This is a genomic window from Bacillus sp. B25(2016b), assembly GCF_001679765.1.
In the GTDB taxonomy this organism is placed as follows: domain Bacteria; phylum Bacillota; class Bacilli; order Bacillales; family Bacillaceae_G; genus Bacillus_A; species Bacillus_A thuringiensis_K.
On the sequence record NZ_CP016285.1, the window covers coordinates 242296 to 357638 of the forward strand.

Sequence of the window (115343 nt, forward strand, 5' to 3'; positions counted from 1 at the left end):
AAGGCTGAGCTGTGATGGGGAAGCTCCTTATGGAGCGAAGTCTTTGATTCCCCGCTGCCAAGAAAAGCTTCTAGCGAGATAAAAGGTGCCTGTACCGCAAACCGACACAGGTAGGCGAGGAGAGAATCCTAAGGTGTGCGAGAGAACTCTGGTTAAGGAACTCGGCAAAATGACCCCGTAACTTCGGGAGAAGGGGTGCTTTCTTAACGGAAAGCCGCAGTGAATAGGCCCAAGCGACTGTTTAGCAAAAACACAGCTCTCTGCGAAGCCGTAAGGCGAAGTATAGGGGGTGACACCTGCCCGGTGCTGGAAGGTTAAGGAGAGGGGTTAGCGTAAGCGAAGCTCTGAACTGAAGCCCCAGTAAACGGCGGCCGTAACTATAACGGTCCTAAGGTAGCGAAATTCCTTGTCGGGTAAGTTCCGACCCGCACGAAAGGTGTAACGATTTGGGCACTGTCTCAACCAGAGACTCGGTGAAATTATAGTACCTGTGAAGATGCAGGTTACCCGCGACAGGACGGAAAGACCCCGTGGAGCTTTACTGTAGCCTGATATTGAATTTTGGTACAGTTTGTACAGGATAGGCGGGAGCCATTGAAACCGGAGCGCTAGCTTCGGTGGAGGCGCTGGTGGGATACCGCCCTGACTGTATTGAAATTCTAACCTACGGGTCTTATCGACCCGGGAGACAGTGTCAGGTGGGCAGTTTGACTGGGGCGGTCGCCTCCTAAAGTGTAACGGAGGCGCCCAAAGGTTCCCTCAGAATGGTTGGAAATCATTCGTAGAGTGCAAAGGCATAAGGGAGCTTGACTGCGAGACCTACAAGTCGAGCAGGGACGAAAGTCGGGCTTAGTGATCCGGTGGTTCCGCATGGAAGGGCCATCGCTCAACGGATAAAAGCTACCCCGGGGATAACAGGCTTATCTCCCCCAAGAGTCCACATCGACGGGGAGGTTTGGCACCTCGATGTCGGCTCATCGCATCCTGGGGCTGTAGTCGGTCCCAAGGGTTGGGCTGTTCGCCCATTAAAGCGGTACGCGAGCTGGGTTCAGAACGTCGTGAGACAGTTCGGTCCCTATCCGTCGTGGGCGTAGGAAATTTGAGAGGAGCTGTCCTTAGTACGAGAGGACCGGGATGGACGCACCGCTGGTGTACCAGTTGTTCTGCCAAGGGCATAGCTGGGTAGCTATGTGCGGAAGGGATAAGTGCTGAAAGCATCTAAGCATGAAGCCCCCCTCAAGATGAGATTTCCCATAGCGTAAGCTAGTAAGATCCCTGAAAGATGATCAGGTTGATAGGTTCGAGGTGGAAGCATGGTGACATGTGGAGCTGACGAATACTAATAGATCGAGGACTTAACCATATAATATGTAGCAATGTTATCTAGTTTTGAAGGAATATGCCTTCAATAGTTTGGTGATGATGGCAGAGAGGTCACACCCGTTCCCATACCGAACACGGAAGTTAAGCTCTCTAGCGCCGATGGTAGTTGGGACCTTGTCCCTGTGAGAGTAGGACGTCGCCAAGCAAAAACCTAAGTCGTTTCGACTTAGGTTTTTTTGTGTTTATTTTTATATACCAAATCTTAATGAGGAAAAAGAATGAAAATGAGGGTATTGAGAGTAATAGGAATGATTTTTTGCTTGTCAGGTTTTCTAAGTGCTCCCAAACAATCCTTATAATAGGAACTGTTATTTCTACTACAAGTATATATTTTAAATAATGAGAGTGAAAAAAGCGGGATGATATAAACAAGTATTCGATCATTATAGTAATGGTTGCGATACAAAGGAATATAAACGATATGCTTTATATTAAAGCATATGGAATTTGTACACAAACCGTTTTGTGTATGATAGATCTCTAGAAATATATATTCTAATTTCTTATCCTTCTTGCATATAGTTACAATTATTCTTTTGAATATAACTAAAACACGAACGTTATTGATTAGTAATAAAAAAACATTCGATTATTTGTTGACATTGTTTATGAAATATTGTTAATATAGCCATAGAAAGAATAATATATAAGACCTCATATAATCGCGGGGATATGGCCTGCAAGTCTCTACCTAACGACCGTTATTCGTTAGACTATGAGGGAAAGTCACTCGGTATTTTTCTATTCACAAGGGATACGTATGCCTGAGTAGAGCGCTTTCTCTCATAGTAAAAGAGAAACTGTTCTATTTCAGGCTTTTTTTATTTGAATCGGGGGGATTCTAATATGAAATCACTAGTTGGAGTCATAATGGGAAGCACGTCAGACTGGGAAACAATGAAATATGCTTGTGACATTTTAGATGAATTAAATATACCGTATGAGAAAAAGGTTGTATCCGCTCATCGGACTCCGGATTATATGTTTGAATATGCAGAGACGGCTCGTGAACGTGGATTGAAAGTTATTATTGCTGGAGCTGGTGGAGCAGCACATTTACCAGGAATGGTTGCAGCGAAGACGAATCTTCCTGTAATCGGAGTTCCAGTTCAATCAAAAGCGTTAAACGGCTTAGATTCATTATTATCCATTGTCCAAATGCCAGGAGGAGTTCCAGTTGCAACTGTTGCAATTGGTAAGGCTGGTTCAACGAATGCTGGTTTACTTGCTGCACAAATAATTGGATCATTCCATGATGACATACATGATGCATTAGAATTGAGAAGAGAAGCAATTGAAAAAGATGTGCGCGAAGGTAGTGAGCTAGTATGACGAGAATCATTTTACCTGGAAAAACAATCGGTATTATTGGAGGCGGCCAGCTAGGAAGAATGATGGCATTGGCAGCTAAGGAGATGGGATATAAAATTGCTGTTTTAGATCCTACAAAAAACTCACCATGTGCACAAGTTGCTGATATTGAAATTGTTGCATCATATGACGATTTAAAAGCAATTCAGCATTTAGCAGAGATAAGTGATGTTGTCACATATGAATTTGAGAATATTGATTATAGATGTTTACAATGGCTTGAAAAACATGCGTACTTACCACAAGGTAGTCAGTTGTTAAATACAACGCAAAATCGTTTTACAGAAAAGAATGCGATTGAGAAGGCTGGGTTACCAGTAGCAACGTATAGATTAGTTCAAAATCAAGATCAGCTTACAGAGGCAATTGCTGAGTTATCATTCCCTTCCGTCTTAAAAACGACGACAGGTGGATATGATGGGAAAGGGCAAGTTGTTTTAAGAAGTGAAGCTGATGTTGAGGCAGCAAGAAATCTTGTGGATAAAGCAGAATGTATTTTAGAGAAATGGGTGCCTTTTGAAAAAGAAGTATCAGTTATTGTGATTCGTAGTGTAAGTGGTGAAACAAAAGTGTTTCCAGTAGCAGAAAATATTCATGTAAATAACATTTTACATGAATCTATCGTTCCAGCTCGCATTACAGAAGAGCTTTCTCAAAAAACAATTGCTTATGCAAAGGTACTTGCGGATGAATTAGAACTTGTGGGAACACTAGCTGTAGAGATGTTTGCTACAGATAATGGTGAGATTTATATTAATGAATTAGCGCCAAGACCTCACAATTCAGGACACTATACACAGGATGCATGTGAAACGAGTCAATTTGGTCAACATATTCGAGCAATCTGTAATTTACCTCTAGGAGAAACAAATTTGTTAAAACCAGTTGTCATGGTAAACATTTTAGGCGAACATATAGAAGGGGTCCTAAGACAAGTGAATAGATTAACCGGGTGCTATTTACACTTGTATGGAAAAGAAGAAGCAAAAGCACAGCGAAAAATGGGGCATGTTAATATTTTAAATGATAATATTGAAGTCGCTCTAGAAAAAGCGAAGAGTTTGCATATTTGGGACCATCAAGAACAACTGTTGGAGGGAAAAAGATGATTAGTCGTTATACACGCCCTGAAATGGGTGCGATTTGGACGGAAGAGAACAAATTTAAAGCGTGGTTAGAAGTTGAGATTTTAGCTTGTGAAGCATGGGCTGAGCTTGGCGATATTCCAAAAGAAGATGTTAAAAAAATTCGTGAACATGCATCATTTGATATTGATCGTATTTATGAAATTGAAAAAGAAACACGTCATGACGTAGTTGCATTCACTCGTGCTGTATCAGAAACGCCAGCATTAGGCGAAGAACGTAAATGGGTTCATTACGGTTTAACATCTACAGATGTAGTAGATACAGCATTATCTTACATCTTAAAACAAGCGAATGAAATTATATTAAAAGACTTAGAGAACTTTGTAAGCATTTTAGCTAACAAAGCGAAAGAGCATAAATACACAATCATGATGGGAAGAACACACGGTGTTCATGCAGAACCAACGACATTTGGTTTAAAACTTGGTCTTTGGTATGAAGAGATGAAACGTAACGTAGAGCGTTTCAAACAAGCTGCTGATACAGTTCGTGTTGGTAAATTATCTGGTGCGGTTGGTACATACGCAAATATCGATCCATTCGTAGAAAAGTATGTTTGTGAAAACTTAGGATTAGAAGCAGCACCAATTTCAACACAAACATTGCAACGTGATCGTCATGCTCATTACATGTCAACACTTGCATTAATCGCAACATCTATCGAAAAGATGGCAGTTGAGATTCGTGGTTTACAAAAGAGTGAAACACGTGAAGTTGAAGAAGCTTTCGCAAAAGGTCAAAAAGGTTCTTCTGCAATGCCACATAAGCGTAATCCAATTGGATCTGAAAATATGACTGGTTTAGCTCGTGTTATCCGCGGTTATATGATGACAGCTTACGAAAATGTTCCATTATGGCATGAGCGTGACATTTCTCACTCTTCGGCAGAACGCGTAATTTTACCAGATGCTACAATCGCATTAAATTACATGTTAAATCGCTTTGGTAATATCGTTAAAAACTTAACTGTATACCCAGAGAATATGAAACGCAATATGACAAGAACATACGGCTTAATTTATTCTCAGCGCGTAATGCTTACACTAATCGACAAAGGTATGGTACGTGAAGAAGCTTATGATATCGTACAGCCTAAAGCGATGGAAGCTTGGGAAACACAAGTACAATTTAAAGAGCTTGTAGAAGCTGATGAGCGTATTACAAGCAAGTTAACACAGGAAGAAATTAATGAATGCTTCAACTATGAGCATCATATGCAACACGTTGATACAATCTTTGAACGCTTAGGATTAAACGAAGCGTAAAATTTCATATGGCACAGAATAGAGTCATTCTGTGCCATTCTTTATAAAAACATTATTCACATTTTTCAAACTACAGGGGGCTTGCGAAATGCAAAAGCTAGAATTGCTGTATGAAGGTAAGGCAAAAAGAATTTATCGTACAGAATCAGCAGATATGGTTTGGGTAGAGTACAAAGATAGTGCGACTGCTTTCAATGGGGAGAAAAAAGAGACGATTACAGGAAAAGGTCGTTTGAACAATGAAATTACAACTTTATTGTTCAGAAAGTTACAAGAAGTGGGAATTAAAACACATTTTGTTGAGAAGTTATCTGAAACAGAACAACTTGTTAAAAAAGTGAGTATTATTCCTTTAGAAGTTGTCACAAGAAATGTAATGGCAGGAAGTCTTTCAAAACGATTAGGAATGGAAGAGGGAACTGCACTTGCAGAACCAATCGTAGAATTTTACTTCAAAGATGATGATTTAGGAGATCCGCTTGTAACGGAAGATCATATTCGTGTATTAAACGTTGCATCACCAGAGCAAGTAAGTGTATTACGAGATATGGCTCTACAAATCAATCAAGTGTTGATTGATCATTTCGCAAGCTGTCGTGTAAGATTAGTAGATTTCAAATTAGAGTTTGGTGTAACGGAAGAAGGAGAAATCATTTTAGCGGATGAAATTTCACCAGATACTTGCCGTTTATGGGATGAAACGAGCAATGAAAAGTTTGATAAAGACGTATTCCGTCGCGATCTTGGAAATTTAACAGATGCTTATGAAGAGATTTTAAAACGTTTAGGGGGAATTTCACATGTATAAAGTTAAGGTATATGTAACATTAAGAGAAAGCGTATTAGATCCACAAGGAACAGCAGTAAAAGGAGCACTTCATAGTCTTTCATTCACAGAAGTACAAGACGTTCGAATCGGAAAGTACATGGAACTAACAATTGATAAATCTGTATCTGATTTAGATAGCAAGGTAAAAGAAATGTGTGAAAAACTATTAGCGAACGTTGTAATGGAAGACTTCCGTTATGAAGTTGAGGAGGTTGTCGCACAGTGAAATTTGCCGTAATAGTATTTCCGGGTTCGAACTGTGATGTCGATATGTTCCATGCAATTAAAGATGAGCTTGGCGAAGAAGTAGATTACGTTTGGCACGATACAGAGAATTTAGATGAATATGATGCAATTCTACTACCAGGTGGATTTTCTTATGGTGACTACTTACGCTGCGGTGCTATCTCTCGCTTTGCTAATGCAATGAAAGCAGTGCAAAAAGCTGCTGAGCAAGGAAAGCCGATTTTAGGTGTATGTAATGGATTCCAGATTCTTGTTGAATCAGGATTACTACCAGGAGCATTAATGAGAAACGAAAACTTAAAATTTATGTGTCGCACTGTTCAGTTGCGTGTTGAAAATAATGAAACGATGTTTACATCACAATATGGAAAAGATGAAGTAATTAATATTCCAATCGCGCATGGTGAGGGGAATTACTATTGTGATGAAGCGACGCTTAAACAATTAGAAGAGAACAATCAAATCGCATTCCGTTACGTAGAAAACCCTAACGGTAGCGTTTCAGATATTGCTGGTATTGTAAATGAAAAAGGAAATGTACTTGGTATGATGCCACACCCAGAGCGTGCTGTAGATGAATTACTTGGCGGTGCTGAAGGGTTAAAAGTCTTTCAATCTATCTTAAAACAGTGGAGGGAAACATATGTCGTTAATGCTTGAACCAAATCCAACACAAATTAAAGAAGAGCGTATATATGCGGAAATGGGGCTAACAGACGAAGAGTTTGCCATGGTTGAAAAGATTTTAGGTCGTCTGCCAAATTATACAGAAACAGGGTTATTCTCTGTAATGTGGTCTGAACATTGTAGTTATAAAAATTCGAAACCAGTTCTTCGTAAGTTTCCAACTACAGGTGAGCGCGTTCTGCAAGGACCTGGAGAAGGTGCTGGAATTGTAGATATCGGTGATAATCAAGCAGTTGTATTTAAAATGGAAAGTCATAACCATCCTTCAGCTATTGAACCATATCAAGGAGCTGCAACAGGTGTTGGTGGTATTATTCGTGACGTATTCTCTATGGGAGCACGTCCGGTAGCTCTATTAAACTCACTTCGTTTCGGTGAATTACAGTCACCACGTGTGAAATATTTATTCGAAGAAGTAGTAGCAGGAATTGCAGGATACGGTAACTGCATCGGTATTCCGACTGTTGGCGGCGAAGTACAATTTGATCCATGTTATGAAGGAAATCCACTTGTAAATGCAATGTGCGTAGGTTTGATTAACCACGAAGACATTAAAAAAGGGCAAGCGCACGGTGCTGGTAACACAGTAATGTACGTAGGAGCATCAACTGGTCGTGACGGTATTCACGGTGCAACATTCGCGTCGGAAGAACTATCTGAAAGCTCAGAAGCGAAACGTCCAGCGGTTCAAGTAGGGGATCCATTTATGGAAAAACTTCTTATTGAAGCGTGTTTAGAATTAATTCAATCCGATGCACTTGTTGGAATTCAAGATATGGGTGCGGCTGGTTTAACATCATCATCTGCAGAAATGGCAAGTAAAGCAGGAATGGGTATTGAAATGTACTTAGATGATGTACCACAGCGTGAAACAGGAATGACACCATATGAAATGATGCTATCTGAATCACAAGAGCGTATGTTAATTGTTGTGAAAAAAGGTAGAGAACAAGAAATAGTAGATTTATTTGAGAAGTATGGTCTTGCAGCGGTTACGATGGGGAAAGTAACAGAAGATAAAATGCTTCGTTTATTCCATAAAGGTGAAAAGGTAGCTGAAGTTCCAGCAGATGCTTTAGCAGAAGAAGCACCAATTTATCATAAGCCATCAAAAGAAGCAGCATACTTTACTGAATTCCAAGCAATGAAAATGGAAACGCCAAAAGTAGAAAATTATAAAGAAACGTTATTTGCTCTATTACAGCAACCAACCATTGCAAGTAAAGAGTGGGTATACGATCAATACGATTACCAAGTTCGCACAAGCACAGTTGTTACGCCAGGTTCAGATGCTGCAGTTGTACGTGTACGCGGTACAGAAAAAGGATTAGCAATGACGACAGATTGTAACTCTCGCTACATTTATCTAGACCCAGAGATGGGCGGTAAAATTGCAGTAGCAGAGGCAGCGCGTAATATCGTATGTTCTGGCGGAGAGCCACTTGCAATTACAGATTGCTTAAACTTCGGTAACCCAGAAAAACCAGAAATCTTCTGGCAGATTGAGAAATCAGTAGACGGTATGAGTGAAGCTTGTCGCACATTACAAACACCAGTTATCGGCGGAAACGTATCGATGTATAACGAGCGTAGTGGTGAAGCTGTATATCCAACACCGACAGTTGGGATGGTCGGACTTGTGCATGACTTAAAACATGTAACAACACAAGAGTTTAAGCAAGCTGGTGATTTAGTGTATGTAATTGGTGAGACGAAAGCTGAGTTTGGCGGAAGTGAATTACAGAAAATGATTCACGGCAAAATTTTCGGTCAATCACCAAGTATCGATTTAGATGTAGAATTAAGACGCCAAAAACAAGTATTAGAAGCAATTCAAGCTGGTCTTGTTCAATCTGCACATGATGTTGCTGAAGGTGGTTTAGCAGTTGCGATTTCAGAAAGTGCAATTGGTGCTAAAGGCTTAGGTGCTACTGTGAAATTAGATGGAGAAGCAACAGCAGCATTATTCGCTGAATCACAGTCTCGCTTTGTGATAACTGTAAAACGTGAAAATAAAGAGGCGTTTGAGAAAGCAGTAGAAGCAATCCAAGTTGGAGAAGTAACAAGTACAAATGAAGTAACAATTCATAATGAAGAAAATGAAGTATTACTTACAGCAAATGTAGATGAAATGAGAAAGGCTTGGAAAGGGGCAATCCCATGCTTGCTGAAATAAAGGGGTTAAACGAAGAATGTGGTGTTTTCGGAATTTGGGGGCATGAAAATGCAGCACAAGTTTCATACTACGGATTGCACAGTTTACAGCACCGTGGGCAAGAAGGCGCAGGCATTGTCGTAAATAATGGGGAAAAAATCGTCGGTCACAAGGGGTTAGGTTTAATATCAGAAGTGTTTTCAAGAGGTGAGCTAGAAGGATTAAATGGAAAATCAGCAATCGGACATGTACGATATGCAACAGCTGGTGGAAGTGAAGTTGCTAACGTTCAACCATTGTTGTTCCGTTTTTCCGATCATAGTATGGCATTAGCTCATAACGGAAATTTAATTAACGCAAAAATGCTTCGTCGTGAATTAGAAGCAGAGGGCAGTATTTTTCAAACTAGTTCAGATACAGAAGTACTTTTACATCTTATTAAACGTAGCACGAAAGATTCTTTAATTGAAAGTGTAAAAGAGGCTTTAAATAAAGTGAAAGGTGCGTTTGCGTATCTTTTACTAACTGGAAATGAAATGATCGTTGCATTAGATCCGAATGGGTTCCGTCCGCTTTCAATTGGAAAGATGGGGGATGCTTACGTTGTAGCATCTGAAACATGTGCTTTTGATGTAGTAGGTGCAACATACATTCGTGATGTAGAACCGGGTGAATTACTTATCATTAATGATGAAGGAATTCACGTAGATCGTTTCACAAACGATGTAGAACATGCAATTTGTAGTATGGAATATATTTACTTTGCACGACCAGATTCTAATATTGCAGGCGTTAACGTTCATGCAGCACGTAAGAATATGGGGAAACGTTTAGCGGCAGAAGCTCCTATTGAAGCAGATGTTGTTACTGGTGTACCAGACTCTAGTATTTCAGCTGCGATTGGCTATGCGGAGGCGACAGGTATTCCATATGAGTTAGGATTAATTAAAAATCGTTACGTTGGACGTACGTTTATCCAACCTTCTCAAGAACTGCGCGAGCAAGGGGTTAAGATGAAGCTTTCCGCAGTAAGAGGTGTAGTTGAAGGGAAACGAGTTGTTATGATTGATGACTCTATCGTAAGAGGAACGACAAGTAAACGAATTGTTCGTATGCTTCGTGAGGCTGGAGCGACAGAAGTTCACGTAAGAATTGCTTCACCACCTCTGAAATATCCATGTTTCTATGGCATTGATATTCAAACGAGAAAAGAATTAATTGCAGCAAATCATACAGTAGAAGAAATCCGTGAAATAATCGGAGCAGATTCTTTAACATTTTTAAGTGAAGATGGATTAGTAGATGCAATTGGACGTCCATATGAAGGGAAATATGGCGGCCTATGCATGGCTTACTTTAATGGGGACTATCCAACAGCTCTTTATGATTATGAGCAAGAGCTTTTAGAAAGTATGAAATAAGAAAAGTGAGAAAAGCTTCTACTTCTTTTGATGTAGAAGCTAGCTCCTTTCTTAAAATAGCCCGCCCTGGATGGGAAGAAATTAAAAGACGAGGTGTAAATAACGATGGCGAATGCATATAAGCAAGCAGGAGTAGATATTGAAGCTGGATATGAAGCGGTATCTCGCATGAAAAAACACGTACAAACAACTATGAGAAAAGAAGTACTAGGCGGTTTAGGCGGTTTTGGAGGTATGTTTGATCTATCAAAATTTGCATTAGAAGAACCTGTATTAGTATCTGGAACAGATGGCGTGGGAACGAAATTGATGCTCGCTTTTATGGCAGATAAACATGACACAATTGGTATTGATGCAGTAGCAATGTGTGTAAATGATATTGTTGTCCAAGGAGCAGAGCCGCTTTTCTTCCTTGATTATATTGCTTGTGGTAAAGCTGAACCTAGTAAAATTGAAAACATCGTCAAAGGTATATCAGAGGGCTGTCGCCAAGCTGGTTGTGCATTAATCGGTGGAGAAACAGCTGAAATGCCAGGAATGTATTCTACGGAAGAATATGATTTAGCTGGTTTTACAGTTGGGATTGTTGATAAAAAGAAAATTGTAACAGGTGAAAAGATTGAAGCTGGTCACGTGCTAATTGGCTTAGCATCTAGCGGTATTCATAGCAATGGTTACTCTTTAGTACGAAAAGTGTTACTAGAAGATGGAGAACTATCTTTAGAGCGTATTTATAGCCGCTTAGAACTACCTCTTGGTGAAGAATTATTAAAACCAACGAAAATTTATGTCAAACCTATTTTAGAACTATTGAAGAAACATGAAGTATACGGTATGGCGCATATTACAGGTGGCGGATTTATTGAAAATATTCCACGCATGTTGCCAGAAGGAATCGGTGCTGAGATTGAACTAGGATCTTGGGAAATTCAGCCGATCTTTAGTTTGCTTCAAGAAGTTGGAAAACTGGAAGAGAAAGAAATGTTCAATATTTTTAACATGGGTATTGGTATGGTAGTAGCAGTGAAGGAAGAAGATGCAAAAGATGTTGTTCGTCTTCTTGAAGAGCAAGGAGAAATGGCTCGTATTATTGGACGTACTATACAAGGAGCTGGCGTTACTTTTAATGGGGGCACAGCACTATGAGTAGATTAGCAGTTTTTGCTTCTGGAAGTGGATCTAACTTTCAATCTCTCGTTAATGCGGTAGAAGAAAAAAGATTGGATGCAGAAATTAGTTTATTAGTATGTGATAAACCAGAAGCACGCGCTGTTGGACGGGCAAATTATCATCATATTCCGTGTTTTGCTTTTTCAGCGAAAGCATATGAGTCAAAAGAAGTGTTTGAAAAAGAGATATTAAAGAAGCTAGAAGAATATGAAATTGATTATGTTATTTTAGCTGGATATATGCGTTTAATCGGGCCGACGTTACTAGAAGCATACGGCGGGAAGATTATTAATATTCATCCATCATTACTACCGAGCTTTCCGGGTAAAGATGCTGTCGGTCAAGCGTTAGAAGCAGGTGTGAAAGTAACTGGAGTAACAATTCATTATGTAGATGCAGGTATGGATACAGGGCCAATTATTGCGCAAGAAGCAGTGGTTGTTTCTGAAGGGGATACGAGAGAAAGCTTACAAAAGAAAATTCAACAAGTTGAACATAAATTATACGTAAATACAGTGAATCAAATTGTTCAGTCTGTGAAAGAGTCAACTGTTAACTAACATACAACCAGGGGTGAAGGATAAATGAAAAAGCGTGCATTAGTAAGTGTTTCAGATAAAACAGGAGTAGTAGAATTTGTTAAAGGGTTACTAGAACAAGGGATTGAAGTTATTTCAACAGGTGGTACGAAAAAGTTACTAGAAGAAAACGGTTTACAAGTAATTGGTATTTCTGAAGTAACTGGTTTCCCTGAAATTATGGATGGCCGTGTGAAAACATTACATCCAAATATTCATGGTGGTCTATTAGCAGTTCGTGATAATGAAACACATGTAACACAAATGAATGAGTTAGGTATAGAGCCAATTGACTTTGTTGTTGTTAACTTATACCCATTTAAAGAAACAATCGCTAAGCCTGATGTAACATTTGCTGATGCAATTGAAAATATTGATATCGGTGGCCCGACAATGATTCGCTCTGCTGCGAAAAATCATAAATTTGTATCGGTAATTGTAGATCCAGTAGATTACGATGTTGTATTAGCAGAACTGAAAGAAGACGGTGAAGTAAAAGAAGAAACGAAACGTAAATTAGCAGCGAAAGTATTCCGTCATACAGCAGCGTATGATGCGTTAATTTCTAACTACTTAACAGAGCAAATGGGTGAAGAAAGTCCAGAAACATTAACTGTGACATTTGAGAAAAAGCAAGACTTACGTTATGGCGAGAACCCACATCAAAAAGCAACTTTCTATAAAGCGCCATTCGCAGCAACTTCTTCTGTTGCATACGCAGAACAATTACACGGTAAGGAATTATCGTATAACAATATTAATGATGCAGACGCAGCGCTTAGCATCGTAAAAGAATTTACAGAACCAGCAGTAGTAGCAGTAAAACATATGAATCCATGTGGTGTTGGAGTAGGAACTGATATTCACGCAGCATATACTCGTGCTTATGAAGCAGATCCGGTATCAATCTTCGGCGGTATTATTGCAGCAAATCGTGAAATTGATAAAGCTACAGCAGAAAAGTTACATGAAATTTTCTTAGAAATTGTTATCGCACCTTCGTTCTCGCAAGAAGCTTTAGAAGTGTTGCAAAGTAAGAAGAACTTACGTTTATTAACTATAAATATTGAAAAAGCGACAAGTGCAAGCAAAAAACTAACTTCTGTACAAGGTGGACTTCTAGTTCAAGAGGAAGATACGTTATCATTAGATGAAAGTACAATTTCAATTCCAACGAAACGTGAACCTTCAGAGCAAGAATGGAAAGATTTAAAACTAGCTTGGAAAGTTGTAAAACATGTGAAATCAAACGCAATTGTTTTAGCGAAAGATGACATGACGATTGGTGTCGGTGCGGGACAGATGAACCGTGTAGGTTCTGCAAAAATCGCAATTACACAAGCTGGTGAAAAAGCACAAGGTAGCGCGCTTGCATCTGATGCTTTCTTCCCAATGCCAGATACATTAGAAGAAGCAGCAAAAGCAGGAATTACAGCAATCATTCAACCGGGTGGATCAATCCGTGATGAAGATTCTATTAAAGTGGCAGATACGTATGGGATTGCTATGGTGTTCACTGGCGTACGTCATTTCAAACACTAATAGAGGATGTTTAAAAAGTCCGGTTAAGATAACCTTCGCATGTCGTCGTTGCAATGCCAGTGCGGTACTCATGTAGGAAAGCTACACTCCGTGTCCTCCTGGCAAATGCGCCTCGACCTGCTCGGTGCTCTTAATCCTCCTTTTTAAACTTCTATTGATATGGATGTTTAAAAAGTCCGGTCAAGATAACCTTCGCATGTCGTCGTTGCAATGCCAGTGCGGTACTCATGTAGGAAAGCTACACCCCGTGTCCTCCTGGCAAATGCGCCTCGACCTGCTCGGTGCTCTTAATCCTCCCTTTTAAACTTCTATTGATATGGATGTTTAAAAATCCGATTGAGATAACCTTTTATTGATATGAAAAAGCAAACTAGGAGCATAGCTTCTAGTTTGTACTTATTTAATTATTGGGGGATGAAATATGAATGTTTTAGTAATTGGCCGCGGTGGGCGTGAGCATGCTTTAGCTTGGAAGTTTGCACAATCTGAAAAAGTAGAAAAGGTATATGTAGCACCAGGTAATGAAGGTATGCGAGATGTTGCAACACCAGTTGACATTGATGAAAATGATTTTGATGCATTAGTTTTATTTGCAAAAGAGAATTATGTCGAGTTAACTTTCGTTGGACCAGAAATTCCGCTTATGAATGGAATTGTTGATCGTTTTAAAGAAGAGGGACTTCGTGTATTTGGTCCGAATAAAGCGGCTGCTGTTATTGAAGGTAGTAAAGCTTTTACAAAAGAGCTTATGAAAAAGTATGATATTCCAACTGCGGCGTACGAAACTTTTACAGATTATGAAGAAGCAGTACAGTACATTCAAAAAGTTGGTGCACCAATCGTTATTAAAGCTGACGGCCTAGCTGCGGGTAAAGGGGTAACGGTAGCAATGACGCTTGAAGAGGCATTACAAGCTGTGAAAGAAATGCTACAAGATGTGAAATTCGGCGCGGCAAGTAAGAAGGTCGTTATTGAAGAGTTTTTAGATGGACAAGAATTTTCATTAATGGCATTCGTGAATGGAACAACTGTACATCCAATGGTAATCGCCCAAGATCATAAAAGAGCTTTTGATGGTGATAAAGGTCCAAATACGGGCGGAATGGGTGCATATTCTCCAGTACCACAAATTCCAGAATCAGCAGTTCAAGAAGCGATTCAAACCGTATTGCATCCAACTGCTAAGGCGATGATTGAAGAAAACCGTTCGTTTACAGGTATTTTATACGCAGGTCTTATTTTAACAAATGATGGTCCGAAGGTAATTGAATTTAATGCACGCTTCGGTGATCCTGAAACAGAAGTTGTATTACCTCGATTAGAAAACGATTTAGTTGATGTATGTAACGCTGTATTAGATGAAAGTGAACTAACGTTACAATGGTCAGAAGAAGCGGTAATCGGTGTTGTACTTGCTTCTAAAGGATATCCAGAAGCATATAAAAAAGGTGATATTATTAGCGGACTAGATGCACTGCAAGATGTGATTGTTTTCCATGCAGGTACAGCAATGAAACATGGGGACTTTGTAACGAACGGTGGCCGTGTATTATTTGTTGCTTGTAAGGCAAATAGTTTACAAGAAGCAAAAGATAAAGTATATAAAGAAATCGGTAAAATTGAGAGTGATGGTCTATTTTATCGAAGTGATATAGGATATCGTGCAATTGGGCATGAGATGACGAAAAGTTAATATGTAAAAATCCCGCTGAGGAATCAGCGGGATTTTTATGCATCTTTATCTTTTTTTAATTTCCCTTTTTGCTTTGCCATTTCTCGAAGTAAATACTCGATGTGTGCATTGACGCTACGAAATTCATCATTTGCCCATTTTTCGATGACTGCGTGTAATTCAGGATCAATACGTAATGGAAAGCTTTTCTTTTTAGCCATAATTACTTATAGTCCTTAGTATAGGCTTCCTGTATTAATAACTGGCTGCGCACCTTTATCTGAAACGATGGCAACTAATAAGTTGTTTACCATATTTGCTTTACGCTCGTCATCGAGTTCTAGTACGCCTTCTTCATCTAACATATGGATGGAATCTTTTGCCATCTTCACAGCGCCTTCAACAATTTCTTTTCTAGCAGCTAATACTGCTTTTGCTTGCTGGCGTTGTAGCATTGCATGGGCAATTTCTGTTGCGTAAGCTAAGTGCGTTAAACGAGTTTCTAATACTTCTACACCAGCAATTTCAAGACGTGCTTCTAACTCACGTTTTAATTCTTCAGAGATTTCTTCAGTATTTCCGCGTAACGTAACGCAGGTTTCATCTTGGAAATTGTCATAAGGATATTTTGTTGCAACATGGCGGATTGCCGTTTCGCTTTGAATTTCTACAAATCGATCATAATGTTCAACACCAAACATCGCTTTTGCAGAATCAACAACTTTATATACGATAACAGCTGCAATTTCAATTGGATTTCCATCAACGTCATTTACTTTTAATTTTTTACTGTTAAAGTTTTCAACACGTAAAGATACAGTTTGACGGAATGCGAACGGAATCGTTAAAAATAAACCGTTTTGACGAATTGTTCCTAAATAATTACCGAAGAACGTAATAACCTTCGCTTGATTCGGTTGAACAATACCGATACCTGTAGCGAGAACTGCGGCTAATATAATAGTTAGTGCCGCTCCTATGAAAATTTCTTGTGCAAGGAAAAATACACCGATAGCAGCTAAAATCAAAATTCCAATAATACCGAGAAAACCATTTACATAAAATACTTGTTTTTCTTTCATATGATCGCCTCCTGATATAAAAATGATATCACTTTTATATCATTTTAAGCAAGAGGTATGTATCTAATTTTCTGAATTTTATTGATTGATATCTTTTATATACATTTTAAGGTTGAAAAAGAGAATATACGTTCTGTTTTATGATAAAATAAAGAAGACTTAACCGCCCACTGCAGCAGCTAAGTCCCTTTGAGAGCATCTTGCATCGTGACAAATGATTCAAAGCGGTTTTGCCAGGATTATATCTTCAATCGCTGACTCAATCTCTTTGTCAGAAGCGTCATAACTTCCTTTTGACTCTGGCTTGTCATGAGTGGAAGTTTGATTCACTTCTTCTTTAGCATGTCCTTTTTTAGCAAAATTCATGCTAGGCATTTTAAATGCCCCCATATTCATGTATTTTCCGAATTTCCACATTTCAACAACAGGGCAGAAACGAACAATTCCTTCTGCAACTTTCATTGCACCAATCCATAGAAAAATGTTAGACCAAGTGCACCACGGCTTGCGTACAAGTTTAGTTGCACTACATCCGAAGAGGACAAGCCCAAGTGTAATTCGAATTAGAGCGTTTATTGTCCCGATATTTTGCTTCATTAGAAAAACACTCCTTTTTATGAAAATTGAAATAGATAATACTATTTCTTTTATTAGTATCCCGTTTGATTTTTGGGATATGTAATCCAACATTTGACGTGGAAAAAGATGTTGGAATGTGCGTGTGTGTAAGTAACTTTTTTTGTTATAATGAAAGAATGCATAAAAGGAACTTCAAAATTAAATCCTCTAGTTTAAAAAATATGGAAGAGGTAATTCCAAACTTAATTCTCCGTTTTAAACAAATATTTAAGATGAAGTTAAAACAATAATGATGAAAATAAACTGTTATTTTGAACAGAAATATATATAACTAGAGAAAAGAAAGGGTGTTTTCATGTACGATATTTCCGGATGGAAACATGTATTTAAGCTTGATCCAAATAAGGAGTTAAGCGATGAACATTTAGAAATGATTTGTGAGTCTGGAACTGATGCGGTTATTGTAGGCGGAAGTGATGGAGTTACAATTGATAACGTATTACACATGCTAGTTAGCATTCGTAGATATGCAGTTCCTTGTGTATTAGAGGTTTCTGATGTAGAAGCAATTACACCAGGATTTGATTTTTATTACATCCCAAGTGTTTTAAATAGCCGAAAAGTAGAATGGATAACAGGTGTTCATCATGAGGCATTGAAAGAATTTGGGGATATTATGGACTGGGACGAAATTTTTATGGAAGGGTATTGTGTTTTAAATCCAGAAGCGAAAGTAGCCCAGCTTACAGAAGCGAAATGTGATTTAACAGAAGATGACGTTATTGCATATGCTCGTTTAGCAGACAAGTTATTACATTTACCGATATTTTATTTAGAATATAGCGGTACGTATGGAGATGTTGAACTTGTTAAAAATGTAAAAGCAGAATTGAAACAAGCTAAGTTATACTATGGCGGTGGTATTTCTAATGCAGAACAGGCGAAAGAAATGGCACAATATGCTGATACAGTAGTTGTTGGAAATATTATTTATGATGATATAAAATCGGCGTTAAAAACAGTTAAAGCAGTAAAAGGAGAGTAGGTGCAGGCGTATATGAGTATGACAGATAAGTTATTAAACGGTTTAAATCCACAGCAACAAAAAGCAGTACAAACAACGAATGGACCACTTCTACTAATGGCAGGTGCAGGTAGTGGTAAGACACGTGTGTTAACACATCGTATTGCGTATTTACTTGGTGAAAAAGGTGTAGCACCATGGAATGTACTAGCTATTACCTTCACAAATAAAGCAGCTCGTGAAATGCGTGAGCGTATTGATACACTTGTGGGACCAGAAGCAGAAGATATTTGGATTTCGACGTTCCACTCTATGTGTGTACGTATTTTACGACGCGATATCGATCGTATTGGTATTAATCGTAACTTTACAATCTTAGATTCAGGTGATCAGCTAACTGTAGTCAAAAAAATTATGAAAGAGCGCAATGTTGATCCGAAGAAATTTGAGCCGCGCTCTATTTTAGCGGGTATTAGTAATGCGAAAAATGAACTGTTATCTGCGGATAAATATGCAAAAAAAATTACAATGGCTGATCCATATGAAAAATTAACGAGCGATGTATACACAGAGTATCAAAAACGTCTTTTGAAAAATAATTCATTAGACTTTGATGATTTAATTATGACGACGATTCAGCTATTTGAACGTGTTCCAGAAGTATTAGAGTTTTATCAGCGTAAGTTCCAATATATTCATGTTGATGAGTATCAAGATACGAACAAAGCACAATATCTTCTTGTTAAACATTTGGCAGCGCGTTTTAAAAATCTTTGCGTTGTAGGTGACTCTGACCAGTCTATTTATCGCTGGCGTGGTGCAGATATTTCTAACATTTTGTCATTCGAAAAAGACTATGAGAATGCACAAGTAATTTTATTAGAACAAAACTATCGTTCGTCACAAAATATTTTAAATGCAGCGAATGCTGTTATTGAAAAAAATACGAATCGTAAGCCGAAGAAATTATGGACAGACAATCAAGTTGGAAGTAAAATCTCGTATTATCGTGCCGCAACTGAAAAGGACGAAGCGTATTTTGTTGCAAAAAAAATTCGCGACGATATTCAAATGGGGAAACGAAAATATACTGATTTTGCAGTGCTATATCGTACGAATGCTCAGTCTCGTATGGTCGAGGAGATTTTCCTTAAATCTAACATTCCGTACAAAATTGTGGGGGGTACTAAGTTCTACGATCGTAAAGAGATTAAAGATATTTTGGCGTACTTACGTTTAATCGGTAATCCAGATGATGAAATTAGTTTTGCACGTATTATTAACATGCCAAAGCGTGGTATTGGTGCGACTTCTATTGATAAAATTATTAATTATGGTGTGCAAAACGGAATTTCATTAACTGCTGTATTTGATGAGATTGAGCATGTTGGAGTAAGTGCAAAAATTACAAAGGCAGTAAAAGAATTCGCAAGTTTATTACACAACTGGGTAAATATGCAAGAGTATTTATCTGTTACAGAATTAGTAGAAGAAGTTATTGAAAAAACAGGCTATCGCGATATGTTGAAAAATGAGCGTTCTTTAGAAGCGGAAGGTCGTTTAGAAAACTTAGACGAGTTCTTATCTGTTACGCAAACATTTGAATCTCAAAGCGAAGATAAGAGTCTTGTTGCATTCTTAACAGATTTAGCACTTGTTGCTGATATTGATCGTGTAGATGAAGACCCAACTGCTGGTGAAGAAGTTATCTTAATGACGATGCACTCAGCGAAAGGATTAGAGTTCCCGGTTGTCTTTATTGTTGGTTTAGAGGAAGGGATATTCCCTCATACTCGTTCTCTTATGGAAGAGGATGAAATGCAAGAAGAACGTCGTCTTGCTTATGTAGGTATTACTCGTGCAGAAGAAGAGCTATATTTATCTAACGCGCAAATGCGTACTTTATTTGGTAGAACAAGTATGAACGCTGCGTCTCGCTTCATTACAGAAATCCCGACAGAACTAGTGGAATCATTAAATGAAACAGCGCCGAAGCGTGAAAATTCGTTTGGTGCAAAAGGCAGAACAGCAAGTAGCAGTAAAATGACAACGACAACCACAACACGCTCTCGTTCAGCTTTCGTGCGTCCTGCTGCTAAGACGACAGGCGGTGAGCAAATTGGCTGGGCAGTAGGCGATAAAGCTTCCCACCAAAAATGGGGAATCGGTACAGTTGTAAGTGTAAAAGGTGAAGGTGATGCAAAAGAATTAGATATTGCGTTCCCAAGCCCGATTGGTGTTAAACGTTTGTTAGCAAAATTTGCACCTGTGACGAAACAATAGAAAGGAATGAGGATATGTCAAAAGAGATAGCAAAAAAACGTATAGAAGAATTACGTGATTTGTTAAATACATTTAACTATCAATATCACGTATTAGACAATCCTTCTGTTTCTGATGCGGAATATGACCGTAATATGCAGGAGCTTATAAAATTAGAAGCAGAGAACCCAGAGTTTATGAGTGAAGATTCTCCCTCCGTTCGCGTTGGGGGAACTGTTCTTGATATATTTGAAAAAGTAACACATAAGTCACCAATGTTAAGTTTAGGAAATGCATTTAACGAAGGAGATTTACGTGATTTCGACAGAAGAGTACGTCAAGGAATTGATGGTGCAAATGTAAGATATATATGTGAATTAAAAATTGACGGGCTTGCCGTTTCGCTTCATTATGAAAAAGGACGCTTCATTCAAGGGGCGACACGTGGTGATGGTGTAACGGGTGAAGATATTACTCAAAATTTAAAAACGATTAAAGCTATCCCACTTCGTTTAAATGAAGAAGTAACGTTAGAAGCACGAGGCGAAGCTTATATGCCGAAGCGTTCATTCGTTAAACTAAATGAAGAAAAAGAGCAAAATGGAGAAGATGTATTTGCGAATCCGCGTAATGCAGCAGCAGGTTCAATACGTCAACTTGATCCGAAAATTGCAGCGAAGCGTAACTTATCTATGTTTGTGTATGGTCTTGCGAATGTAGAAGAAAAAACAATTTCATCACATAGTGAATCGCTGGATTTCTTAGGTGAACTTGGATTTAAGACAAATCCAAATCGCCGTACATGTGAAACAATTGAAGAAGTTATAGCTTATGTAGAAGAATGGCAAGAAAAACGTCCGCATCTTGATTATGAGATTGATGGAATCGTTATAAAAGTAGATGATGTTGCTCTTCAAGAAAGTCTAGGAACTACAGCGAAGAGTCCAAGGTGGGCGATTGCTTATAAATTTCCGGCTGAAGAAGTTGTAACGAGATTAACAGGCATTGAATTAAGTGTTGGCCGAACAGGGGTTGTAACACCGACTGCAGAACTAGAGCCAGTGAGAGTTGCTGGTACGATTGTTCGTCGTGCTTCTTTACATAACGAAGATTTAATTCGCGAAAAAGACATTCGAATTGGTGACTACGTTGTTGTGAAGAAGGCTGGAGATATTATTCCTGAAGTTGTGAACGTTATTTTTGATAAGCGTACTGGTGAGGAAGAAGAATACCGCATGCCAACTCATTGTCCAGCATGTGAGAGTGAACTTGTTCGTTTAGAAGAAGAAGTAGCACTTCGTTGTATAAATCCAACTTGTCCTGCTCAAATTCGAGAAGGGTTAATCCATTTCGTTTCAAGAAATGCAATGAATATTGATGGACTTGGAGAACGTGTCATTACACAACTCTTTGATGCTGATTACATTCGTACATTTGCTGATTTATATGCATTGACGAAAGAGCAATTATTACAGTTAGAACGTTTTGGTGAAAAATCAGCAACAAACTTAATACAAGCAATTGAAAATTCTAAAGAAAACTCGTTAGAGCGATTATTATTTGGTCTTGGAATTCGCCACGTTGGAGCGAAAGCAGCACGTACATTTGCAGAGCACTTTGAAACGATGGATGAGCTTGTAAAAGCAACGGAAGAAGAACTAAAAGCAATTAATGAAATTGGCGAAAAAATGGCTCAATCTGTTGTGACATATTTTGATAATGAAGATGTATTAGAGTTATTACAGCAGTTTAAAGAGTATGGCGTGAATATGACATACAAAGGTATAAAAATTGCAGATTTACAAAATGTTGAATCTTACTTCGCAGGAAAAACGGTTGTTTTAACAGGTAAGCTAGAAGTTATGGGACGAAGTGAAGCGAAGAAGAAGATTGAGGCATTAGGTGGAAAAGTAACAGGAAGTGTTAGTAAGAGTACGGATTTGGTTGTTGCAGGTGAAGCAGCTGGTTCGAAATTAGCACAAGCGGAGAAACATAATGTTGAGGTTTGGAATGAAGAGAGGTTCTTACAAGAGCTAAATAAGTAAGAGGTGCAAACTTACCATGAAAAAAATAGCATTAGCGGTATTAAGCCTTGGCCTACTTGTAAGTGGGTGTAGTGCAGGTGCCGACAAAGATGAAAAAGTGGCTGGGAAATCGGGGAAAGCAAAAGAACAATCAGTTGTTCCAAAATACGCTATTTCGGATGAATATTATAAGACGACTATTCCATTTGATGGTGGAAAGGCACGTGGTTTAGTGGTGCAAGGGTTAAATAGTCGCCTTGATATAGATGAATTTGAAACAGGATTAATGCGAATTGCAAAAGAATCATTTAGTACGAAAGATAATTTTTTAAAAGGCGGAAAAGCTCTAGATACTCAAACTATACAGATGCTTGTTAAAAGAAAACGTACAGATGCTGAACAAAAGGAACTAGAGGAAAAATTAAAAAAAGATGCAGTTAAATTTCCTAATATAGGATTAAATCCTGCATTAGGAACAGGATCCGAATCACTAGAAGTGAAAAATAAAAAAAATCCAATATATATTTCAAATATTTTAGAGCATGATTATTATGTGAAAAAAGGCGATAATGGCGAGGAACGTGTTGGTATGGTAGTTGGATTAGCGATGAATTCTGTTCAATATTTTAACGAAGAGCATGGTTACCCACGTGAAGCTGCAATCCCAGATGAAAAGATGTTAGCTGAAGGGAAAAAAATGGCGCAAGAAATTTTGAAAGTCATACATCAAAAAGAACCTGAAACAAAAAATATTCCGATAACATTTGCGATTTATCGCCAAGCTCCAAAGTCTTCGCTCGTGCCAGGTAATTTTGTTTCTTATGCAAATGTCGAAAAAGGTAGTGAAACGGTTGAAGATTGGAAACAAATTAATGAAAAATATTATTTGTTCCCATCAGAGCAAGCGAAAACAGATAATAAACGTGAAGATCTTGCAAGAGTATCCAACTTTAAGGCAAAACTAAGCGATTATTTCCAAGGAGACTATACAGCTGTTATTGGTACTGGTATGTATAGAGATGATGAATTAAGAGAAATGAAGCTTGATATTCCTGTCCAGTTTAATGGAAAAGCTGAAATAGTTGGTTTTACACAATATGTGGCAGGGCTTGTTATGGAATACTTCCCGAATTATATGAAAGTACAAGTAACGATTAAATCTGTAGAACGCCCAGAAGCTATTATTATACGTGAAGCAAAAAAAGATGAACCACTTGTGAAAATTTTAGATTAAATATGAAGGCTGTTCCTCTATGGAACAGCTTTTTTTCTTATGTAATTTTGTTATAATTTAAAATGTTGTAAAAAATAGGGGTAAGGGGTAAAGCTCATGGACGAATTAAGTTTTCAAGTCATTATTTTATTAATTGCATTCGGTTTTTTAGCAGCTTTTATTGATTCCGTTGTTGGAGGAGGAGGGTTAATTTCGCTTCCTGCACTTATGTTTGTTGGCCTATCGCCAGCTTCGGCAATTGCAACGAATAAATTAGCGGCAACAATGGGGACATTTACGAGTGCGATGTATTTCATTCGATCAGGAAAAGTTGATTTTAAAATTGTAGGAAAGTTAATACCGTTAACTATTGTTGGAGCTGTGGCAGGCGCTTTAGTAGTAAAATTTATTCCATCGGATATTTTACGCCCATTAGTACTTGTAATGTTGGTATTTATTTCTATTTATATTATTGCAAAAAAGAATTGGGGAAGTGTGTCTACCTATAAGAAGATGACGCAAAGAAAAACATTAATATTTTTCTTTGTTATTTTAATGATAGGATTTTATGATGGATTTTTTGGACCAGGGACAGGGTCGTTTTTAATTTTTGCATTTTTATTAATTGGCTTGGATTTTATTCAAGCAGCAGCATCTGGAAAACTTTTGAATTTTGTTAGTAATATTGTATCTTTAATTACTTTTTTATTTTTAGACATAATTCATTTTGAATACGGTATTATCATGGGATTATCAATGATCTTAGGTGCTTATTTTGGATCGAAGTTTGCGGTTCAAAAAGGCGTTGGATATGTGAGGACTTTATTTTTATTAGTTACCATATTATTGATTGGAAAAAATGTTTTGGAATATACTCATATTTTGTAGATTCATACCCATGTATGGATCTCTTTTTTTATTATATTTTAAAAATTTATTAATTTTTAAAATATAAGTCTAGGAATATTTGAATAAATCTAAATTATCGTGTAGAATAATGTTGTAAAATGTAAACGTTTTTCTAAGGGGAGGCTAAAAAGAATGGTAGTAGCATACAAACATGAGCCATTTACAGATTTTTCAGTGGAGGCTAACAAATTAGCGTTTGAAGAAGGTTTAAAGAAAGTAGAATCTTATCTTGGACAAGACTATCCATTAATTATTGGGGGAGAAAAAATCACTACAGAAGACAAAATTGTTTCTGTAAACCCTGCAAATAAAGAGGAACTTGTTGGTCGTGTTTCAAAAGCAAGCCGTGAGTTAGCTGAAAAAGCAATGCAAGTAGCGGATGAAACATTCCAAACTTGGAGAAAATCAAAGCCAGAAATGCGTGCAGACATTTTATTCCGTGCTGCAGCAATCGTTCGTCGCAGAAAACATGAATTCTCTGCTATTCTTGTAAAAGAAGCAGGTAAGCCATGGAATGAGGCAGATGCTGATACAGCAGAAGCAATCGACTTTATGGAATATTATGGTCGTCAAATGTTAAAATTAAAAGACGGTATTCCAGTAGAAAGCCGTCCAATTGAATATAATCGTTTCTCTTACATTCCATTAGGAGTAGGTGTTATCATTTCTCCTTGGAACTTCCCATTCGCAATTATGGCAGGTATGACAACAGCTGCTTTAGTTTCTGGTAACACAGTATTACTAAAACCAGCTAGTACAACTCCTGTAGTAGCAGCGAAATTTATGGAAGTATTGGAAGAAGCTGGCTTACCAGCTGGCGTAGTAAACTTCGTTCCAGGTAACGGTTCTGAAGTTGGTGACTACTTAGTAGATCATCCTCGTACACGTTTCGTAAGCTTCACGGGATCTCGTGATGTAGGTATCCGTATCTATGAGCGTGCAGCGAAAGTAAACCCAGGACAAATTTGGTTAAAACGCGTTATCGCTGAAATGGGCGGTAAAGATACAATCGTTGTTGATAAAGAAGCAGATCTTGAATTAGCAGCTAAGTCTATCGTTGCATCAGCATTCGGATTCTCAGGACAAAAATGTTCTGCATGTTCTCGTGCAGTAATCCATGAAGATGTATACGATCACGTATTAAATCGTGCTGTTGAATTAACAAAAGAATTAACAGTTGCTAACCCAGCAGTATTAGGTACAAACATGGGTCCTGTTAATGACCAAGCTGCATTCGATAAAGTAATGAGCTATGTTGCAATTGGTAAAGAAGAAGGTAGAATCTTAGCAGGTGGCGAAGGAGACGATTCTAAAGGCTGGTTCATCCAACCAACAATCGTTGCTGACGTTGCAGAAGATGCTCGCTTAATGAAAGAAGAAATCTTCGGACCAGTAGTAGCATTCTGTAAAGCGAAAGACTTCGATCATGCACTTGCAATTGCAAACAATACAGAATACGGTTTAACAGGAGCAGTTATCTCTAACAACCGTGACCATATTGAAAAAGCACGTGAAGACTTCCACGTAGGTAACTTATACTTCAACCGTGGATGTACTGGTGCAATCGTAGGATACCAACCATTCGGTGGCTTTAACATGTCTGGTACAGACTCTAAAGCTGGTGGACCTGATTACTTAGCACTTCACATGCAAGCAAAAACTACTTCTGAAACTTTATAAGAAATAGTAGAGGAGCTCTTCACAGAATGTGAAGAGCTCCTTTTAAAATTGAAATCCTATATATTACTATCGTTCGAAAGGAATGAGCTAAAACCTATTAATAGCGGGATAAACATGTGAACAGAAATAAAATGATGAGAAAAGTTGACTTATTAGTCATTTTTTTTAGTATTCATTTTGAGAATTTCCTGTATAATACAATTTGAAAGAAAATCTATGGTTCGACAAGGAACACTCCTTTCGGTTTTGCTCACTGAAAGGAGTGTTTTTTTATGTAGCTAAAAATTCTTTCGTGCTTATTACATTTGCATATACACCATTTAAACTAGCTAAAATTGTATTGTGAATATAAACAGCTGGTATAGTAGCGTTCTTAAAAGAAAGGTCTTTTGTAGCACAAGCATCATGTATAACGGTACATTGAAAGTCAAAATCGAATGCAGCCCTTACTGTAGCATCAATACACATATGAGTCATCATCCCGCATACAACGACATGTTCAATATCTAAACGTTTTAATTGCTCTAGAAGATTAGTTTCTCGGAAGCTATTTGGATAATGTTTGACTATAACTGTTTCTTCTCTAAGTGGACGTACGCTTTCGTGAATATGTACACCTTCTGTATTAGGTAGGAAAAAAGTAGCGTCATCTTTTATAGCTACGTGTTGGATATGAAAAATAGGTTCGTTGTTTGTTCTAAAGTGTTGTAATAACTGATTAGCATATTCGCTTGCTTCTACTGGATTACGCAATTCCATCTTTCCATTTGGAAAATAATCGTTTTGAATATCGACGAGTAAAAGAGCTGTTTTCATATATTTATCTTCCTCCGAGTTTCATATTCAAATAAATTTATTCAATTCGTAGAGAGGATTCTCCTGTTTAAAAATATGAGGAAAAAGAATTTTAAATAACCTTGAAAGTTACTATTTTCTCATGAATTCTCATCTGAAAATTTTAATAAAGGAATAATTAATATTTTTCTAAAAAATGTATTGACTCTTATTATTCTGAGTTCTATAATGAGAATTAATTAAACGACAATTAAATCGATACATTCTTATCCAGAGAGGTGGAGGGACTGGCCCTACGATACCTCAGCAACGGGTTTTTTTAATACCGTGCTAACTCCAGCAAGCCATATAAAGGCTTGGAAGATGAGAAGATGTGAACGAGTACATATAAGTGCTCTCCTTCTTATCTTTATGGTTGATAAGAAGGAGGGCACTTTTTATTTTACCTCGAAAGCTCTGCTTCAAGTTTTTACAGCATATAGGAGGGGAAAAAATGATTTCTTTTAACAATGTAAGTAAAGTGTATGAATCAGCTGGGCAATCTGTTCATGCGGTGGAGGATGTAACATTATCAGTTGAGAAAGGCGAAATTTTTGGCATTATTGGTTTTAGTGGCGCTGGAAAGAGTACGTTATTACGCTTAGTAAATATGTTAGAGAGACCGACGGCAGGAACGATTTCAATAGATGATAAAGATATTACATCATTATCGACGAAAGAATTACGTAAACTGAGACAAAGAATTGGAATGATTTTTCAAAGTTTTAATTTATTTAATTCAAGAACAGTATTTGGAAATATTGCTTATCCATTAAAGTTAGCGAAAGTACCAAAGAATGAGATAAAAGAAAGAGTAAATGAACTGCTGAAGTTTGTAGGGTTAGAAGATAAAGCAAACTATTACCCAGAGCAGCTATCAGGTGGACAAAAGCAGCGTGTGGGCATTGCTAGAGCACTTGCGACATCGCCAGATATTCTTATATGTGATGAGGCAACATCAGCCTTAGATCCAGAAACAACGACAGAAATTCTAAACTTATTAAAGAAAGTAAATAGAGAATACAATTTAACAATTCTTCTTATTACACATGAAATGCATGTTGTGAAAGAAATTTGTCACCGTGTAGCTGTAATGGAGAAAGGAAAAGTTATTGAAGAAGGAAAACTGTTTGATGTTTTCACGCAACCAAAAACAAAGACGACTCAAAACTTTGTACGTTCTGTCATTAATGATCATTTACCGGAAAGTGTTCTAGCGAAAATTCAAAATGGTGGTCAAATTTATCGTCTAACATTTACTGGTGAGGAGACAGGACAGCCGGTACTATCATATATCGCAAAAAACTATAACGTCGATGTAAATGTACTGTACGGAAATATTATTGAACTTCAAAATGTGCTATTTGGAAATCTTCTTGTAGAGTTGCAAGGTGAGCAGAGGGAAATTCAAAAAGCATTACAACATCTAAGACTGCAAGTGCAGCTGAAGGAGGTAGAAGCTCATGCGAGTTGATTGGAGTATATTTTGGCCGCGCATACTAGATGCGACGGGGGATACCCTCTTAATGGTAATTGTAACCCTTATATTCGCTACAATTCTTGGTATACCCCTAGGTTTACTATTATATGTAACGAGAAAAGGAAACTTTTTGGAAAATAAATGGGTCTTTTCTATTCTTAATATCATTATTAATACAATTCGTCCGGTTCCATTCATTATCTTTTTAGTAGCTTTAAGCCCACTAACAAGAAGTGTTATCGGAACGACGATTGGAACAGCAGCAGCAATCTTCCCAATGACGTTAGTTGCATCAATCGGCATTGCTAGAATGGTTGAAACAAATCTTGTTTCTGTTCCAAAGGGAGTCATTGAAGCAGCTCAAGCAATGGGGGCTTCGCCAATTAGAATTGTTTTTGAAATTCTTGTGCCAGAAGCGTTAGCGCCATTGATCTTAGGGGTTACATTTATGACAGTTGGTTTAATTGAATTTTCTGCAGTTGCTGGGCTTGTCGGTGGTGGAGGTCTTGGTGATTTAGCGATGACATATGGTTATCAACGTTTTGATACATCAGTTATGTTCGTAACGGTCGTTTTACTTATCATTCTTGTACAGGTAGCTCAAAATTTAGGAAACTACTTTGCGAAAGTCTTTTTACGCAGATCATAAAAAGGAAGAGGGTAAAAGAAAATGAAGAAAATTTTAGCATTTGCATTATCAGCGATTGTAGGAGTTTCAGCGTTAAGTGGCTGTTCAAGTGGAGACATAGGGGCAGGAGCTAAAGAAAAAGTAGTTCGCGTTGGTGTAACTGGAACGGATGGAGACGCTTGGGAAATTTTGAAGAGGAAAGCTGAAAAAGAAGGAATTAAAATTAAACTGGTTGAGTTCTCTGATTACACAACGCCAAATAAGGCGCTAGCTGATGGAGATATTGAACTAAACTCATTCCAGCATATTGCTTTCTTAGAGCAATTTAAAAAAGAGCATAAGTTAGATATTACAGCTGTTGGTACAACGCAAATTGCGCCAATGGGTTTATACTCTGAAAAATATAAGAAAGCAAATGAAATTCCAGATGGTTCAGAAATTGCAATTCCAAACGATCCAACGAACCAAGCACGGGCATTAAAACTTCTTGATGCAGCTGGATTATTAAAGCTTAAAAAAGACTTTGGTCTATTTGGAGATCCAAGTGGTATTGCTGAAAATCCGAAGAAATTAAAAATTACACCGGTTATCGCACAGCAAACACCTCGTGTGTTAAAAGATGTAGCGGCATCAGTTATTAATAACGGTGTTGCTGGTCAAGCTGGATTAGATCCAGCGAAGGATCCTATTTTCTTAGAAGATCCAAAGAATGAAAATGCGAAGCCTTATATTAATATTTTCGCAGCTCGTACGAAAGATAAAGATGATCCAACACTGAAAAAAGTAATTGAATTATACCATTCAAAAGAAGTAACAGATGCAATTAAGAAAGAAACAAATGATGGTTCCATTTCAGTAGATCTTTCACTTGAGGAGCTTGAAAAAATCGTAAAATAATCATTGGGTTTAATGGACTAACAGAAGGAACCCCTCCGCTGTTAGTTCGTTCAACATATAATCTACTTAACAAACAAAACAAACCCTAATTCTGTACCTTCCAATTCTGTATAATATAGAATCCAATGTTTGTTAAGTAGAGTAATAGACCAGGAGTTTTCCTGGTCTTTTTTTATTACTGAAAGCAGCTAGCGAGTAGTAAGGTAATCCAAATTATAATGGGATAAGAAAATAAGCTGAAAAGGAGTGTAATTACGAATTGCTTTTGATGAATTAAGTGTTTTTTTGATAAAAAAAAGAAAATAGAAAAGAGAGTAATGAAAAATGCGGATATTACGCCGGGGTTATAGGAGCGATAAATGAAAAACAAAATAATATGTTGAACAGAGTTGAAGAAGATGGCCCCTTGTATAAAAATAATCCAGCATATAGAAGACAAGAAGTTAAGTTGATATAGAAAGACGATAAGTAATACAAAGATTGTTAATACGGAAATGGCAATGAAAAATTGTTGGCTAGTTATAAGACGGATTGAAAATTGATTAGCAAGGTATTGTGGCATTTGGAAAGCTTCTTCAAGGTTATGAATGAAAAATAATAAGGGAATAATCCAGAGTATAGTAGTGGAATGTTTTTTCATCAATTTACATCACTCCAATAAAGTATAGAAAGCCTAAAAAAAGGCCATCTATACAGAGATAGTTAATCAATTATGATATTTTTTAAATTAACTTCATGATGCTCTCGTTCTATCGAATAAGCAGCTAGTTCCTCTTGTAAAATATTTAATATTTGCTTAGCGGATTGCTGGATTGGATTAGGTAGCTCTTCTAATATATGCATCCCGACTTTTACTTTTGTACGAATTACCCTTCGTAGTAATTCCTCATGCATGGACTACACCTCCAAACCGAATATTTAGTACATCTTCATCAAATTTTGCTCCTTGAATAGAAAGGTGTGTTAATGTTTTTGGTAACGTGATGTTCCGTTTAACAGAACCCGCTCGAATAATAAGTTCATCACCTTTTTGATTTAAGGAAAGTTCACTTTTGTTTGAGAAGGGAATGGACAGAACGAAAATATACTCATCGCCATCCTTTTTTACATATTGAGTGCGCCCGTTAAATTTCACTTCTGTAGGGGAATGATCAGTTTTAAATAAAGAATCTCCTACACGTTCTAACATAGACAAACCAACAACTTCTTGTTCAAACATTGGAGCTTCGTAAATAGGAAGGGGTTGAAAACTATCTTGAATTAATGTTTTATATTTCTTCTGTGCATCTTTCCATGCCTGAAAATAAGGATCGGTGACAGTGTTAGGGATGACGCGGTTAATCATAATGGCATCTACGTTATAATCGTATAAATTCAAATAAGTAAAGCTGCGCTGGGCTTCCTTAATGACCATTTTTTCAGGATTTACAACGATGCGGATACTTGTTACTTCTCGATTTGATAAAATATCTCTCATTTCTCCGAGCTGTTCAAGTGTACTTGTTAATTCGTCCATAATATCGTCGGTTGGAAGAGGGACACCAAGGAGTGGTTGAGCTACAGGACGAACGACTTTTAAAACTTTTCTTTTAATAGGAAATAATTTTTCCATCCACCAGCCGAGCATGTCTGGAAAGCTTAGCATTGCTAATGTTTCTCCTGTTGGGGCACAATCAATAATGATAACATCATATGTGTTTTGTTTATAATAATCGAGTACGCGAAGTAGGCTAATTAAATCTTCCATACCGGGAAACATCGTTAATTCTTCTGTTGTAATATCATCGGCTGCTTTGGAAGTGAAGAGTAGTGTAATATATTTCTGTAATTTTCCCCAGCCTTTTTCCATCTCATAAATCGTATTAATTTCTTGTGCCCACAAATTTTTACGAACTTCTAATGGCTCAGAAGATAGCTTTATACCAAATGAATCTCCTAAACTATGAGCAGGATCTGTGCTCATTACTAATGTTTTTAATCCTTGTTTCGCACTTTGAATTGCTGTTGCTGCTGAAATGCTAGTTTTTCCTACGCCGCCTTTACCTGTATACAAGATAATTCTCATCATTCATATCCCCTTTGTTTCGAATATCGAATATTACGAGTGTCGAAGTAAATGATTGAATAAAAACCCAGATAGGGTTTTATTCAATCGGAATGTTTTTCATTTTAGGTGTAGAAATCTTTTCTTCTGTTTTTTGCTGTGACGTAGCGATGTGATCCATGATTTTTTGGAAGATTTGTAGTAAGAATGCTTTTTCTTCTTCTGATAATGCTTCTGTTACTAAGCTAAAGTAATGGGCCGCATTTTGTTTTAATTCTTGAACGAGCATTACGCCGTTTTCTGTTAACCGAATTAATACAATACGTCGGTCATTTTCATCACGGTAGCGTTCAATATATCCCTTTTTTACAAGGCGATTTACAACGCCCGTTGTTGTACTCATCGGTATATCAAGAAGATCAGCAATTTTCGTCATTGTAATATCTGTATTTCGTTCCATCCAAAGTAAACAAAATACTTCTGTTTTAGAAAGTGTTAAATCTAGGCTTACCCATTCTTCAGGATAGAAAAGTTTCTTGGCGTTATCTAGCAGTAAGTCTAAAAAATGTTCATATTGCAACAATTAATTCCACTCCCGTATATTTCGAGGTTCGTAATATTTATTTTTATTTTATGTAGAATAGAAATAATTGTCAATGATTTTAATTGTTTTTTCAGATTAGGCAGAAAACTTTCTTTAAAATAGTATTCTTTTATGATAGATTTATAAATATAAAACTAGAATTTACATAAAAATCCATCATGGTAAATATACTTATCTATAATGGGTATACAGCTAACGAGGGGGAGAACGATGAGAAGACGTAATACGCAAGCGTTCACGTTTTTAGCATGGACTTCATTTGTTTGTGCACTTTCAGGTATGCTAATTGGGATTTATACGTTAGATGAAACGCTTAGTGTAAAAGGATACTATTTAATTGGAACATTATTTTTAACGATGTCTTGTTTTGTATTACAAAAAACAATTCGTGATAATGAAGAAGATAACGAGAGATTTCCGAAAAATAAACCGTTAGATAAAGAGTAAATTGTAAAGAAAGGCATTTGCCTTTCTTTTTTTATGTAAAAATGGCGTAAGTACGCTGTGTTGACTTGCTTGAAGTACTGAAAATTTGGTATCATCAATAGTATTGTAGATTGAACGATATATTATGGAGGTGGCCTAGCCGTGTCAAGAATTTCCGTTGAGAATGTAAAGCACGTAGCACATTTAGCACGTCTTGCAATTACTGATCAAGAAGCAGAAAAATTTCAAAAACAACTAGATGCAATTGTTACATTTGCAGAACAGTTAAATGAATTAGATACAACAGATGTAAAACCAACAACTCATGTATTAACTATGAAAAATGTTATGCGTGAAGATGTACCAGAAAAAGGTTTACCAGTTGAAGAAGTATTAAAAAATGCACCGGATCACAAAGATAATCAAATCCGTGTTCCAGCAGTATTAGAATAGAGGAGGGGAATTTCGATGTCATTATTTGATCATTCAGTATCAGAGTTACATAAGAAGTTAAACAACAAAGAAATTTCCGTTACGGATTTAGTAGAAGAATCTTACAAACGTATTGCGGATGTTGAAGATAACGTAAAAGCTTTTCTTACATTAGATGAAGAAAATGCACGCGCAAAAGCGAAAGAATTAGATGCAAAAATCGGCGCTGAAGATAATGGTTTATTATTCGGTATGCCAATTGGTGTAAAAGATAACATTGTAACTAACGGTCTTCGTACAACTTGTGCGAGCAAAATGTTAGCAAACTTCGATCCAATTTATGATGCGACAGTTGTGCAAAAGCTAAAAGCTGCTGACACAATTACAATCGGTAAATTAAACATGGACGAGTTCGCAATGGGTTCTTCAAATGAAAACTCAGGATTCTACGCTACGAAAAACCCATGGAACTTAGATTACGTTCCGGGTGGATCTAGTGGTGGTTCTGCAGCAGCTGTAGCAGCAGGAGAAGTACTATTCTCTCTAGGTTCTGATACGGGTGGTTCTATCCGTCAGCCAGCTGCATATTGCGGTGTTGTAGGTTTAAAACCAACTTATGGACGCGTATCTCGTTACGGATTAGTAGCATTCGCATCTTCACTTGACCAAATCGGACCGATTACACGTACAGTAGAAGACAATGCATACTTATTACAAGCTATTTCAGGTATTGACCGCATGGATGCAACTTCTGCAAACGTTGAAGTTGGAAACTATTTAGCTGGTTTAACAGGCGATGTTAAAGGTTTACGCATTGCTGTACCGAAAGAATACTTAGGCGAAGGTGTTGGCGAAGAAGCTCGTGAGTCAGTACTAGCTGCTTTAAAAGTATTAGAAGGTATGGGCGCAACTTGGGAGGAAGTATCGCTTCCACACTCTAAATACGCTCTAGCAACGTATTACTTACTATCTTCTTCTGAAGCATCTGCGAACCTTTCACGCTTTGATGGCGTGCGTTACGGTGTTCGTTCTGATAATGTAAATAACTTATTAGATCTTTACAAAAACACACGTAGTGAAGGTTTCGGTGATGAAGTTAAACGTCGTATTATGCTTGGTACATTTGCGCTTAGCTCTGGTTACTATGATGCATATTACAAGAAAGCACAACAAGTACGTACATTAATTAAAAACGACTTTGAAAATGTATTTGCTAACTATGATGTTATTATTGGACCAACAACGCCAACTCCGGCATTTAAAGTGGGCGAAAAAGTTGATGATCCAATGACAATGTATGCAAATGACATTTTAACAATCCCAGTAAACTTAGCGGGTGTTCCAGCGATTTCTGTTCCATGTGGATTCGGTGCTAACAACATGCCACTTGGTTTACAAATCATTGGTAAACACTTCGATGAAGCGACAATTTACCGCGTTGCACATGCGTTTGAGCAAGCAACAGACTATCATACAAAAAAAGCAAGTCTGTAAGGAGGCGAGCATAGATGAATTTAGAAACAATTATTGGTTTAGAGGTTCACGTTGAGTTAAAAACAAATTCGAAAATTTTCTCTGCGAGTCCAACAGAATTCGGAGCGGAGCCAAATACACAAACAAGTGTAATTGACTTAGGATACCCAGGGGTACTTCCTACTTTAAATAAAGAAGCAGTTAACTTTGCAATGAAAGCTGCAATGGCATTAAACTGTGAAATCGCAACGGAAACGAAGTTTGACCGTAAAAACTATTTCTATCCAGATAACCCGAAAGCTTACCAAATCTCTCAATTTGATAAGCCAATTGGTGAAAATGGTTGGATTGAAATCGAAGTAGACGGTAAAAAGAAACGTATCGGTATTACACGTCTTCATTTAGAAGAAGATGCTGGTAAATCAACGCATACAGCTGATGGTTCATTAGTAGACTACAACCGTCAAGGTATGCCTTTAATCGAGATCGTATCTGAGCCAGATATGCGTACGCCAGAAGAAGCATATGCATACTTAGAGAAGTTAAAATCAATCATTCAATACACCGGTGTATCTGATTGTAAGATGGAAGAAGGTTCCTTACGTTGTGATGCGAACATTTCTCTTCGTCCAGTTGGACAAGAGAAGTTCGGTACAAAAGCGGAACTGAAAAACTTAAACTCATTCACTTACGTACAAAAAGGTCTTGAGCATGAGCAAGTGCGCCAAGAAAAAGAACTGTTATCTGGTGGCATCATCCAACAAGAAACACGTCGTTATGATGAAGCAACAAAGAAAACAATCTTAATGCGTGTGAAAGAAGGATCTGACGATTACCGTTACTTCCCGGAGCCAGACTTAGTTGAACTTTACATCGATGATGAGTGGAAAGAAGCAGTTCGAGCTTCTATTCCAGAACTTCCAGATGCACGTAAAGCTCGCTACGTTGCAGAATTAGGCTTACCAGCTTATGATGCACACGTGTTAACATTAACGAAAGAGATGTCTGATTTCTTTGAAGCAACTGTTGCAGACGGTGCTGATGCGAAATTAACATCGAACTGGTTAATGGGTGAAGTACTTGCATACTTAAACAAACAACAAAAAGAATTAAAAGACGTTGCATTAACGCCTGCTGGTTTATCTAAAATGGTTCAATTAATTGAAAAAGGTACAATTTCTTCTAAAATCGCGAAGAAAGTATTTAACGAATTAATTGAAAAAGGTGGAGACCCAGAAGAAATCGTTAAAGCGAAAGGTCTTGTTCAAATTTCTGACGAGGGTACACTTCGTAAAGTTGTAACAGAAATTCTTGATAATAATGAGCAATCTATCGAAGACTTTAAAAACGGTAAAGACCGTGCAATTGGCTTCTTAGTTGGTCAAATTATGAAAGCTACAAAAGGACAAGCAAATCCACCACTTGTTAACAAAATCTTACTTGAAGAGATTAATAAGCGATAATAGTAGTGACTTTTAAAGATTAAGCAGAAAAACACCCGTACATGGGTGTTTTTCTAGGTTAATCAAACGTTTGTTTAAATGAGACAAAATCGTTTAAACAAACGTTTGATTAACTGTCAAAAGTGGAAAAATGTTTGTATAGCAACTATGGTATGATAGTTGCAAAAAGGTGGGAATAATGATAAATCTAAACATAGAGGTTTTTTTCATCTCATGAAATAATAGATAGTTATTATTCGTTATATGTAAATTTTTATGGAAGAATGGATAGAAATAAAGTGAAACTTTAATCAGTAGGAGGTTCATCCAAAGCTGATTATTAGCCCTCACCAATTGGGCATTTACTGCCCGCAAATAGCGGGATAAATTTTGGAGTCAAATAAAAAACCATTGAAATGAATATTTACTTTTGATGGACTACACGAATCGGGTTCTTACTGCCTGTTTGAGCGGGATAAAAGAAGGATAGCAAGATGAGAGGAGGTAGGCATGGGAATACTGAATAGAAGTTCAGTATGTTCTTTTTCGATACATAAAGAAATTTCCTGTGCTAATAAATGATGAAGCGAGCAAGAATTATTTATAATCCTACTTCTGGGCGTGAGCTATTTAAGAAGAGCTTACCAGAAGTATTACAAAAATTAGAACAAGCTGGCTATGAGACATCTTGTCATGCGACAACGGGTCCTGGAGACGCTACTGTGGCGGCGAGGCAAGCTGCGGATCGTAAGTTTGATGTTGTTATTGCGGCTGGTGGCGACGGTACATTAAATGAAGTAGTAAACGGTTTAGTTGGGCATGAATTCCGTCCGAAATTTGGAATTATTCCAGTTGGAACGACAAATGACTTTGCACGTGCAATTGGTGTACCTCGTTCTATTGAAGAGGCAGCAGATATTATTTGCGAAGGAAAAACAGTGCCATTAGACCTTGGTAGAGCGAACGATACATATTTTATTAACATCGCTGGTGGCGGTCGTATTACAGAATTAACATACGAAGTACCGAGTAAGTTAAAGACAGTATTAGGACAACTTGCTTATTACCTAAAAGGTATCGAGATGTTACCATCATTGCATCCGACATATGTTGAAATTGAGTATGATGGAAAGTTACTACAAGAAGAAATTACGATGTTTTTAATTACGAATACTCGTTCAGTAGGTGGATTTGAAAAGGTAGCACCGTATGCATCTATTAACGATGGGTTATTTGACCTATTAGTACTGAAAAAAGGTTCTATCGCTGATTTAATTAAAGCAGCAACACAAGCACAACGTGGTGAACATATTAATAATCCAAAAGTGTTATATACACAAGCGAACCGAATTAAAGTACATTCACCAGATAAACTAATGATTAATTTAGATGGTGAGTATGGTGGAGATGCACCGATGGAATTCGAAAATATATATCATTGTTTAGAACTATTTGTTCCTGAACATCAAGAGGATGCCCTGTAAAGGCATCCTTTTTTACTTTGTTAAAATGAATTGTAAATTGGGAGTTAGTTTGATTTTTATGGTATTTTTACAATTCTTTTATTTTACATCCATATTTTATTGATACACTGGAGGAGATAAGAAACGAGAGGTAGGATGCTATGGAGAAGGTAAAAGCAATATTATTTGATAAAGATGGGACATTAATGGATTTTCATTCAATATGGATAAAAGTAGCTGAAGAACTTGTAGCTGAATGTATAAGTTTATATCATTTACCAAGTACAATAGGGCAGACCTTATTAGAAGAGATTGGTGTAGAGGGAGCATTTGTTAATCCGAGGAGTGCAATAGCTGCTGGAACAAGCCTTGATGTAGCGAAGGGGCTTTGTAATTATATTGAGTCTGCTAGAGAAGAAGAGATGCACCATTGGGTAAGTGAGAAGTTATTTTCCCTTATGTATGAGCATCGTTCGCATATGAAAATGACAGCAGATTTACCGAAAGTGTTACAGGCATTAAAAGATAAAGGATTTATATTAGGGGTTGTCACGGCAGATGATTTCGCACCAACAGAATTATTTTTAAAACAATATAAGTTGGAGAACTTTTTTGATTATATTATAGCCTCGGATACATTCCCTGCGCAAAAACCAGATAAAAAGATTATAGAAGTGTTTTGTGAGAAATTTAATTTAGAATCATGTGAGGTTGCGGTTGTTGGAGATACGCCAACTGATTTACATTTAGCCAAAAATGGCGATTGCTATGCAATTGGGGTGCTATCTGGTACGGGAGACCGTCCAACATTAGAACCACTTGCTGATTTAGTGTTAGATTCTGTTGGAGAGTTTATTTCTCAATCGGGTGAGTTTTTCTGGGAGAAAGAAAAGTCTAATGTGTAAGGAAAATAAGTCTATAAAGACTCTTAATGAGTCTTTATAGACTTATTTTTTATGCCTGGATACAAAGAATATAGGATAAATGCTAGAAAAGAAAGTTGGCATACATTTTGCAATAAAAAGAGAAAACAATGTAAAGAAAAGGATGGGGTACGCAATGAACACAAAAAAATTTGCTAAAGTAAATGAACAAATTCCAGGACCGAAAGCGGCATCTTTATTAGAACGCCGTCAAAATATAGTACCAAAAGGAGTAAGTAACGGCATCCCAACGTTTGTACAATCTGCCAATGGTGCTCTTGTAACGGATGTTGATGGTAATCAGTACATTGATTTTGCAGGAGCAATTGGGACAATTAACGTAGGGCATTGTCATCCAACGGTTAAAGAAGCGCTCCATAAACAAGTCGATCAATACATTCATACTGGATTTAATGTCATGATGTATGAGCCATATATTGAATTAGCGGAAAAGCTTGCGGCATTGGCACCGGGAAGTTTCGATAAGCAAGTCCTCTTTTTAAATAGTGGTGCAGAAGCAGTTGAGAACGCGGTGAAGATCGCTCGTAAATATACGAAGAGACCTGGTATTATCGCATTTTCTAAAGGTTTCCACGGGCGTACATTAATGACAATGACGATGACAAGTAAAGTGAAGCCATATAAATTTGGGTTTGGTCCCTTTGCTCCAGAAGTATATAAAGCGCCATTTCCATACGAATACCGTCGCCCAGAGGGATTAACGGAAGAGCAGTATGATGATTTTATTATTGAAGAGTTTAAGAACTTCTTCATATCGGAAGTAGCACCAGAAACAATCGCAGCTGTTGTAATGGAACCTGTTCAAGGGGAAGGTGGATTTATCGTCCCAAGTAAGAAATTTGTTCAAGAAGTACGCCGCATTTGTTCAGAGAACGGCATTTTATTTGTAGCGGATGAAATACAAACAGGCTTTAGTCGTACAGGAAAATATTTTGCAATTGATCACTATGATGTCGTTCCAGATTTAATTACAGTGTCTAAATCATTAGGGGCTGGTGTACCGATAAGTGGTGTCATTGGACGTAAAGAAATTATGAATGAATCTGCACCAGGTGAACTTGGTGGAACGTATGCAGGAAGTCCATTAGGATGTGCGGCAGCATTAGCAGTACTGGATGTAATAGAAAAAGAGAATTTAAATGATAGAGCGATAGAATTAGGAAAAGTCGTAATGAACCGATTCGAAGAGATGAAAAATAAATATCATTGCATTGGTGATGTGCGTGGGTTAGGAGCAATGTGTGCATTTGAGGTCGTTCAAGACCGTAAGACGAAAGCACCTGACAAAACGTTAACGGCTAATCTATGTGCAGAAGCAAATAAGCGTGGGTTACTGTTATTATCAGCAGGAACATATGGAAATGTTATCCGTGTGTTAATGCCTTTAGTTATTACAGATGAGCAACTTGAAGAAGGTTTAACAATAATTGAAGAATCATTGCAAGCTTGTTATGAGCAAACAAACATAGCTCGTGTTTAAAAACTGAAGGATAAATAGCAAACATTCTAGCTGACTCTATATTAAATACAGAAAATTCACTTTATAATAAAGGTAGTGAAGTGGATCGATGGATTTGAAGTTAGGGGTGGCTAGGATGGTTGCAGAAAAGGAACGAGTTTTAATGGATTTAAAAGATGTATTTGAATATGCGTTTGACGAAATTTTTGTTACAGATGAGCAGGGAATCGTTGTGCGTGTAAATAGTACATGTGAAAGGCACTACCAACTAGCTGCCGAAGAGTTAGTGGGTAAGCATGTAAAAGAACTACAAAAGGATGGAATCTTTTATCCATCAGCGACATTAGAAGTGATTGAAAAAAAGAGGCCAATTGAACTCGTTCAAACTACAAAATCAGGAGAGTATTTACACGTTCGTACAAGGCCTGTTTTTGATGATGAGGGAAATTTAAGAAGAGTGATTAGTTATTCTCGGGACCTTACTGAACTCTATCAATTACGTCAAAAGGTAGAGGAAATGGATAATCAGCTAAAAACATATAAAAAAGAATTAAGAGAAACATATGAGCATGAAGGACTTATTTTTAAAAGTCTAGCTATGCAAAAAATAGTCGATACAATTAAAAAAGTATCTGTAGTGGATAGTACTGTTCTCGTTTTAGGCGAAACTGGAGTTGGGAAAAGTCGATTAGTACGCCATTTACATGAAGTGAGTCACCGTAAGAATGAAAGTTTCTATGAAATTAATTGTGCGGCATTGCCAACTAATTTAATTGAATCAGAGCTTTTTGGATATTCAGGTGGATCTTTTACAGGTGCGAATCGTGAAGGGAAAAAGGGACTATTAGAATCCGCGCATAAAGGAACTCTTTTTTTAGATGAAATCGGTGAAATGCCGATTGAAATTCAAGCGAAGCTTTTGCAAGTATTGCAAGAAAAAACATTTCGTCCTATAGGCGGAAGAGAATTAAAAAAAGTGGATGTTCGAATTGTGGCAGCAACAAATAGAGATTTAAGTGAGATGGTGAAACAAGGAACATTTCGGAAAGATTTATACTATCGTTTGAATGTCATTCCAATTGCAATTCCCCCGCTTAGGGAAAGGACAGAAGATATTTTACCGCTTATTTATCATTACTTGCAGCACTTTAATAAAAAATACGGACGTGATGTGAAACTAGCGCCGAGTACGTTACAAATGTTTGTTGGATATCCGTGGGAAGGAAACAATAGAGAAATAGAGAATGTAATTGAGAGAATTGTTATTACTGTCGATGATGTTGTAACGGTAGAGGATTTGCCACTCTCTATGCAAGAGGCTGCAGTTGAACAATCGGGGCAAAGCCTTTATAAAATGCTGGAAGAGGTAGAGAGAAATATTATTCTTAAAGCGTATAAAACGTATGGATCAAGTTATAAAGTAGCTGAGTTTTTGCAAATTAGTCAATCTGCTGCTACTAGGAAAATTAAGAAGTTCATAGAGGAGGAAGAAAACATTGGATAAAAAGGCGACTTTCGTAAGTATAGATAGAAAGGCGATGTATATAAATGGTGAGTGGATTACACTACAAGAACAAATTGAAGTAAATAATCCTGCGACGAAGGAAATATTTGCAACTGTACCAAAAGGCGGAGTAACAGAGGCAAAGCAAGCTGTTGATGCTGCACATGAAGCTTTTAAAACGTGGTCTAAGTTAACGGCAGCAGATCGTGCAACGAAGTTAAAAAAGTGGTTCATGCTTATTGATAAAAATAAAGAAGAGATCGCAGCGATTATGACGAAGGAACAAGGAAAGCCGTTTGCAGAAGCGCTTGGTGAAGTAAATTATGCAAATAGTTTTGTTGAATGGTATGCAGAAGAAGGGAAACGTGTGTATGGTGAAATGATTCCTGCTGCTCATCCGAATAAGCGCATTTTAGTTATGAAGCAACCAGTTGGCGTTATGGCAGCTATTACACCTTGGAACTTCCCAGCTGCTATGATTACGAGAAAGGTAGCCCCAGCGCTTGCAGCAGGCTGTACAGCCGTTGTGAAACCGGCAAGTCAAACGCCGCTAACTGCATTAAAATTAGCTGAATTAGCTCATGAAGCGGATATTCCAAAGGGTGTAATTAATATCGTAACAGGTAGTGCAAAAGCAATTGCTGATACATGGATGGAAGATAGTCGCGTTCGAAAAGTGTCCTTTACAGGGTCAACGGAAATTGGGAAAGAGTTAATGGCTAGTGCGGCGCAAACGATGAAAAAAGTTTCACTTGAGTTAGGTGGTCACGCTCCGTTTATCGTAATGAATGATGCAGATTTAGATAAAGCAGTAGAAGCGATGATTGGTTCGAAATTCCGTAACGCAGGACAAACGTGTATATGTACAAACCGAGTATTCGTTCAAGAAGAAGTATACGAAGTATTTGTAGAGAAGTTCCAAAGGGCAGTAGGGCAGTTGAAAGTAGGAGACGGTTTCGGTGACGGAACGACTGTCGGACCACTTATTGATGAGAATGCAGTTTCAAAAGTACAAGAACATATTGAAGATGCTATTCAAAAAGGTGGAACCGTTTTATATGGTGGTGAAAAGGTCGCAGAGTTAGAGGGACATTTCATTCAACCGACTGTAATTGGGTTGGCAAATGATACGATGCTTTGTATGAATGAAGAAACATTTGGGCCAGTGGCACCAGTTGCGAAATTTAAAACAGTTGATGAAGTAATCGAACGTGCAAATAATACACCATACGGTTTAGCTGCGTATATTTTCACGAAAGACATTAGCCAAGCATTCCAAATTAGTGAAGCGTTAGAGTACGGTATTATCGGTCTAAATGACGGTCTTCCATCAGTTGCACAAGCACCATTCGGTGGCTTTAAAGAAAGTGGTATCGGCCGTGAAGGAGGCCATTTCGGCATCGAGGAATATTTAGAAATTAAATATATTTCATTAGGACTATAAGTAGTATACTAGAATCTCTATAAGGTAACAGAGAAGGAGATTCTAGTATGGTATATTGGCTATTATTACTTGTTACAATTATTTTTGAAGTGGCTGGAACAATTGCGATGAAACTATCAAATGGTTTAACAAAGCTCGTTCCAAGTGTATTGATTTTCGTATTTTATGGAATTTGCTTCAGTGTGTTCGCCATCGTTGTGAAGAAGATTCATTTAAGTATTGCTTATGCTATTTGGTCTGGCGTTGGAACATTACTTATTACAATCATTAGTGTGTACTTTTTTAAAGAGCATATTAGTTTATTTCAAGCATTTTGTATTCTTTTTATTGTTTTGGGTGTCATTGGGCTTAAGGTTTCATCGGCATCCTGAAAGCTATCTTTTGTAGAAGATAGCTTTTTTCTATTTGTGCAGTTAGCAATTAATACGACAAAATATGACAAGAAAGAGTAAAGCGTTTTGTTATAATACATATGAAATATTGTCTTATGTGGAGGAAAGAGTATGTTAAAAAAGGTAAGTCAAATTGTTTTAATTTTTGGCATAGCTTTTAGTTTAAGTGCTTGCACTGAGACTAAAGATAGTAATGAAAGTAAACAAGAAGATGTTCAAGATAAAGTGTATAAAATAGGGGAGACAGTAGACGTAGATGGTTTGCAAGTAACTATCGATTCAGTTAAATTAGGATATCCGGATTATGATGAGGATAAAAAGAAAGAGGAGATTTTGGGGATTATTTTCAAAGTAGAAAATAATAGTAAAAAGGAAATACCTTTTGCATTTTATGAATTTGAGATTACCGATAAGAAAGGTACAAGATTTAAAGAATATAATAACCCTGATAGCTTTATTAGTAAAAAGTTAGCACCAGATGAAAAAATTCAAGATATCATGCTATTTGACGTAGCGAAAGAAAATACGTATATCGCTACGTATAGACCGGAGTTTACGCGTGAAAATAGAACGATAAAATTTGAATTGAAACCAAATAAATAAAGAAACACATTGGATTATCCAATGTGTTTCTTTATGGTAATAGATTTAAAACGCCCAGTTACCTTTACGGAAGATAGGCTCATGTCTGCCATCAGCAGTAATACCGTCAATATCAAGCTCAGCTGATCCAATCATAAAGTCGTTGTGTGTGATACTAGCGTTTGCGCCGTTTTCAGCAAGTTCTTCTTTAGACATTGTTTTTCCGCCAACTAAGTTAAATGCGTAAGCATTTCCAATCGCAAGGTGGCAAGATGCATTTTCGTCAAATAGTGTATTGTAGAATAAAACATTTGTGTTTGAAATTGGTGAGTCATGAGGTACTAAAGCTACTTCCCCTAAGAAGTGAGAACCTTCATCTGTTTCTACTAAATGTTTTAAAGCTTCTTCACCAGCTTCAGCTTTATAGTCTACGATACGTCCGTTTTCAAATGTTAACGTGAAATTATCGATAATATTACCTGCAAATACTAACGGTTTTGTACTAGAAACTTGGCCGTTTACACCTGTTTTAAGTGGCATTGTAAATACTTCTTCAGTTGGAATATTAGCCATAAATGGTACGTTCTTTTCATTTAAGCTACCAGCACCAGCCCATACATGTTTTTCTGGAAGTTCGATTGTTAAATCTGTTCCAGGACCTGTATAGTGAAGAGCTTTATAATGCTTTTCGTTTAAGTAATCCACTTTTGTATGTAATGTTTCATCATGTTCTTTCCATGCTTCTACAGGGTTTTCTAAATCAGCACGAGTAGCTTTGAAAATAGCATCCCATAACTTTGCTTCTTGTTCTTCTGGCGCTACGTCAGGGAATACTTTCGCAGCCCATTCTTTCGTAGGAACAGAAATGACACACCAACTTACTTTATCTGCTTGTACGTAATCACGGTATACTTTCATTGCTTCTCCAGCTACTTTATGAGCTGTTGCGATACGCGATGGTTCTACACCTTTTAATAAATCAGGGTTTTCTGCATAGATAGACATAAATGCAGCGCCTTCTTTTGCTAATTCTTCACGAGCATGTGCTTTCCAAGATGGAAATTCAGCGAAAGCTTCTTCAGGAGCTAGATCGAATTTTAAGCGTGTTAACGTCTCATCATTCCAATCTACATATACGTGTTTTGCACCAGATTTATATGCTTTTTCTGTAACGAGGCGTACAAATTGTACAGCTTCAAGAGGTGCACTAATTGATAAAGTTTGTCCAGGTTGAATATTAACACCAACATTAACTGCAAGAGCAGCATATTTCTCTAACGTTTGTTCAAATGACATATGTATAATCTCCTTTAATTTGAAAGATTTCTTACTATATATAATACAAGAAAATTCTAAAAATATATATAAATATAAAGTAAAAAGAGAGCTCAAAATGTATTGAGCTCTTATATTTACTTAATTGAAGAAGCAAACTGCTCTACAGTCGTTGTATGGTGTATACGAACGCGCTTCATCTTTAACAATTCATCAGGTTCACCCTTCGTAATGAATTGGCCAGGCTTTGTCGTCGTCGCAAATTGATAATACTTCTTCGTTTCTGTAACAACCTTATCATCTACATGACCGAATGGATAAGCAATCGCGATAACAGGCTTACCTGTTATTTTTTCTAGCTTTTCTTTTGAACCTTTTAACTCTTCCTCATAGTTTGTAATTTTCGGTAAGTCTGCATGTGTTGCAGTATGAGATTGCACCGAGAAAATGCCGGAATCAACCATTTCTTTTATTTCAGAAGTAGACAATGCTCCTTCTACATCAACGTTATCAACAATCATATATTCTGTTGCTGCCGGTTTAAAAGTATCATCTTTTAGCTTTTGTAAAATGCGAAATGCATTCATATTATTTTTCATACCGTCATCAAATGTAACAAAAATCGGCTTATTTACTTTATTTATATCGCCCCAGCGTTCAAACGTTAAAAGCGTATAACCATTATCCTTTAAATATTTTATTTGTGCTTCAAAGTTAGCTGGTGATACGAATAAGTCTTTAATACCTTGACCATGATAATCATCGATTGCGTGATACATAAGAACAGGAACCTTTTGTTCGAAAGTAATAGTAGATTTCGTAAGCGGGATTGTTTTCCCATCTTCTTTCATTCCTGTTGCTTCAATTTGGAACTCACCGCGTTTTCCTTCAAATTCTTTTATGTCAAAAGGAATTGTAAATTGTTTCTCCTTTTCTTTAGAAGAAAAAGATTTAGCACGTTCCTTTCCATCAGCTGTGCGCCAAATTTTATATTGTACTTCATTTAAAGAATCTTTTAAGTCTGTAATATGAATACTTGTGTTTGTAGATTCGTGTGTGATGGGAGTATAAGAAATTTTACCTTGTTCGTGTAGAGTCTCTTTTTGTATAGCTACTTCTTGAACCTTTTTCTCTTTTTTAGGTTCTTGGCTTACATTGCTAGTATTGCAGCCTGCTAGAATGGCAGACGTACATAAAGCAATTGCTGCGTATTTTCTCATAAAAATCACCTTCTATTGTGTAGTATGTTGCATATTGACATTAAAATCCCCACCGCTATAAGAGTGGTGGGGATATACCCTTGTTCATCATATCATTTGAAGAAAATGAGGGGAATATGATTTTTAGGAGGCTATTAAGGTAATAGATTAGTGACTTTGAATAGATGTATTTTTTTGTTTCTTATTAGAATTAATAATAATATAACCGACTACAAAGATAAGAGGAATAATGAAGACATAGATAGGCATTCCCCATACATAATAGCTTTTCAGCGTTAAGACTAGTAAATGTAAGAAATCGAAAAGGGCGTGAATTTTCATAAGGTCCTCCAATGTTTTTTTACAAATTATAACATTTAATACTTGTTATTTGTATAATTTGGAAAGTGATTTAAGCTAATTTTAAAGTAAGAAGAAGACTTATTAATATGCAATTTTGCATACAGATATGGATTTTATTAAAATATAAAGATTTTATACTATAATAAAAACCGCTATAAAACTAAGTAAGAACAATGTATGGAGTGGAGAATAGAAATGAAATATAAAAAAATAATATATATCTTTTTCATATCACTATTTATAGTTGGTTGCCAAAGTGAAGTGAGTAAAGCGAATAGTGTGGAAGAGTATATTCCATCGCATCTTATGAATGCGGAAGTGACGGCGGATATTATGACACTAGAGATGGAACCAGATACTCTTAAAAAGGTAGGGAGTATTGGTCAAAGAATGAGAGAGCATCTAGCGAGTAATATGGAATGGTATTTAAAATATGTAGAAGAACATGCAGAGAAAAAAAGTTTTCCATATCACCCTAATTTCGGTGTTACAAAAGAAGAGTATGAGTTTGTACTAAATGCAATTGATCAAAGTAAATTGGTTAATACAAAAGATGGAAAGCTGAAATTTAAGAAAAAAAATGATCATGAAGTAGAGATTTTTTCAAGTGAAAGTATAAAGCTCCTTAAATATGTAGTTATTAATACGAAGAAGAATACAGTAAAAACATCTCTAGGCGAATGTGAATATTTTGGAGAAATACTGGCGTCACCAGAACAGAAGTTAACTGGTCCTTGGCACGGAAAACAATGGATGTTAAAAAAAGATGATTTAATATATATATTTTCTTTAGGGAAAATGGAAGCAGAAAATAAATCAATTATTGATATTTCGGTGAAAGGTAAATATAAGGGGGAAATTATTAATAAGGAAGAGGCATTAGAGTTTTCTTCAGTTTCTTAAATGATGATAATAAAAAAATCACCTTGCTGTCTAAGCAAAGGTGATTTTTTATTAAATAAACAATCCAGCGATTGTCGCAGATAAAATAGAAGCAAGTGTTGATGCAAATAGCATTTTCCAACCAAATTTAGAAACAACGCTTCCTTGTTTTTCAGAAAGGGCACGGATTGTACCAACGATTGCACCAATTTGGCTAATACTTGCGAAGCTAATTAAGAATACTGTAACGATTCCAACTGTACGTGGAGCTAATGTTGTAGCTGTGTCTTTTAAATCAAGGATTGCTACAAACTCGTTTAAAACAATCTTCGTACCCATAATACCACCAGCTGGGATAATATCTTGAGTTGGAATACCCATTAAGAATGCGAATGGAGAAAGTACGTAACCGAAGATTTGTTGTAAAGTAACAGCATGTCCCATTGCGCCTGAAGCTGCACTAATTACGTAGTTTACAACTTCCATCACACCGATAAAGGCGATCATTAATGCGGCAACGATACCAGCTACTTTTAAACCATCAAGCGCACCGTTAATCATTGCGCCGATAAAGCTGTCTCCGAATAGAGTTCTATCAAATTTCTGAATCACTTCATCTTCTTTCTTCGTATCAACTGGTGTTAATAACGAACAAACGATTAAGCTTGAGAATAAGTTTAGCGGAAGAGCTGCTAGTACGTATTTTGCATCTAACATCATTACGTATGATGCTGTAACAGAAGCAGAAACGGAGCTCATCGCAGAACAACAAATGATAAACATACGGTTTTTATTGAAATGCTGTAAATCGTTTTTAATAACGATTAATGCTTCACTTGAACCGAAGAATACAGAGTTTACTGCGTGGAATGACTCAACGCGTGGTAAACCAGTAATTTTTGAAATTGCACCGCCGACAACGCGAACGATGAATGGTAAAACACCTAAATAACTAAAGATTGAAAGTAGTGCTGAGAAAAATACGATGATTAATAATACGTTTAAGAAAAAGACAAAATCTCTGTGAATTCCATTAAAGAGAAAATCGACACCTGTCGTACCAAGTTTAATTAGTTTGTTGAAAACTTTACTAATGAAAATAATGATTTGTTGACCAATCTTTGTAGCAAACATAAACCAACCGATTAAAATTTGGAAACCAATCATAATTGCAATTGCACGGAAGTTGATTTTACTTTTGTTGTTTGACAAAGCAAAACATAAACCTAACACGGCAATAATACCGATAATGCTCATTACATATTGCATGTAGTTGCCCCTTTCAGAAGTTCGTATAAAGTTTGTACATAAAACGCTCGTTATATTACTAAAAATAAAGGAATGAGGTTTTATGTCATACGTAAGATGTCTGACCTTTTAGAAAAATAAAAATAAAAAAAGACCCATATGGATTCACTTTCATCTATGAGAGAAAGCTAATCAATATGAGTCCTTTTTTGCGCATAGGCTAATATTCATTAGTTTTCCCCATAGTCCAGCAATTTAAGGTTGCCGGGTAGAAACTCTCGATCCATATTATCAAGTATATATGAGGTAACATCGTCCGTATTAAATTAGTAGTAGCGTAACATTAACAGAGAAGTATCGTCAATAGCTTTTTTTCTTCCAATAGAAAAAGACTATATAAGTATGATAAAATGTAACGCAGTGTTATGAAAAAGAGAGGTCGGAAAATGAGTACTAAAATGACGCCACCAGTTGAGAAAAACGAGTTTATAGATGTAGTATTTGAAGATTTAACACATGATGGTGCCGGTGTTGCGAAAGTAAAGGGCTATCCTATTTTCGTTAAAAACGGATTACCAGGTGAAGAAGCGCAAATTAAAATTATTAAAGTGAAGAAAAACTTCGCATTTGGTCGTTTAATGAAGCTTCATACAGAAAGTCCATATCGTAAAGATGCTGAATGCCCAGTATATAATCAGTGCGGCGGTTGTCAGCTTCAGCACTTAACTTATGAAGGACAATTACAAGCGAAAGAAAAACAAGTACGTGACGTTATGCAGCGCATCGGAGGACTAGGCGATGTTCCTGTTCATCCTGTACTTGGTATGAAGAATCCGTGGGTATACCGCAATAAAGCACAAGTACCAATCGGAGAACGTGAAGGTGGGCTTGTAGCTGGTTTCTATCGCCAAGGAACGCATGACATCATTAATATGGAATCATGCTTAATTCAGGCAGAAGAAAACGATACATTAATTCAAGAAGTAAAACGTATTTGTGAAAAGCATGGTATCACTGCGTACAACGAAGAACGTAACAAAGGAACACTTCGTCACGTAATGGCTCGTTATGGACAAGTAACAGGGGAAATTATGCTTGTCTTCATTACACGTACAGCAGAACTACCAAACAAAAAAGCAATTATTGAAGAAATTGCAGCGAAATTTCCAGAAGTAAAATCGATTGTTCAAAACGTAAATACGAAGCGTACGAATGTAATTTTCGGAGATAAAACGACAGTACTGTACGGATCAGAATATATTTATGACTTTATCGGTGACATTAAATTTGCGATTTCAGCACGTTCATTCTATCAAGTAAACCCAGAACAAACGAAAGTGCTATACGATAAAACGTTAGAATTCGCAAAATTAAACGGTAACGAAACAGTAATTGATGCCTATTGCGGAATCGGATCAATCTCTTTATTCCTAGCGCAAAAAGCGAAAAAAGTGTACGGCGTTGAAATCGTCCCAGAAGCAATCGAAGACGCAAACCGAAACGCAGCACTAAACAACATGACAAACGCTGAATTTGGTGTAGGAGAAGCAGAAGTAGTCATTCCAAAATGGTACAAAGAAGGCGTAATTGCTGACACAATGGTCGTAGACCCACCACGTAAAGGCTGTGACGAAGCATTACTAAACACAATCATCGACATGAAGCCAAACCGCGTCGTATACGTATCATGTAACCCAGCAACATTAGCTCGTGATTTAAAAGTACTAGAAGAAGGCGGATATAAAACAAAGGAAGTACAACCTGTTGATATGTTCCCGCATACGACGCATGTGGAGTGTGTGGCTTGGCTTAAGTTAGTATAATAGGAAAGCAGTTGATATAGAAAAAATCTATACCACCTGCTTTTTGGTTTACAAAAATACCATTCATAAGCGATTTTAGTTAAAATAAATATTGCTGATTTTCACAAATTATAAATTGAGATTTTGAAATTGTATTCATAGTGAGAGGATTTGAATTTGAAATGATAGATAATTTTTGGCGTGAATTACCACGACCATTTTTCGTACTTGCACCAATGGAAGATGTGACAGACGTTGTTTTCCGTCACGTAGTAAGTGAAGCTGGTCGTCCGGACGTATTCTTCACAGAGTTTACAAACTCGGATAGCTATTGTCATCCAGAAGGTATGAAAAGTGTACGTGGCCGTTTAATTTTTACAGAAGATGAACAACCGATGGTGGCACATATTTGGGGAGACAATCCCGAATACTTCCGTCAAATGAGTATCGGTATGGCAGAGCTAGGATTTAAAGGCATCGATATTAACATGGGTTGCCCTGTACCGAACGTAGCATCAAGAGGAAAAGGTAGTGGTCTTATTCTACGTCCAGACGTTGCGGCAGAACTTATTCAAGCAGCAAAAGCGGGCGGACTACCTGTCAGTGTAAAAACAAGACTTGGCTTTAAAGAGTTAAGCGAGTGGGAAGATTGGTTAACGCACATTTTTAAACAAGATATTGCAAACCTTTCTATTCATTTACGCACAAGAGAAGAAATGAGCCAAGTAGATGCGCACTGGGAACTAATTCCGGAAATTAAAAAATTACGTGACCGCATTGCACCAAATACGTTAATAACAATCAATGGAGACATCCTTGATCGTAAAATGGGACTGGAACTTGCTGAAAAATACGGCATTGATGGCGTAATGATCGGACGAGGCATCTTCAAAAATCCATTTGCTTTTGAAAAAGAGCCAAGAGAGCATAGCAGCAAAGAACATCTAGATCTTTTAAGACTACAACTTGATTTACAAGATCAATATGCAGAAGTACTGCCACGCTCAATCACAGGGCTTCACCGCTTCTTCAAAATTTATGTGAAGGGCTTCCCAGGAGCTGCGGAATTGAGAAATCAATTGATGAGCACGAAGTCGACGGATGAGGTGCGAGCTTTGTTGGATAAGTTTGAGGATAGTGCTGGTGAGGCTAGGGATAGTGAAACGGTTTAACTTTTAAGCAGTTAAATCATTTCATATGTAGTGCATGACATGAGTGAGTTGAAAATAAGTGCAGAGCTGGAAAAGAACAGTGTATTTGAGAAATCAAAGCACTGTTTTTTTCTTTTAGTTAATGTTAAGAGAGAAATCTTTTTATAGGCATATAAAAAACATGTAAGAGCTCTGTAGATACAATGATAGAGAAAAGTTCGGGTAAGACTATAAAACATATCTTTAAAATGTTAAAGTATTAATTTAGCGGACAATAACTAAAAGGTTAGATTAAACATGATAATTTAAAGCAGGTTATAGCATAAACTTTAACCGCTGAATAAATAATCAACATTTCAGGAGGAAACCCAATGGCAATGAGCAACAACGATATATTAAAAAGAGTACGATACGCTTTAGACATAAGAGATATAGATATGGTAGAAATCTTTAAACTTGGCGGGATGGAAGTAACGAAAGAAGACGTAGTTGATATGCTTACAAAAATAAAGAGGGCTCCTCAGCATGAAGCTGAAAATGATGAGGTAGCTGAAGATGAGTACGTAAAAACATGCGATATGATGATGTTAGAGGCATTTTTAAATGGATTTATTACTTTAAAAAGAGGAAAGCAAGATCCGAAACCAGGACAACCGACACCTGTACAAAGCAAGGAGAGTGCCAATAACCTTCTTCTAAAGAAAATGAAAATCGCACTATCTTTAACGAGTGAGGATGTACTTGATATATTAGATAGCGTGGGCGTTACGGTAACAAAAGGAGAGTTAGGCGCTCTGTTAAGAAAAAAAGGCCATAAAAATTACAAAGAGTGCGGCGATAAATACGCAAGGAATTTCATTAAAGGATTAGCTGTAAAGTATAGAGGATAATGAGTTCGTTAAAGCAGTAAATGATATAATAGGTAGAGTAGGACGTTTGTATCCTACTCTTTTTTATTTGTAAAAATACTATGCTAGGTGATGAAATGGTACATACATATTTAGGTGAGACAATTAATTTTCATATAACTTATAAGAAGAAAAAGTCCGTGCGTCTTTTTGTAGATTCATACGGAAATGTGGAAGTGCAAGCTCCGAAAGGAACACCTGTTGAATACTTAGTCCAGTTGCTAGAGGAGAAGTGGGATTGGATTCAGACAACACGTAAGGAAATGCAGGAGCGAGCGCATGGACCACAGGAAAAGGATTACGATCAAGGAGAGGGCTTTTTGTATTTAGGGAATACGTATCCGATACAGATTTCCCAAGATATAAGCATTGAGCAAGACAATGCGATTTTTGAAGGGGATAAGTTACATATTTATGTAAAAGAGCTAAAGGATGAGAAAATACAGCAAGCTTTAAAACGATTTTATTATAAGCAGTGTAAAACTTTAGTAGAGAAGAGTATTAAAGCGCATCAAAGTAACTTTAAGACAAAACCACGTTCTATTCGTATTACAGATAGTAGTCGTACTTGGGGTACTTGCGATTCGAATTTACAACTAACATTCAATTGGAAGCTAGCAATGGCACCACAGCGAGTAATTGACTATGTAGTCGTTCATGAAATGTGTCATATGGTTCATTTAAATCATGATCGCTCTTTTTGGCGTCTTGTCGGGAAGATAATGCCTGATTATAAAGAAATGGAGAATTGGTTAGCCTTATCTAGTTGGAAAATGACGGTCTAATGTTGCGCTTTGTATAGGTTGCAATTATTGTCAATCTTTGTCGGTAAGTCGATATATTTCGAAAATCGCTGATATATTTGGAGTTGCGCCGATATATTTCGAAAACCGCCGATATATTTGGAGTTGCAATCGATATGTTCAATGAAGAGAAAGTAAAAGGAGATGTCATAGCAGGCATCTCCTTTTTTCGAGTATATAGATTATCGTCCAAACTTCACAACAAAATCCCCATCCACTTTCGCCATCTCATACCCACGATACCCCTCCGAAAGCAAAGCCTGCTGTCCACTAGCATCACTCATTAGAATACTTTGAACATCTGTCCAATCGTTTTCCTTATCTCTGCGCAATTCCTTCACAAAAACATACCGCAGACTACCACCATACTTCTCCTTCAGCGCAGCAATCTCCATCCCTTGCGCAAACTTATCCTTCAAGCTCGGAATGTTAAAAGGAGCAACGGTGCAGCATACATAATCATATTTGCTATCTTCTTTTTGTAATTCGTCCATGATGACGTTTGCTAATATTTTTTGCATCCCATTTCCTCGACAGTTCGGGTGAACGTTTGAGATTTCTTGATAGATGACGCGGTGTAGTTCACTTTCTGGCAAACCAATATCGAGCCCTAAATGTTCATCATCGATAGGAGGGACGAGTAGAGCGCGAAATGCGATGAGTTCGTTTTCGATAAAAGCACCGATCATCATGCCGTTTCCTTCTAGAATGTATTGAAATTCTTCTTGTGAGAGTGGTTGTAAACGACTTTTATCTTCTAGTGCTTCAACTACAATGTTTTGTAGTGATAAGATTTGCTCGATATGCTCTAGTGATAGTAATGTAACGTGAAATGATTCGTTATTTTGTTTTAATGTTCCTTCGTATAGAACCGTCATATGATAGTCCTCCTTTAGCGTACAACGTCTTGAAAGACGGTTAGTTCTTGTAGTGTATCTTCGTTTATTTCAATGCCGAGTCCAGGCTTTTCGTTTAAGCGAATGAATGGTACATCGTAATGTAAGTTTCCAATGTCTTTCGTAAATTTTAATGGTCCTGTTAGCTCTACGCTCGTAATGATTTTCTTTGAGAAAGCGACATGGAATCCTGCGGAAGAGGCAACAGATGATTCGACCATTGATCCCACTTGGCATTCAATGCCTGCCATTTCTGCTTGATGAGCGAGCTTTACAGCTGGATATATGCCGCCGCATTTCATTAGTTTTATATTTACTTTATCAGCAGCTTCTAATTTAATAATTTGGCGCATTTCACGAGAACTTTTTAATCCTTCATCAATCATAAGCGGGAGGTCTGTTTTAGAACGAATATGAGCCATGGCATCAATATCATCCGCGATAACAGGTTGTTCAATCCAGTCAATGTTTAAATGTCCTAATGAACGCAGTGCTGTTAATGTGTTTGCGCTATTTTTCCAGCCTTGGTTTACATCAACGCGAATAGCAATGTCATTTCCTACACGTTCTCGTACAGCTTCAATACGTTTCACATCTTCTTTTACATTCGTACCAACTTTCATTTTGAAAGATTGGAAACCTTTTTGAATCATAGAAGCAGCTTCTTCAGCCATATCTTCAGGATCGGCAATACTTAAAACGTGAGTGACAGGGAATTCTTCATGATAGCGCCCGCCAATTAATTGATATACAGGTTGATTTAGTTTTTTGCCCATTATATCAAAACAAGCAATATCAATTGCGGCCTTCGCTGTTGGAACACCGTAAATTTTATTGTCCATCATGTCGTGTATTTTTTCGATATTCATTGGATTTTGTCCGATTAGGGCCAGGGTTAGCGTATGTTTTAAAGTATGGAAAGTACTTTCCCATGATTCACCTGTGACGTGATCATCAGCAACGCCTTCACCGTAACCGATAATACCTTCATCTGTTTCCATTTTGACGATAATAGAGGGCATATCAGAATAAGAGCCATAACTAATAACAAACGGATTGCGAAGCGGTAAACGAATTGCGTAAAGATGAATAGCTGTAATTTTCATTGAATAGAAACCCCTTCCTGTTTACAATAGTTTTATACATTTGATATAGTTGACGTTAAATAGTCGTTAATTAATGATAAGGAGTTAGAGAAAATGATGATAAAAATTGCAGTTGTTGGTTCAAAGGAGTTTATGGAGAACCTTTTTCCTATTGCTCAAAAATTAGAGGGAATAGAAATTGATCCATATATTTACCTTCATCCGGCGGAATCTTCTGAACTATTAAAGTGTCTAAAGCCTTGTGATGTCATCTTTTTCTCAGGTGCTTTACCTTATTATATGGCAAAAGAAATAAGAGAACAATTACGAATTCCAAGTACATACTTACAGCAAGACGAGACAACTGTCGCATCTTCAATTCTTTCTATCATGTATCATCAAAGTATTCAACCACATAACATTTCCATCGATTTAGTAGACCGCTCGTTTATTACAAATGTGTTCCATGATATCGGTATAAAAGAAAGTCCGCAAGTGTTGGATTATGAAAATATGCTGTGGAGTAAAGATGAGATAAATAGAGTTATCGATTTTCATGTAGCTAAATATCAATCTGGAGAGGCTCATTTAGCTTTAACTAGTATTCACGCTGTTTACGATGAGCTTCAAAAAATAGGTGTTCCTTCAGAGCGTATGATTGATCCAACGCAGTCCATTATACATGGGCTAAAAGATGCAAAAATAAAAGCTGAGTTAGCAAAAAGCTATTCAGCTACTGTTGGTGCTTGTATTATTTCTTCCCTAGAATTACGAACGAGTTTGCTTGAAAAACTAGATGTCATTTCAAAAGAACTACGTGGTTCATTTAAACAAGTGGATGAAATGACATGCATTTTGTATACAACTCGTGGTGATATCGAATCGATTATTAAAACAAATGCGATAAATAACTTGTTTGCAAGCGTAGAAGGAACGATAGCTATTGGATTTGGTTATGGAAAAACCGTGAAAGAGGCGGAGCAAAATGCAAAAATTGCTCAAAGTTTTGCAAAGAATAATCCAATAGATCGTTGTTTTTATATACTAACAAGTGATAAAGATTTGTTTGGGCCGTTCCCGAAAGAACAGAGAGTACAAAGTTTGAAAAATGATAATCCGGAACTAATGAAAATAGCGAAGGAAACGAAGCTTAGTCCGGCGAACTTGTCAAAAATCATTCAATTTAGTCAATCGCATCCGTCATTGAAGTTTACAGCAGCTGACCTTTCTGAGTACTTACAAGTGACTCGAAGATCGACAGAAAGGTTGTTAAAGAAATTAGTTGATTACGGGTATGCTCATATTTGCGGCGAGGAAATGCCCTATCAACAAGGGCGACCTCGCGCACTATATGAACTGAATTTACCGCTATTTTTAAGCTTCTAGTTGAGCTTTTTGTTTCTTTAGCAGTTCTGCTTTTTCAATGTCTGATAGTTTTACAATTGTGAAACCTGTTATACCATAAATGATTGAGATAATAGGTACGATGAAATTCAAAATAGCATAAGGGGCATATTCAAATGCACCTACGCCAAGTGTAGCGAGAATAAATACACCGCACGTATTCCAAGGAACGAAGACAGAAGTTAATGTTCCGCCATCTTCTAATGCTCTGGATAAGTTTTTTGAATGTAGTCCTTTTTCTGTGTAGGCATTTGCGTACATTCTTGAAGGGACAACAATTGAAATATATTGTTCAGAGCAAGTAAGGTTTGTTGCAAAACAAGATGCGATAGTAGAAGCGATAAGCCCTTTTGCTGATTTCGCTAACTTTAAAATTTGATTTACAATTGAGCGAAGAATACCTGTATGTTCTAATACTCCTCCGAAAGTCATAGCGACAATTGTCATAGAGACTGTATTCATCATCGAATCTAAGCCACCGCGGTTAAATAGTTCGTCTACTAGCTTGTTTCCAGTGTCTATAACAAATCCAGCTTGGAGTGCACCGACAGATGCTGAGACAGAACCACCTTGAATAAAGACTTGTGATAAAAATCCTAAAATAATACCGACGAGAATCGCTGGTATAGCAGGGACCTTTTTAGCGACCAATACCATAACGACTACGGGTATAATGAGTAGGAAAGGTGAGATAACAAAGTTTTGTTGCAATACTTGTAACGTTTGATCGATGCTCTTCGCATCAATATTGTTAGCGCCGAAGCTTCTTCCTAAGAGAGCATAGACGATAAGAGTAATAATTAAACCTGGAACTGTAGTAAATAACATGTGACGAATGTGTGCGAATAAATCTGTATTTGTTAATCCTGCGGCTAAGTTAGTTGTGTCTGAAAGCGGTGACATTTTATCGCCAAAATAAGAGCCTGAAATAATGGCACCAGCAACCATTGGAGCTGGGATTCCCATACTTAGGCCAATTCCCATTCCAGCAACACCAATTGTCCCCATTGTAGACCAAGAGCTACCAATTGCTAATGCAACGATAGAACAAATGACGGTAATGGAAACTAAAAATAGTGATGGAGTTAAAAGTTTTAAACCGTAATAAATCATCGTTGCGACGATTCCACCGCCAATCCAAGCACCAATTGTTAAGCCAACAAGAATAATAATGACGATAGCAGGTAATGCAAGACGAATCCCTTTATACATTGCTTCTTCAAGATCATTCCATTTGTAACCGTAACGCCAAGCGACAATAGAAGCAACGGTTGTACCGATAATAAGTGGAACGTGAGGGCTTTGTTTTAATACAACAATTGTAACCATCATAACTGCAACGGTAATGATAATAGGGATAATCGCTATTCCAAAAGGTATTTCTTTTTTCATAAAGTTCCTCCTTGTTACGTATTTTTGTTTGTATTTTTAGAATTGTCGTAAAATAGACGTTTATTAGGTTATGATAACTAAAAGTTTATGTAAGCGTCAACATAAAAAACAGAAAATAAGGAATGTTCTAGTTGTTTGTTTAGTTTGTAATATAAGTGCAGAGTAAGATTTTTAAGTGTTTAAAAATAAATAATTGACTTTTTTCTTAAAATTCAATATGTTCATAAAAACATCTGTTTTTCATAAGTATAATTAACCCGAATCGTTTGTAATGTGGGAAGGAGACTGGAACGTTGAAAACATTAGAGCTACAAGAGCGCTTAACGGAGATTTTTCAGCATTTACACGAAAACCCTGAAGTAAGTTGGAAAGAATATGAAACGACAGCGTATATTACTGACTTTTTAAAAGAAGAAGGAATTTCATATAGAACATTTGATGATTGTCCAGGTGTAATTGCTGAGATTGGAGGCGGGAATCCAGTTATTGCGATTCGTGCTGATATGGATGCACTTTGGCAAGAAGTAAATGGAGAATTTAAAGCGAACCATTCATGTGGCCATGATGCTCATATGACCATTGTAATGGGACTTATTTTACAATTGAAAAATATGAGATGGAAAAGTGGTACGGTTAGATTTATTTTTCAGCCGGCAGAAGAGAAGGGGAATGGTGCTTTAAAGATGGTGGAGAAAGGTGCTGTAGATGATGCTGATTTCTTATTTGGCGTCCATCTAAGACCAATTGAAGAACTATCTTTGAAACAAGCAGCCTCATCTATTCGCCATGGAGCAGCAGGATTTTTAGAGGGTATGATTCATGGGGAGGATGCACACGGGGCAAGACCACACCAAGGTGTGAATGCAATTGATGTCATTTCCATGATTAATATCGGTTTGAAAAATATTTGGCTGCCACCGCAAAGTTCTTATTCAGTAAAAATGACGAGATGCCAAGCTGGTGGTGATAATTTAAATATTATTCCGGGAAATGGTCATTTTAGTTTAGATGTAAGAGCAGAGAGTAATATACTATTAGAAGAATTAAAGAAAAAGATTGAGCATGTAATAGAATCAGCTGCATCGATGGGATCAAAAACTTCATACGAATGGATGGATCTTGCACCAGGAGCAGAGGTTTCCGAAGAAGCAGAGCGTTTTATGCGTAAAGGTATTCTCGAGGTGTATGGGGAAGAGAGATGCACAGGGCCCCTCTATACGACAGGAAGCGATGATTTCCATTACTATACAGTGAAAAGACCACATTTAAAAGCTGTCATGCTTGGACTAGGAGCAGACCTACAACCTGGATTACACCATCCGTATATGAGATTTGATCATAGTTGTATTATGGATGGGGTAGAAATATTGAAACAAACTGTATTGAAAGTGTTAGAAGACAGGGGCTAAAGAGCTCCTGTTTTTTTGTCGTGAATTGTCGGTAAATCGATATATTTGAAAAATCGTTGATATATTTGAAGTTATGATAGATATATTGAGAAAATCGTTGATATATTTGAAGTTACGATAGATATATTAAGAAAATCGTTAATATAATTTCACGTACCTATTAATTTGATGAAAAATGAGCCTCCAGTACATGGTGTATAATAATAAGTACCATTTTTTAATAGGAGAAAACGAATGAATGAACAATATTACGATGCAGTTTTACATATAAAAACAGTCGGTGAGCAAAAAGGGTTTAACAAGTCTATGCACTATCACCGTTATGAACCGACGCCGTATAGCGGGTTAGATGAGTTATTGAATCAATATGAAATACGAAGTAGCGATCGAATTGTAGACTTTGGGTGCGGAAAAGGGCGATTAAACTTTTATATTCATCATAAATGTGGTGCTTCAGCAGTTGGAATTGAAATGAATGAAGAGTTTTATAAAGAAGCGATGGATAATCGAGATCGTTATGCACGAAAGGCACGAAACAGTAAGGGGAAAATTCAATTCCAATGTTGTTTAGCGCAGGAATATGAGATTGATCCACATGATAATAGATTTTATTTCTTTAATCCATTTTCTGTACAAGTGTTTATGAATGTAGTAAATAACATTTTGCTTTCAGTAGAAAACACGGGGAGAGAAGTGGATATTATTTTATATTATCCTTCTGAGGACTATATTTTCTTCTTAGAAAATCAGACTGCGTTTGTGCTGAAGAAAGAAGTTAGATTGCCAGGTGCTTATGAGAAGAATGGGAATGAGAGGTTTTTAGTTTATACATTAGGGTAATAAAAAACAGGTGCCAAGGCACCTGTTTTTTATTAGTTACGGATTAAGTAATCAAATGCACCTAAAGCTGCGTTTGCACCTGAACCCATAGAGATGATAATTTGTTTGTACGGATTATTTGTACAGTCACCTGCAGCAAACACTCCTGGTACGTTTGTAGCACCGTGCTTGTCTGTTACGATTTCACCGCGAACGCGTTCAACTGTTTCGCCTAACCAGTCTGTGTTTGGCACAAGACCGATTTGTACGAATACACCTTGTAATTCAACGTGATGAACTTCTTCAGTTTCACGATCGATGTAAGAAATACCGTTTACTTTATCAGTACCAGTGATTTCTTTCGTTTGAACGTTTTTCAGAACAGTTACGTTTGGTAAGCTGTTAAGACGCTCTTGTAATACAGCATCAGCTTTTAATTCTGGCATGAATTCAAGAACAGTTACGTGCTTAACGATACCTGCTAAGTCGATAGCTGCTTCAATACCAGAGTTACCACCGCCGATAACTGCTACGTCTTTGCCAGTGAATAATGGACCGTCACAGTGTGGGCAGTATGCTACACCTTTATTTTTGAACTCAGCTTCACCTGGTACGCCAACATTACGCCAGCGAGCACCTGTAGAAACGATTACGCTCTTACTTTTCAGAATAGCACCGTTTTCAAGTTCCACTTCAATAAGTTCTTTTTTCTCTAAACGTTTCGCACGTTGTAGATTCATTACATCGATGTCGTATTCTTTTACGTGCTCTTCAAGGCTTGCTACTAGCTTAGGACCTTCAGTCTTTTTTACGCTGATGAAGTTCTCAATGCCCATAGTATCCATTACTTGACCACCGAAGCGCTCAGCAACGATACCAGTGCGGATGCCTTTACGTGCTGCGTAAATTGCTGCACTTGCACCAGCAGGGCCGCCACCAACAACAAGAACATCGTATGGATCTTTATCAGAAAGCTCTGATGCATCTGGACCGTTACCCATTTTCGCTAAAATTTCTTCAAGTGTCATACGACCGCTTCCGAAAGATTCGCCGTTTAGGTAAACAGTTGGTACTGCCATGATGTCTTTACTTTCTACTTCCTCTTTGAATGCAGCGCCATCAATCATAGTATGTGTAATACTAGAGTTAAGAACGCTCATTACGTTAAGAGCTTGTACAACATCAGGACAGTTATGACAACTTAGGCTGATATAAGATTCAAAATGATATTCGCCTTGAATGTTTTTAATTTGATCGATTAATTTTTGTTCAATCTTTGGAGCGCGTCCACTTACTTGTAGTAAAGCTAACACTAGTGATGTAAATTCGTGTCCTAATGGAATACCAGCGAATACGACACCAGTGTCTTCATCAGTGCGGTTTACGCTAAAGCTTGGTGTTCTCTCTAATTCAACTTTTTCTACTGTAATCTTAGATGACATAGTAGCTAATTCGTCTACTAGAGCTAACATATCTTTAGATACGTTATCATCTCCTGCGCTTACTTTAAGTAAAATATCGTTCTCCATTAACTGAAGGTATTGGGATAGTTGTGTTTTTATATCTGCATCTAGTATCATTTTGATCGAACTCCTTAGATTTTGCCTACAAGGTCAAGGCTTGGTTTAAGTGTTGCAGAACCCTCTTGCCATTTAGCTGGGCAAACTTCACCTGGGTTGTTACGTACGTATTGAGCAGCTTTAATTTTGTTAACAAGAATGCTTGCGTCACGGCCGATACCGTCAGCATTGATTTCCATAGATTGGATAACGCCGTCTGGATCGATGATGAATGTACCACGAGCAGCAAGACCTTCTTCTTCCATTAAAACGTTGAAGTTTGTAGTGATTGTGCGAGTTGGGTCACCAATCATGATGTACTCGATTTTGCCGATAGTTTCTGAGCTATCATGCCATGCTTTGTGAGTGAAGTGAGTGTCTGTAGATACAGAGTATACTTCAACGCCTAAGTCTTTTAGAGTTGCGTATTGGTTTTGTAAGTCTTCAAGTTCAGTTGGGCAAACGAATGTGAAGTCAGCTGGGTAGAAACAAACTACACTCCATTTTCCTTTTAAACTTTCGTCAGTAACTTGGATAAATTCTCCATTATGGTAAGCATTAGCTTTAAACGGTTTTACTTCTGTGCCGATTAATAACATGTTAAAATTCCTCCTAAATGTTGGTTTTGAGCATCAAAAAATAGTGTGCTCATAAAATATATTTTTTAATTAACTATAATAATTCTAATTCGATATTAATTATCATATAGAAGTGGTTATTTTGTCAAGAGAATAAACCAACTTTATACCAATTTAATTAATATTTATTCTCAATTAAGACTAACAGGGAGTGGAAAGGTAACTTTAAGTTTATAAATTTTCAATGATTGTTTGAAAGAGTAGTGTGTATGTTAGAGATAGTGTGTAAGTTTAATTTCTTAGGAAGGAAATATTTCTTAGAGGTTGTGGTTTTGAAAAGGAACTGCTTACTTCTATTTTACAAAGAATTTTGTGATAAATAAAATAAAATGAATCGGAAATTTTTTGAACAATTTTTGTCATCTCAAATATATAATTAGGAAGTATATTACGATGATAGTTAGAAACATTGACTCAAAGTGCTAACAAGATATAATAAAATCTAGATATAACTTTCAAAAAGAAGAATACATATTTATAGGATGAAAAAATTCAACCTATTATTTTTTATAGCTTTTAGAAAACGCTTACAGTTAGTGTGGAGGGGAAACCATGTCTAAGTTCACGAAGTATTTTTTAATGGAAGCTAACGATGTGATTGCATATGTGAAAGAGAAATTATCTAAGTTTGAACATGCAAAGGGGTTACAGTGTAAAGAAATAGGTGATGGCAATTTAAATTATGTGTTCCGCGTTTGGGATGAAAAAGAGAACATGTCTGTCATCGTAAAGCAAGCTGGGGATACAGCGCGCATTTCAGATGAGTTTAAGTTGTCGACAAATCGTATTCGTATAGAATCAGATGTTTTGCAGTTAGAGGATGAGTTAGCACCTGGACTTGTTCCTAAGGTGTATTTATTTGATAGTGTGATGAATTGTTGCGTAATGGAAGATTTATCGGATCATACAATATTACGTACAGCACTTATAAATCATCAAATATTTCCGCGGCTTGCTGACGACTTAACTACTTTTATGGTAAATACACTTTTATTAACATCGGATGTTGTAATGAATCATAAAGAGAAGAAGGAACTTGTGAAGAATTATATAAATCCTGAATTATGTGAGATTACAGAAGACCTCGTATACGCTGAGCCATTTACAAATCATAATAAGCGTAATGAGCTGTTTCCGTTAAATGAAGGATGGATTAGGGAGCATATTTATAGTGATAAAGAGCTTCGTATGGAAGTAGCGAAACGTAAATTTTCTTTTATGACAAATGCACAGGCGCTTATTCATGGTGATTTACATACTGGTTCTGTTTTTGTAAGAGAGGATTCTACAAAGGTTATTGATCCTGAGTTTGCTTTTTATGGACCTATGGGATATGACGTTGGGAATGTAATGGCGAATTTAATGTTTGCTTGGGTGAATGCAGATGCAACGATGCCATCTGGAGCTGAGAAAGATACGTATATGGATTGGTTACAAACTACGATGGTAGAGGTAATTGATTTATTTAAGAAGAAGTTTTTAGATGCTTGGGATATTCATGTGACCGAGATTATGGCGAAAGAAGAAGGCTTTAACGAAGTCTATTTACAATCTGTATTAGAGGATACAGCTGCAGTGACAGGTCTGGAATTAATCCGCCGTATTGTTGGATTAGCGAAAGTAAAAGATATTACTTGTATTGAGAATGAGGAAGCACGTGCTAGAGCGGAGCGAATTTGTCTTCAAGTAGCAAAGAGTTTTATTTTACGAGCGAATCAATATAGAACGGGCACAAGTTTTGTAGAAACATTAAAAGAACAGTCAATGCACTACGCGAAGTAAGGGGAGAAGATGATGGAAGAGCAATTAATACCCATTCAGTGGAAAGATGATTCTTTAGTTTTGTTAGATCAAACATTATTACCGAATGAGGTTGTCTATGAATCTTTCAAGACAGCTGAAAGCGTGTGGGATGCCATTCAAGTAATGAAAGTAAGAGGAGCGCCAGCGATTGGTGTTTCGGCAGCGTATGGTGTGTATTTAGGTGCTAAGGAGGTTACTCAAAGTACGATAGAAGACTTTATAGCAGAAGTCAAAAAGGTGTGTGCATATTTGGCAACATCAAGGCCGACAGCAGTAAATCTATTTTGGGCACTTGAAAGAATGGAGGCAATCGCGGCGGAGAACTTACATTTATCAATTGCTCAGTTGAAAGATAGATTACTAGAAGAGGCAAAAGAAATTCATAGAGAAGATGAGGAAATTAACCGTCAAATCGGGGAACATGCATTAACGTTATTCCATGATGGAATGGGAGTATTAACACATTGTAATGCTGGTGCGTTAGCGACGACTAAGTATGGTACTGCGACAGCTCCAATGTACTTAGCGAAAGAAAAAGGATGGGACTTAAAAATCTATTCAGATGAAACTCGTCCTAGGTTACAAGGTTCAACGTTAACAGCATTAGAACTGCAGCGAGCGGGCATTGATGTTACTGTTATTACGGACAATATGGCAGCTATGGTCATGTCACAAGGGAAGATTGATGCGGTAATTGTTGGATGCGACCGTGTGGCAGCAAATGGTGATGTAGCAAATAAAATTGGCACATTAGGCGTATCTATTTTAGCGAAATACTACAACATTCCGTTTTATGTAGCAGCACCAACACCAACAATTGATTTAAAAACACCGACAGGAAAAGAAATCCCAATCGAGGAAAGAGATGGTTCTGAAGTGATTAATCGCTTCGGACAATATTCTGCTCCGAAAGAAAGTAAAGTATATAATCCAGCATTTGATGTTACGCCACATGAAAATGTAACAGCGATTATTACAGAAAAAGGGATTGTCAAGGCACCATTTACGGAAAACTTAAAAAAGCTATTTTAGTAAGTAGATAGATACAAAGTCAGTCATCATAAGCTTCATACTTAGGGGGATGTATATGTTATTACAAAAAGAAAGAGAAGAAATTGTAGCATACGGAAAGAAAATGATTTCTAGCGGTTTAACAAAGGGGACAGGCGGTAATATTAGTATTTTCAATCGTGAACAAGGTCTTGTTGCGATTAGCCCAAGTGGTTTAGAGTATTATGAAACAAAGCCTGAAGATGTAGTTATATTAAACCTAGATGGTGAAGTAGTAGAAGGAGAGAGAAAACCATCAAGTGAATTAGATATGCACCTTATTTACTATAGGAAGCGTGAAGATATAAATGCACTTGTGCATACACATTCTCCTTACGCAAAGACGATTGCGTCATTAGGATGGGAGCTTCCTGCTGTGTCATATTTAATTGCTTTTGCAGGTCCGAATGTCCGCTGTGCGCCGTATGAAACATTTGGTACGAAGCAATTAGCGGATGCTGCTTTTGAAGGCATGATTGATCGTCGTGCTGTGCTACTTGCAAATCACGGTTTAATTGCTGGTGCAAATAATATAAAAATGGCGTTTACTGTTGCAGAAGAGATTGAGTTTTGTGCTCAAATTTATTATCAAACCAAAAGCGTTGGAGAACCGAAGCTATTGCCAGAAGATGAGATGGAGAATTTGGCGAAGAAGTTTGAAGGGTATGGGCAGCAGTAGAATGAAACGAAAACACCCTCAAGAAAAGATCTTGAGGGTGTTTTTTACGCCTTCTTAAGCAACAAATACATAAAGTAAGGAGCCCCAATTAAAGCAACGACAATACCTGCTGGAATGCCATTAGGATCAACGATATTTCGTCCAATTGTATCTGCTAATAATAATAGCCATCCGCCGATTAAAAGGGCGATAGGCATGAAGATTTGATGTCTTGGACCTACTAAAGATTTCGCGATATGAGGAGCCATTAATCCGATAAAGCTAATTCCTCCTGTTACGGAAACAGCTGCAGCTGCAAGTGCAACGGCTGCAACTAATAAGTACCTGCGTTCTTTTTCAATTTCAATTCCAACGCCTATTGCGACTGGTTCGTTTAATGCTAAAATGTTTAATCGATTTGCTTTATAGAAAATAAATGGAATGAATACGATTAACCATGGGAGCATTGCTAAAACAAAGATCCAGTCATCTCCCCAAATATTTCCGGCAATCCATTTTGAAATAAAGTCTACTTTCATACGATCTGCGGATGAGATAAGGACAATCATCGTTCCAGATAGTGCAAATGCAAAACCGATACCGGTTAATGTTAATCGGATTGGCTGAAGTCCAGTTGACTTACTATATGAAAATACGTAAATTAGAACAGCTGTCAGAAATGCTCCGATAAATCCAACTACAGGTAGTAAGTAAAGAAATGAACCTACATCTATTGGAAAGTATAAAAAGAAAATAGCAACAGCAACACCGGCCCCAGAGTTGATTCCGAGAATACCAGGTTCAGCTAAATCATTTCGAGTAATTCCTTGGAATATAGCCCCTGATAAAGCGAGAGCCATACCAGCTAATAATGTAATGACGATTCTAGGTAGTCTTAAAGAGTATAAAACGAACTCCTCTTTAAAAGTCCCTTTCCCCATTAAGGTTGGGAGTAGTCGATCATAAGATAAAGATGCTGAACCAAGCCCCATTCCAACTACAATGGTTGTGATGATTATTATAAGTAAAGCGAGTATAATAAGACGCTGTTTTCTTAAAATAGATTGCATCATGAGAATGTTTTTCCCCCTTTACGTACAATGAATAGGAAGAATGGTAACCCTACAATCGCGACAATTGCCGCAACTGGTGTTTCGTATGGAGAGTTAATAGTACGTCCGATTGTATCTGCAAGTAGCATAAAGGAAGCTCCAGCAATTGCTGACATTGGTATAACAAATCGGTAATCTGGACCGACAATTGGGCGTACCATGTGAGGTACCATTAAGCCGATAAATGCCATATTTCCAACAAGTGCTACAGATGCACCTGCAAGTAAGATAATAATGATAAATAAAATAGTTTTAATAACAATAATTTTTTGACCTAGTCCAATAGCCACTTCCTCACTGAAACTAAGAACTGTCAATTTTTTTGCTAGTAAGATAGCGATAAAGATACTAATTGAAATGACTGGAATAATAATTTTTAATTGGCTCCAAGTTGTTCCAATTACGCCCCCAGCAGTCCAAAGTGATACATCTTGTGAAATTTTAAAGTAAATGCCGATTCCTTCTGAAATTGCAAGTAGAAATGCGGAAACTGCAGCGCCCGCTAATACAATTCGAAGAGGAGAAAGGCCGCCTTTTTTTACCATACCAATTCCAAATACCATAATTGCGCCAATTGCAGCACCGATAAAGCAAGCTAATGTTAAGTAAAGATAGCTGATGGAAGGGTTGAAAGCAAGTGTCAGTGCAAGCGCAGCATTCGCTCCACCAGATAGCCCTAATAATCCAGGATCTGCAAGTGGATTTCGTGTTAATCCTTGCATAATTGCTCCAGAAACGGCTAATCCAGCTCCTACAAAAATAGCAGCAACTTCACGTGGTAAACGTATTTCTCGAATAATAGATATTTTGTCTCCTTTAGCGGAGGAAGTGAGTGCTAACCATACATCTTTTATCGAAGTATCTGCAGCACCTAATACCATTGCAACGATAAAAATAAGAAAGAATGCAATTAAGCTTAAAATTAGTTTGTATGTAAAAGCTATAGAACGTGGATTTTCATGATCTTTTGTCATTCGTTTCACATCTTTTCTGTTCATAGAATAAAGGAAGAGGAATTCTTAAATTAAGAATTCCTCATGTTTGTATTATTTACCAAGAAAGTTCTTCTTGAAGAAGTCTAGTTGGAAATCTAATGTAAGTGGATCATTGAAATAGAATTCCATCATGTTTGCTTCATATACGCGATTATTTTTTACTGCTGGGATGTTTTTATATGATTCTGTCTCTTGGAATGAGTTATCAGTATCTTTATTTTTACTTACGATTAAGTAATCACCAGCAAATTCAGGTAATACCTCAGTAGATAATGCGTAATAACCTTCTTTTAATGCTTTTTCTTTTACTTTTTCAGGCATTTTTAATTTCATTTCTTGGTACAGAATTTCTGTTCCGCGGCCCCAGTTCTCGCCGTATACATAAAGCTGTTTGTTGAAGTTTTCTACAACAGAAACTGTAGCATCTTCACCGATTTTTGCTTTAATTTCTTTACCAGCTTCTTGTGCACGTTTCTTGAAGTCATCAACCCAAGTTTTTGCTTCTTTTTCTTTGTTTAATAACTTACCGATTTCTAAATGCTGTGTTAAGTAATCAACTTTTCCGTAAGTGTATGTTACAGTAGGAGCGATTTTCTTTAACTTATCGACATTTTTAATATTTGATAAACCGATGATTAAATCTGGATTTAGTTCAGCGATTTTTTCAACATTTTCATCTGATACTTCAGCAACATCTTTAAGTTTGCTATCAAAACGTGGGTTTTGTTTAGACCATGAATCTACCCCAACAAGATTTACACCTAATGACATTACGTTACCAGCGAATGATGATAATACAACAACGCGTTTTGGATTTGCAGGAACTTCTACTTTACCATTTTCAGATTGGTATGCAATTTTTTCTGATTTACTACCTTTTGCATCGTTCTTTTTGTCTGTAGAGCTATTGCTACAAGCGCTCATAACAAGAACGAAAAGAACTGTTAGTGAAATAAATAACTTTTTCATCGTCTTTCTCCTTTAACATAGATGATATGTGTATACAATAATTTGTTTAACTGTAATCTTTTTGAAAGAGTAGTGGTAAAGCAAAATAATTTATTAAAAATCTTGAATATGAGATTTTATAATATAGTATTAACCATATTAATGAAAGAAGATGTAATCTCAAATTTGCTAATTATTAACAAAATGATAATGATTATCACTATTGATTCTTTAAATAATATAATTTTATATAGGTGTATTGTCAATAGTAATTTTGATTGTAAATTTTGCGGAAACAGGTTATATTTTATTGAGAATGATAATCAATGATTAGTAGCTGAGGAGTGAGCACGAATGAATCGAGAAGAATTGTTTGATGTAACCGTGATAGGTGGAGGACCTGCAGGGCTTTATTCAGCTTTTTATAGTGGACTCAGAGAAATGAGAACGAAAATAATAGAATTTCAACCACATTTAGGTGGAAAAATACATGTGTATCCGGAAAAAATGATTTGGGATGTAGGAGGACTATTGCCAGTTACAGGTGATAAGTTAATTGAACAACTTGTACAGCAAGGGTTAACATTTAAGCCAGAAGTTGTATTAGATACAAAAGTGGAATCAATTATTCGTAATCAAGATGGTACTTTTACATTAAAAACAAGTACTGGGGAAGAACACTTTTCAAAAACAGTTATCGTCGCAACAGGAAGTGGTATATTGAAACCGCAAAAGTTATCTATTGAAGGTGCTGAGCGATTTGAAGTATCGAATTTAAATTATACAGTTAAATCTTTAAAGCGTTTCAAAGGTAAAACAGTTATTATTTCCGGTGGAGGCAATTCTGCTGTTGATTGGGCAAATGAATTGGAACCAATTGCGAAAAAAGTGTATGTAACGTATAGAAAAGAAGAATTATCTGGTCATGAAGCACAAGTAAAACAACTTATGAATAGCTCAGCGGAGTGTTTCTTTAATACATCGATTACAAAATTAATTGCTGGTGATAATCATGAAGCGATCGAATATGTAGAATTAACAAATCATGAAACAGGTGAGATTTCTCATTTACCTATTGATGAAGTTATTATTAATCATGGATATGAACGCGACATTACATTATTGGAAAATAGTGAGTTAGACGTTGCAATTATAGATAATTATTATATTGCAGGTAATGCAAATAGTGAGTCTTCAGTAGATGGATTATATGCTGCTGGAGATATTTTAAAGCACGAAGGGAAACTACACTTAATTGCAGGTGCATTCCAAGATGCTGGAAATGCTGTGAATAAAGCAAAGCAATTTATCCAACCAGATGCAAGTGAGTACGGAATGGTTTCTTCTCATAATGAAGTATTTAAGAAGAGAAATCGCGAACTGATTAAGCAGATGATGAAATAATAAGGAACAAGTATACCCCCACATACTTCTCTATTCAAATGGATGAGAGATGTACGTGGGGGATTTCCTGTTTACTATATTTTCAATCATTATAATGACACCGGTTTCATCAGTTCATATCATATGAACATTTTATTGGTAAAGCATCCTAGAAAACAATTTAGCTATGTTTTGCTTACGCAGAACATGGCTAAATTACGCTGTCCCTTTAGCGCGTTCATTAGGAAATGGCATATTTAGTATAGAAGCAATATACTGTTTTCCATGCATTCGAGCTAATGATTCTAATATTTGGCGAACACGTTTTGTAAGATGACCTTGTTTTTTGATGGCTTCACAATATGCGTCATAGAAAGCATATTTAGCCCAAAGGAAATCATCTTGTTGGAATAAGAAATGATTTTTGTACCATTCACCAATTGTATGATAACAATTGTTTTCATGTATTGCTGTGCTTTGAGAAAGAAAACGATCAGATAAAGATACATTCAAATGAGAAATTGTGTTTTCTGTTTCAACTTGTAGTGTTTTTTCTAACATTGTAATGATGTGACGAGTAGCCATATGTTAACTCTCCTTTGTGTAAATGGGTAATACCATTCTATATTTAAAAAATTCTTACTATATAATACTATACAATATATGGAATGCATCTACCTGCTTTTTGAACTGCATTTACAAAATCTTTTTTATTTGTTTACAAAAATAAAGTAAGATACAGTATAGATGAAAAAATAATAAAGGAATGAACGCATTGTATATAACAGTAGAAGAGACTGCGGAGTATTTGAATTTACCAAAATCGTATATTGAAGAGTTAATTCAGCAAAAGAAAATTCGTGCGCTATTCGATGGAGAGCAATATTTAGTAAATAAAGAACAATTTAATACACATTTAGAACAAATGGAGAAATATAAGCAATTAGTGGAAGAAATATTGAACGAACCAATTCCAGAAGATATGGATGTTAAAGACGAAGATTAAACTATGGGAAATCCCTTATGAAGATATGCAGAAATGTATCTTCATAAGGGATTTTTTGTTTGAAGATATCAAAAATATAAGGAGTTGTTAGCCTTTCTTCAAATTTTGATAGGTAGTAGTCTACCATGTTAAAAGCATATTTTTTTCTAGCTAGGACAAACATAGAGAACGTAACCTGTACAGATACATATACTATCAGTGCAAAAGCTTATAAATTAATAGAAGGGGTTTTCTCGTGAGTATATTTCATTGTGATTTTTTGAAAGACTTAATTGGATCTTTTGTGAGAGTAAACAGGGGTGGTCCAGAATCTCAAAAAGGAACAATAATATCAGTATGTCCGGACTACTTCGTATTGCAGAATGAAAAAGGTGAACTGTATTACTATCAACTTAGTCATCTAAAAAGTATTACAAAAAATGCGAAAGACTGTGGATCAAGTGATTGCGAATGGGAAGATTGCGAATGTGCAGAAGACTTTGAAGCACTACTGCAAACTTTCAAATATTGCTGGGTGAAAATTAATCGCGGTGGTCCAGAGAAAGTGGAAGGCATTTTACAAGATGTTTCTTGTGACTTTGTGACAGTAATTGCAAAAGAAGAAGTTATATTAATTGCAATAAAGCATATTAAAAGCGTTAACTATAATGCATTAGCATGCGGAGAGAGCGATGAGAGCGACGATAGTAGCAGTAAAGAAAGTAGTAGCAATAATTCAGGTCGCGCTCGTGCCCAAAGACAATCAAGTAGAGGAAGATAATAAGAAAGGGGGATACAAAATTGGAGAACGTATTATGCTGTGACCAAATTAAATGTTTAGTTGGTGAGACTGTAAAAGTAAACCTTCGTGGATCAGAAAGTCGAGTAGGTGAGCTCGTATCGTTAGGCAAAGATTATCTAACGTTACAATTACCTCATGGTGAATTAGTGTATTACCAGTTAAAACATGTGAAGAGTCTAGTTAAGAAAGTGAAGGAAAGTAAATGTGGCGATTGCTATAGTTCATGTTTCTGCTCTGATGAGGATACTTTTTTAGATATATTAAAAGACTTGAAGTATAAGTGGGTAAAAATTAATCGTGGCGGTCCAGAGTGTGTGGAAGGTTTATTAAGTGAGGTACACCATGACTGTATTACACTAGTAAACTGTGATGAAGTTATTTATGTAATTAAGTCTCATATTAAGAGTGTGAGCCAAGTAGTTAAATGTAAAAAGAATGAAGATGAATAATGTTTAATAAATAAGAGGGGCATTATGAGGGAAAGAGAAGAACAATTTCTTATTTCGATAGTATGAAAAGGAATTACTTACTATTAAAACAGAACTTTGCCCTGATTATTTTTTTAGAAATGGAAGACAGGTAAGAAGAAATTCATAGGAAGGAGGATATAGATGAATGAGTTAAACAAAAGTATTGGAGAAAATATATATGTTAAATTAATCGGTGAAAAAAGGTTTAAAGGTGTATTAATAGATGTAGGAAATGATATCATTGTTCTTTACAATGGACAAGACTATGTATATATATCTTTATATCATGTACAATACTATAAATTTTTAAGACCATATGACGAAGAAATATTAAAACCAGATGTTGATTCTGTAATTAAGAGAGAATCCCCTTCCATTTCTTTGAGAAAAGTATTAAGTACTTCTAAAGGAATTTTTACAGAAGTTTATGTAGCAGGAAGTGCTCCAATACATGGTTATGTTACAAGTGTGATGAATGATTATATTGTTTTTTATAGTCCGGTTTATAAAACGGTATATATATCTTTAAAACATTTAAAATGGTTAATTCCGTATAAAGAAAACCAAGTGCCGTATGACCTCAATAAAAATGAACTCCCCGTAAATCCGTTAAATATTACGTTAGCTCGAACGTTTGAAGAACAACTTATTAAAATGTCTGGCAAAATCATGGTGTTCGATTTAGGTGAGGAATCTAATAAGATCGGAAAGATGGCGAAGATTGATGAAGGGCATATTGAAATATTAAAAGCACGTGATGCGAAAATGTATGTAAATATTCAACATGTAAAATCTGTCCATTGTCCGTAAGCTAGTTGAAAGGGCTGGCTTTTTCTTTTATATGCAGAAGAAAAGGTCGAGCCTATTTGTTTAGCTCGATTTGAATATGAGGGGAAAAATGAATTGAATATAAATATATTATGGTGTGATTTTTTAAAAAAATTTTGTACTAATTTATAAAGAAATGTGTACGAGCTATCTTTTTATGTATTCAATTTATTTTTTGAGAAGGAGCTGCTCAACTAATTTATTAAAGGAGTTTTGTTGGTGGAGCAGTTTCTAAATCCGTTATCGATTACATTACTTGGTAGTGCTGGTGGAGCAGCAAAAGCAGTTTTAGCAATTTTAAATCAAGCGATAGCAAATGAAAAAGATCCAATTTATGAAGTATTAAAGAATGCCAAATTTCATTTGGTGGATATAAAACAAAAAGATAGGACTTATTATGATGAGTTGTTTTCGAATTTGAAAGGTCAATTATATTTATATGAGATAAACCTTCAAAATGTAGTGGAATTTAAAGAACATTTAAAAGAAAAAAGTACGAGTGTTGTGATTGATGTTTCAGGGGCAGATACAATTAGAGTATTAAGCTGCTGTAATGAATTAGGAATTTGCTATATTAATTCAGCCTTGGAAAATGAAGCAGTAGATCAGGACGACAGCTTAATCGGCTTTCAGCTTACGGAAAGATATACAAGGTTTGAGAAGGAGAAAGAGAAATTTACAAATACAAAAGCGATTATAGGTTCAGGTATGAATCCAGGTGTTGTTCAATGGATGGTTGTTGAGCTTATGAAGGAACGACCAAATGAAAGGCCAAGAGCATGTTATATTGTAGAACATGACACATCATTTTTGAATGATACAGCACTTATAAAGCCACATACACTTTATGCTTCATGGGCAGTAGAGCGATTTTTAGATGAAGCGATCTGGAGTTATCCGATGTATATGAGTCATCATCGTCCTCTTTACTTTTATGAAGATGTATATTCTTCAGAGTATAAAGTGAAGTTAGGAGAAAAAGAATTCTATGGTTGTTTAATGCCACATGAGGAAGTATTAATTTTAGGGAAAAACTTTAATATGGAAGTTGGTTTTCTTTACCGAATTAATGAGTATACAACAAATATAATTAGACAGAACTTAGATCAAGTAGAAGATTTATGGAACTGGAATCGTAAAGTGTTTAATCCAGCGGAAGAAGAGGTTGCTGGAGAGGACTTGGTGGGTGTGTTACTCGTTTATGAAAATAGTGAGACATATATGTATAATGTGATGAATAGTAGCAAAGTTTTTCGTAAATATAAAACGAATGCAACGTATTTTCAGGTAGGGTGCGGGATTTATGCGGGCCTGTCCAGTTTACTTTTAGATCAATTTGAACAAGGTGCTTATTACGTCGAGGAGTTGTTATTAAATACAGAAAGTAAGTACGGTGAGTATTTAAATTTATATATGAAGGATTTTGTAATGGGGCATAATAATTTTACGGATGGATTGTTACATGACAGGGTAAGATGGATGTAAGTTGTTACTAAAAGGAAGGAGAGATCTCCTTCCTTTTAGTATTATAAGGTTAAATATTGCCCTGAAAGCAATTTCATACTTATACTTTAAGGAGAATAACAATGAAAGTTTTTTGTATCGATCAAGGGGAGTTTTTATATGAATAAATACAAGAGCTTGATTTATGAAGAAAGAAGAGCCTTAAAGGTATTTATATTATTATTCTATATTATATTCTTTTTATATGACGCTATATATTATTTTGTATATCCTGCTATGAATATTAGTGGAACAGCGGTAGGTTGGCCAGAAGGTAGTCTTGGGATAGGTGTGCCTATATTTGTAATGGCATTATTACCTATTTCTATATATCTTCAAAAAAGAGGATATGTATATTCTGTAAAATATTTATTTTTATTTGGGTACATGTTTATCAATCTTGTTAATAATTTAATGATTTATTTGCGAACGGATAGACCTTTTGAACATGGCAGTATGGTAGAAATGTTATTAATTTTATTTGCCCCAGTTTTCGTGAATAAAAAATACTTTTATTTAGTGTCCTTTAGTGTAATTGGAAAGTACGTATTTTTCACATTGCTATTACAAGATTTAAAAGTGATAATTCCACTTGTTTTATGTGTATTTTATTTCATTATTTCACATTCTTTATTAAAACGATTTCAATCTTATGTAAGAACAGTGGTTGAAATGATGAACAATATGAAAGAGACGGAAAATTTAGCTGTGATTGGGACTATGTCTACAACAATTGCCCATGAAATTCGAAATCCGTTAACAGCGTTAAAAGGATTTACGCAAATGCAAAAAGAAAGAAATCCAACTGATACGATGAGCTACGACATTATGCTACAAGAAATTGAAAGAGTCAATGGATTTGTTAGTGAATTAATGTTGTTAGGAAAACCAAAGCCAACAAATTATGAAAGGTGTAATATACGAGACATCCTTCTATATGTTGTGCATCTAATGGAAAGTTATGCAATGCAATATAGAGTTAAATGTTATTTACAAGTAGATGGGAATTTACCAACTATAAACGGTAATGATAAGCAATTAAAACAAGTGTTATTAAATATCATTAAAAATGGAATAGAATCAATGCCAGAGGGTGGAGAAATCCATATCCGTGCATATCAAAAAACGCAAGGATATTTGTGTATTTCTGTTGAAGACCAAGGATTTGGTATAGAGAATGAGAAGTTAGAAAAAATCGGCAAGGCGTTTTACACAACAAAGGAAACTGGTACAGGACTTGGATTAATGATTACATATAAAATTATTAAGGAACATCAAGGGAGTATCACAATCCAAAGTAGTATAGGAGTAGGAACAAAAGTAGAAATTTTTCTGCCGACCGTTTAATGTATTGGGAGAAAAGATTTTTCAGAAAAGTGTTCTTGTTGTGTAAATATAAACATTTTATAAAATGTTTCAAGAAGGGTTTTTTTTATAAAATACTTCGTTTATAATGGAGGAAAATATCGACATGAGATTGATTGCTCATGTAGCGGTTCAGTAGTGTTATGAAAAGATAAGAAGGGGTGCACGCGCATCCTTTTTTCTATGCAGATATTATGAAAGAGGTGGTATGATGGAATTAACATTAAATTCGACTGTATGTTTACACACGATTCAATTTCGAAAAGAGCAAAAGAATTATATTGTAAAAGATACAATTACAGGAGAAAAATATGAAATGCCGCCACTTTGGATTGATGCATTGGCAATGATGCGTGACGGTTCTTTATTGGGGGAAATTGAGGAGAAATTAAAAGAAGAGTATCCATCCGAAGAAGTGAATATGTTAGCATTCACGAAGCAACTGTTAGAACTAGAACTTGTTGAAATGGTAGATGGGGAAGAAATAGCTTGTACAAAGAAGAAAGAGAAGGATTATTTAGCTTGGTTACGTCCCCATGTTGAGCAATTCTTTCTTAATTTAAATAAAAAAAATAGAAGCAAAGGTCAATGATGATCTTTGCTTTTTTGTATAGTTTGTTTAAAAAATTACAGCGAATGCTCTTGCGAAAGCACCGTCGCTATCTTTAATTTTTAAAGGTGCTGCTGAGAAGAAGAAACGTTTCGTGTGAATGGCATCTAAGTTTGTTAAGTTTTCGATTAAATAAATATTATTCCCAAGTAGTATGTGATGAATTGGTGATGTTTCTGTCGTTACCTCATCAGGAGAAATAAAATCTAAACCGACAGATTTTACTTTTAATTGTACTAGTTCTTCGGCTAATTCTTCAGAAAGATAAAAAGCTTCTTTCTCATACGCCTCTGTATTCCATTTAGTAGATAGATTGGAATGGAAAATAACAATATCTCCTTCTCTTATATCAGCATCGTGCAGTACTTCTTTAGGTAGTTTTCGTTCTTGTACATGAGTTACATCAATAAGAATCGCTTCGCCTACAAATTGATTTAGGGGTAATTGATCGATAGTCGTTGCGCCTGAAATAAAATGCGCAGGAGCATCACAATGCGTGCCAACATGAACGACAGAATGAAAATCTGTAACTTGATAGCCTGATTCTTCAACACTTGTAACAGCTTCTAGTTGAATTTTATCTTCCAAAATGCAATGCATTTTGCAGGAATTAGCACCTATTCAGTTTGTATAAACTGAGGTTGCTGGGCTTCAAAGGGCCGGTCCCTCTGCCTCTCTTGATAAAGAAGTATTTAATTTTAAAACCGGAATTTTCCGATAGTTAAATTGTAATTCATTTCCTTTTTGCGTGCAATACAAAATAGGTATTCACCCAAATAAAGCTACGCGCATATTGTAGCTTATGTAAATAGAATGCTGCGAAGGAGTGAGTGCAGTGACAGGAAATGTATTGAATTATTATGCTGGTGGTAATACAGCTAGGGGATTTCATAATTTATATGAAGAGAATTTAAAAGGGTTAGACAGATTATTTATCTTAAAGGGTGGTCCAGGAACGGGGAAATCTTCTTTAATAAAGGCAATCGGTCGTGAATGGGTTGAAAAAGGATATGATATTGAATTTTTACATTGTTCTTCTGACAATAAATCGGTTGATGGTGTAATTATCCCAAAATTAAAAGTAGGAATTGTTGATGGGACATCACCACATGTAATTGAGCCCAAAATGCCAGGAGTTGTTGAAGAGTATATAAATTTAGGAATTGCTTGGGATTCAGATAAACTAAGGAAGCAGAAGTTAGAAATTGAAAGATTTGTTTCAGAAGCAAGCAAAGCTTTTCAGTCTGCTTACGCATGTTTTAAAGAGGCATTGCTTATACATGATGAGTGGGAGAAGATATATATTGATAATATAGATTTTAATAAAGCAAATGAATTAACCGATCAGCTAATCCAGAAATTATTTGCAGATAAAAGCGGGAGACAATCGCTTGTAAAACATCGTTTTTTAGGAGCTGCTACACCGAAAGGAGCAGTTGATTTTGTTCCTAATTTAACAGAAGGGTTACCATATCGTTATTTTATAAAAGGGCGCCCAGGCTCTGGAAAATCAACGATGCTCAAAAAGTTAGCTAGGGCAGCTGAAGAAAAAGGGTTTGAAGTTGAAGTATATCATTGCGGATTTGATCCGAATAGTCTTGATATGGTTATCGTAAGAGAATTAGGCTTTGCAATTTTTGATAGCACTGCACCACATGAATATTTTCCAAGTCGCGAGGGTGATGAAATTATTGATATGTATGCCCTTATTGTTACCCCAGGGACGGATGAGAAATATGCGAAGGAAATTCGTGATGTTTCCATTCAATATAAAGCAAAAATGAATGAGGCGATGTCTTTCTTAGCAAAAGCAAAATCGGTTCGTGATAAATTAGAACGAATTTATATTGCTGCTATGGATTTTTCAGTAGTAGATGCATATAAAGAGGAGATTCAAAAAGAGTTTGAACGAATTGCTGCTACTGTAATCGAAAAGCAATAATAGAAGTTTCATTGGGCTGTCAGTAATTTCTGACAGTTTTTTTAGTATGTAGTAAAATTGATAGTGTATTGTCGAATTTCCAAGGAAATAATCAAAAAATGGAGATGTTATGAAATGAGAGAGAAAATCGAGTTGGAGTTAGAAAGAATTGAAAAAGAGAATGATGTGAAAATTTTATTTGCGGTGGAATCAGGGAGTCGTGCTTGGGGGTTTCCATCGAAAGATAGCGATTATGATGTTAGGTTTGTTTATATACATCCGGTAGAATGGTATTTATCAATTCATGACAAACGAGATGTAATTGAATATCCAATTAGTGATGATTTAGATATAAGTGGTTGGGATATTAGAAAGGCGTTGCAACTATTCGCGAAGTCGAACCCAGCTTTACTTGAGTGGATTCGATCACCAATTTTTTATTCGAAAAACTCTAATTTTCCAGAACTACTTCAACAGATGAGTGAGAAGAATTTTGATCCAAAAGCAACGATATATCATTATTTACATATGGCTTCGAAAAATTATCGTGAATTTTTGCAAGGTGAGAATGTAAAGCTGAAAAAGTACTTTTATGTATTACGTCCTATTTTAGCTTGTAAGTGGCTAGAAGAGAAAGCAACTTTACCACCTGTAGAATTTGACCGATTGATTACAGAATTATCATTAGAACGTAGCGTATTAGATGAAATTGAAAAGTTGTTAATAAAGAAAAAAGCAGGTACTGAATTAGATGTTGGATTGAAAATTAAGGTGTTGAATCAATTTTTAGAAGAACAAATTCATTACTATGGGCAATACGTGAAAGGTGTTGAAAAGGGGTTAGGGATCGATATTGAGATTTTAAATAAACTATTTCGAGACATGCTGTTTGAAGCATATGAAAAAGAGCACAAGTAAGTTTGTGCTCTTTTTATTTTGTAGGAATAAAGAAAACAGATATAGCTGCGATAAGACCTGCAAAGGAGAATAAGTAAAAATTCCATGATAAGTCATATTGCATTGTCATAATAATACCGACGAGAATAGGGCCAGCAATTGCACCAACTCGGCCAAGTCCAAGTCCCCAGCCTAAGGAAGTAGCTCGGATATGTGATGGGAAGTATTGGGTTACATATGCATTTAATATTTGAGTAATACCGACTGATCCAATTCCAGCAAGACCAATTAAAAGATAAATGATTGTAACAGATGGTTTAATTGTTAATAGTCCAATACATATAGCTGCCATAAGATAGGAGATGCTAATAACGATTTTAGCTCCTATACGATCCGCGATTGCTCCAGCAAATAATGCACCGATAGCGGCAGTAATATTTAGCATAAGTAGAAATGATAAACTAGATCCAAGAGGGTATCCTGCCTGTCGCATCATCTGAGGTAACCAAGTATTTAAACCGTATATTAAAAACATTCCCATTATATAAGTGATCCAAAAAAGTAGCGTTGCTTTTATGTATTCTTTTGAGAATAAAGTAAGAAATCCATTTTTCTTTCGTATATTAGACGGAGTTTGATAAGTTTCATTTTTCGCATAGAATACAATTTGAAAACGATTAAGGATTTGGTCCACTTCTTTTTGGCGATTACGTGATAATAAAAATTGAATGGATTCAGGTAAATAACGAATAATGAAAGGAATGAGGAGTAGTGGAATCATTCCGATGCCAAACATAGTTCTCCATCCGAAACTTTCTAACATAAACATAGACAAAATAGCGCCTAACACGATACCTAAAGGATAGCCAGTAAACATAAGAGCATAAATAAAAGATTGTCGTTTTTTTGGTGAATATTCAACAGTAAGTGCTGAAGCTGTTGGAATAACACCGCCTAATCCGATTCCTCCAATAAATCGAGATAAACCAAATAATTCGGGAGAAGGAGCAAGTGCAGCTAGTCCCATTGTGATAGAAAAAAGCGCTAAACAGCATATAAGCGTCCATTTTCGTCCAATTAGATCTGTAATAGTTCCAACTAGAATAGCACCAATAAACATCCCAAATAAAGCATAGCTTGCAATTGTGCCAGCGTAAGCTGGTGAAAGTGCCCAGCTTTTGTCTTCTAGGAGCTTTGGAAGAACGGCACCGTAAATACCTAAATCATATCCATCAGCTAGAATGGCTAGCCAACAAATAAAAACAACAAGTTTTGTAATAGAGCTTGAAAAGATAGTTTCTGTAGATTCTAGATGAGGTGGAGCTGAAGGTTGCATAGTATTCCCCCCCTTTTATTTGTAGATGAATATATTATTTTATTTTATGTTAATATTTTCCTCCCTGTGTCGAAATTTATCTGAAAAGGTTTTATAATCAATAAAGAAGTTCAACAGGAAACCTGTTGAACTTCTTTATTGGTTTACTCATTATCAACTCGTTTTAACGGTTGATCTGCTGGACCTTCAATAACGTCTCCCTCAATTGAAAAGCGGGAACCGTGACAAGGACAATCCCAAGTACAATCACCATTATTCCATTCAACTTCGCAGCCGAGATGTGTACAAGTTGTATCGACGATATGTAATTTTCCTTCTTTGTCCTTATAAGCACCTGCCCGTTTACCGTTAACATGTACGACAGATCCTTCACCAACTTCGAGATCTTCTGGTTTACGTAATGCATTTTCAATCTTTCCTTCAATTAAATGTTTCGCAACATCAATGTTCTGGGAGAGGAACGTTTTTATATCTGGATTTGCATGGAAGCGTGATGGTGCATACAGTTCTTTATAGGGACTGTGGACTTTTAGGATGGAGTCCTTCAGTAGGTGAGCGGCAGCAGTTCCAGTTGTCATTCCCCATTTGCGATATCCAGTTGCAACAAATATATTTGGATTTCTTTCGTTAATATGTCCGATATAAGGAAGCTTATCTAGAGTGATTAAATCTTGTGCTGACCATCTATAAGGAACTTCGTCTATTCCAAAAGTTGCTTCAGCAAAAGAATAGAGTGCTTCATAATGAAGCATCGTATTTATTCCTTGCCCTGTTTTATGACTCTCTCCGCCAATCAAAATTAATTTTTCTCCATTGTTTGTTATATAGCGTAAGGAGCGCTTTGGATCATCAATACTTAAATACATGCCACCTGGATAATCCATTTTTGCTTTTATTGCAAGAGCATAGGAGCGTTCTACGTACATTCGCGTAAAGAAAAAGCTATTTGCATCATAAAAAGGAAAATGTGAACAAGAGACGACATATTCACAAGTGATATGATGGCCCTCTTTTGTAATTATTTGTGGATAATCTTCCTTTTCCACATTCATAGCTGTTGTTTGTTCGTAGAGCTTTCCGCCCATCTCCACAAACTTTTCTAAAAGTGTTTTTAAATAAAGAAGGGGATGGAATTGTGCTTGATTTTTCATTACAAGCGCAGATTGTACTGGAATAGGAATCGATAGAGATTGAACATAATCACAAGGTATATTTAATTTTTGATAAGCTTCATATTCTTTCGATAAATTTCTTAATCCGTTATCAGTAGTTGTATATAAATATGAATCTTCATTTGAGAAATTACAGTCGATTTTATATGTTTGAACAGTTTCGTTTATGAATTGTAGAGCCTGATTATTTGATTCATAGTAAAGCCGGGCCTTTTCTACACCGAAATGATTTATTAATTCATCATAAATAAGATCATGTTGTGCTGTTACTTTCGCTGTTGTATGCCCAGTCGTCCCGTTTAAAATACGACCAGAATCAATTAAAACCACATCGATGCCTTCTTTTGCAAGTAAATAGGCAGTGGTAATACCTGTAATACCAGCACCGATAATAGCAACTTTCGTTTTTATATTTTCGGATAAACGAGGAAAAGTAGGAAACTCGGTAGATTCAATCCAATAAGATAGCGGCAGTTGTGGAAATGTATCATTTGTCATTGCGGAAACCTCCTGATTTTAGAACAATTTTCCTTTTAATATTTCCATATTATATGAAAATCATGTGTGTTGTTTTAGAAGAAGTCTATTTTTATTAAAAGAGGATATAAATTATTTTAATATAATTAATTAGGTAGGGCATTATGAAGAAGTAGGATTTATATAAAACTAAATTCAAGTGATTCTATTTGTTGATTACATAGAGAGTTATTGAATGAGATAGAGTCTATGGCGTTTAAGAAAATGTCTATATATAGTGGATAAAACCTTATGGAATCTATACATTTTCTTTAGTGAAATAAAGTATGATTATAAAAACATAACCACCTTTTATTACTAGGTCATAAAAGGTGTTGACAATATAGAAATTCTATTGTTATGATTCATCATGTGGAAAGGTTGATAGAGAGTAAAAAGAGAAATGTTTTTCATTGATAATAAAAGCGAAAAATAAGTGACGATAGAGTGAGTATATTTTCCTTATAATAGATGCTTTTTGGATCATCTAGTAAAATCAATCTGGAAGCAAGAATTGATATATGTAAGTTGCGCAAGGCGCGGCATAAGAAAGGGGCAAAAGGATGAAGGAGCTTCATACGTTTGGGTGGTATGCAGCACGTGTATCACCACATTTGCCGAAAAAAGCATTTAAACCAGTGCCTACTCGTTTATTTGGTGGACTGGCTTATTTGCTTGTGGCATTGGCGGGGTTAATATCGATTGGTGTATTTGAATTGAATGTGTGGGCGAATCTAGGAATTGCGATTGTTCTTGGATTATGTTTTGCTTCACTTGGATTTTTAGGGCATGAAATTTTACATGGAACTGTTGTAAGAAAGGCATGGCTTCGTGACTTCTTAGGCGCGATTGCATTTATGCCATTATCAACAGGGCCAAAGCTTTGGAGAAAGTGGCATAATGCAACGCATCATGTTCATACACAGCATGAAGAGAATGATCCGGATGCATGGCCGACACTTGAGAAACTTAAGAAGAGTAAGTTTTTGAGTTGGGTATATCGTATGCCTTTACATGTACGTTCATTCTTTAGTTTTCTGTCACTAACAATTCAATTTACATTGCATTCGACTCGAATGTTCTTTCATTTTATAAAAGAGTTCAAGTCATCCAATCAAAAATCTGTATGGCTTCAACTTCTTTTGCCTTGGACAGTTTGGATTAGTTTATTGTTTATTATGGGACCTGGAAAATGGTTATTTGCATATGTCATTCCGTTGTTAATTGCTAACTTTATTGTAATGGCATATATCGCAACAAATCACCGCTTAAATCCAATTGTTCCAGTAAATGATCCGTTAGCAAACTGTTTGTCAGTAACAGTGCCGCGCTGGGTAGACGTTTTACATTTCAATTTCTCATATCATACAGAACACCATCTGTTTCCTGCTATGAGTTCTAAATACTATCCGTTAGTAAAAGAGAAGATTAAAGAAATGTGGCCGGAACGCTATCATGAGATGCCGATGACAAAAGCTTTGGCAGCGCTATGGAATACACCACGTGTGTATTATCAAGGAAGTGAATTAGTGGATCCGCATAGAGAGCATTTCTATGGTTCTTTAGGAAATGGACTAGATCCTCATAATATTTCATATCGTGAGGAACATATAGAGGAAGACGAAAGTATTAAAAAAGTAAATCAGTAAAAATTAATATATTTTTGCAATGAAAAAGCAAGCCATCTCAGGCTTGCTTTTTCTTATAAAGAAACTTCCGTTTTGTTCTTTTTATGGACTTGGACGGAGTTAGTTTCTTTTTGTTGTAGTCGTTTTTCTAAAAGATTAACAAAGTAAGTAAATAGAAGAACAAGTACGAGATAGTATACACCAACGATTATGTAAGTATCTAATTGTTGGAAGTTACCTGCTGCAATTGATAAACCTGATCCCCATAATTCGGACAGTCCTACGTAAGCGACAAGTGAAGAGTCTTTTAATCCAATAATAAACTGGTTTCCTAGAGGAGGAAGAGACAGACGAAATGCTTGTGGTAATATAATCCGGCGCATAGCTAAAGGATAAGGCATACCTAAGGAGCGAGCGGCTTCCAATTGTCCTCGGTCGACGGATTGAATGGATCCTCGGAAGATTTCCGTAATATATGCACCGTTATGAATTGCTAAAGCGATTGCTCCTGCCCAAAAAGGGGAGAAAACAATGACAGATGTAATGCCAAAATAGAGAATTGCGATTTGAACGATTAAAGGTGTACCACGAATAATAGCAATATAGATATGAGCAATGCTATTTAAAACTTTGTTATTCGAGATTCGAAAGAAAGCGAATAATAATCCAATTAATGAACCGAGTACTAGGGAGGTTAATGTTAATTGTAATGTGACAATGGTAGCCTTTAAGAGTGTGGGATAGGTAGAGATAAAAATTTCAAACATGCGTTTCACCTCATATTGTATAGATTTTAGTAGAGAATGAAATGCCCCACATAAAATGAACATTTAATGAGTGGGGCACTGTTTATGAATCTTTTGAATGGCTAACTTACTTCGTTTTTTCCTCTTCACCAAGAATATTACGCCCGAACCATTTTTTACTGATCTTTTCATACGTACCATCTTTAATGATTTCATCTAACGCTTTATTTACTTTCTCAACCATTTCTTTATCATCTTTGCGAATAGCAATTCCCATTTCATCAAGATTTAATGGTTTTCCCGCTTCTTTTATATTCGATTTTCCTTCTTTTATCATACGTAGACCAACCATTTGATCCGTAATTACTGCGTCAACACGCCCAGGCTCTAAATCCATAAGAGCAGTAATGTCGCTGTCATATTCTGTAATTTGATCTGTATATTTTGCAACAAGATTTTTAAAGGTACTAGCTTTTACAACACCAATTTTCTTATCTTTTAAATCTTCTGGAGAAGAGATAGCAGTATTCTTTTTAGTCACAAAAATTTGAGCGCCAGAGCGATAGTACGGATTTGAGAAACTAACAGCTTTTAAGCGCTCCTCTGTAATTGCCATACTACCCAGTATTACATCATATTTCTTCGCTTGAAGACCTTGAATTAGCGTTTCCCATGGGTTTGTAACTGGCGTAGCCTTCATGTTCATCTTTTTAGCAAGAGCTTCACCGATTTCTATATCAAAGCCGACAAGTTTGCCGTCGTTTTCTTTATAATTAAAAGGTTTGTATAATCCACTCATTGCATAGCGAAATTCTTTTTCACCATTTGATGAAGTAGTAGAGCTTTCTTTGCTACAAGCTCCTAGTATGAAGGATGTACATAGTGTAATGCTCGCAACAATGGTTAATAGTTTTCTTTTCATAAAACCCCTCCTATATATTGATCATACGGATGATTTTAAGTATGTTATTGAAATATTTTATTTGGATGATTAGTTGTGCACCGTATGAATGTATTCCTTTTCGTTTGAAACAGAAGTTACATTATAAAACGTTGCGTAAAAATTGTTTTGCCCGTTCATGTGATGGAGCTGAAAAGAATTGTGCTGGCGGAGCATCTTCTACAATCTTTCCATCATCCATAAAGATGACGCGATCAGCTACATCTCTTGCGAAATTCATTTCATGAGTAACAATAACCATTGTCATCCCTTCTTCAGCAAGTTCTTTCATAACTTGCAATACTTCTCCAACAAGTTCAGGGTCTAAAGCTGAGGTAGGCTCATCAAATAGCATAATCTTAGGGTTCATTGCAAGAGCTCGTGCAATGGCAACGCGCTGTTTTTGGCCACCTGAAAGAAGATGAGGAGTTACATCCGCTTTATCCTGAAGGCCGACTTTTTGGAGAAATTGAGTTCCAATATCCTTTGCATTTGCTTTCTCTAATTTTTTTACGTGAATAGGTGCTTCTATGATGTTTTCTAGTGAGGTCATATGAGGAAAGAGGTTAAAGTGCTGAAAAACCATACCGACATTTTCACGGACTTTATTTAAATTTGAATGTTTTGGATCAATTCGCTCACCTTGTAAGTGAATTTCGCCTTCATCGTACATTTCTAAAAAGTTAAGACAGCGAAGTAATGTACTTTTACCAGAACCACTGGCACCAATTAAAACAACAACTTCTTTTTCTTTTACTTCTAAATCAATTCCTTTTAACACATCAAGTGAACCGAATGATTTTACTAGATTTCGAACTTGAATCATACAAAACCCCCAGTTAAAAATATATTTTACAAATGTTGCCCCTTATTTCTGTTATTAGTCATAAATTGTCAGAATCCTTTATTTTTTTCGTGCAATTTGATATTCAAAGAAATAATATTTTTAAAATCTCTATATCCTTCTATAATGAAAATATGGATAATAATATATAGGTAGTATTTATATTGCTTATAAAAAGGGGGAAAGGGAAGATGGAAAAAGAAAGGAAAACATTTTCTTTTGGATTACGTACACAACTTATGCTATTCACTACAGTTTTAGCTTTTATTACATATTCAACAAGTATATTTTTTATTTACGTGATATACGATTATTTTCAAAGTTATGTAAGTCAAACTGTATATAATATTATCGTTATGTTATTAGGGGTAGTATGGTCTGGAATTTTAGCATATGGAGCAGCCGTATTTTTAATTAAACCACTTCGCAAGTTAGAGGAAGCGGCAAGAAAAGCAGCTGAGGGTGATATTCGTGAAGATGTTCCATTACCGAAGACAGATGATGAAATTAAATCTTTAAGTGTTGCATTTAATATGATGTTAGGAAACTTAAGGGGCATGGTAAAAAATATTGATACAACATTTTCGTATACAAATAATCAAGTACAGCAGATTAGAAAACAAACAGGCGAAGCAACGAGACAAGCGCAAGGTGTATCTGAGACACTTGCAGAGATTTCTTCAGGCGCTGAGCAATCAGCGGCATCAATTCAAGCAATTGTTTCTGCTGTTGATACAACGACGTCTATTGCAAGTGAAGTAGAAGAAAAAGCGAAGCAGTCTGATACATTGTCTTCAGAAATGGTTGAAGCTTTAGGGCATAGTACTCGTGTTTTTACGTCTTTAATTCAAGGTATTCAAACATTGGCAAAAGAAAATGAAGATTCAATGCAAAATGTACAGAAGTTAGAAGAACGAATGAAACAAGTAGAACATATTGTGTCTGTTGTGAGTGCGATTGCTAGCCAAACGAATTTATTAGCACTAAATGCTTCTATTGAGGCAGCTCGCGCAGGAGAGCATGGAAGAGGTTTTGCGGTTGTTGCGGAAGAAGTACGTAAACTTGCTGATGAAAGTGATCATTCTGCAAGAAACATATCGCAGTTATTACGGAATATGCAAGATGAAGTACAACAAGTTGCAATGAAAATGACAGAACAAGTGAAAATAGCTAAAGAAGAGGCGAAACGTGGGGAAGCTACGGAATTAATTTTAAAAGAAATGTCATCAAGTGTTATGGAAGTAGCCGATGCAACTCAGCAAATTAGTAGTTATATGAATGAACAAGTGAGCCACATTCATCAAACAGGAGCACAAACAAAAGCTGTAGCAGCAATTGCTGAAGAAACGTCAGCTGGTTCGCAAGAAGTGGCGCGTGTGACGCTACAACAGTCTAAAAATATGATAGTAATCGATCAATTATTAAAGGATTTAGAGAAGCAAGCAACTGATTTGAAACAAACAATTGAACGATTTTCAATGTAAAAGGAAGAACAGAATGCTGTTCTTCTCTTTTTTATTTAGCTTGATTTAATATTTACAGTTAAACTATGAACGTTTCCGCAACATTCTTTTCTGTCCCTTTCGGATGAAAATTATAGCGAGCTATAATATTAAAAGGGGTGTCTTTTATGAAAAAAGAAAAAAGACAACGGTTAATTAAACAATTTGTAAAGGAGTATGAAATAGATAAGCAAGAAAGATTAGTAGAATTGTTAGCAAAAAAAGGTGTATTAGTAACACAAGCTACGGTTTCTCGCGATATTCGTGAGTTAAACTTAACGAAGGTACCTTCTCAAGAAGGATTAATGATATATAAAGTTTTCTCAGAAGAGCATTTACAAACTGATATAAAGTTGAAGAAAAAATTACGAGAAGTTGTTGTAAAAATTGATTGTGTAAATCAATTAATGGTTATTAAAACATTACCTGGTAATGCACATGTTATTGGTGTTTTATTTGATGAGTTAGATTGGAAAGAAAAAATAGGATGTATATGTGGAAATGATACATGCCTTATAATTTCACAGTCGAAATCAGATAGGGAGATTATAGAAGAAAGATTAAATTTAATTATTTAGATACAAAAATCCTGTTTTTAATAAAATTAAAAACAGGATTTTTGTTTAAATACGGAAGTTAAATATTCAACATATATGCATAATATATGTATTTTTTATTGAGAAAGCGAGATAGTTTGTTATAAAAATACATATTCGTATGATTTTAAAAAAATAACTTGTTTAATATTTCACAATGATAATGTGGATGCTTTCACAAAGATGAAAGTGCAGAGCATTTATTATGTACTTGTAAGACATCAAACATATTTAAAAGGAGGTACAACAAATGAAACATCCGATACATGTTACTTCAGAAATTGGGGAATTACAAACGGTTTTATTAAAACGACCGGGTAAAGAAGTGGAAAACTTGACGCCAGATTATTTGCAGCAATTATTATTTGACGATATTCCATACTTACCAATTATTCAAAAAGAGCATGATTATTTTGCACAAACGTTACGCAATCGGGGTGTTGAAGTTCTTTATTTAGAAAAACTAGCCGCTGAGGCGTTAGTAGATAAAAAACTTCGAGAAGAATTTGTTGATCGTATTTTAAAAGAAGGACAGGCCGACGTAAATGTTGCACATCAAACTTTAAAAGAATATTTACTTTCCTTTTCAAATGAAGAATTAATTCAAAAAATTATGGGCGGTGTACGGAAAAACGAAATTGAAACAAGTAAGAAGACACATTTATATGAATTAATGGAAGATCACTATCCGTTTTACTTAGATCCAATGCCTAATTTATATTTTACTCGTGATCCAGCAGCTAGCGTGGGCGATGGCTTAACGATAAATAAGATGAGAGAACCAGCGCGTAGACGTGAATCATTGTTCATGGAGTACATCATTAAATATCATCCAAGATTCGCAAAACATACTGTACCAATCTGGTTAGATCGTGATTATAAATTTCCAATTGAAGGTGGCGACGAGCTAATTTTAAATGAAGAAACAATTGCGATTGGAGTATCTGCTCGTACTTCAGCTAAAGCAATTGAACGTTTAGCTAAAAATCTCTTTAGCCGACAAAATAAAATTAAGAAAGTGTTAGCAATAGAAATTCCAAAATGCCGAGCATTTATGCATCTAGATACAGTATTTACAATGGTTGATTATGACAAGTTTACAATTCACCCAGCCATTCAAGGGCCAAAAGGGAATATGAATATTTATATTTTAGAAAAAGGATCAGATGAGGAAACTCTTAAAATTACACATCGTACTTCTTTAATGGAAGCATTAAAAGAGATATTAGGCTTAAGTGAATTAGTTCTTATTCCATGTGGAGGAGGAGATGTAATTGCTTCTGCTCGTGAACAATGGAATGATGGCTCGAACACATTAGCAATCGCGCCAGGTGTAGTTGTTACATATGATCGCAACTATGTATCCAATACGTTATTACGTGAACATGGTATAGAAGTGATTGAGGTGCTAAGTTCGGAATTATCTCGTGGTCGTGGGGGTCCACGTTGCATGAGTATGCCAATTGTTCGTAAAGATATTTAGTATAAATAACGGAGAAAGTAGGGATGAAGTATGTTAATGACTAGACCAAATTTAAAAGGAAGAAGCTTTCTAGCAGAAAAAGATTTTACACAAGAAGAATTGTTATATTTTCTAGATTTGGCAGCAGAATTAAAAGAGAAAAAGAAAAATGGTATCCCGCATCATTATTTAGAAGGTAAAAATGTAGCGCTCTTATTTGAAAAAACTTCTACTCGTACGCGTTGTGCATTTACAGTAGCATGTACAGATTTAGGGGCAAATCCTGAATATTTAGGGAAAGGTGATATTCAACTTGGGAAAAAAGAATCTGTAGAGGATACAGCAAAAGTGTTAGGGCGTATGTTTGACGGAATTGAGTTTCGTGGATTTAGTCATGAAACTGTAGAATCTTTAGCACAAAATTCTGGTGTGCCGGTTTGGAATGGATTAACAGACATGTGGCATCCAACACAAACACTAGCAGATTTATTAACAATTAGAGAACATATAGGAAAATTAAAAAATGTGAAGCTCGTTTATGTTGGAGATGGACGAAATAATGTTGCTAATAGTTTACTAGTTGGTGGAGCAATCATTGGAATGGATGTACGTATTTGTACACCGGAATCTTTATGGCCTGCACAAGAAGTAATTGATTTAGCAAAAAAATATAACGAACAGGTAATGATAACAAGTAATGTGGAAGAAGCTGTTGCGAATGCAGATGTAATTTATACAGATGTATGGGTGTCTATGGGGGAAGAAGAAAAATTTGCTGAACGTGTGGAGTTATTGAAACCTTATCAAGTAAATATGAAAATGATTAAAGAAACAGGGAATGAAAACGTGATTTTCTTACATTGTTTACCTGCATTTCATGATGTTGAAACGATGTATGGCGAAGAAGTTTATGAGAAATATGGGTTGAAAGAAATGGAGGTAACTGACGAAGTATTCCGCAGTAAACATTCAAAAGTATTTGATCAAGCTGAAAATAGAATGCATACAATTAAAGCGGTTATGGCAGCTACTTTAGGAAACATGGAGTAAAGAAGAAAGGGAGTTTTCCTTTCTTCTTTCTCCTCCTTTAGACACTATCATTCACTATTGCTTTTGTATTGTTATTGCAATTAAAGAGAGGTGAGTGGAATGGGTGAAGATAAGAAATTAGGGTTGTTTACACTAACGGCTCTTGTAGTTGGGTCTATGATTGGTGGTGGAGCATTTAATTTAGCAAGTGATATGGCAAAAGGTGCTGGTGCGGGACCCATTATTATTGGTTGGGTTATAACAGGAATTGGAATGATTGCACTCGGATTATCTTTTCAAAATCTCACTGTAAAACGACCAGATTTAGATGGTGGTATTTTTAGCTATGCAAAAGCAGGGTTTGGTAATTTTATGGGATTTAATAGTGCGTGGGGATACTGGCTATCTGCTTGGCTTGGGAATGTAGCTTACGGTACATTATTGTTCTCTTCATTAGGATATTTCTTCCCGATTTTTGAAGGCGGGCAAAATGTAGCGTCTATTATTGGTGCAAGCGTATTATTATGGTGTGTTCACATGTTAATTTTACGTGGAGTTCAATCAGCAGCCCTTGTGAATTTAGTAACTACAATCGCAAAATTAGTACCTGTATTTGTATTTATTGTCATAGGAATCTTCGCGTTTCATATTGATACGTTCTTAGATGGATTTTGGGGGCAAACTGCTTCTTTTTCATGGGGAGCAGTTGGCAGCCAAGTTAAAAGTACAATGCTTGTAACTTTATGGGTATTTATTGGGGTAGAAGGGGCTGTTGTTTTATCCAGTCGAGCAAAAAATAGAAGTGATGTAGGGAAAGCAACCGTTATTGGCTTAATTGGTACACTCATCATTTACATTTTAATCACATTATTGTCTCTTGGACTTATGCAGCAAGCAGATATTGCAGGTTTGAAAAATCCGGCTATGGCTTATTTATTTGAAAGTGTTGTTGGAAAATGGGGTGCTATCTTTATTAATTTAGGTTTGGTCATCTCTGTATTAGGTGCTTGGTTAGGTTGGACTTTGCTCGCTTCTGAAATTCCATATTTAGCGGCTAAAGATGGAGTATTTCCAAAATGGTTCGCAAAAGAAAATAAAAATAAGGCTCCAGTAAATTCATTATGGATAACAAATGGTTTAATACAAATATTCTTGTTAACATTCGTCGTTTCTGATCAGGCGTATAACTTTGCATTCTCTTTAGCATCTTCAGCTATTTTAATCCCATATGCTTTTTCAGCATTTTATCAACTGAAGCATAGCTTAAAGTCTGAAGAAGCAGATCGAAATAAAAATATAATAATTGGCTTGATAGCAAGTATTTATGGCGTGTGGTTAGTTTATGCAGCCGGTTTAGAGTATTTATTATTAACAATGACTTTATATGCGCCAGGTATTTTTATTTTTTACAATGTTCAAAAGCAAAAGAGTTCGAAGCAAATATTTACTCGAGTGGAATTAGCATCATCCGTAGCAATTGGTGCCTTAGCATTCTTTGCGATTTATGGATTAATTACAGGCAGTATTACTTTATAAAGCGCTGTGAAAGCGAAATCAACTGGAGGGCTGGAATATGGTACGAAGAAAAATTGTAGTTGCACTAGGGGGAAATGCGATACAGTCTGGAGAAGCTACTGCGGGAGCGCAGCAAGAAGCGTTGGAAAAAACGGCGGAACAACTTGTGAAAATAATGGAAAATGATGTGGATATAGTAATTGCGCATGGAAATGGCCCACAAGTGGGAAATATTTTATTACAGCAAAAAGCTGCAGAAACGGAAAAGACACCTGCAATGCCATTAGATACTTGTGGGGCAATGAGCCAAGGGATGATTGGATATTGGATGGAAAATGCGATTGAAAAGGCATTGAAAAAGCGGAATATAAATAAAGACGTAGCAACGGTTATAACACGCGTTGTTGTGGATAAAAAAGATGAGGCATTTAAAAATCCAACTAAACCAATTGGTCCTTTTTATACAGAAGAAGAGGCCAGAAGATTAATGGATGAAACAAAAGCAGTGTTTAAAGAAGATGCTGGTAGAGGATGGAGACGTGTTGTTCCATCACCGAAGCCTGTAAGTATTCATGAACATAAAGTTATTAATTCTTTGGTCGAAGATGGAAACATAGTGATAGCTGTTGGCGGAGGTGGAATTCCAGTAATTGATTCCGAAGAAGGGTTAGAAGGAACTGAAGCGGTTATCGATAAAGATTTCGCTGCGCAGAAATTAGCAGAATTAGTAGATGCTGATACGCTCGTTATTTTAACTGCAGTTGATCATGTGTATGTAAATTATAATCAACCGAATCAAAAAAAATTAGAGCATGTCACAGTGAATCAATTAGAAGAATATATTGAAGAACAACAATTTGCTGCGGGAAGCATGCTTCCAAAAATTGAAGCTGCTATTAATTTTGTTAATACAAATCCAAAAAGAAAAACGATTATTACGTCTTTAGAAAAAGTATATGAAGCACTAGAAGAAAAAGCTGGTACTATTATTTCAAAACAGAATGTATGCATGTATGTTTAAATTATTATGTACGCTACTTAGTAGTAAAAAAGAATGGAGTTAGTAACTTCATTCTTTTTATTTATTAATATTTTTTGTGCTCATTGTTCATAAAGTTTTCATGATGAAATCTGAATATATAAGTTAATTATGATAAAATCCAAATTGAATACGCTTTCTTGATTTTTCGCTCCAACATACAGCAAGAGAGAGGGAATTTTATGAATAGACGGAACGTAGTGAAAGACTTAAAGCAGTTCGAATTATTTGCTCATTTAACAGAAAAAAAATTGAAAGGGTTAACAGAGTTTGTTTATTGGCGAACTTATAAAAAAGGTCAATTTTTATTTTTAGAAGGGGATTCAAGGGAAAGAATTTACTTCATGTTAGATGGTTTTGTAAAGTTAGAGCGGGTTAATCAAAATGGGAACTTATTATACGATGACTATGTAAAGCGGTATTCTATTTTTCCTTATGGTGGTATGTTTACAGACAGAGGATATAACTATACAGCAGAAGCAATGACGGATGTGGAGGTATATTATATTCCAACGGTAATCTTTGAAGATATGGTAAAATCCAGCAGAACGCAATTGATGTACGTTGTTCAGCAATTATCATCTATATTAAAATTGAACGAAAATCGAGTGCAAAATATTACAATTCCTAATGCACAAGATCGTGTTATCCAAACGTTAAATTATTTAATGCAGGATTTAGGAGAACAGAGTGGGGAAAAGATTGTAATTTCATGTCCACTTACAACAATTGAAATATCCAAAATATCTGGAACATCTCGAGAGACAGTTAGCGGTGTATTAAAACAATTAAAAAATGATAGCATTGTTACAATTTTAGATAAAAAAATTACAATACATGATCCAACATATTTTGAAGAAATCTCTATGTGAAAATTGTATATTGATTTTTAATTCATACGGTATATTAATAAGGTTCTTTATATATTTATAAGGGACTTTTTTACGTTATCCGCTATAAAAAGATTGTATAGTATGGTAATAATAGCTAAAATCGATAATAAAAAACAAAGTAAAGGGGAGAAGGAATGATTCGCATTGAGTATGATCGATTAGTAGCTATTTGTTACAGTATAGGGGTTTTATTATTATTAAAAATTCCAAATGATAATGAATTAATTGGGGAAAAACTATTCAACGTCTATAGGGTTCCGATACATACGTATGTTTATATGGATTATAAAGTCTCAAATATATTGATTGTTTCTTTCATACTACATGTAATTGCATTTATATTATTTTTAAAATGGCTAGGAAAAAAGGAGTCTAGTACATTTAGAAAAATGAATAAGATAAAAGTAGTAGGTACTAGTATTTTGATTTTAATGATGCCGTTTATTTTAAATAACATCCTCCAGACATTGAATAAAACATGGTACTACGCAGGAAAAACAGGTGTAGAAGCCATAGAATATAAAAAAGATGATAGCCAGTGTAGAGTGGAGAAAAATGGAGAGGATATCGAACGAAAGTGCATCGTTACTTTAAAAAATTATCGTAGTCATTCACAAGCATTAAAAGTTGTTTTATATGATAATGCAAACGAAAATTCAAAAAGTTATCCGGTACCGAAACCAGTCTATTTGCAAAAACACGAGACAAAGCAATTCGAATTTCAAGTTCCTGTTTCTTATAATAGCGGTATTGAAAAAGATAAATTTCCAAATATTAAATTACATTCATTGCATGAAAATGATACGAAATACAATTAATCTATAAGTAAAAGTTTATGAGTAGGAGCAAGAATTTGAAACGATATAGAAAATCAATTTGAATCATCCAACATGCTGCGAGGTAACGGCATATTGGATGGTTTTTTATTGTATACCTTTTTACATATGAAAAGGAGGGATACAAAAGAGAAAAATTATCGTAACTATGATGTCCGCTTCTTAATCGAAATGGTATACGACGTTCGCGTGCGTGGACAAGAGCTGATGAGGAATGAGATTTGCTCTTGTGAGAAATAAATAAAGCATAAGAATAAAGAATCTACATAGAGTTCAATGAAAACAGTTGCAAACTGTTCATATTTTGTTATGATAGTGTTACGAAAACGTTTGCATAAAATTCCGATGGGATGCAAAAGGAGAGAAGGACTATGAATAAGACATGGTGGAAAGAAGCAGTTGCTTATCAAATTTATCCACGTAGCTTTATGGATTCAAATGGAGATGGTATTGGAGATTTACAAGGTATTATTGCGAAACTGGATTATTTAAAAGATTTAGGTATAGATGTAATTTGGATTTGCCCAATGTATAAGTCACCTAATGATGATAATGGTTATGACATTAGTGATTATCAAGATATCATGGATGAGTTTGGTACGATGGAAGACTTTGATGCTTTACTAGATGAAGTTCATAAGCGTGATATGAAGCTTATTATTGATTTAGTTATTAATCATACAAGTGATGAACATCCATGGTTTATTGAGTCTCGTTCATCTAAAGACAATCCGAAGCGTGATTGGTATATTTGGCATGATGGTAAAGATGGTGCGGAACCAAACAACTGGGAAAGTATTTTTAATGGTTCGGCATGGGAATATGATGAAGTAACAGGACAATATTATTTACACTTATTCTCGTGTAAACAACCAGATTTAAACTGGGAGAATAAAGAAGTTCGCGAAGTATTATACGATACAGTTAATTGGTGGCTTGATAAAGGTATTGATGGTTTCCGCGTTGATGCGATTAGTCATATTAAAAAAGAAGAAGGTCTCAAGGATATGCCAAATCCAAAAGAGTTAAAATATGTGCCATCTTTTGATAAACATATGAATGTAAAAGGTATTCAACCTTTATTAGAAGAGCTAAAAGAAAATACATTCTCTAAGTACGATATTATGACTGTTGGTGAAGCAAATGGCGTTAAGATTGAAGATGCTGAGCTTTGGGTTGGAGAAGAGCAAGGTAAGTTCAATATGGTATTCCAGTTTGAACATTTAAGTTTATGGGATGCAGAGAAGAAGAAAGACCTTGATGTTGTAGGATTGAAAAAAGTATTAACGAAATGGCAAAAAGGATTAGAAAATAAAGGATGGAACGCTTTATATATTGAGAATCACGATAAACCACGTATCGTTTCAACATGGGGAGATGATAAACAATATTGGCGTGAAAGTGCAACAGCTCTAGGAGCGATGTATTTCTTTATGCACGGTACACCGTTTATTTATCAAGGACAAGAAATTGGTATGACAAATGTTCAGTTACCAAATATTGAAGATTACGATGATGTAGCAATTAAAAATTTATATCGCGAGAAAATTGCAGAGGGCGTACCACATCAAGATATGATGGAGATTATATGGGCTTCTTGCCGCGATAATTCACGTACACCTATGCAGTGGAATGATGAGATGAATGCTGGTTTCACAACAAGTACACCTTGGTTTAGCATGAATCCAAATTACAAAGAAATTAATGTTGAGAAGCAAAAAAATGAAGAAAAGTCTATTTTCAATTTCTATAAGAAAATGATTGCCCTGAAAAAAGAGCACGATGTACTGAACTATGGTACGTACGATTTACTTTTAGAAGACGATCCACAAATTTATGCATATACACGTACGTTACAGGATGAAAAAGTCATTGTAATTAGTAATATCTCAAAAGAGGAAGCTGTGTATAATGAGGGTTCATTTGCACTAGAACGCAAACGTTTGCTTTTAAATAACTATGAAGTTGCGGAACATGAAGAAGTAACAACAATTGCTTTAAAACCTTATGAAACAAGGGTTTATCGCATTTCATAATAAAAAAGGATGCTCTTTGAGCATCTTTTTTTATGAAAAAAAATAAATTTCTATTGCAAAGTGAAAACGCTTTTATTAAAATAGATTTATGAAAACGGTTGCGTAAAAAGAAAAATGATATGAGGAATCGTTTTCATAAAAGGGACAGAAATTATAATTTAAATCATTATGTTGTTATAAATAAAGGGGAGGAAGAACAGATGAAAATTACGTCTTTTGATTTTTGGCAAAAGTTCGGGAAAGCTTTATTAGTTGTTGTAGCCGTAATGCCAGCAGCTGGTTTAATGATTTCCATCGGTAAGTTAATTGGTATGTCTGCTGGGGATGTTAACGCAGTTCATACAATCGCTCGCGTAATGGAAGACATCGGTTGGGCAATCATTACAAATCTACACATCTTATTCGCAGTAGCAATTGGGGGATCTTGGGCGAAAGATCGCGCGGGTGGTGCATTTGCAGCGCTATTAGCATTCGTCTTAACAAACCGAATTACAGGAGCTATATTTGGCGTAAACGCTGAAATGTTAGCGGATTCAAAAGCGAAAGTTTCTTCAGTAATAGCGGGAGATTTAATTGTAAAAGATTACTTTACTTCTGTACTTGGTGCACCTGCATTAAACATGGGAGTGTTCGTAGGGATCATCACAGGTTTCTTAGGAGCTACTTTATATAACAAATATTATAACTATAATAAACTGCCACAGGCATTAGCATTCTTTAATGGAAAACGATTTGTACCATTCGTTGTAATTCTTTGGTCTACAGTTACTGCGATTGTATTATCACTTCTATGGCCATTCATCCAAAGTGGGTTAAATGAATTTGGTCGCTGGATTGCAGCTTCAAAAGATAGCGCACCAGTTGTTGCACCGTTTGTATATGGAACGTTAGAGCGTTTATTATTACCATTTGGTTTACACCATATGTTAACGATTCCGATGAACTATACAGAGCTAGGCGGAACATATACGATGTTAACTGGTTCAAAAGTTGGACAAGTTGTAGCAGGACAAGATCCATTATGGCTTGCATGGATTACAGATTTAAATAATTTACTAGCAAATGGAGATACGAAGGCATATAACGATTTATTAAATAACGTTGTACCAGCTCGTTTCAAAGCTGGACAAGTTATCGGCTCAACAGCAGCGTTAATGGGGATTGCATTTGCGATGTTCCGTAACGTTGATAAAGAAAAGCGTGCAAAATATAAACCAATGTTTTTATCAGCAGCATTAGCAGTATTCTTAACAGGTGTAACAGAACCAATTGAATTCATGTTCATGTTTATTGCTCCAGTATTATATGTTGTATATGCTATTACAACAGGACTTGCATTCGCGCTAGCTGATTTAATTAACTTACGTGTTCATGCATTTGGATTTATTGAGTTAATTACTCGTACACCAATGATGGTTAATGCAGGTTTAACAAGAGACTTAATCAACTTTGTTATTGTTTCATTAGTGTTCTTCGGTCTTAACTTTACACTATTTAATTTCTTAATTAAAAAATTCAATTTACCAACACCAGGGCGTGCAGGTAACTATATTGATAATGAAGATGAGGCATCAGAAGGAACAGGAAATGTACAAGACGGTTCATTAGCAACAAAAGTTATCGATTTATTAGGTGGAAAAGAAAATATTGCTGACGTAGATGCTTGTATGACACGCTTACGTGTAACAGTAAAAGACTTAGATGTTGTTGCACCAGAAGCACAGTGGAAACAAAATGGTGCTTTAGGGCTTATTGTAAAAGATAAAGGTGTACAAGCGGTATATGGTCCGAAAGCTGACGTATTAAAGTCAGACATTCAAGATATGTTAGGTGCGTAATAATATGAAATTGCTAACTTTAAACTGTCATTCTTGGCAAGAAGAGAATCAAATAGAAAAGATAAAATACCTTGCTAAAGTAATTCAAGAAGAAGAGTACGATGTCATCGCATTGCAAGAAGTAAGTCAGTCCATACAAGCTGAAAATGTATGCGGTAACAAGAAAAAAGATAATTTTGGACTTTTACTATTAGAAGAGTTAAAAGCGCTACATGTAAAAGATTACAATATTACTTGGGATTTCTCTCATATTGGTTATGACTTGTACGAAGAAGGATTAGCGATTATAACGAAGCATAATATTATAAAAGAAGATACGTTCTTTATTTCAGAAAACGAGGATACAACGTATTGGAAAACGCGTAAAATTGTAAGTACAACACTTGCTTATAATGGTAAGGATATAACGTTTTACTCTTGCCATCTCGGTTGGTGGAATGATGAAGAAGAGTCATTCAAAGGTCAAGTCGATCGTTTGATGGAGCGTGTAGATAGCAATAAGCTCGCCTTCTTAATGGGGGATTTTAATAACAATGCTCGATTGAAAGGCGAAGGTTATGAGTATATGATGCAAAAAGGGTTGTATGACACATATGAATTAGCAATAGAGAAGGATGAAGGAACGACTGTCCAAGGCGAGATTGCTGGTTGGGATGAAAATAAACATAGTTTGCGAATCGATCTAATATTGTGTAACCAAAGTAAAAAGGTTCATTCTTCAAAAGTTATTTTTAATGGTACAAACAGAAATGTAATTTCAGATCATTTCGGTGTAGAGGTTCAATTGGATATATAATAGAAGAAATCCTCACAGAGAATAAAAGCTGTGAGGATTTTTTTTAGGAATACAAGTATTTCCAAGAGAAAATACTTGTATTTTTTATGACATTTCATATATATTTGTTATTATTGAATGTAAAACCGATTTGGTCATTTTGTATTCATACTTTCACTCACTTCGTTATATAATGAAGTAAGTGAAAGTTAATGGGAAAAAATAGTACGTTTTTGGTTAATACACGATGTAGAAAGTGATATAATTGCAAAATGTATGTATCATTTTCTAAAGAAGGAAAAATATATAATTAGGTGATAACTTCTATGAAACAGATTTGGCGTATTTATAAGACAGATTTACGGAATGTAGCCAAACATTGGGCTGCAATTGTTATTGTTTTAGGATTAATGATTTTACCATCGTTATATGCATGGTTTAACATTAAAGCTTCTTGGGATCCGTATGGAAATACAAAAGAGGTTCCCATTGCAGTTTCTAACCAAGATGCAGGTTCTAATTTAAGAGGGAAAGACATTAATATCGGGAAAGAGATTGTAGACTCCCTTAAGAAAAACAAAAATCTTGGCTGGAAATTTGTAGATGAAAAACAAGCAATTTACGGAGTTGAGCGTGGGGATTATTATGCAAGTATTACGATTCCAAAAGACTTCTCTGAAAAAATTGCAACTGTTCTGGATGAAAATCCTAAAAAACCAGAACTGGATTATTATGTGAATGAAAAAGTAAACGCGATTGCACCGAAGATTACAGCAAAAGGTGCATCAGGCATTACAGAAGAAATTAGTAAAAACTTTGTAAAAACAGCAAACGGTGAGATTTTTAAAGTTTTCAATGATCTTGGAATCGATTTAGAAACAAATTTACCAAGTATCGAAAAAGTAAAAGATCTTGTATTTAAGTTAGAAGCGCAGTTCCCAGAAATGAATACACTTATGGATAAGGCATTAGATGATGCAACTCGAGCAGAAGATGTTGTGAAAGTAGCGCAGAAAGATTTACCTGTTGTAGAGAGTGTAATAAATGATGGGCAGGAAGCGTTGGCGAATTTAGATAAGTTCTTTGCAAGACAAGATCAAACATTAAAAAATGCTCCAGGGACGATAAGAAATGATTTAGTGGCAGCAAAAGGCGTTATGGATAGTGCAGCTGCATTTACTGACTTTTTAATGAATCCAGGTGTAGAATTAAATATTCCTGATTTGTCTGGAATGAATGGATTACCTGAATTCCCAGCGAGACCAGATCTTTCTAAGTTGAATAGTGATGGGTATAAAGGGATAGCACAAAATATTAATCAAACAGTAAATAATGTTCTAAGCTCATCACGTGCAGGAACAGCTTATGGAAAAAGTGTTTTAAATGGATTGCAAAATGGTCAGTTTGATCCAGAACAAGCAAAGAAAGATTTAAATGCGGTATCAGAACGATTACAAACTGGTACAGATGGTATTTCATATCTTATTAATTTCTTTACTGAACTTCAAAAATCGGCGACTACTGATTTTGGTCAAAGCTTTTTCCAAGGGCGAGTGAATCACTTAACTAATGTTAAAAAAGGTATGGAAAATGCAAATAACGGTATTAAAGATATTGTAAATGTTATTGGCAAAGGACAAGAAGTAAAGAAAGATGTAACAGATGTAGCGAATCAAAAATTAGATGCAGCAAATGGATTAATTGATCAAGCTGAAAAAGATTATAATGAAACGTTTGTAGCAGATTATAAAAAAGCAGTTAGCACAGTCGATCAAGCCAAAGTTGATGCAAATGCAGTATATGATAATGCAAAAGCAGATTACGATAAAGTAAAAAATGGTATTGAGGGTGCAAAAGCAGATTTACAGAAAGCAAAAGAAGATGTACAAAATAGAGGTATTAACGGTTTAGATTCAACGAAAGTAGCTTTAAATAGCTTAAATGGTCAATTCCAATCTGGAATCGGTTTAATTGATGATATGATTCCTGTTCTAGAAAGTACAAATAAGGTTTTAGCGGATGTAAATAGTGATAAAAACCTTAATAATGGAATCGCAAAATTAAACAAAGCGAAAAGCAGCTTACAAAAAGGTGTAGAGGCAACGAATAAGGGAATTACACTTCTTAACAATGGCCAGAAACCTACAAAAGATGTAATTGAAAGTATTAACAATGCTGCGAAGGGCGGATCAGCTCAATTAACAGATGTATTATCGACGTATGATTCAGAAATTGTACCTAATTTCAATACAGCAATTGCTCGTACAAAAGAGATGTCGAAAAATACAACTCAAATTTTAAATGATGCAGACAAAAAGCTTCCAGATGTTAAAAAATTACTAGAAGATTCATCAAAAGGCTTAGTAGACGGGAAAAAGAAATTAGCAGATATTAAAGCTGAAATGCCAGCTACTGAGAAAAAGATTAAAGAATTAGCAGATAAAATTCGTGATTTTGAATCTGAAGAGGATTTAAAAGACATCATACGCTTATTGAAAAACGATGTTGAAAAGCAAAGTGATTACTTTGCGAATCCAGTAAATTTAAAAGAGAATAAATTATTTGCGATGCCGAACTACGGTTCAGCGATGTCACCATTCTATACAGTGCTTGCATTATGGGTAGGCGCATTATTAATGGTTTCATTATTAACGGTAGAAGTACACGAAGAGGGCGCGAATTATAAGAGCCATGAAATTTACTTCGGACGTTTATTAACATTCTTAACGATAGGTCTTTCACAAGCGTTTATCGTATCGATGGGAGATATATTCTTACTCGGTACGTACGTAGTCGATAAGTTCTGGTTTGTGTTATTTAGTTTATTTATTGGTGGAGTCTTCGTTTGTATCGTATACTCACTCGTTTCTATTTTCGGAAACGTTGGGAAATCGATGGCAATCATTTTACTTGTACTGCAAGTAGCAGGATCGGGCGGAACATTCCCAATCCAAATGACACCAGCGTTCTTCCAAGCGATTTATCCGTTCTTACCATTCACATACGCAATTAGCGCAATTCGTGAAACAGTTGGCGGAATGCTTTGGGATATCGTAACGCGAGATTTACTTGTGTTAAGTGCTTTCGTAGTAGTTATGATCGTTGCTGCGTTATTACTGAAAACACCAATTAACAAATCAAGTGAAAAATTTGTTGAGAATGCAAAAGGAAGTAAAATCATTCACTAAAATAAAAGGTTCCTACCGATAGAGGTAGGAACCTTTTTGTTTAATCAAATTTTAATTTTTTTAATGCTTCTGCGAATGGGTTATTTAATGGTTCTTCTTCTTTTTTCTGTTGTTTCATATATTTTTGAACGTCGCGTTTATCGGCTTTGTTTCCAGATTCTTTTTTACGTCGCTCTTGGAATGTTGATAATTTCTCGCGATAGCCACATTTACATGCGAAAATTTGGCCTGCACCCTCACCACGTAATTCTAGTTTCTTTTTACATTGCGGACAGCGAGCGTTTGTTGTACGAGATACATTTTTACGATGACCACATTCACGATCTTGGCATACGAGCATTTTTCCCTTTTTGCCGTTTACTTCTAGCATTGGTTTACCGCAATCTGGACAAGACTTCGTTGAAATATTGTCATGTTTATATTTTTTATCACTCGATTTAATTTCAGAAACAATTTCTTTCGTATAGTTCTTCATTTCCGAAATGAATACTTCTTTCTTTAATTTTCCTTTTGCAATTGCCTCAAGTTTTTGTTCCCATTCACCAGTTAGTGTAGGTGATTTTAATTCTTCTGGTACTAAATCAAGTAATTGACGACCTTTTGATGTAATGTGAATATCTTTACCACGTTTTTCAATTAAGAAAGAATTGAAAAGTTTGTCGATAATATCTGCACGTGTCGCTACAGTACCTAATCCACCAGTTGATTTTAACGTATCAGCAAGTTGTTTATTTTGCGTATCCATATATTTTGTAGGATTCTCCATTGCTGAAAGTAAAGTTGCTTCATTAAAGCGTGCAGGTGCTTTCGTTTGGCCTGATGTTTGCATAAGTAACTTTACAGTTAATGTATCGCCCTTTTCAATGTGAGGTAGAATCTGCTCTTTTACGTCATCAGTTACATCATCGTCTTCAAATCGATTTTCGTATACTTCCTTCCAACCAGCATGTAAAATCGTTTTTCCGCGTGCAATGAACGTTTCACTACCAACTTTGGTACGTAATGTTAGTTGCTCATATTCGAATGCTGGGAATAAAACAGCTAAGAAACGTTTTACAACTAAATCATAAATTTTGCGTTCTTTATCTGTGAATGCTGAGAAGTTAACGTATCCTTCTGTTGGAATAATCGCATGATGATCGCTTACTTTACTATCATCAACAAATGATTTGTTAGGTTTGATAGGCTTTTGTAATACTTTATGTGCGAAGGGACGGTATTCTCCAACACCACATGCTTTTAGACGTTCTGGAAGTGTTCCAACGATATCAGATGAAATGTAGCGTGAATCTGTACGAGGGTACGTTAGCACTTTATGCTGTTCATACAATTTTTGCATAATATTTAATGTTTCTTTAGCAGAGTAACCGAACTTTTTATTTGCATCACGTTGCAATTCAGTTAAATCGTAAAGACCAGGAGAGAATGACTTCTTCTGTTTCTTATCAATTTCCACAACAGTAGCATTTTGTTTATCTAAACTTTTTACAATACCATCGATTTTTTCTTTATTAAAACTACGGCTATTGCCATTTGCATCTTGCCAAGTAAGTTTGAGCTTCTCCATTGTTTGAGCTTCGATGCCGTAGTAAGTTTGTGCTTTGAAGTTCTTTATTTCATCCTCGCGACTAGCAATCATAGCAACAGTAGGGGTTTGCACACGGCCACAATTTAACTGGGCATTAAAGCGAGTCGTTAAAGCACGAGTTGCATTAAGACCGATATACCAGTCAGCTTCTGAACGCGCAACTGCTGAAGCGTATAAATTGTCATAGGCTTTACCTGGTTTTAAATTTGCAAAACCATCTTTAATTGCTTTATCGGTTACAGAAGAAATCCATAAACGTTTGATTGGTTTATTTATCTTAACTTTATCGATAATCCAGCGTGCGACTAATTCCCCTTCACGTCCAGCGTCTGTTGCTACAATAATTTCATTTACATCTTTTCTAAGTAGCTGACTTTTTACAGCATTAAATTGTTTACCAGTTTGTTTAATAACCGTTAATTTCAAACGCTCAGGTAGCATCGGTAAATCTTCTAAATTCCACTTTTTATATTTCACATCATAGCTTTCTGGATCAGCTAATGTAACAAGATGGCCTAAAGCCCAAGTTACAATATATTTACTACCCTCAAGATAGCCGTTTCCTTTTTTATCACACTTCAGTACACGAGCAATATCTCGTGCAACGGAAGGTTTTTCAGCGATTACAACGCTTTTTGACATATTAAAAACATCCTTTCAAATTTCCATAAGTTAAATATAGCATACATCTTCTTGAGATTCAGTTTCGCTCCATATTTGAGCTGTTTTTAATGGAGTGAACAAAATCCCAACTGATTAAAGTTTCACTTTATCAGTTGCTTCTATATTAAATAGAAAAGTAAAGAACTTGTTATTTTACTAGAATAAGAGTAGACTTTGAAGTAGATGAATAAGAAACACATGGGAGTTTGTGGATACAAACTGAGAGTATGACTAGTCCGTCATTGACCATTTGAACCTGTTGGATAATGCCAGCGTAGGGAGAGTGTAAAAGCACATGTTCAGGCACTTTGCGTACGCGCGAAGTGTCTTTTTGTGTATCTCCCATCATTATAGTTAGGAGATGAAAAGGATGAATATGAAAGAAATTAGTAAAGTAGTGGATTTGGTGAGAGAATCTAATCCGCTTGTTCATAATATTACAAATGTTGTTGTAACAAATTTTACTGCTAACGGTTTGTTGGCACTTGGGGCATCGCCTGTAATGGCGTATGCAAAAGAAGAAGTAGCAGAAATGGCTAGCATTGCTGGAGCGTTAGTATTAAATATGGGGACACTTCGTCCTGAAGAAGTAGAAGCGATGTTACTCGCAGGTAAATCAGCAAATGCGAACAATGTGCCAGTACTATTTGATCCAGTTGGTGCAGGAGCAACTTCGTATCGAACAGAAGTTGCGAGACATATTCCGGCTGAAATCGATTTAGCAATTATCCGCGGAAATGCAGCTGAAATAGCAAATGTTATTAATGAGAAATGGGAAATTAAAGGGGTAGACGCTGGTACTGGACATGGCAATGTTGTAAGTATTGCAAGGCAGGCAGCAGACGAATTAAATACAGTTGCGGTTATTACTGGAAAAGAAGATGTTGTTACAGATGGAGAGAGAACTATTGTTATTCGAAACGGTCACCCTATTTTAACGAAAGTTACGGGAACAGGTTGTTTACTAACTTCGGTAATAGGAGCATTTGTAGCAGTAGAAAAAGATTATGTAAAAGCAGCAGTAGCTGCATTAACATTTTATGGAGTAGCAGCGGAACTAGCAGCGGCTAAAACGGTAGAAAAAGGACCTGGTAGTTTCCAAATTGAATTTTTAAATCAGTTAGCGAATACTACTTCTGATGATATTGAGAAGTATGGGAAGATTGAGGAGTTAAAGTAAGGGGGAGGAAACACACGATGCGCATTGAAACAAAGAAAATGTCTAAGTTATTACAGGTGTATTTTATTATGGGAAGTAATAATTGCGCGAAGGATCCTTTATCTGTATTGAAAGAAGCATTAGATGGTGGAGTGACACTTTTTCAATTTCGTGAAAAGGGAGAAGGGGCTTTAATTGGAGAAGAAAGAGTGCGTTTTGCAAAAGAATTGCAGGCGCTTTGTAAGGAATATAGTGTTCCTTTCATTGTAAATGATGATGTAGAATTAGCCATTGAATTAGATGCAGATGGTGTTCATGTAGGACAAGATGATGAAGGAATTACATCTGTTCGTGAAAAAATGGGAGATAAAATTATCGGCGTATCTGCTCATACAATTGAAGAAGCACGCTTTGCAATCGAAAACGGAGCAGATTATTTAGGTGTTGGACCTATTTTCCCAACGAGTACGAAAAAAGATACGAAAGCGGTTCAAGGAACGAAAGGATTAGCTTATTTTAGAGAACAAGGAATTACAGTGCCAATCGTTGGTATTGGTGGGATTACAATTGAAAATACAGTGGCAGTTATAGAAGCGGGTGCGGACGGTGTTTCAGTTATTTCAGCAATTAGCTTAGCTGAATCTGCGTATGAAAGTACGAGAAAATTAGCTGAAGAAGTAAAGAGAAGTTTGTAGGGAAGGACGTGTAGTATTTTAAGTGCTACATGGAGAAATAGACTGCCCCAAAATTTAAACAAATATTTGATTAAAAAAGCACAAACCTTTTTAAATAAAGGTTTGTGCTTTTTCTTTAAAACATAATTGAAATTAAGAGCATTCCAATTCCGATAGAAGTAAATGTTGCAATTAGGCCCGGAATCATAAAACTATGATTTAATACGTATTTACCGATACCTGTTGTACCAGTGCGGTCGAAGTTAATGGCAGCAACGATTGTTCCATAGTTTGGAATGAAGAAGTATCCGTTCACTGCAGGGAACATAGCAATCAGTAATGCTGGCGGAATACCAAGAGATAGTCCAAGTGGCATTAAGGCACGAACTGTTGCTGCTTGGCTGTACAGTAAAATAGATAGAATGAATAATGCGATAGCAAATAGCCATGGTGCACTTGTTACTAAATGCTGAATGGATCCTTGAATCATATTTAAGTTTCCGTTAAAGAAAGTATCTCCCATCCAAGCGATACCGAAAATAGCAACAACTGCTGTTGCTCCTGCTTTAAAGACGTTACCAGATACAATGCTTTCTACATTTGGTTTACAGAAAATAATAATAAGGGCCGCGATAGTTAACATAACCATCTCAATTGTGTTCGGCATGGAAAGACGAGCTAACTTCCCATCAACTATCCATCCTGGACGAAGTGCTTCAAATGAACCAAGAAGTACAACAAGGAAGGTTCCTACAAGGAAAAGGATAACTGATAATTTGGCGCCCTTTACACCTACAAATTCTTTTTTCTCTTCAAGTTTAGGAATCATTCCTTCGTTTAATCGTTTTAAGTATTCAGGGTCTTCATTTAATTCTTTTCCCATCTTACTAGCAACAAATGCTGCTAACATACAAGCAATGAAAGTAGAAGGAATACTCACTTTTAAAATATCTAATAAAGTGATTTTATAGTCAGCTAACATTGCTAAAAGAGCAACTGTGGCAGCTGAAATTGGACTAGCTGTAATTGCTTGTTGAGAAGCGATTACGGCAATCGACATTGGGCGTTCCGGTCTAATCCCTGATTCACGAGAGACTTCTGCAATAACAGGAAGTACAGAATAGGCAACGTGACCAGTACCTGCACATAGTGTGAATAAATAAGTAACAATTGGAGCAAAAAAAGTAATACGCTTTGGATTTTTTCGTAATGCTTTTTCAGCTAGATGAACAAGATAGTCCATTCCTCCAGCAGCTTGCAAAGCACCAGCAGCTGTAATTACTGCCAAAATCATAAGCATTACATCGATAGGAGGCGCGGTAGGTTGTAAGTGGAAGACAAAAACGAGTATTGCCATACCAACTCCACCCATTACTCCTAAACCAACTCCGCCTAGGCGTGCACCAATAAAAATACAGAGTAACAAGGTAAGAAATTGTAGCCAAAACATGATAAACTACCTCCGAAATTCATTAGTTAAGATATATTCGAATAGTTTAATTTGAATGAAAATTAAATAAATACCCGAAGAAATCCTTGTTATTAATACATTTTTTATTATATAACACAAAAAAAGTAACATTCACGTACTTTTTGAAATTATTTTGAAAAAACAATGCGTTAAAAATTTGTATTTATATCTCTAAATAAGTAGACATTTTGATTTATATGTTGTAATCTTTGAAAGAGAATAAATTAATTCTCATAGAACTCCCATATCGTTCAACTCGTTCAGCGAGAAAGGCAAACTGATGGAAACATGAGGACGCAAAACTACAGGAGCTAAGGTCGAAAGGCTATGCTAGCCAGTTACCGGACGGATAGGGTTGGTCTTTGCCAATGCTTTTACATTGGCTTTTTTTTATTCTCGAACATATTGAGAAACATTTTTAAACAAAATATTCATATATTTTGTTTTTTTGTTTATGTTAGTTAAGGAAGGTGGATATTAATGAAAAAATATTGGCATAAGTTATCGTTCCTTCAAAAGAACGTCTTATTAACCGTACTAGTTATTTTGACGCTTGTTGGAAGTATGGGTGCGTTAAGTTTCAACATGTTTCAAAATAGTATGATGTCTTTATTTGAAAGGCAGTCTATTGAAACAGGAGAAATAGTATTAAAAAAATTGGATTTAGAGTTAGTTAGAGACATGGCGAAAGATCCTACAGCCGAAAAAGTGAAAAAAGAAAAGTTAACAGAGAAATTAGATGAAGTTTCAAAAGAATTGAAAAGTGTTGGACAAACGTATGTTACAGGAGCAAAGCCGAATGAAAAGCGAGAATTAAAACTCGTTGGTTTGACTACAGAGTTAACAAATGCATTCCCTATAAAGACGGGAGATTATTATGAACAACCCGCTCATTGGATGAAGGCATACGATAAAGTGATTGATACGAAAAAGGCACAAATGACAGAAGTATATGAAGATGAAATAGGTTCGTGGGTGACAATATTAGAACCAATTACGGATGGAGAAAACAATATTGTTGCAATTATTGCGGCTGACCTAGATGCTTCCATTGTTCCTATTACAAAAGAGAAGTTTATGATACAGGGCTTACTCTTTATCATTATTTCATTAGCAATTGCGACTATTACTCAATTCTTTATCGTGCGTCACTCGCTAGCTCCATTAAAAGATTTACGAGAAGGGTTACGTAAAATTGGTGAAGGAGACTTAAGTATTAAATTAAAAGAAAGACCAGATGATATTGGAATTATTAATGTTTATTTCAATAACACGATTGAAAAATTTAAAGGGATTATAGATAAAGTAAGGCAAACTGCTGAGCAAGTTTCTTCTTCTTCGCAAGAGTTGTCAGCGAGTACAGAGGAAAATAGCATGGCAGTTCAAGAGATTGCAAGTTCTATTGAAGGTTTAAGAGTAGGGGCACAGTCTCAAAAAACGTCAGTACAACAATGTTTAGGAATTGTACATGGAATGGAAGATAAGGTAGAAGAGATAACTGGGGCTGCAAAACAAGTTGCAGTTGCTTCTGAAGGTATGGAGCAACATTCAATTGAAGGTAATGAAGTGATTGGACAAATTATTAATCAAATGAGTTTAATCCAAAATGCAGTACAAGATTTATCTTCCATCATTTATTCGTTAGAAACAAGGTCAAAAGAAATTAGTGATATCGTAACTGTAATTACAGGTATTTCAAATCAAACAAATCTATTAGCTTTAAATGCTTCTATTGAGGCTTCACGTGCTGGAGCAGCTGGAAGAGGGTTTGCGGTTGTTGCTGATGAAGTACGAAAATTAGCAGAACAAACTGAAGCGTCTGCAAAAGATATAGCGAAATTAATTGGTGAAACACAAGCTGAGACAGAAGATGCTGTAGTTTCCATGCAAAAAGGTTCAAAAGAAGTAGAAACTGGAATTTCACTTGTTCAAAGTAGTGGAGATTTCTTTGAAAAAATTTCAAAATCAGCGCAATCTGTTACAGATCAAGTAAAAGCTGTTTCTGGTAATTCGAGTGACATTTTACAAAATAGCCAAAATATTGTTCAAGTTGTAAATGAATTATCGCATATTGCAAATACTTATGCCAACAGCAGTAGTAATGTTGAAGAAAGCATGAAAGAGCAAGAAATATCAGTACAAGATATTGCAGAATTAGCGACTTCTTTAAGTTGGCTTTCTCAGGAATTACAAGAGCTAATTGGTGAGTTTAAAAGTGAATAAGAAGAAAGATCAATTCTAATCAAAGGGGGATCCCCCTTTGATTATGAATTGAACGAATCTGCCCGTTAATAAGGGATGAAAAAGGTGTGAATTTTCACACCTTTATTATATTTGAGAGAGGAATTTACATAAATATGAAATTAGCGATTTCTTATAATGAGATGGTAAAAGAATTTTTAGGAAAAGTAGAAGGAAATATTACAATACCTAAAGATGTGCAAGGAAAAGAAATTAGAATGAAAAGAAAAACGGAACTGTTTCTAAATTTGACTCATATTGTAGATTTAATAGGAGCGACTGCAACGTGGTTATATCATATTTCTAAAGAAAAACATATTGTCGTGTTTTATCATGTAAGAGGAAGTTTATTTCCGATTACTATTGAAGTTTCTAATTTTCTTTCCTATGAAAGTTTGAATCTACAGATTGAAGAGCAACTGGAACAAATTAAAGAAATAAATGCGGAAGAAATAGAAGAGTTTCAAAATGGTAAGAAATTATATGAAATGTCACCTATTATTATTGGTGAAACATATTATGAGCTACAAGATGCGAATACATTACAATTTGTATTTAGTAAAAATATGCAAAGTGTAGAAATAATATTTAATAGTGTTAATTGGAAAGAGACAACGATTACTCGTTATGCACAACAAATACAAGGTGTTTTAATTGATAAATCACAAAATAATAATAAACGCATAAAACATTTTAATATTATTACAGAGGCCGAGATGGCACTTTATAGTCAAGTGAATGATACGACAGCGGTATATCCTGAGAAAAGTATCGTCGATATGTTCTATAATACTGTTACTCAATTTCCAAATCGTATAGCTTTATCTTCAAGGGAAGGTACTTTAACTTATGAGGAGTTAAATAAAAAAAGTAATCAAATAGCTCATATGTTAATTAAAAACGGCGTGCGATTAGGAGACTATGTTGGAATATTTATGAAACGTAGCATAGACACAGTAGTAAGTATGGTAGCTATATTAAAAGCTGGTGCAGCGTATGTTCCAATTGATCCAGATTATCCCGAAAGTAGAATACAGTACATTATTCAAGATAGCCAAGCGAAAGTTATATTGATGAAAGAGACGCCTATAACATGTGATGGAGTTCAAACTGTTTCAATTTATGATAGTGAAACTTGTGAAGATATAGATGTAAAGTTGTCTATTCATTGTGATGATGTAGCTTATATGATTTATACATCTGGTTCAACAGGGAATCCAAAGGGAACGATGTTAGCACATAGAGGCGTTGTTAATCTGTATACTTGGATGAAAAAGCAATATGAATTGACAGAAGAGGATGTATTTGCCCAATTTCCTTCCTTTAGTTTCGATGCCTCTGTATGGGAGTCATTTGCTTCTTTATTCTGTGGAGGAAACTTGTATGTATTATTAGAGGAAGAGCGATTGTCTGTAGAAGCATTTGCACATGCAATCTATAAAGTGAAAGCAACTTCGATCTTGGCATTAGCAACAATTTTTGTTCGACAAGTAGCAACGTATTTAGCAGAAGAAGATATATATAAGCTAGCTTCCCTAAAAAGAATTGCGATTGGCGGTGAAATGTTGCCTGTAGAGGTTATTAAATTGTGGAGAGAAAGAATAGGTACAAATGTTGAAATTCATAATGTATACGGACCGACAGAATGTACTGTAGTGACGACAACCTATAAAATACCTAGTCAGTTAAATGAGGATGTTGCGAGTATTCCCATTGGTAAACCATGTGCTAATTATCAAGTTATGATTTTGGATGAGAATATGAATCTTTGTCCAATTGGTGTACCTGGTGAATTATATATAGATTCAGTAGGATTAGCAAAAGGGTATTTTAATAAACCTAATAAAACAATTGAAGCTTTTATTCCGAACCCTTTTAATCCTATAGTTAATATATATAAAACAGGTGATATCGTTAAGTTGCTAGAGGATGGAAATATAGAGTTTTTACATCGGAAAGATGATCAAGTAAAAATTAGAGGACATCGTATTGAACTAGGAGAAATCCAAAGTAAAATTTCTCAAAATCATAATATAAAAGAAAATGCTGTTTTTGCTAAGAAGAGTAAGGAAGGTAGCCAATATTTAATCGCGTTCTATACAACTTTAAATAAAAAAGAAATACCAGAATTAGTTTATCAGTTACAAGAGCAGTTACCAGATTATATGGTGCCATCTAAACTAATTTATATTAATGAATTACCACTTACACCTAATAAAAAGATTGATGTTAAAAAGTTAGCCCAGTTAGAAGAAAAGTATGAACCGCTTCGTCTACAAGAATATGTTGCACCTTCTAATAAAGCAGAGAAGCAAATAGCGAATGCTTGGGCGGAAGTATTAGGAATTTCAAAAATTGGAGTGCATGATGATTTCTTTACAATTGGTGGACACTCATTGAAAGTATTACGAGTATTAACATTGTTAAAAGAAGACTTCTCGCATTTAACAATTCAAGATTTCTTTAAAGAAAGAACGATATATGGATTAGCTCGAATTGAGCGAGAAGTAAAAGTAGAGAAAGAAGAAGTATTTCGGGAATATAAAGTAATTCACGAACCAGATACTATTACGTATGCAAACGTTTTTGAAGAAAAACAGATTTCAAATGTCTTTTTAACAGGAGCTACTGGTTATTTAGGATCACACATATTATATGAATTGCTAAGAGATACATCTGCTACTATTTATTGTTTAGTAAGACCAACCAAAGATGTGCAGCAAAGAATTATAGATACATTAACAGGCTATTTTAATGATATATGTGAAGAATGGTTACAGCGTATACAGGCCGTAGCTGGCGATCTAGGAGAAGAGTATCTTGGGATGAGCGAAGAAGAATTTATGTTCATCAGTTCTAAGATGGATACGATAATTCATTGCGGTGCAGATGTAAGACATTTTGGAGATGTAAAACAATTTGAAAATATAAATGTACAAGGGACTAGCCGTATGCTAGCATTAGCGGAAAAAGGCGCTACATTCCATTTTATTTCTACAATTGGTATCCCGTTAGAATTAGCGGTAGATCAATGGGATACATACATGAAAACTGGTGATTTTAATTACAGTGTAGACTTAGAGAATGTATATTCAAATAGTAAACTACAAGCGGAAAACATTGTTCGTGAAGCAATGAAAAATGGTTTGCGTGGAAATATTTATCGTGCAGGTAATTTAGCATGTCATTCAGAAACAGGTTCGTT

General features: G+C 35.9%; 97 protein-coding genes, 1 rRNA gene, 3 pseudogenes, 6 riboswitches and 2 other annotated features (2 of these 109 only partly in view). Of the genes and pseudogenes, 72 read left to right on the forward strand and 29 right to left on the reverse strand.

Annotation, left to right across the window (positions count from 1 at the left end):
• Positions 1-479 (forward strand) — a sequence feature (mutual gap in cmsearch alignment for this rRNA model is longer than 100); it begins 227 nt to the left of the window's first position.
• A gap of 3 nt (positions 480-482) precedes the next feature.
• Positions 483-1351, forward strand: a sequence feature (23S ribosomal RNA rRNA prediction is too short).
• Positions 1352-1412: 61 nt separating this feature from the next.
• The 13 genes from rrf to purD all read left to right on the forward strand — a co-directional run bounded on the left by rrf (position 1413) and on the right by purD (position 15488).
• A 5S ribosomal RNA gene (gene rrf / locus BAQ53_RS01425) occupies positions 1413-1528 on the forward strand.
• A 489-nt stretch (positions 1529-2017) separates the two neighbouring features.
• A riboswitch (purine riboswitch) is annotated at positions 2018-2119 on the forward strand.
• A 110-nt stretch (positions 2120-2229) separates the two neighbouring features.
• A complete protein-coding gene (gene purE / locus BAQ53_RS01430) occupies positions 2230-2715 on the forward strand; it encodes a 5-(carboxyamino)imidazole ribonucleotide mutase (RefSeq protein ID WP_000839366.1) in 486 nt (161 codons plus the stop codon).
• Entirely contained in the window at positions 2712-3863 is a 1152-nt protein-coding gene (gene purK, locus BAQ53_RS01435; RefSeq protein WP_046944998.1) for a 5-(carboxyamino)imidazole ribonucleotide synthase, read from the forward strand. The genes purE and purK overlap by 4 nt, the downstream gene beginning before the upstream one ends.
• A complete protein-coding gene (gene purB, locus BAQ53_RS01440) occupies positions 3860-5167 on the forward strand; it encodes an adenylosuccinate lyase (protein ID WP_000625682.1) in 1308 nt (435 codons plus the stop codon). Before purK ends, purB begins: the two co-directional genes overlap by 4 nt.
• An 88-nt stretch (positions 5168-5255) precedes the next feature.
• A complete protein-coding gene (gene purC, locus BAQ53_RS01445) occupies positions 5256-5975 on the forward strand; it encodes a phosphoribosylaminoimidazolesuccinocarboxamide synthase (RefSeq protein WP_208906441.1) in 720 nt (239 codons plus the stop codon).
• A complete protein-coding gene (purS, locus tag BAQ53_RS01450) occupies positions 5968-6222 on the forward strand; it encodes a phosphoribosylformylglycinamidine synthase subunit PurS (RefSeq protein ID WP_000278823.1) in 255 nt (84 codons plus the stop codon). The genes purC and purS overlap by 8 nt, the downstream gene beginning before the upstream one ends.
• Positions 6219-6902 carry a phosphoribosylformylglycinamidine synthase subunit PurQ gene (gene purQ / locus BAQ53_RS01455; RefSeq protein ID WP_000666787.1) on the forward strand — a complete coding sequence of 228 codons (684 nt, stop codon included), beginning with the start codon at positions 6219-6221 and terminating at the stop codon, positions 6900-6902. The genes purS and purQ overlap by 4 nt, the downstream gene beginning before the upstream one ends.
• A complete protein-coding gene (purL, locus tag BAQ53_RS01460; protein ID WP_000055571.1) occupies positions 6886-9105 on the forward strand; it encodes a phosphoribosylformylglycinamidine synthase II in 2220 nt (739 codons plus the stop codon). Before purQ ends, purL begins: the two co-directional genes overlap by 17 nt.
• Positions 9090-10505: an amidophosphoribosyltransferase gene (gene purF / locus BAQ53_RS01465; protein WP_000879023.1), complete on the forward strand. Its 1416-nt coding sequence runs from the start codon at positions 9090-9092 to the stop codon at positions 10503-10505. Before purL ends, purF begins: the two co-directional genes overlap by 16 nt.
• 105 nt (positions 10506-10610) lie before the next feature.
• Complete coding sequence (gene purM / locus BAQ53_RS01470; protein WP_001262444.1) at positions 10611-11651, forward strand: phosphoribosylformylglycinamidine cyclo-ligase; 1041 nt, start codon at positions 10611-10613, stop codon at positions 11649-11651.
• Positions 11648-12235, forward strand: coding sequence for a phosphoribosylglycinamide formyltransferase (purN, locus tag BAQ53_RS01475; RefSeq protein WP_000088593.1), 588 nt, complete (start codon positions 11648-11650; stop codon positions 12233-12235). Before purM ends, purN begins: the two co-directional genes overlap by 4 nt.
• Positions 12236-12259: 24 nt before the next feature.
• A complete protein-coding gene (gene purH / locus BAQ53_RS01480) occupies positions 12260-13795 on the forward strand; it encodes a bifunctional phosphoribosylaminoimidazolecarboxamide formyltransferase/IMP cyclohydrolase (protein WP_000745435.1) in 1536 nt (511 codons plus the stop codon).
• A 421-nt stretch (positions 13796-14216) separates the two neighbouring features.
• On the forward strand, positions 14217-15488 hold the full coding sequence (gene purD, locus BAQ53_RS01485) for a phosphoribosylamine--glycine ligase (RefSeq protein WP_001101982.1): 1272 nt from the start codon (positions 14217-14219) through the stop codon (positions 15486-15488).
• Between the two features lie 35 nt (positions 15489-15523).
• On the opposite strand, the gene BAQ53_RS01490 is transcribed toward purD, so the two are convergent.
• The 3 genes from BAQ53_RS01490 to BAQ53_RS01500 form a co-directional block, all read right to left on the reverse strand.
• Positions 15524-15688, reverse strand: coding sequence for a type II toxin-antitoxin system antitoxin (locus tag BAQ53_RS01490; protein ID WP_001085171.1), 165 nt, complete (start codon positions 15686-15688; stop codon positions 15524-15526).
• A 15-nt stretch (positions 15689-15703) separates the two neighbouring features.
• Positions 15704-16549: an SPFH domain-containing protein gene (locus tag BAQ53_RS01495; RefSeq protein WP_000660669.1), complete on the reverse strand. Its 846-nt coding sequence runs from the start codon at positions 16547-16549 to the stop codon at positions 15704-15706.
• 219 nt (positions 16550-16768) lie between these two features.
• Positions 16769-17146: a YgaP family membrane protein gene (locus BAQ53_RS01500; protein ID WP_000812347.1), complete on the reverse strand. Its 378-nt coding sequence runs from the start codon at positions 17144-17146 to the stop codon at positions 16769-16771.
• A 337-nt stretch (positions 17147-17483) separates the two neighbouring features.
• Here BAQ53_RS01500 and pcrB point away from each other — a divergent pair, with 337 nt between their 5' ends.
• The 6 genes from pcrB to pruA all read left to right on the forward strand — a co-directional run bounded on the left by pcrB (position 17484) and on the right by pruA (position 26240).
• Complete coding sequence (gene pcrB, locus BAQ53_RS01505; protein WP_000272080.1) at positions 17484-18173, forward strand: heptaprenylglyceryl phosphate synthase; 690 nt, start codon at positions 17484-17486, stop codon at positions 18171-18173.
• A 12-nt stretch (positions 18174-18185) separates the two neighbouring features.
• A complete protein-coding gene (gene pcrA, locus BAQ53_RS01510) occupies positions 18186-20435 on the forward strand; it encodes a DNA helicase PcrA (RefSeq protein WP_002181827.1) in 2250 nt (749 codons plus the stop codon).
• Positions 20436-20449: 14 nt separating this feature from the next.
• Positions 20450-22459 carry an NAD-dependent DNA ligase LigA gene (gene ligA / locus BAQ53_RS01515; protein WP_000031452.1) on the forward strand — a complete coding sequence of 670 codons (2010 nt, stop codon included), beginning with the start codon at positions 20450-20452 and terminating at the stop codon, positions 22457-22459.
• 16 nt (positions 22460-22475) lie between these two features.
• Complete coding sequence (locus BAQ53_RS01520; protein WP_000717033.1) at positions 22476-23672, forward strand: CamS family sex pheromone protein; 1197 nt, start codon at positions 22476-22478, stop codon at positions 23670-23672.
• 96 nt (positions 23673-23768) lie between these two features.
• On the forward strand, positions 23769-24539 hold the full coding sequence (locus BAQ53_RS01525) for a TSUP family transporter (RefSeq protein ID WP_000343975.1): 771 nt from the start codon (positions 23769-23771) through the stop codon (positions 24537-24539).
• 153 nt (positions 24540-24692) lie between these two features.
• Positions 24693-26240, forward strand: a complete 1548-nt coding sequence (gene pruA / locus BAQ53_RS01530; protein WP_000259554.1) for an L-glutamate gamma-semialdehyde dehydrogenase — start codon at positions 24693-24695, stop codon at positions 26238-26240.
• 270 nt (positions 26241-26510) lie between these two features.
• On the opposite strand, the gene BAQ53_RS01535 is transcribed toward pruA, so the two are convergent.
• Positions 26511-27056 carry a cysteine hydrolase family protein gene (locus BAQ53_RS01535; protein ID WP_000844905.1) on the reverse strand — a complete coding sequence of 182 codons (546 nt, stop codon included), beginning with the start codon at positions 27054-27056 and terminating at the stop codon, positions 26511-26513.
• 242 nt (positions 27057-27298) lie between these two features.
• Positions 27299-27405: riboswitch (SAM riboswitch) on the forward strand.
• A 123-nt stretch (positions 27406-27528) separates the two neighbouring features.
• Here BAQ53_RS01535 and BAQ53_RS01540 point away from each other — a divergent pair.
• The 3 genes from BAQ53_RS01540 to BAQ53_RS01550 are packed head-to-tail and all read left to right on the forward strand — an operon-like array spanning position 27529 to position 30079.
• Entirely contained in the window at positions 27529-28548 is a 1020-nt protein-coding gene (locus tag BAQ53_RS01540; RefSeq protein WP_000622969.1) for a methionine ABC transporter ATP-binding protein, read from the forward strand.
• Complete coding sequence (locus BAQ53_RS01545) at positions 28538-29203, forward strand: methionine ABC transporter permease (RefSeq protein ID WP_001261868.1); 666 nt, start codon at positions 28538-28540, stop codon at positions 29201-29203. Before BAQ53_RS01540 ends, BAQ53_RS01545 begins: the two co-directional genes overlap by 11 nt.
• A 21-nt stretch (positions 29204-29224) precedes the next feature.
• The gene (locus BAQ53_RS01550) at positions 29225-30079 is read left to right on the forward strand and encodes a MetQ/NlpA family ABC transporter substrate-binding protein (protein WP_000721592.1); all 855 of its coding nucleotides are present in this window, start codon (positions 29225-29227) and stop codon (positions 30077-30079) included.
• Between the two features lie 175 nt (positions 30080-30254).
• On the opposite strand, the gene BAQ53_RS01555 is transcribed toward BAQ53_RS01550, so the two are convergent.
• The 4 genes from BAQ53_RS01555 to BAQ53_RS01570 all read right to left on the reverse strand — a co-directional run bounded on the left by BAQ53_RS01555 (position 30255) and on the right by BAQ53_RS01570 (position 32706).
• Positions 30255-30719, reverse strand: a complete 465-nt coding sequence (locus tag BAQ53_RS01555) for an HXXEE domain-containing protein (RefSeq protein ID WP_002181829.1) — start codon at positions 30717-30719, stop codon at positions 30255-30257.
• A 62-nt stretch (positions 30720-30781) separates the two neighbouring features.
• Positions 30782-30973 (reverse strand): DUF3926 domain-containing protein, encoded by a 192-nt coding sequence (locus BAQ53_RS01560; protein ID WP_000544110.1) that lies wholly within the window; start codon positions 30971-30973, stop codon positions 30782-30784.
• Positions 30966-32147 (reverse strand): ArsA family ATPase, encoded by a 1182-nt coding sequence (locus BAQ53_RS01565; protein ID WP_002181833.1) that lies wholly within the window; start codon positions 32145-32147, stop codon positions 30966-30968. The genes BAQ53_RS01560 and BAQ53_RS01565 overlap by 8 nt, the downstream gene beginning before the upstream one ends.
• Before the next feature lie 76 nt (positions 32148-32223).
• Positions 32224-32706 (reverse strand): MarR family winged helix-turn-helix transcriptional regulator, encoded by a 483-nt coding sequence (locus BAQ53_RS01570; RefSeq protein WP_000942475.1) that lies wholly within the window; start codon positions 32704-32706, stop codon positions 32224-32226.
• A 231-nt stretch (positions 32707-32937) separates the two neighbouring features.
• Between BAQ53_RS01570 and BAQ53_RS01575 the strand changes: the two genes are divergently transcribed.
• From BAQ53_RS01575 to BAQ53_RS01625, 11 genes are all read left to right on the forward strand, one after another.
• Positions 32938-33174 (forward strand): YiaA/YiaB family inner membrane protein, encoded by a 237-nt coding sequence (locus BAQ53_RS01575; RefSeq protein WP_001254393.1) that lies wholly within the window; start codon positions 32938-32940, stop codon positions 33172-33174.
• A 141-nt stretch (positions 33175-33315) separates the two neighbouring features.
• Positions 33316-33606 (forward strand): Asp-tRNA(Asn)/Glu-tRNA(Gln) amidotransferase subunit GatC, encoded by a 291-nt coding sequence (gene gatC / locus BAQ53_RS01580; protein WP_000086999.1) that lies wholly within the window; start codon positions 33316-33318, stop codon positions 33604-33606.
• Positions 33607-33621: 15 nt separating this feature from the next.
• The gene (gene gatA, locus BAQ53_RS01585) at positions 33622-35079 is read left to right on the forward strand and encodes an Asp-tRNA(Asn)/Glu-tRNA(Gln) amidotransferase subunit GatA (RefSeq protein ID WP_000051441.1); all 1458 of its coding nucleotides are present in this window, start codon (positions 33622-33624) and stop codon (positions 35077-35079) included.
• Positions 35080-35093: 14 nt separating this feature from the next.
• Positions 35094-36521 carry an Asp-tRNA(Asn)/Glu-tRNA(Gln) amidotransferase subunit GatB gene (gatB, locus tag BAQ53_RS01590; protein WP_001047685.1) on the forward strand — a complete coding sequence of 476 codons (1428 nt, stop codon included), beginning with the start codon at positions 35094-35096 and terminating at the stop codon, positions 36519-36521.
• 557 nt (positions 36522-37078) lie between these two features.
• Complete coding sequence (locus tag BAQ53_RS01595; protein WP_000977679.1) at positions 37079-37984, forward strand: diacylglycerol kinase; 906 nt, start codon at positions 37079-37081, stop codon at positions 37982-37984.
• Between the two features lie 140 nt (positions 37985-38124).
• Positions 38125-38868 carry an HAD family hydrolase gene (locus tag BAQ53_RS01600; RefSeq protein WP_000416660.1) on the forward strand — a complete coding sequence of 248 codons (744 nt, stop codon included), beginning with the start codon at positions 38125-38127 and terminating at the stop codon, positions 38866-38868.
• A gap of 154 nt (positions 38869-39022) precedes the next feature.
• Positions 39023-40387: a 4-aminobutyrate--2-oxoglutarate transaminase gene (gabT, locus tag BAQ53_RS01605; RefSeq protein ID WP_002163831.1), complete on the forward strand. Its 1365-nt coding sequence runs from the start codon at positions 39023-39025 to the stop codon at positions 40385-40387.
• Positions 40388-40502: 115 nt separating this feature from the next.
• A complete protein-coding gene (locus BAQ53_RS01610) occupies positions 40503-41870 on the forward strand; it encodes a sigma-54 interaction domain-containing protein (RefSeq protein ID WP_000225140.1) in 1368 nt (455 codons plus the stop codon).
• Positions 41863-43314 carry an NADP-dependent succinate-semialdehyde dehydrogenase gene (gabD, locus tag BAQ53_RS01615; RefSeq protein WP_000358140.1) on the forward strand — a complete coding sequence of 484 codons (1452 nt, stop codon included), beginning with the start codon at positions 41863-41865 and terminating at the stop codon, positions 43312-43314. Before BAQ53_RS01610 ends, gabD begins: the two co-directional genes overlap by 8 nt.
• A 47-nt stretch (positions 43315-43361) precedes the next feature.
• The gene (locus tag BAQ53_RS01620) at positions 43362-43685 is read left to right on the forward strand and encodes a DMT family transporter (protein ID WP_000263262.1); all 324 of its coding nucleotides are present in this window, start codon (positions 43362-43364) and stop codon (positions 43683-43685) included.
• A gap of 132 nt (positions 43686-43817) precedes the next feature.
• Positions 43818-44309, forward strand: coding sequence for a DUF4352 domain-containing protein (locus tag BAQ53_RS01625; RefSeq protein WP_000915104.1), 492 nt, complete (start codon positions 43818-43820; stop codon positions 44307-44309).
• Between the two features lie 45 nt (positions 44310-44354).
• Here BAQ53_RS01625 and BAQ53_RS01630 read toward each other — a convergent pair whose 3' ends face one another.
• From BAQ53_RS01630 to BAQ53_RS01640, 3 genes are all read right to left on the reverse strand, one after another.
• A complete protein-coding gene (locus BAQ53_RS01630; protein ID WP_000007357.1) occupies positions 44355-45584 on the reverse strand; it encodes an aminopeptidase in 1230 nt (409 codons plus the stop codon).
• Positions 45585-45700: 116 nt separating this feature from the next.
• The gene (locus tag BAQ53_RS01635) at positions 45701-46783 is read right to left on the reverse strand and encodes a polysaccharide deacetylase family protein (RefSeq protein ID WP_001233732.1); all 1083 of its coding nucleotides are present in this window, start codon (positions 46781-46783) and stop codon (positions 45701-45703) included.
• 147 nt (positions 46784-46930) lie between these two features.
• Positions 46931-47104 carry a hypothetical protein gene (locus BAQ53_RS01640; protein WP_000690673.1) on the reverse strand — a complete coding sequence of 58 codons (174 nt, stop codon included), beginning with the start codon at positions 47102-47104 and terminating at the stop codon, positions 46931-46933.
• Positions 47105-47320: 216 nt separating this feature from the next.
• Between BAQ53_RS01640 and BAQ53_RS01645 the strand changes: the two genes are divergently transcribed.
• Positions 47321-48028 (forward strand): hypothetical protein, encoded by a 708-nt coding sequence (locus BAQ53_RS01645; RefSeq protein WP_000875609.1) that lies wholly within the window; start codon positions 47321-47323, stop codon positions 48026-48028.
• A 51-nt stretch (positions 48029-48079) separates the two neighbouring features.
• On the opposite strand, the gene BAQ53_RS01650 is transcribed toward BAQ53_RS01645, so the two are convergent.
• Positions 48080-49276, reverse strand: a complete 1197-nt coding sequence (locus BAQ53_RS01650) for a NupC/NupG family nucleoside CNT transporter (protein WP_001200484.1) — start codon at positions 49274-49276, stop codon at positions 48080-48082.
• Between the two features lie 202 nt (positions 49277-49478).
• A riboswitch (purine riboswitch) is annotated at positions 49479-49580 on the reverse strand.
• 121 nt (positions 49581-49701) lie between these two features.
• Here BAQ53_RS01650 and rlmD point away from each other — a divergent pair.
• The 4 genes from rlmD (at position 49702) to BAQ53_RS01670 (ending at position 53901) form a co-directional block, all read left to right on the forward strand.
• Positions 49702-51078, forward strand: a complete 1377-nt coding sequence (gene rlmD / locus BAQ53_RS01655) for a 23S rRNA (uracil(1939)-C(5))-methyltransferase RlmD (protein ID WP_199718170.1) — start codon at positions 49702-49704, stop codon at positions 51076-51078.
• Between the two features lie 161 nt (positions 51079-51239).
• The gene (locus tag BAQ53_RS01660) at positions 51240-52229 is read left to right on the forward strand and encodes a tRNA dihydrouridine synthase (protein ID WP_000566704.1); all 990 of its coding nucleotides are present in this window, start codon (positions 51240-51242) and stop codon (positions 52227-52229) included.
• Between the two features lie 350 nt (positions 52230-52579).
• The gene (locus BAQ53_RS01665) at positions 52580-53098 is read left to right on the forward strand and encodes a YehS family protein (protein WP_001251729.1); all 519 of its coding nucleotides are present in this window, start codon (positions 52580-52582) and stop codon (positions 53096-53098) included.
• A gap of 95 nt (positions 53099-53193) precedes the next feature.
• Positions 53194-53901: a M48 family metallopeptidase gene (locus BAQ53_RS01670; protein ID WP_000233767.1), complete on the forward strand. Its 708-nt coding sequence runs from the start codon at positions 53194-53196 to the stop codon at positions 53899-53901.
• 200 nt (positions 53902-54101) lie between these two features.
• Here BAQ53_RS01670 and BAQ53_RS01675 read toward each other — a convergent pair whose 3' ends face one another.
• Both BAQ53_RS01675 and BAQ53_RS01680 read right to left on the reverse strand, forming a co-directional pair.
• The gene (locus tag BAQ53_RS01675) at positions 54102-54797 is read right to left on the reverse strand and encodes a hypothetical protein (RefSeq protein WP_000217550.1); all 696 of its coding nucleotides are present in this window, start codon (positions 54795-54797) and stop codon (positions 54102-54104) included.
• 14 nt (positions 54798-54811) lie between these two features.
• On the reverse strand, positions 54812-55921 hold the full coding sequence (locus BAQ53_RS01680) for a mandelate racemase/muconate lactonizing enzyme family protein (RefSeq protein WP_208906442.1): 1110 nt from the start codon (positions 55919-55921) through the stop codon (positions 54812-54814).
• Between the two features lie 93 nt (positions 55922-56014).
• Here BAQ53_RS01680 and BAQ53_RS01685 point away from each other — a divergent pair, with 93 nt between their 5' ends.
• Positions 56015-57286, forward strand: a complete 1272-nt coding sequence (locus tag BAQ53_RS01685) for a hypothetical protein (protein ID WP_000972812.1) — start codon at positions 56015-56017, stop codon at positions 57284-57286.
• On the opposite strand, the gene nhaC is transcribed toward BAQ53_RS01685, so the two are convergent.
• Positions 57275-58696 (reverse strand): Na+/H+ antiporter NhaC, encoded by a 1422-nt coding sequence (gene nhaC / locus BAQ53_RS01690; protein ID WP_000711511.1) that lies wholly within the window; start codon positions 58694-58696, stop codon positions 57275-57277. The two genes, BAQ53_RS01685 and nhaC, sit on opposite strands and share 12 nt — an antisense overlap.
• A gap of 293 nt (positions 58697-58989) precedes the next feature.
• Here nhaC and BAQ53_RS01695 point away from each other — a divergent pair, with 293 nt between their 5' ends.
• Complete coding sequence (locus tag BAQ53_RS01695) at positions 58990-60105, forward strand: M20 peptidase aminoacylase family protein (protein WP_000853517.1); 1116 nt, start codon at positions 58990-58992, stop codon at positions 60103-60105.
• Positions 60106-60339: 234 nt separating this feature from the next.
• Entirely contained in the window at positions 60340-60945 is a 606-nt protein-coding gene (locus BAQ53_RS01700; RefSeq protein ID WP_001005618.1) for an SAM-dependent methyltransferase, read from the forward strand.
• A gap of 32 nt (positions 60946-60977) precedes the next feature.
• Here the strand turns inward: BAQ53_RS01700 and ahpF are convergent, their stop codons facing one another.
• Both ahpF and ahpC read right to left on the reverse strand, forming a co-directional pair.
• Entirely contained in the window at positions 60978-62504 is a 1527-nt protein-coding gene (gene ahpF, locus BAQ53_RS01705) for an alkyl hydroperoxide reductase subunit F (protein WP_000599510.1), read from the reverse strand.
• A gap of 14 nt (positions 62505-62518) precedes the next feature.
• Positions 62519-63082, reverse strand: coding sequence for an alkyl hydroperoxide reductase subunit C (ahpC, locus tag BAQ53_RS01710; RefSeq protein WP_000924420.1), 564 nt, complete (start codon positions 63080-63082; stop codon positions 62519-62521).
• A 591-nt stretch (positions 63083-63673) separates the two neighbouring features.
• On the opposite strand from ahpC, the gene mtnK reads away from it, so the two are divergent.
• From mtnK to BAQ53_RS01725, 3 genes are read left to right on the forward strand one after another with little or no spacing between them, the layout of a single operon-like run.
• Positions 63674-64903: an S-methyl-5-thioribose kinase gene (gene mtnK / locus BAQ53_RS01715; protein WP_046945091.1), complete on the forward strand. Its 1230-nt coding sequence runs from the start codon at positions 63674-63676 to the stop codon at positions 64901-64903.
• A 12-nt stretch (positions 64904-64915) separates the two neighbouring features.
• The gene (gene mtnA, locus BAQ53_RS01720) at positions 64916-65956 is read left to right on the forward strand and encodes an S-methyl-5-thioribose-1-phosphate isomerase (RefSeq protein WP_000392498.1); all 1041 of its coding nucleotides are present in this window, start codon (positions 64916-64918) and stop codon (positions 65954-65956) included.
• A gap of 55 nt (positions 65957-66011) precedes the next feature.
• The gene (locus BAQ53_RS01725; protein WP_000926555.1) at positions 66012-66653 is read left to right on the forward strand and encodes an L-fuculose-phosphate aldolase; all 642 of its coding nucleotides are present in this window, start codon (positions 66012-66014) and stop codon (positions 66651-66653) included.
• A gap of 44 nt (positions 66654-66697) precedes the next feature.
• Here BAQ53_RS01725 and BAQ53_RS01730 read toward each other — a convergent pair whose 3' ends face one another.
• From BAQ53_RS01730 to BAQ53_RS01740, 3 genes are read right to left on the reverse strand one after another with little or no spacing between them, the layout of a single operon-like run.
• Positions 66698-67705 (reverse strand): FecCD family ABC transporter permease, encoded by a 1008-nt coding sequence (locus tag BAQ53_RS01730; RefSeq protein WP_000983739.1) that lies wholly within the window; start codon positions 67703-67705, stop codon positions 66698-66700.
• On the reverse strand, positions 67702-68742 hold the full coding sequence (locus BAQ53_RS01735) for a FecCD family ABC transporter permease (RefSeq protein WP_002181855.1): 1041 nt from the start codon (positions 68740-68742) through the stop codon (positions 67702-67704). Before BAQ53_RS01735 ends, BAQ53_RS01730 begins: the two co-directional genes overlap by 4 nt.
• A 48-nt stretch (positions 68743-68790) precedes the next feature.
• Positions 68791-69708 (reverse strand): iron-hydroxamate ABC transporter substrate-binding protein, encoded by a 918-nt coding sequence (locus BAQ53_RS01740; RefSeq protein WP_208906443.1) that lies wholly within the window; start codon positions 69706-69708, stop codon positions 68791-68793.
• 333 nt (positions 69709-70041) lie between these two features.
• Here BAQ53_RS01740 and BAQ53_RS01745 point away from each other — a divergent pair, with 333 nt between their 5' ends.
• Positions 70042-71091 carry an NAD(P)/FAD-dependent oxidoreductase gene (locus tag BAQ53_RS01745; protein ID WP_001078297.1) on the forward strand — a complete coding sequence of 350 codons (1050 nt, stop codon included), beginning with the start codon at positions 70042-70044 and terminating at the stop codon, positions 71089-71091.
• Between the two features lie 195 nt (positions 71092-71286).
• Here BAQ53_RS01745 and BAQ53_RS01750 read toward each other — a convergent pair whose 3' ends face one another.
• Positions 71287-71655: a hypothetical protein gene (locus BAQ53_RS01750; RefSeq protein WP_000235475.1), complete on the reverse strand. Its 369-nt coding sequence runs from the start codon at positions 71653-71655 to the stop codon at positions 71287-71289.
• Positions 71656-71836: 181 nt separating this feature from the next.
• On the opposite strand from BAQ53_RS01750, the gene BAQ53_RS01755 reads away from it, so the two are divergent.
• The 7 genes from BAQ53_RS01755 (at position 71837) to BAQ53_RS01785 (ending at position 77615) form a co-directional block, all read left to right on the forward strand.
• On the forward strand, positions 71837-72076 hold the full coding sequence (locus tag BAQ53_RS01755) for a helix-turn-helix domain-containing protein (protein ID WP_001998970.1): 240 nt from the start codon (positions 71837-71839) through the stop codon (positions 72074-72076).
• A 235-nt stretch (positions 72077-72311) separates the two neighbouring features.
• Positions 72312-72836, forward strand: coding sequence for a hypothetical protein (locus tag BAQ53_RS01760; protein WP_000021529.1), 525 nt, complete (start codon positions 72312-72314; stop codon positions 72834-72836).
• A gap of 20 nt (positions 72837-72856) precedes the next feature.
• A complete protein-coding gene (locus BAQ53_RS01765; protein ID WP_208906444.1) occupies positions 72857-73306 on the forward strand; it encodes a PI-PLC domain-containing protein in 450 nt (149 codons plus the stop codon).
• A 162-nt stretch (positions 73307-73468) separates the two neighbouring features.
• Positions 73469-74137: an LSm family protein gene (locus BAQ53_RS01770; protein ID WP_001004269.1), complete on the forward strand. Its 669-nt coding sequence runs from the start codon at positions 73469-73471 to the stop codon at positions 74135-74137.
• Positions 74138-74374: 237 nt separating this feature from the next.
• Positions 74375-75640, forward strand: coding sequence for a hypothetical protein (locus BAQ53_RS01775; RefSeq protein WP_000434668.1), 1266 nt, complete (start codon positions 74375-74377; stop codon positions 75638-75640).
• Between the two features lie 138 nt (positions 75641-75778).
• A complete protein-coding gene (locus tag BAQ53_RS01780) occupies positions 75779-77005 on the forward strand; it encodes an ATP-binding protein (RefSeq protein WP_001046111.1) in 1227 nt (408 codons plus the stop codon).
• 229 nt (positions 77006-77234) lie between these two features.
• Complete coding sequence (locus tag BAQ53_RS01785; RefSeq protein WP_208906445.1) at positions 77235-77615, forward strand: hypothetical protein; 381 nt, start codon at positions 77235-77237, stop codon at positions 77613-77615.
• Positions 77616-77642: 27 nt separating this feature from the next.
• Here the strand turns inward: BAQ53_RS01785 and BAQ53_RS01790 are convergent.
• Positions 77643-78212, reverse strand: a pseudogene (locus tag BAQ53_RS01790) (cyclase family protein); the annotation flags it as partial.
• Positions 78208-78320, reverse strand: a riboswitch (SAM riboswitch). It overlaps the preceding pseudogene by 5 nt.
• A 148-nt stretch (positions 78321-78468) precedes the next feature.
• On the opposite strand from BAQ53_RS01790, the gene BAQ53_RS01795 reads away from it, so the two are divergent.
• The gene (locus BAQ53_RS01795) at positions 78469-79575 is read left to right on the forward strand and encodes a PRK06851 family protein (RefSeq protein WP_000147469.1); all 1107 of its coding nucleotides are present in this window, start codon (positions 78469-78471) and stop codon (positions 79573-79575) included.
• A 114-nt stretch (positions 79576-79689) separates the two neighbouring features.
• Positions 79690-80472 carry a nucleotidyltransferase domain-containing protein gene (locus tag BAQ53_RS01800; RefSeq protein ID WP_001208239.1) on the forward strand — a complete coding sequence of 261 codons (783 nt, stop codon included), beginning with the start codon at positions 79690-79692 and terminating at the stop codon, positions 80470-80472.
• A 13-nt stretch (positions 80473-80485) separates the two neighbouring features.
• On the opposite strand, the gene BAQ53_RS01805 is transcribed toward BAQ53_RS01800, so the two are convergent.
• Together BAQ53_RS01805 and BAQ53_RS01810 are read right to left on the reverse strand one after the other, a co-directional pair.
• The gene (locus BAQ53_RS01805; protein ID WP_001183098.1) at positions 80486-81787 is read right to left on the reverse strand and encodes an MFS transporter; all 1302 of its coding nucleotides are present in this window, start codon (positions 81785-81787) and stop codon (positions 80486-80488) included.
• 143 nt (positions 81788-81930) lie between these two features.
• Complete coding sequence (locus BAQ53_RS01810; protein ID WP_208906446.1) at positions 81931-83457, reverse strand: FAD-dependent oxidoreductase; 1527 nt, start codon at positions 83455-83457, stop codon at positions 81931-81933.
• A 581-nt stretch (positions 83458-84038) separates the two neighbouring features.
• Here BAQ53_RS01810 and desB point away from each other — a divergent pair.
• Positions 84039-85124 (forward strand): Delta(10) desaturase DesB, encoded by a 1086-nt coding sequence (gene desB / locus BAQ53_RS01815; RefSeq protein ID WP_000661223.1) that lies wholly within the window; start codon positions 84039-84041, stop codon positions 85122-85124.
• Positions 85125-85177: 53 nt separating this feature from the next.
• Here desB and BAQ53_RS01820 read toward each other — a convergent pair whose 3' ends face one another.
• The 3 genes from BAQ53_RS01820 to BAQ53_RS01830 form a co-directional block, all read right to left on the reverse strand.
• Positions 85178-85933 (reverse strand): amino acid ABC transporter permease, encoded by a 756-nt coding sequence (locus BAQ53_RS01820; protein ID WP_157407037.1) that lies wholly within the window; start codon positions 85931-85933, stop codon positions 85178-85180.
• Between the two features lie 43 nt (positions 85934-85976).
• On the reverse strand, positions 85977-86771 hold the full coding sequence (locus BAQ53_RS01825) for an ABC transporter substrate-binding protein (RefSeq protein ID WP_000823749.1): 795 nt from the start codon (positions 86769-86771) through the stop codon (positions 85977-85979).
• A gap of 121 nt (positions 86772-86892) precedes the next feature.
• Positions 86893-87615 (reverse strand): amino acid ABC transporter ATP-binding protein, encoded by a 723-nt coding sequence (locus BAQ53_RS01830; RefSeq protein WP_000616922.1) that lies wholly within the window; start codon positions 87613-87615, stop codon positions 86893-86895.
• Between the two features lie 374 nt (positions 87616-87989).
• Here BAQ53_RS01830 and BAQ53_RS26515 point away from each other — a divergent pair.
• From BAQ53_RS26515 to BAQ53_RS01890, 13 genes and pseudogenes are all read left to right on the forward strand, one after another.
• Positions 87990-88175, forward strand: a pseudogene (locus BAQ53_RS26515) (HAMP domain-containing protein); the annotation flags it as partial.
• Between the two features lie 369 nt (positions 88176-88544).
• Positions 88545-89117, forward strand: a pseudogene (locus BAQ53_RS26520) (methyl-accepting chemotaxis protein); the annotation flags it as partial.
• Between the two features lie 146 nt (positions 89118-89263).
• The gene (gene argR / locus BAQ53_RS01840; RefSeq protein ID WP_000711830.1) at positions 89264-89713 is read left to right on the forward strand and encodes an arginine repressor; all 450 of its coding nucleotides are present in this window, start codon (positions 89264-89266) and stop codon (positions 89711-89713) included.
• A gap of 268 nt (positions 89714-89981) precedes the next feature.
• Entirely contained in the window at positions 89982-91214 is a 1233-nt protein-coding gene (gene arcA, locus BAQ53_RS01845) for an arginine deiminase (protein ID WP_000682333.1), read from the forward strand.
• A gap of 30 nt (positions 91215-91244) precedes the next feature.
• Complete coding sequence (gene argF, locus BAQ53_RS01850) at positions 91245-92243, forward strand: ornithine carbamoyltransferase (protein WP_000930301.1); 999 nt, start codon at positions 91245-91247, stop codon at positions 92241-92243.
• Between the two features lie 99 nt (positions 92244-92342).
• On the forward strand, positions 92343-93758 hold the full coding sequence (gene arcD / locus BAQ53_RS01855; RefSeq protein ID WP_208906447.1) for an arginine-ornithine antiporter: 1416 nt from the start codon (positions 92343-92345) through the stop codon (positions 93756-93758).
• A gap of 37 nt (positions 93759-93795) precedes the next feature.
• On the forward strand, positions 93796-94758 hold the full coding sequence (gene arcC, locus BAQ53_RS01860) for a carbamate kinase (protein ID WP_000252337.1): 963 nt from the start codon (positions 93796-93798) through the stop codon (positions 94756-94758).
• A gap of 200 nt (positions 94759-94958) precedes the next feature.
• Positions 94959-95648, forward strand: a complete 690-nt coding sequence (locus BAQ53_RS01865) for a Crp/Fnr family transcriptional regulator (RefSeq protein WP_001081904.1) — start codon at positions 94959-94961, stop codon at positions 95646-95648.
• A 155-nt stretch (positions 95649-95803) separates the two neighbouring features.
• Positions 95804-96487: a hypothetical protein gene (locus tag BAQ53_RS01870; protein WP_000619197.1), complete on the forward strand. Its 684-nt coding sequence runs from the start codon at positions 95804-95806 to the stop codon at positions 96485-96487.
• Positions 96488-96876: 389 nt separating this feature from the next.
• Positions 96877-98541 carry a glycoside hydrolase family 13 protein gene (locus BAQ53_RS01875; RefSeq protein WP_208906448.1) on the forward strand — a complete coding sequence of 555 codons (1665 nt, stop codon included), beginning with the start codon at positions 96877-96879 and terminating at the stop codon, positions 98539-98541.
• Between the two features lie 200 nt (positions 98542-98741).
• On the forward strand, positions 98742-100379 hold the full coding sequence (locus BAQ53_RS01880) for a PTS transporter subunit IIBC (RefSeq protein WP_000705560.1): 1638 nt from the start codon (positions 98742-98744) through the stop codon (positions 100377-100379).
• Between the two features lie 4 nt (positions 100380-100383).
• Positions 100384-101175, forward strand: a complete 792-nt coding sequence (locus BAQ53_RS01885) for an endonuclease/exonuclease/phosphatase family protein (protein ID WP_000771976.1) — start codon at positions 100384-100386, stop codon at positions 101173-101175.
• Between the two features lie 305 nt (positions 101176-101480).
• On the forward strand, positions 101481-104342 hold the full coding sequence (locus BAQ53_RS01890) for a YhgE/Pip domain-containing protein (protein ID WP_000810096.1): 2862 nt from the start codon (positions 101481-101483) through the stop codon (positions 104340-104342).
• Between the two features lie 40 nt (positions 104343-104382).
• Here the strand turns inward: BAQ53_RS01890 and topB are convergent, their stop codons facing one another.
• Positions 104383-106572, reverse strand: a complete 2190-nt coding sequence (gene topB / locus BAQ53_RS01895; protein ID WP_000047287.1) for a DNA topoisomerase III — start codon at positions 106570-106572, stop codon at positions 104383-104385.
• A 209-nt stretch (positions 106573-106781) separates the two neighbouring features.
• Positions 106782-106891, forward strand: a riboswitch (TPP riboswitch).
• A gap of 72 nt (positions 106892-106963) precedes the next feature.
• On the opposite strand from topB, the gene thiM reads away from it, so the two are divergent.
• Both thiM and thiE read left to right on the forward strand, forming a co-directional pair.
• Positions 106964-107773, forward strand: a complete 810-nt coding sequence (gene thiM / locus BAQ53_RS01900; RefSeq protein ID WP_001056091.1) for a hydroxyethylthiazole kinase — start codon at positions 106964-106966, stop codon at positions 107771-107773.
• A 17-nt stretch (positions 107774-107790) separates the two neighbouring features.
• On the forward strand, positions 107791-108447 hold the full coding sequence (gene thiE, locus BAQ53_RS01905) for a thiamine phosphate synthase (protein WP_001217745.1): 657 nt from the start codon (positions 107791-107793) through the stop codon (positions 108445-108447).
• 115 nt (positions 108448-108562) lie between these two features.
• Here the strand turns inward: thiE and BAQ53_RS01910 are convergent, their stop codons facing one another.
• Complete coding sequence (locus BAQ53_RS01910; RefSeq protein ID WP_000498707.1) at positions 108563-109876, reverse strand: anaerobic C4-dicarboxylate transporter family protein; 1314 nt, start codon at positions 109874-109876, stop codon at positions 108563-108565.
• A gap of 282 nt (positions 109877-110158) precedes the next feature.
• A riboswitch (cyclic di-GMP riboswitch) is annotated at positions 110159-110243 on the forward strand.
• A 134-nt stretch (positions 110244-110377) separates the two neighbouring features.
• On the opposite strand from BAQ53_RS01910, the gene BAQ53_RS01915 reads away from it, so the two are divergent.
• A complete protein-coding gene (locus BAQ53_RS01915) occupies positions 110378-112120 on the forward strand; it encodes a methyl-accepting chemotaxis protein (protein ID WP_000761074.1) in 1743 nt (580 codons plus the stop codon).
• A gap of 134 nt (positions 112121-112254) precedes the next feature.
• Positions 112255-115343, forward strand: partial view of a non-ribosomal peptide synthetase family protein gene (locus tag BAQ53_RS01920; RefSeq protein ID WP_000761455.1) — the 5' portion only. 493 nt of this gene lie beyond the right edge of the window; only the first 3089 of its 3582 coding nucleotides appear in the window; it begins with the start codon at positions 112255-112257; its stop codon lies off the right edge, out of view.

Bases quoted from the DNA above. Each gene is read 5' to 3' on its own strand.
- BAQ53_RS01745 (WP_001078297.1), top strand. From the start codon at position 70,042: ATGAATCGAGAAGAATTGTTTGATGTAACCGTGATAGGTGGAGGACCT.
- BAQ53_RS01670 (WP_000233767.1), top strand. From the start codon at position 53,194: ATGGTACATACATATTTAGGTGAGACAATTAATTTTCATATAACTTAT.
- desB (WP_000661223.1), top strand. From the start codon at position 84,039: ATGAAGGAGCTTCATACGTTTGGGTGGTATGCAGCACGTGTATCACCA.
- purF (WP_000879023.1), top strand. From the start codon at position 9,090: ATGCTTGCTGAAATAAAGGGGTTAAACGAAGAATGTGGTGTTTTCGGA.
- BAQ53_RS01545 (WP_001261868.1), top strand. From the start codon at position 28,538: ATGCGAGTTGATTGGAGTATATTTTGGCCGCGCATACTAGATGCGACG.
- BAQ53_RS01535 (WP_000844905.1), bottom strand. From the start codon at position 27,056: ATGAAAACAGCTCTTTTACTCGTCGATATTCAAAACGATTATTTTCCA.
- BAQ53_RS01770 (WP_001004269.1), top strand. From the start codon at position 73,469: ATGAATGAGTTAAACAAAAGTATTGGAGAAAATATATATGTTAAATTA.
- gatA (WP_000051441.1), top strand. From the start codon at position 33,622: ATGTCATTATTTGATCATTCAGTATCAGAGTTACATAAGAAGTTAAAC.
- BAQ53_RS01915 (WP_000761074.1), top strand. From the start codon at position 110,378: ATGAAAAAATATTGGCATAAGTTATCGTTCCTTCAAAAGAACGTCTTA.
- purD (WP_001101982.1), top strand. From the start codon at position 14,217: ATGAATGTTTTAGTAATTGGCCGCGGTGGGCGTGAGCATGCTTTAGCT.
- purL (WP_000055571.1), top strand. From the start codon at position 6,886: ATGTCGTTAATGCTTGAACCAAATCCAACACAAATTAAAGAAGAGCGT.
- BAQ53_RS01830 (WP_000616922.1), bottom strand. From the start codon at position 87,615: ATGATTCAAGTTCGAAATCTAGTAAAATCATTCGGTTCACTTGATGTG.
- argF (WP_000930301.1), top strand. From the start codon at position 91,245: ATGTTAATGACTAGACCAAATTTAAAAGGAAGAAGCTTTCTAGCAGAA.
- BAQ53_RS01645 (WP_000875609.1), top strand. From the start codon at position 47,321: ATGAAATATAAAAAAATAATATATATCTTTTTCATATCACTATTTATA.
- BAQ53_RS01885 (WP_000771976.1), top strand. From the start codon at position 100,384: ATGAAATTGCTAACTTTAAACTGTCATTCTTGGCAAGAAGAGAATCAA.
- BAQ53_RS01490 (WP_001085171.1), bottom strand. From the start codon at position 15,688: ATGGCTAAAAAGAAAAGCTTTCCATTACGTATTGATCCTGAATTACAC.
- BAQ53_RS01575 (WP_001254393.1), top strand. From the start codon at position 32,938: ATGAGAAGACGTAATACGCAAGCGTTCACGTTTTTAGCATGGACTTCA.
- BAQ53_RS01600 (WP_000416660.1), top strand. From the start codon at position 38,125: ATGGAGAAGGTAAAAGCAATATTATTTGATAAAGATGGGACATTAATG.
- ligA (WP_000031452.1), top strand. From the start codon at position 20,450: ATGTCAAAAGAGATAGCAAAAAAACGTATAGAAGAATTACGTGATTTG.
- BAQ53_RS01560 (WP_000544110.1), bottom strand. From the start codon at position 30,973: ATGCATGAGGAATTACTACGAAGGGTAATTCGTACAAAAGTAAAAGTC.
- BAQ53_RS01780 (WP_001046111.1), top strand. From the start codon at position 75,779: ATGAATAAATACAAGAGCTTGATTTATGAAGAAAGAAGAGCCTTAAAG.
- BAQ53_RS01880 (WP_000705560.1), top strand. From the start codon at position 98,742: ATGAAAATTACGTCTTTTGATTTTTGGCAAAAGTTCGGGAAAGCTTTA.
- BAQ53_RS01750 (WP_000235475.1), bottom strand. From the start codon at position 71,655: ATGGCTACTCGTCACATCATTACAATGTTAGAAAAAACACTACAAGTT.
- purE (WP_000839366.1), top strand. From the start codon at position 2,230: ATGAAATCACTAGTTGGAGTCATAATGGGAAGCACGTCAGACTGGGAA.
- purH (WP_000745435.1), top strand. From the start codon at position 12,260: ATGAAAAAGCGTGCATTAGTAAGTGTTTCAGATAAAACAGGAGTAGTA.
- pcrB (WP_000272080.1), top strand. From the start codon at position 17,484: ATGTACGATATTTCCGGATGGAAACATGTATTTAAGCTTGATCCAAAT.
- BAQ53_RS01685 (WP_000972812.1), top strand. From the start codon at position 56,015: ATGATGATAAAAATTGCAGTTGTTGGTTCAAAGGAGTTTATGGAGAAC.
- BAQ53_RS01875 (WP_208906448.1), top strand. From the start codon at position 96,877: ATGAATAAGACATGGTGGAAAGAAGCAGTTGCTTATCAAATTTATCCA.
- BAQ53_RS01565 (WP_002181833.1), bottom strand. From the start codon at position 32,147: ATGATGAGAATTATCTTGTATACAGGTAAAGGCGGCGTAGGAAAAACT.
- nhaC (WP_000711511.1), bottom strand. From the start codon at position 58,696: ATGAAAAAAGAAATACCTTTTGGAATAGCGATTATCCCTATTATCATT.
- BAQ53_RS01820 (WP_157407037.1), bottom strand. From the start codon at position 85,933: ATGTTCATTTTATGTGGGGCATTTCATTCTCTACTAAAATCTATACAA.
- BAQ53_RS01825 (WP_000823749.1), bottom strand. From the start codon at position 86,771: ATGAAAAGAAAACTATTAACCATTGTTGCGAGCATTACACTATGTACA.
- thiM (WP_001056091.1), top strand. From the start codon at position 106,964: ATGAATATGAAAGAAATTAGTAAAGTAGTGGATTTGGTGAGAGAATCT.
- BAQ53_RS01520 (WP_000717033.1), top strand. From the start codon at position 22,476: ATGAAAAAAATAGCATTAGCGGTATTAAGCCTTGGCCTACTTGTAAGT.
- BAQ53_RS01665 (WP_001251729.1), top strand. From the start codon at position 52,580: ATGGCAATGAGCAACAACGATATATTAAAAAGAGTACGATACGCTTTA.
- BAQ53_RS01680 (WP_208906442.1), bottom strand. From the start codon at position 55,921: ATGAAAATTACAGCTATTCATCTTTACGCAATTCGTTTACCGCTTCGC.
- mtnK (WP_046945091.1), top strand. From the start codon at position 63,674: ATGTCTAAGTTCACGAAGTATTTTTTAATGGAAGCTAACGATGTGATT.
- BAQ53_RS01620 (WP_000263262.1), top strand. From the start codon at position 43,362: ATGGTATATTGGCTATTATTACTTGTTACAATTATTTTTGAAGTGGCT.
- BAQ53_RS01865 (WP_001081904.1), top strand. From the start codon at position 94,959: ATGAATAGACGGAACGTAGTGAAAGACTTAAAGCAGTTCGAATTATTT.
- BAQ53_RS01500 (WP_000812347.1), bottom strand. From the start codon at position 17,146: ATGAAGCAAAATATCGGGACAATAAACGCTCTAATTCGAATTACACTT.
- topB (WP_000047287.1), bottom strand. From the start codon at position 106,572: ATGTCAAAAAGCGTTGTAATCGCTGAAAAACCTTCCGTTGCACGAGAT.
- BAQ53_RS01675 (WP_000217550.1), bottom strand. From the start codon at position 54,797: ATGACGGTTCTATACGAAGGAACATTAAAACAAAATAACGAATCATTT.
- BAQ53_RS01610 (WP_000225140.1), top strand. From the start codon at position 40,503: ATGGTTGCAGAAAAGGAACGAGTTTTAATGGATTTAAAAGATGTATTT.
- arcC (WP_000252337.1), top strand. From the start codon at position 93,796: ATGGTACGAAGAAAAATTGTAGTTGCACTAGGGGGAAATGCGATACAG.
- gabT (WP_002163831.1), top strand. From the start codon at position 39,023: ATGAACACAAAAAAATTTGCTAAAGTAAATGAACAAATTCCAGGACCG.
- ahpC (WP_000924420.1), bottom strand. From the start codon at position 63,082: ATGTTATTAATCGGCACAGAAGTAAAACCGTTTAAAGCTAATGCTTAC.
- BAQ53_RS01595 (WP_000977679.1), top strand. From the start codon at position 37,079: ATGATGAAGCGAGCAAGAATTATTTATAATCCTACTTCTGGGCGTGAG.
- BAQ53_RS01805 (WP_001183098.1), bottom strand. From the start codon at position 81,787: ATGCAACCTTCAGCTCCACCTCATCTAGAATCTACAGAAACTATCTTT.
- BAQ53_RS01625 (WP_000915104.1), top strand. From the start codon at position 43,818: ATGTTAAAAAAGGTAAGTCAAATTGTTTTAATTTTTGGCATAGCTTTT.
- BAQ53_RS01870 (WP_000619197.1), top strand. From the start codon at position 95,804: ATGATTCGCATTGAGTATGATCGATTAGTAGCTATTTGTTACAGTATA.
- rlmD (WP_199718170.1), top strand. From the start codon at position 49,702: ATGAGTACTAAAATGACGCCACCAGTTGAGAAAAACGAGTTTATAGAT.
- purB (WP_000625682.1), top strand. From the start codon at position 3,860: ATGATTAGTCGTTATACACGCCCTGAAATGGGTGCGATTTGGACGGAA.
- BAQ53_RS01650 (WP_001200484.1), bottom strand. From the start codon at position 49,276: ATGCAATATGTAATGAGCATTATCGGTATTATTGCCGTGTTAGGTTTA.
- thiE (WP_001217745.1), top strand. From the start codon at position 107,791: ATGCGCATTGAAACAAAGAAAATGTCTAAGTTATTACAGGTGTATTTT.
- BAQ53_RS01800 (WP_001208239.1), top strand. From the start codon at position 79,690: ATGAGAGAGAAAATCGAGTTGGAGTTAGAAAGAATTGAAAAAGAGAAT.
- BAQ53_RS01550 (WP_000721592.1), top strand. From the start codon at position 29,225: ATGAAGAAAATTTTAGCATTTGCATTATCAGCGATTGTAGGAGTTTCA.
- BAQ53_RS01555 (WP_002181829.1), bottom strand. From the start codon at position 30,719: ATGAAAAAACATTCCACTACTATACTCTGGATTATTCCCTTATTATTT.
- BAQ53_RS01630 (WP_000007357.1), bottom strand. From the start codon at position 45,584: ATGTCATTTGAACAAACGTTAGAGAAATATGCTGCTCTTGCAGTTAAT.
- BAQ53_RS01635 (WP_001233732.1), bottom strand. From the start codon at position 46,783: ATGAGAAAATACGCAGCAATTGCTTTATGTACGTCTGCCATTCTAGCA.
- BAQ53_RS01740 (WP_208906443.1), bottom strand. From the start codon at position 69,708: ATGAAAAAGTTATTTATTTCACTAACAGTTCTTTTCGTTCTTGTTATG.
- BAQ53_RS01810 (WP_208906446.1), bottom strand. From the start codon at position 83,457: ATGACAAATGATACATTTCCACAACTGCCGCTATCTTATTGGATTGAA.
- arcA (WP_000682333.1), top strand. From the start codon at position 89,982: ATGAAACATCCGATACATGTTACTTCAGAAATTGGGGAATTACAAACG.
- BAQ53_RS01735 (WP_002181855.1), bottom strand. From the start codon at position 68,742: ATGAACAGAAAAGATGTGAAACGAATGACAAAAGATCATGAAAATCCA.
- BAQ53_RS01700 (WP_001005618.1), top strand. From the start codon at position 60,340: ATGAATGAACAATATTACGATGCAGTTTTACATATAAAAACAGTCGGT.
- BAQ53_RS01730 (WP_000983739.1), bottom strand. From the start codon at position 67,705: ATGATGCAATCTATTTTAAGAAAACAGCGTCTTATTATACTCGCTTTA.
- purM (WP_001262444.1), top strand. From the start codon at position 10,611: ATGGCGAATGCATATAAGCAAGCAGGAGTAGATATTGAAGCTGGATAT.
- BAQ53_RS01660 (WP_000566704.1), top strand. From the start codon at position 51,240: ATGATAGATAATTTTTGGCGTGAATTACCACGACCATTTTTCGTACTT.
- BAQ53_RS01910 (WP_000498707.1), bottom strand. From the start codon at position 109,876: ATGTTTTGGCTACAATTTCTTACCTTGTTACTCTGTATTTTTATTGGT.
- arcD (WP_208906447.1), top strand. From the start codon at position 92,343: ATGGGTGAAGATAAGAAATTAGGGTTGTTTACACTAACGGCTCTTGTA.
- purC (WP_208906441.1), top strand. From the start codon at position 5,256: ATGCAAAAGCTAGAATTGCTGTATGAAGGTAAGGCAAAAAGAATTTAT.
- purK (WP_046944998.1), top strand. From the start codon at position 2,712: ATGACGAGAATCATTTTACCTGGAAAAACAATCGGTATTATTGGAGGC.
- BAQ53_RS01525 (WP_000343975.1), top strand. From the start codon at position 23,769: ATGGACGAATTAAGTTTTCAAGTCATTATTTTATTAATTGCATTCGGT.
- purS (WP_000278823.1), top strand. From the start codon at position 5,968: ATGTATAAAGTTAAGGTATATGTAACATTAAGAGAAAGCGTATTAGAT.
- BAQ53_RS01495 (WP_000660669.1), bottom strand. From the start codon at position 16,549: ATGAAAGAAAAACAAGTATTTTATGTAAATGGTTTTCTCGGTATTATT.
- BAQ53_RS01725 (WP_000926555.1), top strand. From the start codon at position 66,012: ATGTTATTACAAAAAGAAAGAGAAGAAATTGTAGCATACGGAAAGAAA.
- BAQ53_RS01540 (WP_000622969.1), top strand. From the start codon at position 27,529: ATGATTTCTTTTAACAATGTAAGTAAAGTGTATGAATCAGCTGGGCAA.
- BAQ53_RS01755 (WP_001998970.1), top strand. From the start codon at position 71,837: ATGAACGCATTGTATATAACAGTAGAAGAGACTGCGGAGTATTTGAAT.
- pruA (WP_000259554.1), top strand. From the start codon at position 24,693: ATGGTAGTAGCATACAAACATGAGCCATTTACAGATTTTTCAGTGGAG.
- pcrA (WP_002181827.1), top strand. From the start codon at position 18,186: ATGAGTATGACAGATAAGTTATTAAACGGTTTAAATCCACAGCAACAA.
- BAQ53_RS01785 (WP_208906445.1), top strand. From the start codon at position 77,235: ATGGAATTAACATTAAATTCGACTGTATGTTTACACACGATTCAATTT.
- ahpF (WP_000599510.1), bottom strand. From the start codon at position 62,504: ATGATACTAGATGCAGATATAAAAACACAACTATCCCAATACCTTCAG.
- BAQ53_RS01890 (WP_000810096.1), top strand. From the start codon at position 101,481: ATGAAACAGATTTGGCGTATTTATAAGACAGATTTACGGAATGTAGCC.
- argR (WP_000711830.1), top strand. From the start codon at position 89,264: ATGAAAAAAGAAAAAAGACAACGGTTAATTAAACAATTTGTAAAGGAG.
- BAQ53_RS01640 (WP_000690673.1), bottom strand. From the start codon at position 47,104: ATGAAAATTCACGCCCTTTTCGATTTCTTACATTTACTAGTCTTAACG.
- gatB (WP_001047685.1), top strand. From the start codon at position 35,094: ATGAATTTAGAAACAATTATTGGTTTAGAGGTTCACGTTGAGTTAAAA.
- purN (WP_000088593.1), top strand. From the start codon at position 11,648: ATGAGTAGATTAGCAGTTTTTGCTTCTGGAAGTGGATCTAACTTTCAA.
- mtnA (WP_000392498.1), top strand. From the start codon at position 64,916: ATGGAAGAGCAATTAATACCCATTCAGTGGAAAGATGATTCTTTAGTT.